The sequence below is a fragment of the Streptomyces sp. NPDC047017 genome (assembly GCF_040644175.1).
In the GTDB taxonomy this organism is placed as follows: Bacteria; Actinomycetota; Actinomycetes; order Streptomycetales; family Streptomycetaceae; genus Streptomyces.
Genome location: NZ_JBEYVW010000002.1, coordinates 1 through 113,657, shown reverse-complemented (window position 1 = coordinate 113,657; position 113,657 = coordinate 1). Strand labels below are relative to the sequence as shown.

Sequence of the window (113,657 nt, the reverse complement as noted above, 5' to 3'; positions counted from 1 at the left end):
CGCGTTTGCTGCGGGTGGCGTCCACGGCGGCGATGTGCCGGGAGATGAGGATGGTCTCGGCGCAGCGGCCGGTGAAGCGGTCGCGCTGGGCGCTGGTGAGGGTGTCGAGGAAATCCTGTACGAGGGGGTGCAGGGCGGGCGGTTCCTCGCCGCGGGCGGCGGTGCCGGTGAGGGTGGCGCCGCGCACCGACAGGGCGGCGGCGATGGTGGGGAGTATGCCGTCGCGGCGGTGGCGCAGGGCGGGGGCGTGCGGCGTCCCGGTGCTGCTCCAGCCGATCCGCGGGTCGCCCGAGGCGCCGGTGTGCGGTGCCGGCTGCGTCGCCTTCATGATCATCTTTTCCCCTCCCGGGCATCCCCCCGAAGGACACAGGGTGCCAAATCGTGTGGCCGCTGCGGAAGCTGGGGCGGTGCGACACGCCCGTACAGGGGCGGTGCGTCACAGCGGGGTGACGGCTGGTCACGGCGGGGTCGCCGGGACCGGGCGGCGGTGCGCGGCCGGTGGGCGGTGGCCCGGTGACCGGTGTCGTCGTACCGCATAGGCTGTCGGCACGCCGTGCGCGCCGTACTCCGCACGGCCGACGCGTGGGAGATCAGTAGTCGACACGGGTCGTGGCGGGTGGCGAGCGAGCCGCCCGGGCACGGGCCGTGCAGAATGCCGCAGGGGGCAACCGCCATGACGACAGGTCGGCTCGGGCTGGGGGTTCCACCCGGCCGCCAGGCCGCAGGACACACCGCGCCGCCGAACGCGGCCTATGCCGGGCAGGTCGTGCAGTTCCCGGACCCGGTCCGGGCCACCCGGCATCCCCGGGGGGTGCGGGTGGACGAGCACGGGTACCCCGATTTCTCGCCGTACGCGCGGGCCGCGGTGGAGATCGCGGAGCCGCCGGAGGGTTTCGGCGTCGACGAGCTGCGGCTGACCGACTACGTGTCGGCGAACGCGGCGCTGGCGGCGACCGGCCACGAACTGTGGGACACCGTGCCGAGCGTGGCGACCCCGCACGGCTGGACGTGGCACCACGTGGCGGGCGGCCGGCGCCTGGAGCTGGTCCCGGTCGAGGTGAAGGCGCTGCTGCGGCACCACGGCGGGATCACGACCGCCGACGTCGACCAGTCCAAGCGCGGCACGCGCCCGCTGCAGGAGACGCGGCCCGCGCACTTCGGGCTGCCCAAGTCCGGCGCGGCGGTCTTCGAGCAGCAGGTGCTGGGGGTCGAGGAGGACCTCGGGTACCGGCTGCCGGGCGCCTACCGTTCCTTCCTGAAGGCGGCGGGCGGCTGCGCGCCGGTGGGCACGGCGCTCGACGCGGAGCTGGGCCTGCTGATCGACCAGCCGTTCTTCACGGTGCGCGAGGAGGCGGCGGTCAACGACCTCGTGTACGTCAACAAGTGCCTGCGCGACCACCTCACCAAGGACTACCTGGGGGTCGGTTTCGTGCAGGGCGGCCTGCTCGCGGTGAAGGTGAAGGGCGAGCGGACCGGTTCGGTGTGGTTCTGCGCGTACGACGATGTGCGGGACGTCGATCCGTCGTGGCCGCAGGCGGAGCGGGTGGAGCGCCTGCTGCTGCCGTGCGGGACGGACTTCGACGCGTTCCTGTCCCGGCTGGCGGGTTCCCCGCCGGAGCTGGAGACGGTGGCGAACCTGATGGTGGACGGCGGCTTCGCGCGTGCCGTCCCGGTCGCCGCCGCGCCGTCCGCCGCGTCCCCGGTGGGAGAGTGAGCTGAGCGATGGTGACGTTCGCGCAGGCGCAGGAGCGCGCCGAAGAGTGGATCAACGGTGAGATGCCGGCGTACCAGCACCGCGAGGTGCGGGTACGGGAGTTCGAACTCGGGTTCGTGGTGTGGGCCGAGGACCGGGCGGACGGCCCGCGTTCGGACGGGGGCGCGCACCGGCTGGTCATCGCCCGGGACAGCGGCGAGGCCACACTGTGGCCCGCCCTGCCGGTGGGCGAGGTGATCCGCCGGTACGAGGAGGAGTACGGCCGCCCGGAGCCCGCCGAGGCCACCGCGCCGGCGCCTGCCGCGCGGGTGGACCTGAACCAGACCTCGTTCCTGCTGAGCCCGCCGGAATGGCTCCAGGAGGCGGCGGACAAGCTGGGCATCCCGGACCGGCGCGGCGGGGGCGCGGCTGCTTCGGGGGACTCGGGCGACGCGGGAACCCAGGGCGGGTCCGGGTCCGGGGACGGAACGAGCACCGGCGCGGGTGCGGGTGCGGGTACCGGCGCGGGTGCGCCCGCGGGTACGGGTACCGGCGCGGGTGCGCCCGCGGTGCCGGTGGGGGCGACTCCGTGGGCCGGTACGGACACCAACGCGGAGGCCGGTGACGACCGCTCCGTACCGCTGCCCGCGACGGTGTTCGCCCCGCCGCTGAGCGTCCCCGGCGGCACCCCGCCGCCCGCGTCCTCCTCGGACGCCAAGACGGCGCTGATGGCGGGCGGCAGCGCCCTTCCGCGGACGACGGTGGCCCCGGCGCTCGCCGACACCGACGGCCCGGGCGGCGCTCCGGGCACGCCCGGCACCGCCCAGGGCGGCACGCCGCTTACGCCTCCGCCGGCCGCGGGCACTCCGGGCGCCCCGCTGCCGCCGCCGGGCCCGGGCGCTTCGGCGCCGCCGGTTCCGGGGGGCCAGGGGGCTCCGCTTCCGCCGCCGGTTCCGGGTGGTCCGGCGGCTCCGCCGCCTCCTCCGCCGCCGGTCGGCGCGCCGTACGGCTATCCGCAGGCGCCCGGCGGTCCCGGGACTCCGCCCCCGCCGCCCGCCCCGGGCGCTCCGGGCACTCCCGGCAGCCAGGCCACCCCGCCTCCGCCGCCCGGCGCGGCCTCCTCCGGCCACCCGCAGGGCCCCGGTGCCCCGGGCGCGCCCGCCGCCGCGCCGCCGGGTGCCCCGCTGCCGCCGAACGCCGGTGACATCGCCGACGCCGCGACGAGCAAGGCGGCACCTCCGCCGCGCCGCGGCCAGGGCGCTTCGCACACGCCCCCGCCGCCGGGCGCCCCCGGCACTCCGGGAGCGCGGCCGGGCGCGGCGCCCGCGACACCGCCGGGCGGCGCGGGCGGCTACGTGCCGACCCGGCTCGTCTCGGCGGTGGGCCCCGACGGCCCCCAGGCCCCTGCCGGGGTCCCTGCCGGTCCGGGCACCCCGGGCACTCCTGGCGGTACGCCCCCGGGCGGCGTCCACCACGCCGCGACCATGCTCGCCGACCCGAACCAGCCGGGCGTGCCCCAGCCGCCCAACACCCCGGGCGCCGCAGGCACTGCGGGTGCCGCCGGTGTCCCGGGTCCGCCGCAGCCGCCGGGCGCCCCCGCCGGACCCGGCGGACCCGGCGCTCCGGGCGCCCCCGGGGCCCCCGGCGCCGGCCAGGGCGCCGTGCACCAGGCCGCGACCATGCTGGCCGCGCCCCCGCCGGGCGGCCCCGCCGCGCCCGTGCCGCCGCCGGCCCCGCCCGGCATGCCCGGCGGCGTGCCCGGCGCTCCCGGTACGCCTCCGGGCCCGCCGCAGCCCATGCCCCCCGGCCCGCCGCCCGGCATGCCCTCCGGCCTGCCTCCGGGCGCGATGCCCCCGCCCGGTCAGCCACCGGTCCCGGGCCAGCAGCCCCCGGCCTACGGCTATCCCCCGCAGGGGCAGCCGACCGTGGGCCCCGGCTACCAGGCCGTGCTGCGCTACCGCGCGCAGGACGGCTCCGAGCAGCAGCTGATCCGCCGCTCGGCGCCGGGCACCCCGCACCCGGAGTGGCAGATCTTCCACGAGCTGCGCGGCATGAACGTGCCGCCGGACCAAGTGCTCGAACTGCACACCGAGCTGGAGTCGTGCCAGTTGCCGGGCGCGTACTGCGCGCGGATGATCCGCGAGCAGTGGCCGCAGGCGCGGATCACGTCCATCGCGCCGTACGGCACCGACCACGCGAGCCGCCAGCAGGGCATGCGGCAACTCCTGGCCCACCAGGGGGAGCTGCACCAGGTGGCCGACGGCCCGGCGCGTCCGGCGCCGGTGCGCGCGCCGCTGCCCCCGGTGCCGCCCGCGCCGCCCGTGCCGCCGGAGGCCGTCGCCCAGGAGCTGGGCGCGGCGTTCGGGCCGGGTGTCTTCCGGTTCGAGCAGGCGGCGGTCTCCCGCCAGGGCGTGCCGCCGCTGGTGGCGCACACGCTGGTGGCGGCGGGCCTGCCGGTGGACATGGGCCCGTTCTTCTGGGCGCAGGCCCAGCCGGGACGCCCGGTGCCGACGCTGGCGGAGCTGGCCGCCGAGCGCGGGGCGCAGCCGGCCCCGGACGCGGGTTCCTACCTCGTGATGGGCAGCGACTTCGGCAAGGCGCTCTGCGTGCAGTACGGCACCGCCAACATCGTGGCCGTGCCGGTGGAGGCGGGCCCCGGCGGTACGTCCGTGCCGCCGCAGTTCGTGAACACCGGCCTGCCGGAGTTCGCGCGCTGCCTGGCCCTGCTGGGCCGGATGTGGCGGCTGCGCTTCGGCCTCAACCAGGAGCAGGCGGGCCGCTGGACCGTCGACTTCCAGGCCCAGCTGGCCGCGCTCGACCCGGCGGCGCTGGGTTCGCCGGAGAGCTGGTGGTCGGTGCTGCTTGAGCAGATGTGGGACGGACTGCTGTGAGCACGTGAGCACGTGAGCACGTGAGCACGTGAGCACGGGTGAGGGGCCGGGCCCGGTCGAGTGACCGGGCCCGGCCCCTCGTCGTTGGCCGCCTACCGGGCCGTACGCCCGGAGTGTCGCGTTATGAACATCTGCGCCCCATACATAAAGATGTGCGCGAAATCATCATGTCGCATCCCTTCGGCGGCGTCCGGGCGGAGAGGGGTTCAGGATGGGCAGCGCCTCGGTGTCATCGGCGGCGTCGGCGTCATCGGCGGCGGCGTCGGTCTCGTTCCACGGCTTCGTGGCCGTACGGGGACGCGGCTACCGCCCCGATCAGGTCGACGCTTACGCCGACGCCCTCTTCCACGACCGGGACGCCGCCTGGGAGCGCGCCGCCCGGCTGACCGTCCTCGCCAAGAACATGGAGGCGGAGCTGACCGCGCTGCGGGAGGCCGTGGCCCGGCTCGGCGAGCAGACGTACGAGTCGCTGGGCGAGGGCGCCCGCGAGCTGTACGAGCACGGGGTACGCGAGGCGCACGCGGTGCGCGAACGGGCGCGGCGCGAGGCGCAGGAGCGGCTGGACTCGGCGCGGGCGTACGCCGACGGCCTGCTGGAGTCCGCGAGGGCGCGCGCCGACGCCGTACGCGCCGACGCGGAGGAACGCACCCGGCAGCGGCTGCTCGCGGCGCGGAGCGAGGCCGACGAGCTGCGGGTCGCGGTGCGGCGCGAGGTGAAGAAGCACCGCGGTGAGGCGCTGGCCGCGCTGCGGGAGGTGCGGCAGCGCACCTGCGGGACGCTCACCGAGCAGTCCCGCGAGCACACCGCCCGGCTGGCCGCGTTCGAGCGCGAGGAGTCGGAGCGCCAAGCCGCGCTGGAGGCCGGTCACACCCGGCGCCTGGCGGCGGCCGAAGCCGCCCTGGCCGCCGCCGAGCAGGCCCTCACCGATGCCCGGGAGGCCACCCACCGGGCGCCGGAGGAGGCCCGGGCGCGCGCGGCGGAGCTGCTGGCCGAGGCCCGCCTGCGGGCGGACCGGATCGCCCTGGAGACCGAACAGGTGCTGCGCGAGCACGGTGAACTCTGGGACGACGTACGGACCCAGATGGACACCGTGCAGCACCGCATCACCTCGCTGACCGGACGGCCCCGGGCGGAATAGGCCCCGGCGGTCGCCCACGCGCGGTCACCCCCGCGGTCGCCCACGCGCGGGCAGCCGCGCGCGGGCGGCCGCGCGGGCGTGCCGGGACGGTGGGCGGGATCCAGTTGCCGGACGGCTCGGCGGGGCGTAGCGCGGACGCCGCCGCTCCGTTTGACCCTCCCGTGGCGGGAGGGTGGAGGCTCGGTGCGCCGGCGGGTGGAGGCGACCCTGAGACGGGGTCCGCCTGCCGGTGGACAGCCCCTAGGGGTTGCTCCGTACTCCGGGTCGGGGAGGGTTCGTCCCGACGGAGGACGAGAGACCCCGGGACCTCTCCTTAATCTGGCTTTACGCCGCTGGGGGGCGGCGCACCGCACCGACGGGGGTGGGGTTTTCCCCCACGGAAGACTGCGCTGGGCACCAGCGCGCCGGGAGCCCGCACCGGCCAGACTCGTCGACGTACCGACGACGATCACATCCTTCGCTGGACCGACCTAGGAGACGTACCGTGACATCGGCTGTGACCATTCCCAGGCACGGGGGTACTGGAAGGCCCACGGCCGTCGCCGCACGGGCGCGGCAGGTGGTGAAGGCGTACGGCACCGGGGAGACCCGGGTCGTCGCCCTCGACCACGTCGACGTGGACATCGCCCGCGGCCAGTTCACCGCGATCATGGGCCCCTCGGGGTCCGGCAAGTCCACCCTGATGCACTGCCTCGCCGGTCTCGACACCGTGACGGGCGGTCAGATCTACCTCGACGAGACCGAGATCACCGGCCTGAAGGACAAGAAGCTCACCCAGCTGCGCCGGGACCGGATCGGCTTCATCTTCCAGGCGTTCAACCTGCTGCCCACGCTGAACGCGCTGGAGAACATCACCCTGCCCATGGACATAGCCGGCCGTAAGCCGGACCGGGCGTGGCTGGAGCGGGTGGTGGAGACCGTGGGCCTGGCCGGACGGCTCAAGCACCGGCCCAACCAGCTCTCCGGCGGCCAGCAGCAGCGCGTCGCCGTGGCCCGGGCGCTGGCCGCCCGCCCCGAGATCATCTTCGGTGACGAGCCGACCGGCAACCTCGACTCGCGGGCCGGCGCCGAGGTGCTGGGCTTCCTGCGCCAGTCCGTGGACGAGCTGGGCCAGACCATCGTCATGGTCACCCACGACCCGGTGGCCGCCTCCTACGCCGACCGGGTGCTGTACCTCGCCGACGGCCGGATCGTCGACGAGATGTACCAGCCGACGGCCGATCAGGTGCTGGACCGGATGAAGGACTTCGACGCCCGGGGACGGACGTCATGACCGTCCTGAAGACCTCCCTGCGCAACTTCCTCGCGCACAAGGGCCGGATGGCGCTCTCCGCGGTCGCGGTGCTGCTGTCGGTGGCCTTCGTCTGCGGCACGCTGGTGTTCACCGACACGATGAACACGACGTTCGACAAGCTGTTCCGGGTGACGGCCTCCGACGTGACCGTCTCGCCCAGGGCGGCCAAGGGCGACGACACCCCGCAGAGCGGCGTGCCCGAGACGCTGCCGGCCGCCACCCTGGACCGGGTCCGGCACGTCGAGGGCGTCAAGTCCGCCGAGGGCGGCGTCTCCTCGATGAACGTCACCGTCGTCGACCGGCACAACAAGAACATGGGCTCCTCCAGCGGCGCCCCGACGATCGCCGGCAACTGGAGCGACGACGAACTGAAGTCGATGGAGATCACCTCCGGCCACGCCCCGCACGGGCCGGCCGAGATGATGGTCGACGCCGGTACCGCCGACAAGCACCACCTCAAGCTCGGTGACGAACTGCGCACGATCGCGCAGACCGGTGACGTGCAGGCCAGGATCGTCGGCATCGCCGCCTTCAAGGTGACCAACCCGGGCGCTGCCATCGTCTACTTCGACACCGCCACCGCCCAGCGCGGCCTGCTCGGCGCCACCGGCCGCTACACGCAGATCGAGGTCACCGCCGCGGGCGGCGTCTCCGACGAGCAGCTCAAGCAGAACGTGGCCCGCACCCTCACCGGCAAGGCCATCACCTCCGGCACCGAGGCCGGCTCGTACAAGATCCAGACGGCCAAGGAGAACGCGGACGAGAACCGCAAGAGCCTCGGGTCGTTCATGGACGTCATCAAGTACGCCATGCTCGGCTTCGCCGGGATCGCCTTCCTGGTCGGCATCTTCCTGATCATCAACACCTTCAGCATGCTGGTCGCCCAGCGCACCCGGGAGATCGGCCTGATGCGGGCGATCGGCTCCTCCCGCAAGCAGGTCAACCGGTCGGTGCTGGTCGAGGCGCTGCTGCTGGGCTTCGTCGGCTCGGTGCTCGGTGTCGGCGCGGGCGTGGGCATCGCGATCGGGCTGATGAAGCTCATGGGCGCGGCGGGCCTGGACCTGTCCACCGACGACCTGACGATCAAGGCGACCACCCCGGTGGCCGGCCTGGTCCTCGGGATCGTCGTCACCGTCCTGGCCGCCTATCTGCCGGCCCGCCGGGCCGGGAAGGTCTCCCCGATGGCCGCGCTGCGCGACGCCGGTACGCCGGCCGACGGCCGGGCCGGCTGGGTGCGCGCGCTGATCGGCCTGGTCCTCACCGGCGCCGGCACCGCCGCCCTGTACGCGGCGGCGACCGCGGACAAGGCGAGCGACGGCTCGGCGGTCCTCGGCCTCGGTGTGGTGCTGACCCTGATCGGCTTCGTGGTGATCGGCCCGCTGCTGGCGGGCGGCGTGGTCCGGGTGATCAGCGCGGTGCTGCTGCGGGCCTTCGGCCCGGTGGGCCGCATGGCCGAGCGCAACGCGCTGCGCAACCCGCGCCGCACCGGCGCCACCGGCGCGGCCCTGATGATCGGCCTCGCGCTGGTCGCGTGCCTGTCGGTGGTCGGCTCCTCGATGGTGGCCTCGGCCACCGACCAGCTGGACAAGTCGGTCGGCGCGGACTTCATCGTGCAGGGCAACCAGCGGATCGTCCCGCAGGCCGAGCAGGCCGTCGAGCGGACGCCGGGCCTGGCCCACGTCACCCGCTACAAGGTGCTTGACGCCACCCTGACCTCGCCGGACGGCAAGAGCGTCAGCGACGGCGTCACGGCCGCGGACCCGTCCTACGCCGACGATGTGCGCCGCACGGTCACCGAGGGCACCCTCAAGGCGGCCTACGCCCCTGACGCGATGTCGGTGGGCGACGAGTACGCCAAGGCGCACGGCGTCCACGTCGGTGACACCCTCACCGTCGCCTTCAAGGGCGCGCGGACGGCGAAGCTCAAGGTCGCCGCCATCACCAGCGACGACACCACCATCGACAAGGGCGCCCGCTACCTGTCCCTGGCCACCATGGAGAAGTACGTCCCCAAGGACCGCGTCCCGCCGAACGTGATCATGTTCGCCAAGGCCAAGGACGGCCAGGCGAAGGAGGCGTACGCGGCGCTGAAGACCTCCCTGGAGCCCTACCCGCAGTACCAGGTGCGCGACCAGACCGACTACAAGAAGGAACTGAAGGACCAGATCGGCCAGCTGCTGAACATGGTCTACGGCCTGCTCGCCCTGGCGATCATCGTCGCGGTCCTGGGGGTGGTGAACACCCTCGCCCTGTCGGTGGTCGAGCGGACCCGGGAGATCGGCCTGATGCGGGCGATCGGCCTGTCCCGCCGGCAGCTGCGGCGCATGATCCGCATGGAGTCCGTGGTCATCGCCCTGTTCGGCGCGCTGCTCGGCCTCGGCCTCGGCATGGGCTGGGGCGCCACCGCTCAGAAGCTGCTGGCCCTGGAGGGCCTGGGCGTCCTGGACATCCCCTGGCCGACGATCATCGGCGTCTTCGCCGGCTCGGCCTTCGTGGGCCTGTTCGCCGCCCTGGTCCCGGCCTTCCGGGCGGGCCGGATGAACGTACTGAACGCGATCGCGACGGACTGAAGGACTGAGGGACTGACGGACCAGCGACGCGAGGGACCCCCGTGGACGGGGGTCGCGGGGAAACCACCCGGGGCGGGAGTCACGACGACTTCCGCCCCGGGCGGTGCGTTTTGGGGCGGGGCGTGCGTGTTCCAGCCCGTCCGGCGTTTGAGGACGAGGCCGTTCAGGCCGAAGCGGGGGTCCGGGGGCGGCAGCCCCCGGGGACGGGACGGGAAGGGGCGGCGGGGGCGAAACCCCGGACCCGCACGCCCACCACCCCACCAGTCCCAGCCCGCCCCACCCTCACCGAACGCACGTCCGAAAACCGTCCGGTTATCCACAGCCCCACCCGCCCCGCCTCCGGCGTCGTACGCTGAAAGAACCCCGGCCCGCCCCCCGAGCCGGGCCCTTCGTGTTGCCCACCTCCGGACGAAAGCCCCCTCCATGAGCCTGCACGGTCTGCTCGACGCCGTCGTCAAGGACCCCGCCCTCGCGGAAGCGATCACCGCGGCCGCGGACGGCAACCGCATGCACGTCGACCTCGTCGGCCCCCCCGCCGCCCGCCCCTTCGCGGTCGCCGCCCTGGCGAGGCAGACCGCCCGCACCGTGCTCGCGGTGACGGCGACCGGCCGCGAGGCCGAGGACCTGGCCGCCGCCCTGCGCTCGCTGCTGCCGGAGGAGGGCGTCGTGGAGTACCCCTCCTGGGAGACGCTCCCGCACGAGCGGCTCAGCCCGCGCAGCGACACCGTGGGCCGCCGCCTGGCCGTGCTGCGCCGCCTGGCGCACCCGAGGCCCGACGACCCGGAGACCGGCCCGGTCTCCGTCGTCGTCGCCCCCATCCGCTCGGTGCTCCAGCCGCAGGTCAAGGGCCTGGGCGACCTGGAGCCCGTGGCGCTGCGCACGGGGCAGACCGCCGACCTGAACGCGATCGTGGAGGCCCTGGCCGCCGCCGCGTACGCGCGCGTGGAGCTGGTGGAGAAGCGCGGCGAGTTCGCCGTCCGCGGCGGCATCCTCGACGTGTTCCCGCCCACCGAGGAACACCCGCTGCGCATCGAGTTCTGGGGCGACGACGTCGAGGAGGTCCGGTACTTCAAGGTCGCCGACCAGCGTTCCCTGGAGGTCGCCGAGCACGGCCTGTGGGCCCCGCCCTGCCGCGAGCTGCTGCTCACCGAGGACGTCCGCACGCGCGCGCGTGCCCTGGCCGAGCGGCACCCGGAGCTGGGCGAGCTGCTGAACAAGATCGCCGAGGGCATCGCGGTGGAGGGCATGGAGTCCCTGGCGCCGGTCCTGGTCGACGACATGGAACTGCTGCTGGACGTGCTGCCCAAGGGCGCGATGGCCGTCGTGTGCGACCCGGAGCGGGTGCGCACCCGCTCCGCCGATCTGGTGGCGACCTCCCAGGAGTTCCTCCAGGCGTCCTGGGCGGCCACGGCCGGCGGCGGGGAGGCGCCCATCGACGTCGGCGCGGCCTCCCTGTGGTCGATCGCGGACGTCCGGGAGCGGGCGCGCGAGCTGGACATGATGTGGTGGACCGTCTCCCCCTTCGCCGCCGACGAGACGGCGTTCGACGGCGACGGGGACACCCTCAAGCTGGGCATGCACGCGCCCGAGACCTACCGCGGCGACACCGCCCGGGCGCTCGCCGACACCAAGGGCTGGCTCGCCGAGGGCTGGCGCGCGGTCTACGTCACCGAGGGCCACGGCCCGGCCGCCCGCACCGTGGAGGTGCTCGGCAGCGAGGGCATCGCCGCCCGGCTCGACACCGACCTCGGGGAGATGTCCGCGTCGGTGGTGCACGTGGCGTGCGGCTGCATCGACCACGGCTTCGTCGACCCGGCACTCAAGCTGGCGGTGCTCACCGAGACCGACCTGTCCGGCCAGCGCACCGCGAGCCGGGACGGCGCCCGGATGCCGGCCCGCCGCCGCAAGACCATCGACCCGCTCACCCTGGAGGCGGGCGACTACATCGTGCACGAGCAGCACGGCGTGGGCCGCTACATCGAGATGGTGCAGCGCACCGTGCAGGGCGCGACCCGCGAGTATCTGGTGGTGGAGTACGCCCCCGCCAAGCGCGGCCAGCCCGGCGACCGGCTCTACATCCCGACCGACCAGCTGGAGCAGATCACCAAGTACGTCGGCGGCGAGGCGCCCACCCTGCACCGGCTCGGCGGCGCCGACTGGACGAAGACGAAGGCGCGGGCGAAGAAGGCGGTCAAGGAGATCGCCGCCGACCTGATCAAGCTCTACTCGGCCCGGATGGCGGCGCCCGGTCACTCCTTCGGCGCGGACACGCCCTGGCAGCGCGAGCTGGAGGACGCCTTCCCGTACGCGGAGACGCCGGACCAGCTGACCACGATCGCCGAGGTCAAGGAGGACATGGAGAAGTCGGTCCCGATGGACCGGCTGATCTGCGGCGACGTCGGGTACGGCAAGACGGAGATCGCGGTCCGGGCCGCCTTCAAGGCCGTCCAGGACGGCAAGCAGGTCGCGGTCCTGGTGCCCACCACGCTGCTGGTGCAGCAGCACTTCGGCACGTTCTCCGAGCGCTACGCGCAGTTCCCGGTCGGTGTGAAGGCGCTCTCCCGCTTCCAGACCGACACCGAGGCGAAGGCGGTCCTGGAAGGGCTGCGCGAGGGCTCGGTGGACATCGTCATCGGCACCCACCGGCTGTTCGCCTCCGAGACCAAGTTCAAGGACCTGGGCCTGGTCATCGTCGACGAGGAGCAGCGCTTCGGCGTCGAGCACAAGGAGCAGCTGAAGAAGCTGCGCGCCAACGTGGACGTGCTGACGATGTCCGCGACCCCGATTCCGCGCACCCTGGAGATGGCGGTGACGGGCATCCGCGAGATGTCCACGATCACCACCCCGCCCGAGGAGCGCCACCCGGTGCTGACCTTCGTCGGGCCGTACGAGGAGAAGCAGATCGGCGCGGCGGTCCGCCGTGAGCTGCTGCGCGAGGGCCAGGTCTTCTACATCCACAACCGGGTGGAGTCCATCGACCGGGCGGCGGCCCGGCTGCGGGAGATCGTCCCGGAGGCGCGGATCGCCACCGCCCACGGCCAGATGTCCGAACAGGCCCTGGAGCAGGTGGTGGTGGACTTCTGGGAGAAGAAGTTCGACGTGCTGGTCTCCACCACGATCGTCGAGTCCGGCATCGACATCTCCAACGCGAACACGCTGATCGTGGAGCGCGGCGACAACTTCGGCCTCTCCCAGCTGCACCAGCTGCGCGGCCGGGTCGGCCGGGGGCGCGAGCGCGGCTACGCGTACTTCCTCTACCCGCCGGAGAAGCCGCTGACGGAGACGGCCCACGAGCGGCTCGCGACCATCGCCCAGCACACCGAGATGGGCGCGGGCATGTACGTGGCGATGAAGGACCTGGAGATCCGCGGCGCCGGCAACCTGCTGGGCGGCGAGCAGTCCGGTCACATCGCGGGCGTCGGCTTCGACCTGTACGTCCGCATGGTCGGCGAGGCGGTCGCGGACTACCGGCGCCAGCTGGAGACCGGGGAGATCGAGGAGGAGGCGCCGCTGGAGGTCAAGATCGAGCTGCCGGTCGACGCGCACGTCCCGCACGAGTACGCGCCGGGCGAGCGGCTGCGCCTCCAGGCGTACCGGGCCATCGCCTCCGCCACCTCCGAGGAGGACGTCAAGGCGGTCCGCGAGGAGCTGACCGACCGTTACGGCAAGCTGCCCGAGCCGGTGGAGAACCTGCTGCTGGTGGCCGGCCTGCGCATGCTCGCCCGCGCCTGCGGGGTCGCCGAGATCGTCCTCCAGGGCACGAACATCCGCTTCGCCCCGGTCGAGCTGCGCGAGTCCCAGGAACTGCGCCTCAAGCGCCTCTACCCGGGCTCGCTGATCAAGCCCACCACCCACCAGATCCTCGTCCCCCGCCCCAAGACGGCGAAGGTCGGCGGCAAGCCGCTGGTCGGCCGCGAACTGCTGGGCTGGGTGGGGGAGTTCCTGGCCACGGTGGTGGGATCGTAGAAGCACAAGGGGGAGGGGGGAGCAGCCGGGGGGAGAGCCCGAACGGACGTACGGCAACGGGGGCGTTCTGACGCGATACGCCCCATCCGCTCCTTGTGCCTCTCCACGCCCCCGAAAGGGCCGCACACGTTCCTGGTTACGGTGGGCAGACGTAAGTCAGACCCGCACCGGCCAGGGGCGGCGGGACCTGAGAGGCAAGGGGTGGGAGTCATGGGCGCTGTGACGGGCCGTGGGACCGAAGGCCGTACGGGACGGCGTGACGGGGCGCGGGCCCTGCTGCGCGGCGGACTGGCGGCCTGCGCCGCGCTCGCCCTCGTCACCGGGTGCAAGGGCGCCGAACCGCAGCCCGCCCCCGCCACGCGCAGCGGGGCGCCGGCGCCCACCTCGGACGGACACGCCGTCAGCCCGCTGCGGAACCCGGACGGCACGAAGCCCGGCCTGGCCCCGCTGACCGGCCAGGCCGACCTGGCCGCCGCCCGCAAGCTCATCGGCACGGTGACGACGAAGGGGCGCGGGCCGAAGACGGGGTACGACCGGGACGAGTTCGGCTACGCGTGGATGGACTCGGTCGACGGCGTCCCCTGGGCGCACAACGGCTGCGACACCCGCAACGACCTGCTCAAGCGTGACGGCCAGAACCTCAGCTACCGCAAGGGCTCCAACTGCGTGGTCACCGCCATGACGCTGCACGACCCCTACACGGGCCGGACGATCCAGTGGACCAAGACGCACGCGACCACCGTCCAGATCGACCATGTGATGCCGCTGTCCTACGACTGGCAGATGGGCGCCGCGCACTGGCCGAAGCAGAAGCGCGAGCAGATCGCCAACGACCCGCTCAACCTGATCCCGGCGGACGGCCCCGCCAACGGCGCCAAGAGCGACTCGGGCCCGGCGACCTGGCTGCCGCCGAGCAAGACCATCAGGTGCGCGTACAGCGTGCGGTTCGCCCAGGTCTCCCTGAAGTACCAGCTGCCGGTGACGACGGCGGACAAGCAGATGATGCTGAAGCAGTGCGGCGGCTGACGGGGCGGTGGCGAACGTCCCCAGTCCTACCCCTCGGGCTCTTCCGGCTTCCGCGCCATGAAGTCAATCTCTGTGGCAGGCAGAACCCGCACACTGCGGGCAGGAAAGTCGATGTGCCGGTAGATCTCGTTGTGATGGGCGATCGACTGGTCCGCAGGGGCGAAGTCCGTTGGCAGGGAGCGGACCGATGTGGTGTGCCCGTCCGCCACCAGCACCAGGTCGTAGCCGTGGCTGAGGACCTGGCGGGCGGTCGTCTCCACGCAGTTCTCGGTGGCAAACCCGGTGACCAGGACCTCGGTCACGCCGAGCCGGATCAGCGTCTCGTCGAGATCGGTGTCCAGGAAGGCGTCCGCACAGGTCTTCGTCACCACCGGCTCTCCGTTCCGCGGCGCCAGTCCGGGCAAGGCATCGCCGCACCCTCGCTGCTGAACCGTGATGACGGGAACGTTCGCGGCACGCGCCCGAGAGTTGAGCCCCGCGATGGTTGTGACGGTCTGGTCGGGGCGGTGCATGATGGGCCTCATCTTGTGCTGCATGTCGATGACGAGGAGCGCGGCACGGTGCGGCGTCGGTGGCATCGGTCTACCGTAGCTGTCCTTCCGCCGCGGCGACGGGCAGTTCCGGGGCATCGTGCGGGCCCGCATCCGTGACGCGCGTCCGGCCTGCCAGGCAGGCGGCACCCGCAATGGGAAGGATCAGGAGCGCGAATGCTCCGGCGAATGCCGGGAGCCGGTTCGTCGACGCCGATGAGAGTGCCGTGAACAGGGCCGATGCCACGGCCAGGACCAGGGTCTGGCCGAGGTTCTGCGAGGTCTGCATCGCACCGCTCGCGTAGCCCTGCCGGTCGGCCGAAGTGTGCGCGAGCGACAGCAGTGTGAGTGACGGCGTCGCGAGCCCCATGCCGAAGGCGGCCATCGCCATCGAGGACACCGCCGCGGCCGGGGGCACCGCCGGTATGGTGCACAGTGCCGCCACCGCCACCGCGGCTGCCATGATTCCGGCTCCGATGGCGACCAGCCGGTGCCGCGCCACCCGGTTCTGCAGGCGGCCTTGCATCCAGGAGGCTCCGGCCCAGGCCAGTGCCGCCCCGGTGAACGCGAACCCTGTGACAACGCCTGGCACATGCCGGGCCGTGCTGAGCATCAGGGGGACGAAGGCTTCCAGCGTGAAGAACGCGCCCGAGGTCAGCGCCCGCAGGAGCACCGTAGCGGGCAATCCGCCCCCGGCTCGCCAGGTGTGCGGGGGCAGCAGTCTCGGGGTGAACGTCATCAGCACCACTACACCGACCGACGCGCACACCGCGTGCCATGCGTTCCAGGTGGAAACGCCGTACTGGGTGAGAGCCGCGGCCACGCTCACTGCCACTGCGGCGGGCAGGGCGGGCCGCCGCCCAGGTGCGTGGGGACCTCCAGGTTCCTGCGTTGCTCCCGGCTGTGCCGCTCGTCCGCGAAGGAGCAGCACAGCGGCCGCGGCAGGGATCAGGGTGAGCCCGGCGACGCCGAAGAACACCGCTCGCCATGACCACGACGCGGCCACGAAGCCGGCGAGCGGGGGGCCGGTCAGTGACGGCACGATCCAGCACGCACTCATGAGGGACAGAGCGCGGGCGCGCAGGCGTTCCGGGTAGGACTGCCCGATGGCCGCGTTGACGGACACCGCTACCAGGCCCGCCGCGATCCCGTCGGTGAAGCGTCCCAGGACCAGTTGCCAGACGGTGGTACTGGTGGCGGAGACGAGGAGCGTCGCGACGGTCAGGATCACCCCGGCTGTCAGCGGTCGCCGGGCCCCGCCGCGATCGGCCCATGTTCCGCCCAGCACACCACCGAGCAGGCTCGCCGCCACGAACGCCCCTGCCACCAGCGGGTAGAGACCGACTCCGTCGAGGTCTCGGGCGGCCACCGGCAGCAACGGCATCACCGCCAGCGCTGCGAACCCGGTCAAGAACATCACTGAGGCGAAACTCGCGGTGACCGCCAGATACGTACGGGAGAGGAGTCCGGGGGCGGGGAGGGGAAGGGGATCCGACGGCTCACAGGGGTCGCTTGTCACCGGCAGCAGGGTACGGCCCGACTCCGAGCCCGGCCATTTCTTTTGGGGAGGTCCTGGTGGATGCGCGGGAGTGCACCGCCGGTGAGGAAGCCGGCGCCCCTCAGCACGTCCAGGACGCCCTCAGCGCACGGAGACGTTCCCCGCCTTGAGGGCCCCCACAAAGGCGGCGAAGGCCCCGGCCGGGAAGGTGAGGACGGCTCCGCCGGGGGCTTTCGAGTCGCGGACGGCGGCGTGGGTGGCCGAGTGGGCGATCTCTACGCAGGCGTTGCCTTCGCCGCCTCCGGAGTAGGACGACTTCTGCCAGGTGTTCATGGGGTACCTCACGGCTCCTGCTTGTGGATGCCCTCGTCTTTGAGTGCGCTGACGAAGGCGTTGAACGCCGAGGTGGGGAAGGTGAGGGTGGCCCGGGTGGCGGCTTTTGAGTCGCGGATGGCGGCGTGGGTGTTCGAGTGGGCGATCTCCACGCAGGCGTTTCCGTCGCCGCTCCCGGAGTGGGAGGACTTCTGCCAGGTGTTCATGGGGTACCTCACGGCTCCTGCTTGTGGATGCCCTCGTCTTTGAGTGCGCTGACGAAGGCGTTGAACGCCGAGGTGGGGAAGGTGAGGGTGGCCCGGGTGGCGGCTTTTGAGTCGCGGATGGCGGCGTGGGTGTTCGAGTGGGCGATCTCTACACAGGCGTTTCCGTCGCCGCCGCCGGAGTAGGACGACTTCCGCCAGTTGTCAGGAACAGTCATCGGGATGCCTCACAGATCCTTCGCCAGCCTGTGGATGAGGTCACGCGATCGCGCGGGGGTGAGCGACACGTCCTTTACTCTACGGAAGAGCATTCGGAAGCGAGCAAGTTGGGCCTCGGCATCGATGAACGCCGTGGCATGGGGGCCGTCGCGCATTACGGTATCCAGTCTGGGAACGGCACCGCCCGCATACACCATGGCGGCAGCCGCGTCGGCGAAGTCGTCCAACTCGAAGGGGATGACGCGCACCGCGACACGGTTCGTTTCCGAGAGTTCCAGGATGCGCGTCAGCTGAGCCCGCGAGGCAGCGCGGCCCCCGACCCGGATGCGCAATGCCGCTTCATGCACGAGTGCCTCGTACGGGATGGCGGAGGCGCCCTCGATGATGGCGCGCCGTTGCATACGGTGCTGCACGCGCAGATCGACTTCCGACTGCGGCGGTTGGGGAATCCGGCGGGCGAAGAGCGCTCGTGCGTAGTCCTCGGTCTGGAGGAGGCCTGGGACGTGCAGGAAGTCGACGTCCCATCGATAGCTGGCATGGTGCTCCAGCTCGGACAGGTCCAGGAACGAATTGGGCAACTGCCCCTGGTACTCCGTCCACCAACCCCGAGTCCGATCCGTCGCCATCGCCGCGAGTGCATCTACCAGCGCCTCGTCCGTGCACGCGTAGTGCGCGGCAAGCCGGCGCAGTCGCTGTTCGCTCACTCCCGACACGCCCGACTCGATCTGACTGATCTGGACGGAGTTCACGCCCAGCATCGCCGCCGCTTCGCGGGAACTCATGCCCGCCGCCTCGCGGAGTCTGCGCAGCTCGACGGCGAGTCGCATCTGTCGCGCGGTGGGTTCGCGCTTGGTTCCCATCGGCGGCTCCCTGGTTCAACGCGCCTGTCGCTGTGACTCGTTCGGGGGTCAGATTACGGGATCGCCTTGCCGTCTCTTAATTCTAAGGTCTACCGTCAGTGACGCGCCGCACACCCTGCGAAACCCGGGGCACCGGAAGCGCACCGCTCCGTCCTGCCATGACGGCTGCGGCAATGCCACCGCCCACGTCGGCGTCGTAAGGAATCGAACCCTTCCCGCAACGACCGGAGTCGACCCATGCCCGAAACCGGAACCGAGACCGGAACCCAAGCCCAAGCCCAAGCCGAGGCCGAGGCCACGACCCCACCCACCCCCTGGGAGTACTCCCTCTACATCCCCAACGACCCCCGCGCCGTCACCATCAGTCGCCGCACCCTCCGGCTGATCCTCACCATGCACGGGCTGATCCGGCTCGTCGACGTCGCCGAGCTGCTCGCGGCCGAGTTGGTCTCCAACGCCGTACGGCACACGAAAGGGCCCGCCGCCCTGCGGGTGCGCTGGGCGGCGGGCGTGCTGCGGATCGGGGCGTGGGACGCGGACCCCGCGCCGCCGGAGCCGCCCGTGGCGCTGGAGCGGGTCGCGGAGCTGGAGGAGGGGCGCGGACTCGCGCTGGTCAGGGCGTGTGCCGACCTGTGGGGGTGGCAGCCGCTCGCCCGGGAAGGAAATCGGGGAAAGATCGTCTGGTGCGAGCTGGCCGCTGCTGCCTGACACCGCCCGGAGGCATCGCCCCCTACCGCCCGTACGGGTATCCGTACGGCTGCTGCCCCGGCACCGGCGCCTGCGGTGCCCCGTACGGCCGGCCACCGGCCGCCCGCGCCGTCCGCCGGTCGAAGACGCCGAACAGCAGCATCAGCGCCGCCACCAGCATGCAGCCGATGATGACCAGGCCGAAGAGGGCGTCGTCGTCGCTCTGGTCCGGCATGACGGTCATCCAGACCACCGTCACGCACTCGTACAGCGCGAACGAGACGAACGCCCCCCAGTCCGAGCCCCGTCCCCGGCGGATCGCCACGTACAGGAAGGGCACCCACATCAGCATGCCCAGTGAGAGCCAGGCCAGGGCCACCCAAGCGATCCGCTGGAACCAGCCGGCCTCCAGGCGCTTTTCCATCTCAACCCCCCACACGGTCCGCCCCGTCGGGCGGAGACGAAGCAGGGGGCAAGATTAAGCCACCAGAGAGCCGGTGATCCGCCGCGCCAGTTTCTTCGCCGTCGCCGCCCCGTCGTCGTGGCCGTCCGTCGACAGCACGGTGATCACGGCGGTGCCCCGGCGGACGGCGATCAGCGTGGTGCCGTTCTCCCACGAGCTGTCGGTGAGCGTGATGGTGTACGCCTCGTCACCGAGCCCCGCCGTGGCCCGGCCCCTGGCCCGTACCCGGGACTGGGTGTCGGAGTCGGTGAAGGACGCGCACGCGGCCGCGACCTTCTCCACGTCCTTCAGTACGGTCGCCGCCGTCGTCCCCCGGTACACGTCGATCTCCTGGGCGATCTCCGCGGACGTGGCCTTGTCGACGTAGTCGCCCTGCGCGAACGACACCCCGCCGATCCCGGTGACCCCGACCCAGGCCGTGCCCTCCAGCGCCCCGCAGTCGGGCTTCGCCGCGCTCCTGGTGGTGGGCTGCGCGTACGTGTCCCCGGTGTCCCGCGTGGCGCCGGGGTCGGAGACGAACCCGGGCGGGAAGAAGGACGCCGGGGCGAGCGCCCGCTTGAGGCGGGTGCCGGTCGGCAGGCCGGCGTCCGGGGCCTTCGACGTGGCCGCCGGGGAGGTGGCCGGGGCGACGTCCGAGGAGGAGGACGTGGCCGAGGAGTCCCCCAGGGGGCCGCAGGCGGTCAGGAACAGGGGGAGCGCGAGCACGGCCAGGGTGGCACGGGCGGCGCGGGGCGGAAGGTGCATGATCACCGGACCTTATGCCGCTCAGCGGGCACACAGATCATGCACAGGTCAGGGAATGCCCAACAGCGCGTCAAGTCCCGCGTGTCCACCCTGACCTCCGGTACCGGCCATGGACGCCGTGGACGATTTTACTGTTTCTTGAGGGAAGCATGTGACGTACGAGGGTTTCCGTTTCCCTACCGCAGACCCGGCATCGAATACCGTGCGATCCGCTTCAGGCGCCGGACATGCGCGCGCCGCAGCAGGGGGCCGAGAAAAAAGGGGTGGGGATGGCCGAGCACCGGCAGTCGAAGAAGCGCAGGTACATCACGTGGGCGGTGGCCGGCGCCGCCGTCGTCACGGGCGGCGGGATAGCGGCCCAGACCTCGATGGCCGCCACCAGCTGGCCCGCGCAGAAGACCTTCACCGGCCGCGCCTTCGACACCTGCACCGCGCCCTCGCTGAACGCCATGAAGGCATGGCGCACCGACGGCTACTACGGCGGCGCGGCCGTCTACATCGGCGGCAAGAACCGCGGCTGCGCCCAGCCCAACCTGACCGCCTCCTGGGTGAAGTCGGTCAACTCCCTCGGCTGGAAGCTCGTCCCGCTCTACGTCGGCGCCCAGCCGCCGTGCCAGAAGAGCGCCAACCCGGAGAAGCTCACCGCCGCCAACGCCACCTCCCTCGGCACCGCCGACGCCAAGGACGCCGTGGCCAAGGCGAACGCGCTCGGCATGAAGGCCGGCAGCGCGGTCTACCTGGACATGGAGCCGTACGACACCACCGACACGTCCTGCAACGACGCCGTACTCGCCTACGTCCGCGCCTTCGGCAAGCAGCTGCGCGCCCAGACGTACCGCGCCGGCTTCTACGGCTTCAGCAGCTCCAGCGCCAAGGCGATCGCCACCGCGAGCAACAAGACCGACCTGCCCGGCAACCTCTGGTACGCCCTGTGGGACCAGAAGGAGACCACCACCGCCGACTGGCCCTGGGGCAAGACGCAGTTCACCGACCACAGCCGCGCCCACCAGTACCTGGTGAACAGCAAGGAGACGCGCCGCGGCTACACCCTCACCGTCGACCGCGACGCCTGGGACGCGCCGGTGGCGATCGTCGGCTGACCCGGCCGCCCGCCACCGGGCCGGGGGGGCAGGGAAGGCGACGGTGCCCGAAGTCGCGGCGAATCGTTGGTCCAATGGCTTGGCCGGAGCACGGCCGCTGCCTACCATCGATCACCGCAAGACCTTGTGCGCCCGCCCGTCGCCCGACCACCACCCCCGGTGGAGGCGCTGCGCGCCGCACCCGTCGTTGCAATCTCCAACGGGAGGTCCCCTTGCACCGCCGCCGTCGCACCGCGCTCGTCCTGTCCGCCGCGATCGCCGCGGCCCCTTTGCTGGCAGCCTGCGGCAGCGAGGCGCATCCCGGCGCCGCCGCCGTGGTCGGCGGCCAGCGGATCACCGTCGCACAGCTCCAGGGCCGGGTGGACGAGGTGCGCCGGGCCCAGCGGGCCGCGGTGACCGAGGAGACCCAGTACCAGCAGGCCGTCTCCCGCACCGGCACGCTCGCCCGGGACACCCTGCACCAGATGGTGCTCGACCGCGTCCTGGACCAAGCCGCCCGGGACGCGGGCGTCAGCGTCTCCCCCCGCGAGACCCAGCAGCTGCGCTCCGGCCTGGAGCAGCAGGCGGGCGGCGCGAAGGCACTGGAGACGGCCTGGCTCCAGCAGTACGGCGTCCCCCCGCGGCGCCTCGACGACAACCTGCGCCTCCAGGTGGAGGCCCAGAAACTGGCCGCGAAGCTGCACACCGACGTCAGCCGGCCCGAGTTCTGGAAGGCCCTGTCCACCGCCTCCGCCGCCCTCCGCATCGACCTCAACCCGCGCTACGGCTCCTGGGACGTGCAGAAGGGCGGCGTCCCGGCCAGGACCCCGTGGCTGCGGGACGTCTCGGCGGCGGCCACCCAGCAGAAGGTGTGACGGCCGCGGCCGCGGCAGCCGGTGCAGTGGTGCGGTGACGGGCGGGGTGACGGCGCCCGAGGCGCTCTGCGTTACGTTCGGAGGGTGAACACCTCCGCCGCCCACGCCACCGACGCCGCCGGCACCCCCGGCCGGATCGTCCTGCTCACCACCAGCCACCGGGTCGCCCCCGGCCTGCTGTCCTGGCCCGCCTGGCAGGCGCTGCGCGCGGCCGACCGGGTGCTGTGCGCGGACGGCGCCCACCCGCAGCTGCCGTACCTGCGGGAGGCGGGCGTGGCGGTGGCCGAGGCGGCGCCGAGTGCCGAGGAACTGGTCGCCGCCTGCGCCGGTGGCCGTACCGCCGTGGTCGTGGCGACCGGCGAGGGCGAGCCCGCCCTGACCGACGGCCTGGCCCGCCTCGCCGGCTCCGGCCGCACCGCCATGCCGGAACTGGAACTGCTCCCCGCCTCCTACGACCTGCCCGGCGCCCGCCTGCTCGACCTCGTGCAGGTCATGGACCGCATCCGCGCCGAGTGCCCCTGGTCCTCCCGGCAGACCCACCGGGGACTGGTGAAGTACGGCATCGAGGAGGCGTACGAGCTGGTCGAGGCGATCGAGGACGGCGACCGGGAGGAACTGCGCGAGGAGCTGGGGGACGTACTGCTCCAGGTCGTCTTCCACGCCCGGATCGCCGAGGAGGACCCCGACGAGCCGTTCTCCGTCGACGACGTGGCCGGCGGCATCGTCGCCAAGCTGATCCACCGCCACCCGCACGTCTTCGGCGAGGAGAGCGCCACGACCCCCGAGGAGGTCAAGGCGCACTGGCTGCGCACCAAGGCCGAGGAGAAGCGGCGCACCTCCGTGACCCAGGGCATCCCGCTCGGCCAGCCCGGCCTGGCCCTCGCCGCGAAGCTCGCCTCCCGGGTGCGCACGGCGGGCCTGGAGGTACCGCTGCCGCGCGGCGAGGGCATCGGCTACGAACTCCTGGCCCTGGCCGCCCGCGCCGAGGCCGAGGGCGTGGACCCGGAGACGGCCCTGCGCGCGGCGGCCCGCGCCTACCGGGACGCGATCAGGGAGACCGAGGGTTCCACGGCTCCCTGAGCCCCACCTCCGTCCCCGCCTCCACCCCCGGCGGCTACTGTCACCCCCATGCACGACCAGCCACCCACCCCGCCCTCCGACCCCGCCCCGCCCCCTCTCTTCACCTGGGAATTCGCCGCCGATCCCTACCCGGCGTACGCCTGGCTGCGCGAGCACGCCCCCGTGCACCGCACCCGGCTGCCCAGCGGGGTGGAGGCCTGGCTGGTCACCCGCTACGCCGACGCCAAGCAGGCCCTGGCCGACCCCCGGCTGTCCAAGAACCCCGCGCACCACGACGAGCCCGCGCACGCCAGGGGCAAGACCGGCATCCCCGGCGAACGCAAGGCCGAGCTGATGACGCATCTGCTCAACATCGACCCGCCGGACCACACCCGGCTGCGCCGGCTGGTCAGCAAGGCGTTCACGCCCCGCCGGGTCGCCGAGTTCGCCCCGCGCGTGCAGCGGCTCGCCGACGACCTCATCGACGGGTTCGCCGGACGCGGCGGCGCCGACCTCATCCACGAGTTCGCCTTCCCGCTGCCCATCTACGCCATCTGCGACCTGCTCGGCGTCCCGCGCGAGGACCAGGACGACTTCCGGGACTGGGCGGGCATGATGATCCGGCACGGGGGAGGCCCCCGCGGCGGGGTCGCCCGGTCGGTGAAGAAGATGCGCGGCTACCTGGCCGAGCTGATCCACCGGAAGCGCGAGGCCCTCACCGACGAGCCCGCCCCGGGCGAGGACCTCATCTCCGGTCTCATCCGCGCCTCCGACCACGGCGAGCATCTCACCGAGAACGAGGCCGCCGCCATGGCCTTCATCCTCCTCTTCGCCGGCTTCGAGACCACCGTCAACCTCATCGGCAACGGCACGTACGCCCTGCTCACCCACCCCGGCCAGCGCCACCGGCTGCAGCGGTCCCTGGCGGCCGGGGAGCGGGGGCTGCTGGAGACCGGCGTGGAGGAGCTGCTGCGCTACGACGGGCCGGTGGAGCTGGCCACCTGGCGGTTCGCCACCCGGCCGCTCGCCCTGGGCGGGCAGCACATCGCCGCGGGCGATCCGGTGCTCGTCGTGCTCGCCGCCGCCGACCGGGACCCGGAGCGGTTCGCCGGCCCGGACGTCCTCGACCTCGCCCGCCGCGACAACCAGCACCTGGGGTACGGGCACGGCATCCACTACTGCCTGGGCGCCCCGCTCGCCCGGCTGGAGGGGCAGACCGCGCTCGCCACCCTGCTCACCCGGCTGCCCGACCTCGAACTCGACGCGGAACCGGCGGACTTGCGCTGGCGCGGCGGGCTCATCATGCGCGGGCTGCGGACCCTGCCGGTCCGTTTCACCCCGGCCCCGTGAGCGGGACCGCGACCGGAAAAGGGCCGAAAAAGGGCCGGAAATAGGCCGGAAATGGGCCGGAGCACCAGCCCTGACGCGGCCGAAGATGACGAACAGTCAACTATGTGATCTTCATGTGATCCCGACGGCATGAACTTGTGACAAGTGATCGCCACCCGCTACGTTCACGCATCAGCGCGGCGACCGGCACCATCCGCCGCGCGGTCACCGTCGTCGCGCGAAAGGTCACCGCATGCTCTCCGGGAACGGTCGTCACCGTCGCCCCCGCCAGGCCCCGGCCCTCCTCGTCGCCGCGGGAGTGACCGGCACCGCCATCGCCATCCCGCTGGTCGCCGCCAGTGGCGCGAGCGCGGCGGACGGCACCACCTGGGACAAGGTGGCCCAGTGCGAGACCGGCGGCTCCTGGAGCACCGACAACGGCAACGGCTACTCCGGCGGCCTGCTGCTGACCCAGGACGACTGGGAGACGTACGGCGGACTCCAGTACGCCTCCAGCCCCGACCGGGCCAGCCGCTCGCAGCAGATAGCCGTGGCCGAGAAGATACTCGCCGACCGCGGCCCGGGCGCCTGGCCCACCTGCGGGCCGCTCTCCGGGCTCACCAAGAAGTCCGGCAAGGCGGACGTCGACACCGGGGTGGGCGGCGACCCGGGCGCGAACTCCGGCGCGTCCGGCGGCTCGTCGGGCACGTCCGGCTCCTCGCGGGCGCCCGGGAAGACTGACGCGTCCGGCACGCCCGCCTCCTCGGGCGGCTCCGGCTCCGGCGGGTCGGATTCGACCGATCCGTCCGGTGATCCCGGCCTGTCCGACTCGCCCCAGGACACGGGCGATTCATCCGGTACGTCCGGAAGTCCGTCCGGCTCTCCCGGCGCGGGCGGCCCCTCGGCCGGTTCCCCCGCCGGCCCCTCCCACGGGACCGGCACACCGGCCGGACCCACCGGCAAGCCCGTCACGCCGCCCGCCGGAACGGGCGACTCCACCACGCCCGGCACGTCCTCCACCCCCGGATCGGCCGACCCCTCCTCTCCGGTGGGCACCGGGTCCGGCGGCGGCCAGGGGCGCGCGGGCGACCCCGCCAACCCGGCTCAGATCGTGGGCACTTCGGCCCTCGTGGACACCGGCGCGCTCAGCGGCGGACGGCATCGCGGCACCAGTGCCGACGAGAGCCCCGCGGACGGCCGTACGGACGCCGCGGGCGGCCGGCACGCCGTCGGCGAACAGACCACGGCGGCCGACTCCTACACCGTCCGCACCGGGGACTCTCTGACGTCCATCGCCGACTCCCTTGACCTCCACGGCGGGTGGCACGCGCTGTACGGCGCCAACAAGGGTGTGGTCGGTGCCGACCCGGACCACATCGTCGCCGGTCAGAGCCTGGATGTCCCCACTGAAAACGCCCCAAAGTAGCGGGAGTTCGCGTCATACTTCGCGCCGAATGTCCTATTCGGTGAAAGTGTGGGATGAGTCTCAGAAGCCCTGATCGTCTTTGAAATCCGGCCGATCACCTGTCTACGGTCATGACCGCTCGTCACCGCGAGCCCCGGCTGCCGCAACGCCGAATCCTGCCAGCGGCCGTACGGGAACAGTCGTCGCGTCAAGCGCCGTAGGCAGGAGCGGGGGACCCAAGGTAAGTGCCGCGCCGGAGACGATCCGGAGCGGCTGGGGGTGAAGCCGTGCCGCACGAAGGCACGGCCGGGCAACTCAACCGGCCCGAACCCGACAGCTCACCTCGCAGGCGTCGGTGAGGGGATCCTTCCATGCTGTTTTCCGGCAAGGGCAAGCACCGTCGTCCGTCCAAGGCCACCCGTGCCATCGCACTCGCCGGTGTCACCGGCGTCGCCGTCGCCGGCCCGCTGATGGCGGCCGGCAACGCCTCCGCCGCCACCGAGTCCCAGTGGGACGCCGTCGCCCAGTGCGAGTCCGGCGGCAACTGGTCCATCAACACCGGCAACGGCTTCTACGGCGGGGTGCAGTTCACCAACTCCACCTGGGCCGCGTACGGCGGCACCGCCTACGCCCCGCGCGCCGACCTGGCGAGCAAGTCGCAGCAGATCTCCGTCGCCGAGAAGGTGCTCGCGGGCCAGGGCAAGGGCGCCTGGCCGGTCTGCGGCAAGAACCTGACCAGCGGCGGCTACAGCGGCGGCAGCAGCAGCTCCTCGTCGTCGTCCTCGTCCTCCTCTTCTTCTTCGTCCTCCTCCTCGTCGTCCTCGTCGAGCAGCAGCTCCAGCAGCTCCAAGAGCAGCACCTCGACCCGCTCGACCGACGAGCAGGCCGCGAACCGCTCCGAGACGCGTCCGGCCCCGAAGAAGACCGTCACCACCCCGACCGGCAAGAAGGTCAAGAAGGGCGACGGCGAGTACAAGGTCGTCACCGGCGACACCCTCAGCTCCATCGCCGCCGCCCACCACGTCCAGGGCGACTGGGAGAAGCTGTTCCAGCTGAACAAGGACGTCGTCGACGACGCCGACCTCATCTACCCGGGCCAGCAGCTGCACCTGAAGTAAGCGAGCGGCGGCCACAGGCCCGCCCCCGTCCCCACGGGCTCCCCGCCCCGGTGCGTCATCCCCCGTACGCGCCGGGGCGGGGCTCTGTCGTCAGCCCCCTTTGTTCCGTGAAGGAACAATGTGTACCGTCACCCTGTCCACGGGACGGTCGGTCGGCCGAGCGGCGCCCCGGGACGGTTAGGCTCTAGTCGCAAGGCACCGCCGCAAGGCGCGCCGCCCCGCACTTCCAGCGTCACATCCAAGAAGGAGATGCTCGTGCCGTCCATCGACGTCGTCGTAGCCCGGGAAATCCTGGACTCCCGAGGCAACCCCACGGTCGAGGTCGAGGTCGGCCTCGACGACGGCAGCACGGGTCGTGCCGCCGTCCCGTCCGGCGCCTCCACCGGCGCCTTCGAGGCCATCGAGCTGCGCGACGGGGACCCCAACCGCTACCAGGGCAAGGGTGTCGAGAAGGCCGTCCTCGCCGTCATCGAGCAGATCGGCCCGGAGCTGGTCGGCTACGACGCCACCGAGCAGCGCCTGATCGACCAGGCCATGTTCGACCTGGACGCCACCGACAACAAGGGCTCGCTCGGCGCCAACGCCATCCTGGGCGTCTCCCTCGCCGTCGCGCACGCCGCCTCCGAGGCCAGCGACCTGCCGCTCTTCCGCTACCTGGGCGGCCCCAACGCGCACCTGCTGCCGGTGCCGATGATGAACATCCTCAACGGCGGCTCGCACGCGGACTCCAACGTGGACATCCAGGAGTTCATGATCGCCCCGATCGGCGCGGAGTCCTTCTCCGAGGCGCTGCGCTGGGGTGCCGAGGTCTACCACACCCTCAAGAAGGTCCTGAAGAACAAGGGCCTGGCCACCGGCCTGGGCGACGAGGGCGGCTTCGCGCCGAACCTCGGCTCCAACCGCGAGGCCCTGGACCTGATCCTGGAAGCGGTCAAGGAAGCCGGCTACACCCCCGGCGAGCAGATCGCCCTCGCCCTCGACGTCGCCGCCTCCGAGTTCTACAAGGACGGCGCCTACCTCTTCGAGGGCAAGGAGCGCTCCGCCACCGAGATGACGGAGTACTACGAGGAGCTGGTCGCGGCCTACCCGCTGGTCTCCATCGAGGACCCGCTGTTCGAGGACGACTGGGCGGGCTGGAAGATCCTCACCGACCGCCTCGGCGAGAAGGTCCAGATCGTCGGCGACGACCTGTTCGTCACCAACCCCGAGCGCCTGGCCCGCGGCATCGAGGAGGGCACCGCCAACGCCCTGCTGGTGAAGGTGAACCAGATCGGTTCGCTCACCGAGACCCTGGACGCCGTCGAGCTGGCCCAGCGCAACGGCTTCAAGTGCATGATGTCCCACCGCTCCGGCGAGACCGAGGACGTCACCATCGCCGACCTGGCCGTCGCCACCAACTGCGGCCAGATCAAGACCGGCGCCCCGGCCCGCTCCGAGCGCGTCGCCAAGTACAACCAGCTGCTGCGCATCGAGGAGATCCTCGACGACGCCGCGGTCTACGCCGGCCGCAGCGCCTTCCCGCGCTACAAGGGCTGACCAGCCGCCAGGGCTGACCCGCAAAGAGTCAAGGCTCAGCCAGTCGTACGTACGTCCCCGGACCCGGTCCCGTACCGTGTCCGGGGACGTACGCACGTGTGAGCGGGCACGAACGAAAGGCGGGGACGATGGCCGTGAGGGACCGGGACCGGTTCTCCACCGCGACCAGGCTCAGGCTGCTCGGCGAGCAGACCGCGGCCCGTGTCTACCGCTCGCAGACCCGGCGGCAGGCCCGCCGCTCCCGGCTCACCGGCCGCGCCGCGCTGCTCGCGCTCGTCGTCTGCTCGCTGGTGGTCGCCCTGGCCTACCCGATGCGGCAGTACGTCTCCCAGCGCGCCGACATCGCCGACCTGAAGCGGCAGAAGCAGCAGGAGCAGCAGCGGGTCGAGCAGCTGCGCGACCTCAAGGCGCGCTGGCAGGACGACGCGTACGCCGCGCAGCAGATCCGGCAGCGGCTGCACTACGTGCTGCCCGGGGAGACCGGGTACACCGTGGCCGACCCGGGCGCGGCCCGGCAGTCCCGCGCCGAGCAGGGGACGGCCCGCCGCCCCTGGTACACCAACGTCTGGTACGGGGTCGACAAGTCCGACGCCGGCCACTGAACGCACGGACAGAAAGACAGGAATGGACACCCCTCCGCCGCCCACCCCGCGCACCGAACCCACCGACGCGGACGTCGCGGCCTTCCGGGAGCAGCTCGGCCGGCCGCCGCGCGGGCTGCGCGCGATCGCGCACCGCTGCCCGTGCGGACAGCCGGACGTCGTGGAGACGGCCCCCCGGCTGCCCGACGGCACCCCCTTCCCGACGCTGTACTACCTGACGTGCCCGCGCGCCAACTCGGCCATCGGCACGCTGGAGGCCGACGGCGTGATGAAGGAGATGACCGACCGGCTGGCCACCGATCCGGAGCTGGCGGCGGCCTACCGGGCCGCGCACGAGGACTACGTCCGGCGCCGCGACGAGATCGAGGAGCTGACCGGCTTCCCGAGCGCGGGCGGCATGCCGGACCGGGTCAAGTGCCTGCACGTCCTGGTCGCCCACTCGCTGGCCGCCGGGCCGGGGGTCAACCCGCTGGGCGACGAGGCGATCGCGATGCTGCCCGAGTGGTGGCGCAAGGGGCCGTGCGTGACGGTGCCCGAGGACCGCGCGGGATGCGCGGAGGAGGTCCGATGACCCGGGTCGCGGCCGTCGACTGCGGTACGAACTCCATCCGCCTGCTGGTCGCGGACGCGAATCCGCGAACCGGTGAACTGGTCGACCTGGACCGGCGCATGACGATCGTGCGGCTCGGCCAGGGCGTCGACCGTACCGGCCGGCTCGCCCCCGAGGCGCTGGAGCGCACCTTCGCGGCCTGCCGTGAGTACGCGCGGATCATCGAGGAGCACGGCGCCGAGCGGGTGCGTTTCGTGGCCACCTCGGCCTCCCGGGACGCCGAGAACCGGGACGAGTTCGTGCGCGGGGTGGTGGACATCCTGGGCGTCGAACCCGAGGTGATCTCCGGCGACCAGGAGGCGGAGTTCTCGTTCACGGGTGCGACCAGGGAACTGGCCGGGCGGACGGATCTCGCCACGCCGTTCCTGGTGGTGGACATCGGCGGCGGCTCCACCGAGTTCGTCGTCGGCGACGACCGGGTGCGCGCGGCCCGCTCGGTGGACGTGGGCTGCGTGCGGATGACCGAGCGTCATCTGGTGACGGACGGGGCGGTGAGCGACCCGCCCGCCGAGCAGGAGATCGCGGCGATAAGGGCCGATGTCGAGGCGGCCCTCGACCTCGCCGAGGAGACGGTCCCGCTGCGCGAGGCGCGCACGCTGGTGGGCCTGGCCGGGTCGGTGACGAGCGTGTCGGCGATCGCGCAGGAGCTGCCGGAGTACGACTCGGCGGCCATCCACCACTCCCGTGTCTCCCGCGAGCGGGTCCGCGAGATCACCGAGCGGCTGCTGCGCTCCACGCACGCCGAGCGCGCGGCGATCCCGTCGCTGCACCCGGGGCGGGTCGACGTGATCGGCGCGGGCTGCCTGGTGCTGCTGGCGATCATGGAGCGGATCGGCGCCGAGGAGATCGTCGTCAGTGAGCACGACATCCTCGACGGCATTGCGTGGTCCTTGGCCTGACCGCCTACAGGGTGCGGTACACGTCGCGCCGGTCGCCCACCTTGACGACGAGGATGACGAGTTCACCATCGTTGATCTGGTAGGCGACCCGGTAGCTTCCGACCCGGAGCCGGTAGAGCCCGGACGGGCCGGTGAGCTTCTTGACGTCGGCGTCGTCGCGGTACGGGTCGTCACCGAGCGCGGTCAGCGCGGTCAGGATGCGCATGGCGTCGGGCCGGCTGATGGCCCGGAGCTGCCGCTGCGCCGCCGTGGTGAACCGGAAGGCGTACTTCACGCCGCCTCGCCGTCCCGCTCGGTGAACAGGTCTGCCAGAAGTTCCGCCATCGTCACTGTGGGGCCACCCTCGGCCAGGACTGCTTCGGCTTCGCGCGCCAGCATGACGTCGGCCGCTTTCTCCAGGGCTTCGAAGTCCGCGATCGGGACCACGGCCGCCACCGGAGCGCCGTTGCGCGTGATGACGGTCGGGACGCCTTCCTCGGCCCGGTTGATGTGGTCGGCGAGGTGTGCGCGGGCATCCCGGGCGGTCACGGTGTGCTCAGTCATGAGATCAGTGTACTCGTTCTTGTGTACACAGGCCTCGCTGCCCGGCCTCCGGGTGCCCTCGGCGCCCTTTCCCTACTCACTAGTAGCTTCGGCTGAGCAGGTCGGATAGCGTATGAGCGGCCCCGGGTCGGGGGTCCCGGGCGGCCGGGTGACGTCTCGTCGGAAAACTTCGTGAAGTTCTTCACAAGGAATTCGGCCGGGCGGGGCCTCCGGGGGCCCTTCCTGGGCCGTTCGGGGGGCTCAACGGGCTTCCAGGGGTGCTCAGGGGAGCGCGGAGGCGGGGGTGGGCCAAGGGGGCGAAGGTCCCTCCCGCGGGACCGGGCGGACGGCCAAGCGGCAGCTCACGCGGCCTTGACAACGGCCGGAACCGGACGCCGGTTCCCTTCCGCCACCATGACCTGCGTCACGTGGGCGGCGGAGTGTAGCACGACCCCTTGCGAACCTTGTGAAGGGGCGCACGAGCCACCCCCCTGGGACGGGTGGATACTCGATGCCATGAGCACCACGGAGCGTCCCAGGATCCTCGTAGTAGGCGGTGGGTACGTAGGCCTGTACGCAGCTCGGCGCATCCTCAAGAAGATGCGCTACGGAGAGGCGACCGTCACGGTCGTCGACCCCCGGTCGTACATGACCTACCAGCCCTTCCTCCCCGAAGCCGCCGCCGGCAACATCTCCCCGCGACACGTCGTCGTCCCGCTGCGACGCGTGCTCCCCAAGGCGGAGGTCCTCACCGGCCGGGTCACCACCATCGACCAGGACCGCAAGGTCGCCACGATCGCCCCGCTGGTGGGCGAGGCGTACGAGCTGCCCTTCGACTACCTGGTCATCGCGATGGGCGCGGTCTCCCGCACCTTCCCGATCCCCGGCCTCGCCGAGCAGGGCATCGGCATGAAGGGCATCGAGGAGTCCATCGGCCTGCGCAACCACGTCCTCGAACAGCTCGACAAGGCCGACTCCACCACCGACGAGGAGATCCGCCGCAAGGCGCTCACCTTCGTCTTCGTCGGCGGCGGTTTCGCCGGCGCGGAGACCATCGGCGAGGTCGAGGACATGGCCCGGGACGCGGCCAAGTACTACACCAACGTCTCCCGCGAGGACATGCGGTTCATCCTCGTCGACGCCGCCGACAAGATCCTCCCCGAGGTCGGCCCCAAGCTCGGCCAGTACGGCAAGGAGCACCTGGAGAGCCGCGGCGTGGAGATCTACCTCTCCACCTCGATGGACTCCTGCGTCGACGGCCACGTGGTGCTGAAGAACGGCCTGGAGGTCGACTCCAGCACCATCGTGTGGACGGCGGGCGTCAAGCCCAACCCGGTGCTGTCCCGCTTCGGCCTGCCCCTCGGCCCGCGCGGCCACGTCGACTGCGCGCCGACCCTCCAGGTGCAGGGCACCGACTACATCTGGGCCGCCGGCGACAACGCCCAGGTGCCCGACCTCGTCGGCCGCAAGGCCGGCAACGAGAACGCCTGGTGCCCGCCGAACGCCCAGCACGCGCTGCGCCAGGCCCGCGTCCTCGGCGACAACGTGGTCTCCGGCATGCGGGGCTTCCCGCAGAAGGAGTACAGCCACGCCAACAAGGGCGCGGTCGCGGGCCTCGGCCTGCACAAGGGCGTCGCGATGATCGTCATGGGCAAGATGAAGATCAAGCTCAAGGGCCGGCTCGCCTGGTACATGCACCGCGGCTACCACGGCATGGCGATGCCGACCTTCAACCGCAAGATCCGCGTCTTCGCCGACTGGACCCTCGGCATGTTCCTCAAGCGCGAGGTCGTCTCCCTGGGCGCCATGGAGAACCCGCGCGAGGAGTTCTACGAGGCCGCCAAGCCGGCCCCTCTCGCCGCCGCCCCGAAGACCGAGGAGAAGGCCAAGGCCTCCTGACCTCCCGACCCTCCGGCCGGCGCGGCGACGCGTCACCGAACAGCCCGAAGGGGCCGCCCGCCATCCGTGGTGCGGGCGGCCCCTTCGGCGTGTCCGGGGCCCCGCGGGAGCGCCCTCCCGCCGGTAGGTGGTCACTGCAACTGCTTTGCCCAGTCGTAACCCGCTTGCGGGACTGCGCGGGGGGCCGCCCGGTGTTCACATGGTGGATGACATTCCGGCGTTCGTCGTCACGGAGGTGTGCGCCATGCCCGACGCCGCGTTGCGGCTCACCAGACTCCTCGAACAGCTCCTCGGATCCCCCCTGCCGGTGCGGATCCGCGCCTGGGACGGTACCGAGGCCGGGCCGCCCGGGGCGCCGACCCTGGTCGTACGCAACCGCCGCGCCCTGCGCCGGCTGCTGTTCAAACCCGGCGAACTGGGCCTGGCCCGCGCCTGGGTGGCCGGGGACCTGACCGTCGAGGGCGATCTGTACACCGCCCTGGGCCTGCTCTCCGGCCTGATCTGGGAGCGCGATCAGGACGACACCCGCGGCCTCGCCCGCAGGCTGCGCGACCCGGAGGTCCGGGCCGCGGTGGCCGGCCTGGTGAAGCTGGGCGGCCCCCCGCTGCCGCCCGCCCCGCCTCCCGAGGAGGTCCGCCGCCCCGGCCACCTGCACACCAGACGCTCCGACAAGCGGGCCATCAGCCACCACTACGACGTCGGCAACGACTTCTACGAACTCGTCCTCGGCCCGTCCATGGTGTACTCCTGCGCCTACTGGCCGGCCCCCGAACCCGCCGCCACCCTCGAACAGGCCCAGCACGACAAGCTCGAACTCGTCGCCCGCAAGCTGGACCTGTCGCCCGGCCGGCGCCTGCTCGACGTCGGCTGCGGCTGGGGCTCGATGGCCATCCACGCCGCCCGCGAGCACGGCGCGAGCGTCGTCGGCGTCACCCTCTCCCAGGAACAGGCCGCGTACGCCAGGAAGCGCGTCGCCGACGAGGGTCTGACCGACCGGGTGGAGATCCGCGTCCAGGACTACCGGGACGTCACCGACGGGCCGTACGACGCCATCTCCTCCATCGGCATGGCCGAACACGTCGGCGCCGCCCGCTACCTGGAGTACGCGAGCGATCTGCACGCCCTGCTCAAGCCCGGCGGACGCCTCCTGAACCACCAGATCGGCCGCCGCCCGCAGCGCGACGAGTCGGCGTACCACGTGGACGAGTTCATCGACGCCTATGTCTTCCCGGACGGCGAACTCGCCCCCCTCGGCACCACCGTGACCCAGCTGGAGCGCGCCGGTTTCGAGGTGCGCGACGTGGAGTCGCTGCGCGAGCACTACGCGCTCACCCTGCGCCGCTGGGTCGCCAACCTGGAGGCCGGGTGGCCGCGCGCGGTGCGGCTCACCAGCCCCGGCCGCGCCCGGGTGTGGCAGCTGTACATGGCGGCCTCCGCGCTGGCCTTCGAACGCAACCGGATCGGCGTCAACCAGGTGCTCGCCGTGAAGACCCCCGAATCCGGTGACTCGGGGATGCCGCTGCGCGCCCGTACGTGGGGGGCGCCGCGGCCGTGACCGCCGTCGGCGGATGCCGGAAGGGGCCCGTTCCAGCCATGGAACGGGCCCCTTCGGCAGCCCTCTTCGGCAGCGGTGACGCTACTCCGACTTGATGGCCGCCAGCATGTTCAGGCGGGCCGCGCGCCGGGCCGGCCACAGCGCCGCCAGGACGCCGACCACTGCCGCGAGGAGCAGGAAGACCACGATCCGGCCCCAGGGCAGGACCAGCGCGTAGGTCGGCATCTTGGCGCCGATCAGCTCACCGGCCGCCCAGCCGAAGAAGACGCCAAGGCCGATGCCGAGGACCCCGCCGAACAGGGAGATCACCAGCGACTCCAGGCGGACCATCCGCTTGACGGCCTTGCGGTCCAGGCCGATGGCGCGGAGCATGCCGATCTCCTGGGACCGCTCGAACACCGACATCGCCAGGGTGTTGATGACCCCGAGGACCGCGACGATCACCGCCATGGCGAGCAGGCCGTAGAGCATGTTCAGCATCAGCGTGAACATCTGCGCGATGCCATCGGAGATGTCCTTCTTGTCCTGGATGCGGATCGCCGGGTTGGAGCCGAGCACCTCGGCCAGCCTGTCCTTGGTGGCCTCGGAGGGGCCGCCGGCGGTCTTCACCATGACCTGCATGTCCCGCGGGTCGCTCAGGTGCGGGGTCAGCACGGAGTTGTCGATCATGATCCCGCGGATCATCTCGTTGCCCTGGTAGATTCCGGCGACCGTGAACCGCTGCTTGCCGCCGTCCTCGAAGGCGGCGGTGAAGCCGGACCCGGCCGTCCAGTGGTGTTCCTCGGCGGTCCGCTCGTCCACCACGGCCTTCCCGCCGCCCACGGTGAAGGAACCGTTCTTCACGGACAGGTCGGTCAGCTTGCCGATCGCGGCGCCGTCGACGCCGGTCACATACTCGCTCTCGCCGCCGATCCGGGAGGGCGCGTTGCGCAGCGGGCTGACGGCGGTGACGCCCTCGGCGGACCGCAGCTTCTTGTCGACGTCGGGGGAGAGGCCCTTGTCGTTGCCCATGGACACCACGTAGTCGGCGCGGATCGCGGACGAGGCCATCTTGTCGATCGCGTGCTGGAGGCTGCCCGCCGTCACCGTCATGCCGGTGATCAGGGCCAGTCCGATCATCAGCGCGGACGCGGTGGCCGCCGTACGGCGCGGATTGCGCACCGAGTTCTGCCGGGCCAGCTTGCCGGAGACGCCGAACAGGCGCAGGACGGGGGAGGCGGCCCCGATCAGCGGGCGGGAGAGCAGCGGGGTCAGGATGAACACGCCGATGATCAGCAGCACCGCGCCCAGTCCCATGGGGGCCTTGGCGGCGTCGGCGTCCATCGAGGTGGCCGCGAGGACCGCCGCGATACCGGCCCCCGAGAACAGCGCGCCCAGGGTGTTGCGCAGCACCAGCGACTTGGTGGTGGCCTTGGCGTGCAGGCTGCTCATCGCCGCCACCGGCGGGATCTTCGCGGCCCGGCGGCCGGGCAGCCAGGCGGCCAGCACGGTCACCAGGACGCCGACCGCGAGCGCGGCGACGACCGTGCCCGGCGTGATGACCAGCGGCCCGTCGGGCACCTTCGCCCCGAACGCCGACAGCAGCGACCGCAGTCCGGCGCCGATGCCGATACCGGCCAGCAGGCCGGTCACGGCGGCCACCGCGCCCACCACGAACGCCTCGATCAGCACCGACCGGGTGACCTGCCGGCGGGAGGCGCCGACCGCGCGCAGCAGCGCGAGTTCCTTGGTGCGCTGGGCGACCAGCATGGTGAAGGTGTTGGCGATGATGAACGTGCCGACGAACAGCGCGATCGCGGCGAAGGCCAGCAGGACTTGCTGCAGGCCGCTCATCGACGAGGAGATCACCCGCGCCTGGTCGTCGGCCATCTTCTGGCCGGTGGTGGTCTCGGTCTTCCCCTTGGGCAGCGCCGCGTCCAGCTGCGCCTTCAGCGCGGCCTGGCCGGTGCCCGGCTTCGCCTTCACGTCGATCTCGTCGTACGCGCCCGGCTTGCCGAACAGCTTCTGCGCGCTGGCCGTGTCGAACAGGGCGAGGCTGCCGCCGGCGGCGACATTGCCGTCGTCGGTGGTGAAGATGCCGCTGACGGTGGGGGTGAGGACCGGGCCGTCGACGGACAGGCGCACGGTGTCGCCGACCTTGTACCCGGCGCGCCGGGCGGTGTCGGAGTCGATGAGCACCTGGCCCGGGCCGTGCGGGGCGGCGCCCGCGGTGAGCGGGTACCGGGGGTCCGCGGTGCCCCAGTAATTGCCGCCCTCGGAGCGGAAGTCGCCGCCGACGAGCTTGCCGTCCTTGCCGGCGATGGCGGTGTAGCCGCCGACGACACCGATGGCGGAGGCCGCCCCCGGGACCCGGGCCGACCGGTCGAGGAGCGCCTGGGTCAGCTCGGGCGTCGTGCCGACCCGGTCGCCCTCGCCCTCCTGGTACGCGGCCCGCACGGCGACGTCGACATGGTCGAAGCCCTTGGCGGAGCTGTGCTGGTAGGCGTCGGAGATGGTGTTGGTGAAGACCAGGGTCCCCGACACGAAGGCGACGCCGAGCAGCACGGCGAGCACGGTCATGAGGAGCCGGGCCTTGTGCGCGAAGACATTGCGCAAGGCGGTGCGGAACATGGGTTGTCTCAGTCCAGGGGTACGAGGTGCGGCGGGCGGCGGGCAGGGGCCGGCGCGGCAGCCGGTGGGGGCGGGGGCGGCGGGGGCGGCGGGGGCGGGAGCCGCCGGGTCAGCTGGTGCGGGAGCCGCCGGGTCAGCTGGTGCGGCCCTTGGCGTCGAACTGCTTCATCCGGTCCAGGACCGTGTCCGCCGTCGGCCCGTACACCTCGTCCACGATCCGGCCGTCCGCGAGGAACACCACCCGGTCCGCGTACGCCGCGGCCACCGGGTCGTGGGTGACCATCACCACGGTCTGGCCGAGCTGCCGTACGGAGTTGCGCAGGAAGCCCAGCACCTCGGCGCCGGAGCGCGAGTCGAGGTTGCCGGTGGGCTCGTCGCCGAAGATGATCTCCGGCTGGGAGGCCAGCGCCCGCGCGACGGCGACGCGCTGCTGCTGGCCGCCGGACAGCTGCGCGGGCCGGTGGCCGAGCCGTCCGGAGAGCCCGACCATGTCGATCACCGAGTCCAGCCACCGCTTGTCCGGCTTGCGGCCCGCGATGTCCATGGGGAGCGTGATGTTCTCCAGCGCGGTCAGCGTCGGCAGCAGGTTGAACGCCTGGAAGATGAAACCGATCTTGTCCCGGCGCAACTTGGTGAGCTGCTTGTCCTTCAGGGAGCCCAGCTCCGTGTCGCCGATGCGCACCGAACCCGAGGAGAAGGTGTCCAGACCCGCCACGCAGTGCATCAGCGTGGACTTGCCGGACCCGGAGGGGCCCATGATCGCGGTGAACTCGGCCCGCGCGAAGTCGACGCTGACCCGGTCGAGGGCGACCACCTGGGTCTCGCCCTGTCCGTAGACCTTCGACAGCTCCGCGGCGCGCGCGGCCACGGCGGTGGCCTGGCCGGCGATGGAAGAGGTGGTCACGGGTGAGTGCTCCTGACGGACGGCGTGTTCGGGGACTGTTCCATCGTCTCCCCCGATCCGGCCCGTGAAGTCAGCCGCTGTTCCGGTTCCGGGGGGCGACTCGGGACGGACCCCGCCCCGCCGTGTCATACCTGGGGAGGACCCCCGCCCCTGAGCCGGCCGTCGGGAGGAGAGCACCGCCCCCGTGGCGCGAGCGCACCCCATAACAGGTGGAGCCCCCTGTTCAGACGGTGAAATTCCGTCATTCCGCATACGCGGTCCTTCGTCGCGCGCGAGGCTGTTGGCAAGTGCCAATGGCCGCTCCCGCGTGCTGATGCCCCCTCAGACATCAATAAAATAAGACAACATCGGTCCGCCTGTCCGCTGCCGGGAGAGTGCCTCCCGATAGGGTCGGAAACTCAGCGCGGAGCCCATGGCCTGCCCGGATGGTGGAATGCAGACACGGCGAGCTTAAACCTCGCTGCCCCTCGCGGGCGTACCGGTTCAAGTCCGGTTCCGGGCACCACCGCAGCCACGGCGTCCCCGGCGCGGGCCCGCCTCGCCCTTCCCCGGCACACCCGAGTGAAGGCTGTCCGGCCCATTGACACCAGGGAAACCCGGGCGGACACTCGGCCGCAAGTGAGTGAAAGAAACTTCACTGTGCGAACAGCTTCCGAGGCGGTGACGCCGTCCGGAGGGAGCGGCGACGCCCGCCCGAAGGGAACGACCGATGCGCACCACCGTCGGCATCATCGGAGCCGGTCCGGCCGGGCTGCTCCTCGCCCGGCTGCTGCACGGCGCGGGGATCGGCTCGGTCGTCCTGGAGAGCCGCGACCGCGCCTACGTCGAGCAGCGGCAGCGGGCCGGGATCCTGGAGCAGGGCACCGCCGACGTGCTGCGCGCGGCCGGCGCCGGGGAGCGGATGGACCGTCAGGGGCTGCGCCACGACGGCATCGAGCTGCGGTTCGCCGGGCGGCGCCACCGCGTCGACTTCCCGGGCCTGACCGGCGGCCGGTCCGTGACGGTGTACGCGCAGACGGAGGTCTGCAAGGACCTCATCGCGCTCCAGGCCGAGGAGGGCGGCCCGCTGCTGTTCGGGGCGGAGGCGCTGGCCGTGGAGGGCGCGACGGGCGACCGCCCGTCGGTGCGGTACCGGCACGAGGGGCGCGAGTCCGTCCTGGAGTGCGACTACGTCGTCGGGTGCGACGGCTTCCGGGGCGTGGCCCGCGAGGCCGTGCCCGCCGCGCTCGCCCGGGTGCACGAGCGGACGTACCCCTTCGGCTGGCTCGGCGTCCTCGCCGACGTGCCCCCCTCGCACGACGAACTCGTCTACGCCCGCCACGACCGCGGCTTCGCCCTGCTGTCCATGCGGTCCCCGGCCGTCTCCCGCCTCTACCTCCAGGTGCCCGCGGACACCGACGCGCGGAGCTGGACGGACGAAGCGGTCTGGGACGAGCTGGCGCGCCGGCTGGAGACCGACGACGACTGGAGCCTCGCCCGCGGGCCGATCACCCGGAAGTCGGTGACCCCGATGCGCTCCTACGTCCACGAGCCCATGCGCCACGGCCGCCTCTTCCTGGCCGGGGACGCGGCCCACATCGTGCCGCCCACCGGCGCCAAGGGCCTGAACCTCGCCGTCGGGGACGTCGTCACCTTCGCGCGGGCGCTCACGCACCGGCGGGAGACCGGCTCCGCCGAACTCCTGGACGCCTACTCGGCGACCTGCCTGCGGCGCGTGTGGCAGGCGGAGCGGTTCAGCTACGACCTGACGACGATGCTGCACCGGGCCCCGGACGCCACCCCCTTCGAGGACCGCCTCCAGCTCGCCCGCCTGGACCGGATCACCACCTCGCGGGCCGCCGAGGCGGACCTCGCCGAGGCGTACACCGGCTTCCCGGTGGGCTGATCCGCTCCGGCCCGGCGCCGGTGGTCTCCGGCCGGTTCCGGACGGGTCGCGGTTCGGTCATGAGGGGGACCGCCGGGCCCCGGGAATCACCCGGCCGCGTAGCGTGTCCGGCAGCAGGTTGAGGGAAAGATCCTTCCCAGGTAGTAGGGTCGGTCCTTTGCCTTTCCATTACTCTTGTGGCCAAGGCCGCGGGGTGCGGCCATGGAGGAGTGAGATGAGGAGCAGAAACCCGGTCTTCTCGCGACGGGGGTTCAGCCGCGACAACGGCTACGCGGGCTTCAACGCCGCGCCGCAGGCCGGGGGCCCCGCAGTCGGCACGCAGGGCAACCCGTACGCGCAGCCGACCGGCAACCCGTACGCCCAGAACCCCTACGCCCAGCAGGACCTGTACGGCGCGCCGCCGCAGGCCCCGGCCGCCGCCGGCCGGATGACCATGGACGACGTGGTCGCGCGCACCGCGATCACGCTCGGCGTGCTGGTCGTCACGGCCGCGCTCGCCTGGGCGCTGCTGCCGGTCGACGACGCCCACCTCGGCCGTTCCTACGGCATCGGGATCGGCGCCGCGCTGATCGCGATGGTGCTGGGCTTCGTCCAGTCCTTCAAGCGCAAGGCGTCACCCGGGCTGATCCTGGCCTACGCGGCGTTCGAGGGCGTGTTCCTCGGCGTGGTCTCCAGCGTCGTCGACAACCGCATCGCCAGCGGCGCGGCCATGCAGGCCGTGATCGGCACGATGGCGGTCTTCGCCGGCGTCCTGGTCGCGTACAAGGCGGGCTGGATCCGGGTCAACCGCCGCTTCTACGGCTTCGTGATGGCGGCCGCGCTCGGCTTCGTGCTGCTGATGGCGGTCAACATGCTGTTCGCCGTGTTCGGCGGCGGCGACGGCCTCGGCTTCCGCAGCGGCGGCCTCGGCATCTTCTTCGGTGTCGTCGGCATCATCCTCGGCGCCTGCTTCCTCGCACTGGACTTCAAGCAGGTCGAGGACGGCGTGGCCTACGGCGCCCCGCGCGAGGAGTCCTGGCTCGCGGCCTTCGGCCTCACCCTGACGCTGGTGTGGATCTACATGGAGTTCCTGCGGATCCTCGCGATCCTCAACCGGGACTAGCCACCACCCGCGATACGCACGACGAAGGCCCCGGCTCCGCGCCGGGGCCTTCGTCGCGTCGTACGCGAAGAGGGGACAAGGGGGGGCTAGCGTCGGCGGGCGGCCCTTCTCAGGTCGTACTCGTGGATGATCGCCTTCGCGTGGCCGTAGGCGAGGTTGTGCTCCTGGCGGAGCCAGCTGAGCTTCTCCTCGAAGCAGAGTGCGGGGCCCTCTTCGACGGTGCGCAGCCAGTCGGCGACTTCACGACCGGTGCAGTGCGGGATGCGGGCGAGCAGATTGCGGTGGGTCTCTTCGGAGAAGACTTGGGACATCGGCGCCTCCGGACGCATTCGAAGCCGGTCCTTCACGTCACCGTGCCTGAGCGTTCGCGTATTGGCAACAGTCCGGGTGCGGCGCGTAGTCTCGCGGCGTGGTTGACACGACATCGCTGACCCGGGCAGTGGATCACTTCGCGGACCGTCTCCGGGCGGCGCCGCAGAGCCGGCTGCAACGGGCGGGCGCCGCCGAGGCACTCGCCCTGGCCAGGGAGTTCGCCCGGCGGGCCCAGCTCCTTGAGGACCCCGCCGCCGAGCCCCGCGAGATGCCCGACGCCGGCATGTTCGCGGCGGCCGACCAGATCACCGTCGCCGGGCACGACCTGGCGCTCGTCCTCACCGGCGAGGCCGAGGTGGAGGAGGCGGTGCGGCTGGTGGAGGAGGCGCAGAAACGCGCGGGCGTGTGAGCCGCCCGCGCGCCGGGGGCCGTACGCGTGACGAGAGCCGTACGCGCGCCGGGGGCCGTCCGGCCCGTACGGCTCACAGCGAGGCGATGACCCGGTCCGCCAGGATGTAGACGTTCTCCTCGCCGCAGGCGAAGGTCAGGGTGTAGGCGCCGGAGACGCCCGAACCGCCGAGCAGCACCGGCGACTGGCCCGCGTGCAGCGCGGCGGCCAGGCGCTCCGCGGTCTCCCGGTGCCCCGGCGTCATGCACAGGGTCGTACCGTCGGCGAAGACATAGACGTCCAGGGTGCCCAGCGGGCCGGGGCGGACGTCGGCCAGCTCCACCCGGGAGACGGCCAGTTCCTCCAGCGTGGCCACGGTGCGCTCGTGGTCGGCCACGGCCGGGGACGGGTGCGGGGTGAAGTCCGGGTGCGAGGGGTGGCGGCGGCGGGCCGCGGCCAGCTCGGGGGAGTCACCGGAGGCGGCGCCCGGGGCGGTGTCCTTGCCGCTCAGGCCGGAACACTCGTCGGCCTCCGCGCCCGCCTCGGTCACCGGCTCCAGGTACTCGAAGTGCTCCAGGTGGGCCAGGTCCGCCTGCCGGGGCAGGAACAGCTCGCTGTCGGGGAGGCCGAGCAGGGACGGCGCGTCGGTGGCGTCCCGCGCCTCCTGGGCGGCCCAGAAGGCCCGCGCCTCGGCCAGCTCGCGCTCCCGCTCCTCGGCGAGCGCCTGCACCACGGCCGTGCGTATCTGCTCGGTGTCCGCGTGCGTGCGGGCGGCGGGCAGCAGGGCGCGCGCGGTGGCGGCGTGGTTCGCGGCGAGCTGGTTCTCCAGGGCCGTGACCTGGCGGCGCAGGACGAGGAGGGTGCGCAGGACGGCGACACCCACGGCGCCGGTGGCGGCCGTGGTGAGCAGCAGGGCGATGGGCATGGCGCTCACTGACGTACTCCCGGGTTCAAGGTGGACCCCCGACTTCCTACATCAGCTTGAAGGGCGGACTATCAAGCTGTCAGTGCGTAACGTCACGAAACGGACAGGAATGTCGCTTGCGGGACGCTTGCGCGGCCTGGTGGAGCGTCGCTGACCTGCACGGTCTCCTCCCCCGGGGAGATAGGTCACACTCTGGGGGAGATTGGATCACAGAACGGCCCGGAATCCAGGGGTTTTCCGGATTCCGGGCCGTTCGTTCACGCTGGGTGCCATGTCGGGCACTGACGGTCCCTCACCTGACCGCCGGGGCGGTCCGGGTGGTCGTCCGGAGGGTCAGCTGAGGCGCTCGATGACCATCGCCATGCCCTGACCGCCGCCGACGCACATCGTCTCCAGGCCGAACTGCTTGTCGTGGAAGCGGAGGGAGTTGATCAGTGTGCCGGTGATGCGCGCGCCGGTCATGCCGAAGGGGTGGCCGACCGCGATGGCGCCGCCGTTGACGTTCAGCTTGTCGAGGTCGATGCCGAGTTCGCGGTAGGAGGGGATCACCTGGGCGGCGAACGCCTCGTTGATCTCGACGAGGTCGATGTCGTCGATGGTGAGGCCGGCCCGGCCCAGGGCCTGCTTGCTCGCCTCCACCGGGCCCAGGCCCATGATCTCCGGGGACAGGCCGGAGACGCCGGTCGACACGATCCGGGCCAGCGGGGTCAGGCCCAGCTCGCGGGCCTTGGTGTCGGACATGATGACGAGCGCGGCGGCGCCGTCGTTGAGCGGGCAGCAGTTGCCGGCGGTGACCAGGCCGTCGGGGCGGAACACCGGCTTGAGGCCGGACACGCCCTCCAGGGTGACGCCCGCGCGCGGGCCGTCGTCCTTGGCGACCACCGTGCCGTCGGGCAGCGACACCGGGGTGATCTCCCGCTCCCAGAAGCCGTTCTTGAGGGCCTCCTCGGCCAGGTTCTGCGAGCGGACGCCGAACTCGTCCATCTCCTGGCGGGTGATGCCCTTGGCGCGGGCCAGGTTCTCCGCGGTCTGGCCCATCGCGATGTACGCGTCCGGGACCAGGCCGTCCTCGCGCGGGTCGTGCCAGGTGGTCCCCTCCTGCTCGGCCACGGCCGCGGTGCGGGCCTCCGCCTCGGCGAACAGCGGGTTGTGCGTGTCCGGCAGGCTGTCGGAGTTGCCCTTGGCGAAGCGGGAGACCATCTCGACGCCGGCCGAGACGAACACGTCGCCCTCACCGGCCTTGATGGCGTGCAGGGCCATCCGGGAGGTCTGCAGCGAGGAGGAGCAGTACCGGGTGATCGTGCAGCCGGGCAGGTGGTCCATGCCCATCTGCACGGCGACGATCCGGCCGAGGTTGTTGCCCTGCTCGCCGCCGGGCAGGCCGCAGCCGAGCATCAGGTCGTCGATGTCCCGCGGGTCCAGCTCGGGGACCTGCGCGAGCGCCGCCTGGATGATGGTGGCGGTGAGGTCGTCGGGGCGCAGGTCCTTGAGGGAGCCCTTGAAGGCGCGGCCGATGGGGGAGCGGGCGGTCGAGACGATGACGGCTTCGGGCATCACGGCTCCACGGGGTGCGGAAGGCGGGCAGGGCTGGTCTGGAAGTTACCCGTACGTACGATCCGGGTCACGGGGGTGGCGGTGTGACCCTGGCCGCAGTTTTCTAAGCGCTTGCTTGGCACGCGGGCGGTCACGGAGGGCGACCGGCGCACCCGGCGCACCCGGCGCCGCCCGGTGCGGCCCGATGCGGCCCGGCACCGCCCGATGCGGCCCGGTGCCGCCCGGTGCCGTCAGGCCGACGGGGTCACCGGCGCCGGCTGGGGTTCCGGTACCCGCCGCCGGCGGCGGCGCTTGAGCAGGGCCCACGGGCCCCGCGGGCCGGTCGGTACCGCGGGCGTGACCTCGGTGCCCGCCTCCGAGGCGGCCTCCGCCGCCGCCCGGGCCACCGGCAGGAACCCCTCGCGCCGCGACGCGTCCGGCCGCTCCTCCTGGGCCGGCCACAGGCCCAGCGCCGCGCACACCGTGGGCAGCACCGCCATCGCCGCCGTGGCGTACCCCTCGGCCGAGGGGTGGTAGTTGTCCGGGCCGAACAGCTCGCGCGGATTGGCCTCGAACTCCGGGCCCAGCAGATCGCCCAGCGACACGGTGCGGCCGCCCTGCTCCACCACGCCGATCGTCTGCGCCGCCGCCAGCTGCCGGGAGGCCCGGCGGGCCAGCCACCGCAGCGGCTGCTGCACCGGCTCGATCGTGCCCAGGTCGGGACAGGTGCCCACCACCACCTCGGCGCCCGCGGTGCGCAGCCGCCGTACCGCCGCGGACAGGTGGCGCACCGAACTGGTCGGCGGCATCCGGTGGGTGACGTCATTGGCGCCGATCATGATCACGCAGATGTCGGGCGGCTCGGCCGGATCGGCCAGCACCAGGCCCACCTGGCGGTCCAGGTCGTCGGAGCGGGCGCCGGGCACCGCGACGTTGCGCAGCCGCACCGGGCGCTCGGCCACCGCGGCCAGCCCGGAGGCCAGCAGCGCGCCCGGGGTCTGCCCGGCCCGGTGCACACCCTGCCCGGCGGCCGTGGAGTCGCCCAGTATGGTCAGCCGCAGCGGCGGCTCACCGGCGGTCGCGTACCCGTGCCCGTACAGCCCGGCCGCCACCGGTACGTGGTTGTCCGTGCCGTTGCCCACCCGGCGCCTGGCCACCTGCACCTCGGCCAGCAGCACCCCCACGGCGGCCGCCCCGGCCAGCCCCAGCCCGCCGCCGCCGTACGCGGCGCCGGCCGCGATCCGCCGGGCCACCCTCGCCCTCGACATGCTCGTCATGCCTCGCCGCCACCTCCCGCAGAGCCGTACACCCACTCCTTGCCCCGTGCGGACCGTCGCCCAATCTCGACGGGGAGTGAACGTCCGCCCTGAATCCGGCGCAGGCCCTAGGCTGGCCGCACCACCACGACCACACCTTTTGCAGCAACCGGAGACAACGGTGCAATTCCACGACTCGATGATCAGCCTCGTCGGCAACACCCCGCTGGTGCGGCTCAACAGCGTCACCAAGGGCCTCAAGGCGACCGTCCTGGCCAAGGTCGAGTACTTCAACCCCGGCGGGTCCGTGAAGGACCGCATCGCCCTGCGCATGATCGAGGCGGCCGAGCGGAGCGGCGAGCTGCGGCCGGGCGGCACGATCGTCGAGCCGACCAGCGGGAACACCGGTGTCGGCCTTGCCATCGTGGCCCAGCAGAAGGGCTACAAGTGCATCTTCGTATGCCCGGACAAGGTCTCCACCGACAAGATCAACGTGCTGCGCGCGTACGGGGCGGAGGTCGTGGTGTGCCCGACCGCCGTGGCGCCGGAGCACCCGGACTCCTACTACAACGTCTCCGACCGCCTCGTCCGTGAGACGCCCGGCGCCTGGAAGCCCGACCAGTACTCCAACCCGAACAACCCCCTCTCGCACTATCACTCCACCGGCCCCGAGCTGTGGGAGCAGACCGAGGGGAGGATCACCCACTTCGTGGCGGGCGTCGGCACCGGCGGCACCATCTCCGGCACCGGCCGCTACCTGAAGGACGCCAGCGACGGCCGGGTCAAGGTCGTCGGCGCCGACCCGGAGGGCTCGGTGTACTCCGGCGGCTCCGGCCGGCCGTACCTCGTCGAGGGCGTGGGCGAGGACTTCTGGCCCACCGCCTACGACCGGGAGGTGGCCGACGAGATCGTCGCCGTCTCCGACAAGGACTCCTTCCAGATGACCCGCCGCCTGGCCAAGGAGGAGGGGCTGCTGGTCGGCGGCTCCTGCGGCATGGCCGTCGTGGCGGCGCTGGAGGTGGCCGAGCGGCTCGGTCCCGACGACGTCGTGGTGGTGCTGCTGCCCGACAGCGGGCGCGGCTACCTCAGCAAAATTTTCAACGACGAGTGGATCGGTCAACATGGGTTCAGTGAAGAGACCGTAACGGACCGGACGGCCGGGGCGGTCCTGACACAGAAGGCGAGCGCAGAGGGCATCCCCAGCTTCGTGCACATGCACCCCACAGAGACCCTGGGGGAGGCGATCACCGTGCTGCGCGAGTACGGCGTCTCGCAGATGCCGGTGGTAGCCCCCGGGGCGGGACACCCCGACGTGATGGCGGGAGAGGTGATTGGGGCAGTGGAGGAGCGCGAGTTGCTTCACGCCCTGGCGACTGATCATGCCCCCTCTGACGCTCCGCTGGAGAAGTACATGTCTGAGCCGCTGCCGGTTGTCGGATCTGGTGAGCCGATTGAGCGGCTGATGACTGCCCTTGAGGGCCGTGACGCTGCGGTGGTCCTGGTGGACGGCAAGCCGTCCGGGATCGTCACCCGTCAGGACCTGCTGGCCTTCCTCGCGAACCCAACGACGTGAGACACAGGAGTGCGCATGGCTGCCGAGAAGACTGAGACCCCCCGCCCGAACTCAACGATTGGGTTGAGCAAGAGCTGAGCAAGCTCCTGCCTGACATTTCCGAGGAGTCATGGGCGGAGGTCTGGACGGTAATCAGCAGTCAGGCGTGACTCTCGACGTGAGGCTTGAGACGCCCCCAGAGACCTTCTGGGGGCGTCTCGGCCCCCGACTGGCAACACAAGGCTCACCGCTGGTGAGCCTGCAACAGGGCCTCTCAGACCGCAGGGAGGCCCCCAGCGGACGCAAGAACGGCCCGCCTACGGATGCAAGGCGGGCCGTTCGGCTGTCAGGTCTCAGACTGCGTGACCCTGAGCAGACGTGATGAACGCGAACCAAGGGGAAGCGGGGAAATGCAGCGTTCCGGCCTCCACGGCCTTGGTGTCTCGGACAGGAACGCCGGTCGTGGCAGCAAGGTTAACGGCGACCTCCACGCAGTTGCCGCCGTTACTGCTGTACGAGGAGGTGAACCAGCGGGGAGAGTCGGTCGTCACGGAATGCCCTTTCGTACCTCATGGATCACGGCCACCGATGCCGCCTGGGGGAGAGCTTCGGCCTGCAACTGATGGTAGGCCGTCAACAGAGGTAGCACGGCTGCTGTATCACGTTCCACGTGCCCCGCAACTGGGATTCCGCGTACGCGATCACGGACATGTTCGGCAGCGTCAGCAAGTTCATTGGGAGGTTGAACGATCGCCGCGCTCCTATCCCGAAGGGAGCCACATGGATAACCCAGTTCGGGAGGGAGACGACTTCAACAAGTCGCTGACGCTGACGGTCCATCACCTCGGCGCCGCCGACTGCATGGCGAAGACAGCTCTCGTCCATCACCACCAGCACCATGGGTGACCGGGGACGCACCAGCGCTGCTTGCCTGTCCGCTAGGAACGCAACACGTTCATCCGCTTGGTCAGTCGTGATGGCGCCGCGCTGTACGTCGCCTTCCGCCACCGCTCGGGCGTACTCCGGTGTCTGTAGCAGTCCGGGGATGATTCCGATCTCAAACAGCCTGATCTCTGCTGCCTGACCCTCGTACTCAACGTACTCCGGGAATCCCTCCAGCAGCGCACTGTGCCGTAGGACGAGCTGCACCGCGCTAAGCTCAGTCCGCCGAGTGATGTGCGTCGGGAGGTGAAGAGATGAACTGCCCCGTCTGTGCCGCGTCCACCGTTCAAGACCGGGTGGACAGTTGAGCTGCACCCAGTGCAGTTGGCAGAGTGGCTGCGTTCCCGACACACTGCCCCTGGTGGCTGTGATCGGCGCCGAGCGGTGAGTGCCGCGAACGGCCCCAACATTACCGAAACAACATGCCCAGTTTGCGGTGCTCGGGTCCCCGGCCTGAACAACCGCTACGCCTGCGGCCTGTGTGGTTGGGTAAATGACTGGAGTCAGGGAACTACTCCGCTTCCAACCGCTGAAGACGACCCGGATGCCCCCGGCTCCCGGGCTCAAAGCAAAGGGAAGAAGAAGTAGCCCCATTACGGCCCCGGTCACCCTTCTATCTCCCTGGAGAGTGACCGGGGCACTTCCATATCCGAATGTGAGCCAAAGACATTCCCGGCCCCACTCGCGCCCAATCCTTGGCGCGCCCCAAGTACTCATTTGAGGTCAACGACATCAACGGCTGAGTACGGGCCCGTTTACCTGAGCGTTGTCCCGTAAATGATCTACGGCGTGTTCGCTGACCTGCTTGTCTCGCCGTTACCCGGCGAGGGTGAGGTTGTGCAGGCGGGCGATGCCGAGCATGGCGTGGTGGACGCCGTCGCCTTTGAGGCGGCTGTCGCGGAGGATCTTCCAGGTCTTCATGCGGGCGAAGGCGTGCTCGACGCGGGCGCGGACGTTGCGGTGGGATGCGTTGTGCTCCTCTTTCCAGCCGGGGAGGTCGGCCTGGCCTTTCTCGCGTCGGTGCGGGATGGCCAGGCCGGTGCCCCGGTAGCCGCCGTCGGCGATGACGGTGGTCCTGCCGACGGCGTCCCTGGCGCCGGACAGCTCCCATGCCTTGCAGTCGTCGCGGTTGCCGGGTACCGGCCGGCCGACGGCGACGACGAGCCGGGTGTCTGCGTCGATGACGACCTGGTGGTTGGTGGAGTACCGGTAGTTCTTCGACTGCTCGGCCACCTGGTGGTCACGGGTGGGGACCAGGGTCCCGTCCACGATCAGCCCGGTGTCCTTACGGAACCGCTTGCGCTGCTGGAGCGCGAGCGAGGGTGCGAGGTGGTCGGTGATGCGGTCGGCCGCGGACTTGGACACCCCGGACAGCGGGGCCAGTTGGCGCAGGGTGAGGTTGGTCCGCCAGTACGCGGCGACCAGCGGCACGTGGTCTTCCAGCGGCAGGCTCCACGGCCGGCCCTTGCGCACCGGGTCCGCACCCTCGCGCCGCAGCGCGGTGACGAGCTTGCCGAACCGCCGCGGACTCAGCCCGGTGAACGGGGCTGTCCAGGAGGGCTCCGACGCCGTGATCACACCAGCCACAGCAAGATCATCTCACCTGTGACCAGCAGTTACGGGACAACGCTTAGCCATGGTCGCCGCTAAGCGGCCGGGGTCTGACTACCGGTTTACAGATTGACTTAGACGAGTGGATGGCGGACTACGGCTTCCTGGAGGACGAGGGCCCCAGCGCCCGCGTCGCGGACGTGCTCAGCGACAAGGCGGGCGGCTCCATCCCCTCCCTGGTCCACATGCACCCGGACGAGACCGTCGGCCAGGCCATCGAGGCGCTGCGCGAGTACGGCGTCTCGCAGATGCCGATCGTCAAGCCGGGCGCCGGCCACCCCGACGTCATGGCGGCCGAGGTCGTCGGCTCCGTCGTCGAGCGCGAACTGCTGGACGCGCTGTTCACCCAGCGCGCCTCCCTGGAGGACCCGCTGGAGAAGCACATGTGCGCCCCGCTGCCGCAGGTCGGCTCCGGCGAGCCGGTCGCCGACCTGATGTCGGTCCTCGGCGCCGCGGACGCCGCGATCGTCCTGGTCGAGGGCAAGCCCACCGGCGTGATCAGCCGCCAGGACCTCTGGCCTTCCTGGCCAAGGGCGGCAAGCGGCAGCCACCGGCGTCCGCCGCGCCGCGGGCGGTGTGCGGGAACACCCGGTGACCTGCGGCTGAGCGGCGGACATGGAAGTGCTACGAGGACGACACGTGCGCGCAGCACCCGCTTAACACGGGCGGGGCACAGTGAGGGATGTCGGAAGGGACGGCGGTGCCGCCGCCGGGTGTCGAGCCCGGGGGAGGTTCCCGGTCCCGGCCGGCGACCCGAACGGCGTCAAGGACCTCCGGAGCGGCTCCCGGATCTCCCCGGACGCCCTGGGCGCGCAAGCCCGGCCCTGACCCGGCCCGCGTCCCTCGCGGGGACCGCCGTCGTCCCGCCCCCCAGCGATGGGGGTGCGGCGGTCCCCGCGCTCACACCTCACACCTCAGTCCTCAGTCCTCCCAGGCGTCGTCCCCGGCGGGCTCGCGGCGCCGGCCGCCGAAGAGCCCCGGGGTGGTGCGCGCGGCCTGGACGACGTTGACGCCGACGATGCCCGCCCAGGCGACGAGCAGACCGGGCAGGTGGCTGACGCCGGCGCCGATCGCGGACAGCGGGACGGCCAGCACCAGCGAGACGATGCCGAACCCGAAGCGCTCACCGAAGGAATCGGTCGTCCGCGGCGCGCGGGAGCCGCGGGCCACCGTCATCTGCTGCTCGGCCACCTGCCGGCGGACCCGGCGCTCGACGGCGCTGTCGATGCGCTGGTCGACCTTCTCCAGGAACGACTCGACCAGCGCGGAGTCGTACTCCTCGCCCAGTTCCCTGCGGGCCTGCAGGGTGGCGTTGAGTTCCTTCTTCAGGTCGGTGTCCCGCGCGTCCATTCCCGTCATGCGCCCCAGGCTAGAGAGCCCGCCCGGCCACCGCACTGGTGCTAGCCCCCCTGCTCGCGCGGTGGCCGGCCGCCACCGCCGGCGTCGCCCGGACTGCGGCTGCGACGGGCGGGCCGGCGGCGGTGGCCGTCACCACGGCCCCGGGTGGGGGCCGCGACACGTCCGCCGGGGTCGGGCGGACCGTGTCCGTTCACGATTAGCACGCACCCGGTCGCCGTTCGTGCCGCTTCGGGCGGGTTTGGTGACACTTGGCCGTTCCCTTGCCCGGACTGTATGACCTCATGCAGAGTTCTTGGTATCTGAATAGCAACTGGTCGGGGAGGTACCCTCCCGGGGCGTCGACGACTTCTGGAGGGGGAGCACGTCATGAACGTGACCGACAGCCCTGCCGCACGACTGCAGGCGCTCTTCGAGGGGCACCGGCTCACGCCGACCCAGCGGCGCATCGCGCACAGCATGGTCCGGCGCGCCGCCGACGTGCCGTTCCTGTCCAGCGTCGAGCTGGCCGAACTCGCCGGCGTCAGCCAGCCGTCGGTGACCCGCTTCGCCGTCGCCCTCGGCTTCGACGGCTACCCGGCGCTGCGCCGGCACCTGCGCGAGGTCGCGCCCGCCGAACCGGCGGACCGCCCGGCCTCGTACAACGAGTACCAGCAGGCCGTCGAGGAGGAGATCGAGAACCTCCGGCACCTGGCCGAGGCGCTGGCCGACCCGGCACCGGTGCGGCAGGCCGGCCGCCTGCTCGCCGCCTCGCGTCCGCTGCCCGTCCTGGGCCTGCGGGCCGCGGCCTCCCAGGCGTACGGCTTCGCGTACTTCGCGGCCAAGGTGCACCCGGACGTACGGCTGCTCGACGAGGGCGGCACCATGATCCAGGACCGCATCGACGGCGCCGTGCGCGCGGGCGCCACCACGCTGCTCTGCTTCGCGCTGCCGCGCCACCCGCGCGAGGTCGTGGAGAGCCTCGCCCACGCCAAGAGCGCGGGACTGGACGTCGTCACGGTCGCCGACTCGGCCTTCGCGCCGGTCGCCAAGTACTCCGATCTGCTACTGCCCGCGGCCGTGGGCACCGGGCTGGCCTTCGACACCGCGTGCGCGCCGATGCTGCTGGGCCGGGTGCTCCTGGAGGCCATGTGCGACCACCTGCCGCAGGCGCAGGCGCGCCTGGAGGAGTTCGACGTGAAGGCGGCGGCCCGCGGGCTGTTCGTGGACTGACGAAGGTGTCCGGGTGCCGCGCCGCTCTCCGCCGCTCTCAGACTCGTCTCACGAACGCTCGCTAGCCTCCCGCCCGGAACCGGCCGCGCCGGGGCGAAGAGGAGGCGGCACGTGGCACGCGGAACGCGCGCGGAGCGTCAGGGGCGGGGACTGGCCCGGGTGGCCGTCGTCGTACGGGCCGGGGCGGCGCCGATGGGGTGGCTCGGGGTGGCCGCGGCCGGGACCGGGGTGCTGGTGCCGGGGCTGACCGGGCGGCGGATCGGCGTCCTCGCGGGCATCGCGCTGTTCCTGGTGACCGCCGCCGTCGTGGCGTGCGTCCGGCGCCGCCGCTACACCGCCCTGGCCGAGGGCGCCGCCCGGGCCGGCCGGCACGACGTGCTCCAGGACCGGGCGGTCACCGCCCGCCTCTGGCGCCGGGGACACCGCTGGTGGCTGCTGCTGGCGTTCGCGGCGGCGCTGGGCAGCGCCTTCGCCCTGCCTGCGGCCGGCGGCATGCTGCTGGCGGGCGCCGGGACCGGGCTGCGGCTGAAGGCCGCCTGGCTCGGGCGGCGCGAACGGGCCGGGGACGCGCTGCTGTGGGTGCGCGTGGACTGGCTCGACCCGCGCGGCGGGCGTCCGGCGGGGCGGGCCGTCAAGGCGTACCGCGGCACGGGCGTCGCGGCCGGCGACGCGGCCCCGGGCGGGGCACGCCGCCGCACCGCGACGCCCGTCTAGAACCTCCCGTCCGGAGCCTCTCGTCCGCAGCCTCTCGGCGCCGGCGGCTTGCAGCTCTCAGACCTCCAGGTCCTCCTCGATCCGCTTGAGCTGGTGGCGGGCCATCGCCAGGTTGGCCCGCTTGGCGTCCAGCGCCAGATAGAGGAAGAGACCGTTGCCGCCGCGCCCGCTGATCAGGCGGATCAGGTGGTACTGGTCGGTCAGGGAGATGAGGATGTCCTCGATCTGCCCCTTGAGGCCGAGGTGCTCCATGGTGCGCATCTTGGCCCGTACGACGTCGGTGTTCCCGGCGGCGGCGACGTTCAGGTCGAAGGTCTTGCTGCCGCCCAGCGTGCCCAGCGCCATGCCGCTGGTGTAGTCGACGAGCGCGACTCCGGTGGCGCCCTCGATGGAGGAGAGCGCTTCCTTCAGGCAGGTCTCGGTGTTGGCCATGGCCGGTTCTCCTTGTTCGGTTGGTCCGGTTGGTCCGGTTGGTTCGGTTCAGCTTTCGGAGGCTGCGGGCGCGCCGGTGCCCGGCGTGTTGCCCGGGGTGGGGCCGACGGGTGTGCTGGTGGCGGGTGTGGCGGGTGTGGCGGGTGTGGCGGGTGTGGCGGTGGTGCGGGGTGCGCGGGGCGCCCTGGTCCGTAGGGGGGCGGGGCCGGGGACGGGGCCGGGCGCCGGCTTCGCCGGTTTCGGTGGTTTCTGCGGTCGTGCCGGGGTACGGACCGGGCCCCGGGCCGCCGCCTCCGCGTCGACCAGCTCCCCGATGCGGGCCCCGGCCCGGCGGCCCTCCAGATGGAGGCGGCCGACGTTGACGCGGTCCTCGGCGAGCAGGGTCAGCACGGCGCCGCGGCCCGCCGCGTAGGTGGCGACGTAGCCGTGCACCCCCCGCACGAGCAGTTCGCGCAGCTCGCCCCGGCCCGTCACGTCCGCCATGCGTACGGCGACGCCGAGCGAGGTCGCGGTGAGGGCGGCCAGGCCCTCCGGTTCCAGTCCCGGGGTGTCGTGGGCCAGGACGAGGCCGTCGACGCTCGCGGCGAGGGCGCCGGTGAGCTGTGGCACGCGGGCTCTCAACCGGCACAGCTCCTCCATGATCTCGGGCTCGGCTGCCATCCGGTGTCTCCTCTCAAAGGGCCTCCAGCGCATCCCTGAGCCTCTTCAGCAGCGTGATGTGGGGGTCGGCGGCGTACTGCGCGGGCAACTCGGTGAGGCCGGGCACGGAATCGACGGGTGGGCCGCCGTACGCGGCGGTGCTGTGTACGGCGGTGCTGTGTGCGGCGGTGCTGTACGCGTCGGCGCCGTACGCCTCCGCTCCGTACGCCTCCGCTCCGCACGCCTCCGCGCCCTCGGCCGGCTGTCGTGGTGCGACCAGGCCCGCCGACGCCAGCCGCCGTACGTCCACCAGCGTGTGGAACGCCTGCCGGCCCAGCTCCCGGGCCAGGTCGGTGGCCGTGCGGGTGCCGTCGACGCGGTCCAGCAGGGTCTGCTGGCGGGCGGTGAGGCCGGGCGCGCCGGTGGTGTGCGTGCGGACCAGCGCGGTGCCGTCCGGCCGCGGATCGGGCCAGATGCGGTGCAGCAGCTCACGGCGGCGCAGCGCCTCCCGTTCCAGCGCGGCGACCGGCACCGGCGGCAGGGGATCGGGGCGGCGGGCGGCGCCGTAGCGGAAGCGGCCCGGGGTGCTGCTCGGGGCGAGGGCGAAATAGGCGGCGTCGTGCAGCGCGCCCAGGTGGCACAGTTGCAGCGCGCCCTCGGCCAGATGGCCGTCGGCCAGCAGGAGGCGCGCGGCGCCCTGGTGGTCGCCGGCCCGGGAGACGGCGTCCTGCCAGACCTCGGCCCGTAGCGTGCCGTGCGCGGTGAGCAGCACCTCCAGGCCCGGGGCCAGCGGGCTCTCGGCGTGCACCACCCGGCCCTCGTCCAGGTGGAGGGTGCCGCACTCGCGGACCAGGACGCCGGTGGCCCGCTCGGCGGCGAGCCGGGTCAGCATCGGGGAGACGCCGCCCCAGGCCCGCTCGGCGGCGGCCGTCCGGTCCCGCACCGGCAGCCGGGGCGGTTCGGTCGTGTCGACCGCCGTCATCCCAGCACCAGCCGCTCGGCCATCTCGCCCAGGCGGATACGGGCCAGCGCGAGGTTGCCCTCCGCGCGGGTCAGCCACAGGTGCAGGAACACGCTGCTGTCGAAGCCGGTGTCCACGAACCGCAGCAGGTGGTAGCTGTCCCGGCTGCTGACGATGAGGTCCTCCACCGGAGACCGGCCGCCGCCACCGGGTGGGCCGTCCGGGCCGTCGCCGGGCTGCCCGGCGGAGTGGTCGGCGGAGTCGTCGGCGGCGGCGAACGCCCCGTGCTCCGCGGCCAGCCGGGCCAGCTCGGCGGCCTCGGCCGCGTTGGTCTCGTGGTCGCCGCCCGGGGCCTCCCCGACGGTGCCCAGGGCCAGTCCGCTCGTCCAGTCGACCAGCGCGGCCCCCCGCGCGCCGGGCAGCCGCATGGCCTCCAGTAGGCACTCGTCGATTCCGGGCACCGTCGTTCCCCTCCCCGCCTCGTCGGTCTCGGCTGAGTGATGACGACGCTACGCAGGGTGTGCGCCAGGGGGTGAGGCTTATGGCATTTTCCAGTGGAACATGCGACCGAGGCGCTAACGTGGGTCGGCTGACCCCGGTTCTGATCCGGATGTGCCGGATGCGCCGGGCGTGTTGGAGGTGCCGGCCGCGCCGGATGCGCCGGGCGCGCTCAGCGTGGTGAGCGCCGAGGCGTGCGCCCCTCCCGCCTCAACCACGATCTCCGCGACCGTCTGCGGCTCGCGCACGGTCGCGAACACGATCCCTCCCGTGCCGTCCGCCGCATAGCCGTACACGCCGGGCCTGGGCAGCGAGTTGTAGGCGTAGTGGTGGGCGAAGTAGTACGCGCCGGTGTCCAGCGCCGCCACGAGGTCGCCCGCCGCCAGCGGGGGCAGCGCGCGGCCCTCGGCGAGCAGGTCGCCCGCGAAGCAGGCCGGTCCCGCGATGTCCTGCACCACCCCGGGCTCCGTCCTGGGCCGCCCCTTCGCGTCGTACGCGGCCAGCCGCAGCGGCCAGGAGGCCGGCGCGTACACCGTCCGGGTGGCGACCTGCACGCCCGCGTGCGTCACGGCGACCGGCCGCCCCCCGGCGCTCTTGGTGTACTCCACCCGCGCCACCACCGTGCCGTGCTTGGCCAGCAGCGACCGCCCGAACTCGGTCACCAGCCCGTACCGCCCGTCGAAAAGGCCCGGTACCACCTCGCCGAGCAGCCGCGCGTACTGCGCGTACGTCGGCTCTTCCGCCTCCGAGGCGAAGTTCACCGGCAGGCCGCCGCCGATGTCGAGGGTGTCGACCTGCCGCCGCCCGGCCCGCGCGTTGATCTCCTCGGCGAGCGCGTACGTCTGCGCGACACCGCGCGCCATCAGGGAGAGCGGGACGCCCTGCGAGCCGGTGTGCGCGTGCAGCCGGGTCAGCCACGGCCGGTCCAGGAAGGCCCGGACGACCCACTCGCGCACCCCCTCGTCCCGCAGCGCCACCCCGAACTTCGAGGTGGCCGTCGCCGTCGACAGCGCCCCGATGGAGCCCCCGCCGACCTGCGGGTTGACCCGGATGCCGAGCGGGGAGCGGGGCGCGCCGGACCGTCGTACCAGGGCGTCGATGCGGTCCAGTTCCTGCGGGTTGTCCGCGTTGACGGCGATGCCCAGCTCCAGCGCCTCGCGCAGTTCGGCGGGGGTCTTGGCGGGCGAGTCCAGGACCGTACGGGCGGGCGGCACCCCGGCCGCGCGGGCCAGCGCCAGTTCGCCCGGGCTGGCCACCTCGGCGCCGATGCCCTCCTCGTGCAGCAGCCGCAGCACCGGCACCAGCGGGGTCGCCTTCACCGCGAAGGCGTGCAGCACGGGCGTGCCCGGCGCGGTGACCGCCTCGAACGCCGCCCGCAGCCGCGCCGCCGACCGCCGGATCCCGGCCACGTCGAGCAGGCCCACGAGGGGCGTGCCGGGGCCCAGCAGCCCCTGGTCCACCGCGGCCCGCACCGCCTCGTCCCGCCGGGCGGCCCGCTCCCCGGCCACCCCTTCCGCTTCTGCTTCCACCTCGACTTCCACTTCCACTTCCGCTTCCGCGCGAGCCGCCCGCTCCCGGCCACCGAAGTCCGCGCCCATGCCTGTGCCTGTGCCTGTGCCTGTGCCTGTGCCTGTGCCTGTGCCTGTGCCTGTGCCTGTGCCTGTGCCTGTGCCCATGTCCATGCCTGTGTTCATGCCCATGCCCTCGTGTCCAGCCAAACACCCGGCGCGGAGGCATGCCGCCACGCCGATGTATTGACTAGCTCTATTCACAGGTCCAGGATGTGAATAGAAGACGTAACAATCCCTCGGGAGCAACCGCCAGGAGGCAGCCCATGTCAGGACCCCGCCCCGTCCGATCACCACGCGGAACGGAACTGAGCGCCCTGGGATGGCAGCAGGAGGCCGCCCTGCGCATGCTGCAGAACAACCTGGACCCCGAGGTCGCCGAGCACCCCGACAAGCTCGTCGTCTACGGCGGCACCGGCAAGGCCGCCCGCGACTGGCGCTCCTTCGACGCCATGGTCCGCACCCTGCGCACCCTCAAGCAGGACGAGACCATGCTCGTCCAGTCCGGCCGCCCGGTCGGCGTCATGCAGACCCACGAGTGGGCCCCGCGTGTCCTGCTCGCCAACTCCAACCTCGTCGGCGACTGGGCCAACTGGGAGGAGTTCCGCCGCCTGGAGGCCCTCGGCCTGACCATGTACGGGCAGATGACCGCCGGGTCCTGGATCTACATCGGCACCCAGGGCATCCTCCAGGGCACCTACGAGACCTTCGCCGCCGTCGCCGCGAAGAAGTTCGGCGGCACCCTCGCCGGGACGATCACCCTCACCGCCGGCCTCGGCGGCATGGGCGGCGCCCAGCCGCTGGCCGTGACCATGAACGACGGCGTCGCCATCTGCATCGACTGCGACCCGCGCGCCATCGACCGCCGCATCGAGCACCGCTACCTCGACGTGCGGGCCGACTCCCTCGACCACGCCCTCCAACTCGCCACCGAGGCCCGCGACCAGCGCAGGCCGCTGTCCATCGGCGTCCTCGGCAACGCCGCCGAACTGGTCCCGCAGCTCCTCGCCATGAGCGCGCCCATCGACATCGTCACCGACCAGACCAGCGCCCACGACCCGCTGGCCTACCTGCCGCTCGGCGTCGCCTTCGAGGACATGGCGGACGCCGCCGCCAAGGACCCGGCCGGCTTCACCACCCGGGCCCGCGAGTCCATGGCCCGGCACGTCGAGGCGATGGTCGGCTTCCAGGACGCCGGCGCCGAGGTCTTCGACTACGGCAACTCCATCCGTGGCGAGGCGCAACTGGCCGGTTACGACCGGGCGTTCGCCTTCCCCGGCTTCGTCCCCGCCTACATCCGGCCGCTGTTCTGCGAGGGCAAGGGCCCCTTCCGCTGGGCCGCCCTGTCCGGCGAGGCGTCCGACATCGCCAAGACCGACAAGGCGATCCTGGACCTCTTCCCGGAGAACGAGTCCCTGGCCCGCTGGATCAAGCTGGCCGGCGAGCGCGTCCACTTCCAGGGCCTGCCCGCCCGCATCTGCTGGCTCGGCTACGGCGAGCGCGACAAGGCCGGCGAGCGCTTCAACGACATGGTCGCCGGCGGTGAGCTGGCCGCGCCCGTCGTCATCGGCCGCGACCACCTCGACTGCGGCTCCGTCGCCTCCCCGTACCGCGAGACCGAGGCCATGCTCGACGGCTCCGACGCGATCGCCGACTGGCCGCTGCTGAACGCCATGGTGAACGTCGCCTCGGGCGCCTCCTGGGTGTCGATCCACCACGGCGGCGGCGTCGGCATGGGACGGTCCATCCACGCCGGGCAGGTCACCGTCGCCGACGGCACCGCGCTGGCCGGCGAGAAGATCCGCCGGGTCCTCACCAACGACCCCGGCATGGGTGTCATCCGGCACGTGGACGCCGGGTACGACATCGCGGAGTCCGTGGCCGGCGAGCGGGGCGTGCGGGTCCCGATGCGCGAGGGTGACGGGGCGTGAGCTTCCACAGCATGTGGGCGGAGCTGCTGCCGGTCGGCCGCAGCTCCGCCTCCGGCGGCTACCGGCGATTCGCCTGGACCGGGGCCGACGCCGAGTGCCGGGCCTGGTTCCGGCAGCAGGCCGAGGACCGGGGCCTCGCCTACGAGACCGACCGCAACGGCAACCAGTGGGCCTGGCTCGGCGACCCGGCCGCCGGGGACGCCGTCGTGGCCGGCTCGCACCTCGACTCCGTGCCCGACGGCGGCGCCTTCGACGGGCCCCTCGGAGTGGTGTCGGCCTTCGCCGCCCTCGATGAACTGCGCCGCAGGGGAGCACGGTTCGCCAAGCCGCTCGCCCTGGTCAACTTCGGGGACGAGGAGGGAGCCCGGTTCGGGCTCGCCTGCGTCGGATCGCGGCTGACCGCCGGACAGCTCACCGTCGAGCAGGCGCACCGCCTCACCGACGCCGACGGGATCACCCTGCCGAAGGCCATGGAGGCCGCCGGCTACGACCCGGACGCCATCGGCCCCGACCCGGAGCGGCTCGCGCGCATCGGCGCCTTCGTCGAACTCCATGTCGAACAGGGCCGCGCCCTCGACCTCACCGGGGACGCCGTCGGCGTGGCCAGCGCGATCTGGCCGCACGGACGGTGGCGGTTCGACTTCCGCGGCGAGGCCAACCACGCCGGCACCACCCGGCTCACCGACCGCCGCGACCCGATGCTGTCGTACGCCGGGACGGTGCTCGCCGCCCGCCGCGAGGCCGAACTCGCCGGCGCCGTCGCCACCTTCGGGAAGATCGCCGTGGAACCCAACGGGGTCAACGCCATCCCGTCCCTGGTGCGCGGCTGGCTCGACTCCCGCGCCGCCGACCAGCAGACCCTGGACACGGTGGTCACCGCGGTGGAGAAGGCGGCCCGCGAGCACGCCGCGGCGCACGGCGCCGACCTCGACGTGGTCCGCGAGTCCTTCACCCCCGTCGTCGAGTTCGACCACGCCCTGCGCGACGAACTCGCCCGCCTCCTGGGACAGGACGGCGACCTGAAGGTGCCCGTCCTCGGCACCGGCGCCGGACACGACGCCGGGATCCTCTCCGGCAGCCTCCCGACCGCCATGCTGTTCGTGCGCAACCCCACCGGTGTCTCGCACTCCCCGGCCGAGTCCGCCACCGAGGACGACTGCGTGGCCGGAGTGCTCGCCCTCGCCGACGTACTGGAAGGACTGGCCTGCACGTGACGCCCACTCAGCAGCCGCGGACCTACTGGCTGGAGCACGCCTGGCTCGGCACGCACGTCGAGCCGGGCGTGGTGCTCGACGTGCGCGAGGGCCGCATCGCGGCCGTCCGCACCGGCGTGCCCGCCCCGCCGCAGGGCGCCGAACCGCTGCGCGGCCTCACCCTGCCCGGACTGGCGAACGCCCACTCGCACGCCTTCCACCGCGCGCTGCGCGGCACCGTCCAGGTCGGCTCCGGCACGTTCTGGACCTGGCGCGAGGTCATGTACGCCACCGCCGACCGGCTCACCCCGGAGAGCTACCACGCGCTGGCCCGCGCGGTGTACGCCGAGATGGCCCTGGCCGGCATCACGGCCGTCGGCGAGTTCCACTACGTCCACCACGCCCCCGGCGGCACCCGGTACGCCGACCCGAACGCGATGGGCGAGGCCCTGATCGAGGCCGCCGCCGAAGCAGGCATCCGCGTCACCCTGCTGGACACCTGCTATCTCTCGGCCGGCTTCGGGCAGCCGCCGGACGCCCACCAGCTCCGCTTCTCCGACGGCACGGCGCAGGACTGGGCCGAACGCTGTTCAGTTCTCAAGGAACGGGATCACGCGCGGATCGGCGCCGCCGTGCACTCCGTACGGGCCGTGCCCGCCGGGGAACTGGCGACCGTGGCGCGGTGGGCCGAGGAGCGGCGGGCCCCGCTGCACGTGCACCTGTCCGAGCAGACCGCGGAGAACGACGCCTGCCACCGGGCCCACGGGTGCACCCCCACCCGCCTGCTGGCCGACCACGGCGTCCTCGGCCCGCGCACGACCGGCGTGCACAGCACCCACCTCACCGACGAGGACATCGCCCTGCTCGGCGGCTCGGGCACCGGCACCTGCATGTGCCCCACCACCGAACGGGACCTGGCCGACGGCATCGGACCGGCCGTCGCCCTCCAGCGCGCCGGCTCCCCCCTCTCCCTGGGCTCGGACAGCCACGCCGTCATCGACCTGCTCGAAGAGGCCCGCGCCATGGAGCTGGACGAGCGGCTGCGCACCCGCGCCCGCGGCCACTGGACGGCCGCCGCCCTGCTGCGCGCGGCCACCGCCGACGGTCACGCCGCCCTCGGCTGGGACGACGCGGGCAGCCTCGCCCCCGGCGCGCTCGCCGACTTCACGACGATCGCCCTGGACTCGGTCAGGACAGCGGGTCCGGTGCCCCGGCTGGGCGCCGAGACGGCCGTATTCGCGGCGGGCGCGGCCGACGTACGGCATACGGTCGTGGCCGGCCGGCACGTCGTACGGGACGGCGCGCACACGCTCGTACCGGACGTGCCGCGGGCTCTGGCCGCCGCCGTCGAAGCCCTGCGCTGACCCCCACCGCCCCCCCACGAGGACACCATGAGCAGCATGAGCACCGGCACGAGCACCGTCATCACCAACATCGCCACACTGGTCACCAACGACCCCTCCCTCGGCGACAACTCCCCTCTCGGTCTGATCCGGGACGCGGCCGTCGTCATCGACGGCGACCGCGTCGCGTGGACCGGTGAATCAAGCAAAGCACCCGCCACTGACAATCGGGTCGACGCCGGCGGCCGCGCGGTCCTCCCGGGCTTCGTCGACTCCCACTCCCACCTGGTGTTCGCGGGCGACCGCACCGAGGAGTTCAACGCCCGCATGTCCGGCCGGCCCTACAGCGCGGGCGGCATCCGCACCACGGTCGCCGCCACCCGCGCCGCCGGCGACGCCGAACTGGAGGCCAACCTCACCCGCCACCTCGCCGAGGCGCTGCGCCAGGGCACCACCACGTTCGAGACGAAGTCCGGGTACGGCCTGACCGTCGAGGACGAGGCCCGCGCCCTGCGCATCGCCGCCCGGCACACCGACGAGGTCACCTACCTCGGCGCGCACATCGTCCCCCCGGACCACGCCGGGGACCCGGCGGCGTACGTGGCCCTGGTCACCGGCGAGATGCTGGACGCCTGCGCCCCGCACGCCCGCTGGATCGACGTCTTCTGCGAGCAGGGCGCCTTCGACGGCGACCAGGCCCGCGCGATCCTCACCGCGGGCAAGGCCAGGGGCCTGCACCCGCGCATCCACGCCAACCAGCTCTCCTACGGCCCCGGTGTGCGGCTCGCCGTCGAACTCGACGCGGCCAGCGCCGACCACTGCACCCACCTCACCGACGCGGACGTGGACGCGCTGGCGAGCGGGGACACGGTCGCCACGCTGCTGCCCGGCGCCGAGTTCTCCACCCGCGCCGCCTGGCCGGACGCCCGCCGCCTGCTGGACGCGGGTGTCACCGTCGCCCTGTCCACCGACTGCAACCCGGGCTCGTCCTACACGTCCTCGGTGCCGTTCTGCGTCGCCCTCGCCGTGCGGGACATGGGCATGACCCCCGACGAGGCGGTCTGGTCGGCGACCGCGGGCGGCGCCGCGGCCCTGCGCCGCACCGACATCGGCCGCCTCACCCCCGGCGCCCGCGCCGACCTGACCCTGCTGGACGCCCCCAGCCACGTACACCTGGCCTACCGCCCGGGCGTACCGCTGGTGACGCGGGTGTGGCGCGGCGGCGTGCGCGAGGTCTGACGGGGCCGCCCCGCCCCCCGAGGGCCGGCCCCTGCCCCGACGGCCTCCCTCCGCGCGCCCTGGCGGAGGGACGGAGCCCGGGAGTGTGATCAAGTGAGGTGATCGGACGGCCGGCCAGGGGCCCGGCCGGCGACCCTGGGGAGGAACGGCATGGTCAGCAGACGCGGGCTGTTGGGGACGGCGGCACTGGTGGGCGCCGGCGCGCTGGCGGGGGTGGCGCAGGGCGCCGGGCCCGCGGCGGCGGACGCGCCGCTGGACACGCCCTTCACCCCGGTCTCGGTGCCGCACCTGGCGCAGGCCGAGCAGATGGTGCAGTACCAGCGCCTGCTGGCGGCCGGCCAGCTGCCCACCGACCTGCGCGGCCACTGGCCGCTGGCCGGGTCCGCCGCCGACCGCTCCGGCGGCGGACACCCCGTCACCCTCGCCTCCGGCGCGGCCTGGACGACGCTGCGGGCCGGTGGCGAGCTGAGCCTGCGGGCGGCGGGCGCCTGTGCCACCACGGCCTCCGTGCTGGACACCACGGCCCCCTTCACCGTCTCGGCGTGGGTGCGGCTCTCCGACGACCCGGCCGACCCCGCCGACCCGGCCACCATGTACACCGCGGTGAGCCAGGACGGCGACCGGGCGAGCCGCTTCCTGCTCCAGTACGACGACTCGGTGCGCACCTGGGCGTTCAAGGTGCGCAGCGCGGACCAGGCCGCCAAGGTCTCCGCCGTCGCGTCCGCGCCCGCCCGTACGGGCGTGTGGACGCATCTGACGGGCGTGTGGGACGGATCGAGGATCCAGCTGTACGTGGACGGGGTGCCGGCGGGCGCCGCGGACACCACCCTGTCCTGGGCCGCCCCGCAGGGCTTCAACATCGGCCGCGCCAAGTGGAACGGCGCCGCGGCCAACCAGTTCAAGGGCGCGATCAGCGACGTCCGCGCCTACGGCCGCGCGCTGACCGCCCAGGAGGCGGCCGTCGTCAGCGGGCGCACCGCCCGGGAGAACAACGCCTATCTGGTCGGTTCCGCGGCCTCGCTGGTGTGGGGCTCGCCCGGCGACCCGGCGGGCTGGGTCTCGCGCGCCCGCTGCTCGTCCTTCCTCACCCAGGTGCTGAAGCACACCTACGCGTGGGCGGCGGGCGACTACTTCACCCGGTACTTCCAGGACTCCGTCCCGGAGGCCGCGGACTACCGCAAGGCGTTCGCGGCCGGCACGGCGGGCCCGCGCTTCCGGCCCGTGTCCCAGGTCGCCGAACTGCTGCCCGGCGACCTGATCGCCGTCGACTACAACGGCTCGGACCCGCAGAACACCGGGCACATCGTCATGGTCCGCGAGGTCAAGGGCGTCTTCACCGGTTCGGGGAACGTCACCGGCGAGACCCAGTACGCGGTGGAGGTCGTCGACTGCACCTCCGACCCGCACGGTGTGTACGGGCTCACGAACTACCCCGGCTATCCGGACACCCGCATGGTCAGCGGTGTGCCGGGCGAGGACTTCGAGGGCGTGGGCATCGGCCACATGATGTTCTACGCCGCGAACGACACGGGTGCGTTCTCCCGGTACCGGTGGAGCGTGAACACCGGCTCGGCGAAGACGTACGCGGTGCAGGACCGCCCGATCGCGGCGGCCCGGATCGCCTGACCCCGGCCCCGGCCCCCGTCCCGGCGCTCGCCGGCGGCGGTGGCCGGTGTCCCGCCGCCCGTACGGACCGGGCGGCGGCGCAGCCGGTCACTCCTCGACCGTCAGCCCCTTGCGCAGCCGCACCAGGGTGCGGGTCAGCAGCCGGGAGACGTGCATCTGGGAGATGCCCAGCTCCTCGCCGATCTCCGACTGGGTCATGTTGGCGACGAACCGCAGGGAGAGGATCTTCCGGTCCCGGGAGGGGAGTTCGGCGATCAGCGGCTTCAGCGACTCGACGTACTCGATGCCCTCGATCCCGTGGTCCTCGTAACCGATGCGGTCCGCGAGGGCGCCCTCGGAGTCGTCGTCCTCGGGCTGGGCGTCCAGCGAGGAGGCGGTGTACGCGTTCGACGCCGCCATCCCCTCCACCACCTCTTCGGCGGACAGGCCGAGGTGCTGGGCCAGCTCCGTCACGGTCGGGGCGCGGTCCAGGCGCTGGGCCAGTTCGTCCCCGGCCTTGGCCAGGTCCAGACGCAGCTCCTGGAGCCGGCGCGGCACCCGCACGGACCACGAGGTGTCCCGGAAGAAACGCTTGATCTCGCCGATGATGGTTGGCATAGCGAAGGTCGGGAACTCGACCCCGCGAGAGAGTTCGAAGCGGTCGATCGCCTTGATCAGCCCGATGGTGCCGACCTGGATGATGTCCTCCAGCGGCTCACTGCGGGAGCGGAAGCGGGAGGCGGCGAACTTGACCAGGGCGAGGTTGAGTTCGACGAGCGTGTTGCGGACGTAGGCGTGCTCGTGGGTGCCCTCGGCGAGGGACTGCAGCCGCTCGAAGAGCGTCTTGGACAGCGCCCGGGCGTCGTCCGGGGCCACTTGGTCGTACGGGGGGATGTCCGGGAGGCCGGGGATGTCCGGCAGGCCGGCCGGTGCGGCGGCCGTTCTCGGGGCCGGCACGGCGGCCGTGCGACCCCGCTCGTCCCGCCCGGGACGTACGCCGTCGTGGAGGTCGATGGGATCCAGGCGGTCCGGTGGGGGTGTCGACGTCGCCGTCTGGGTATGCGAGGCGTCGAGCCGGGGTGACATGATGTCCTCCATCGTTCTCGGCATAAGGCTGCCGGAGCCAATGCGTGCACTGCGGTGTGCGGCGCCTCCAAAGCCGGCCGTGTCGGGTGCGTGTCTCTACTAGCCCTACCCGCTTTCCCAAGGCGATCGCAAGTGCGTTATGACGGCATATGTCCGTTTGTGTGCGGTTGTTCAGGTGTCGGAGTGGTCGGGGAGGGCGTAGTGTTCGAGGGCGTCATTTCAGCAGCCGAGACACCGGGAGAGAGAGACGGCATGGACCGCGGGACGGTCGGCAGCGCACAGTCGGGCCGGCTTCTGGTGGAGGTGCGGCAAGAGGGCTCCAGCGCCGTCGTGACACCGGCGGGCGAGTTGGACCACCACACGGCCGACCTGCTGCGCGAGCCGCTTGAGGAGTGCCTCGACAAGGGGCGATCGCGCTTGGTGGTGGATTGTTCGCGCCTGGAGTTCTGTGACTCCACGGGTCTGAACGTACTGCTGGGGGCGCGCCTGAAGGCGGAGGCCGCCGGGGGAGGTGTGCATCTCGCCGGAATGCTGCCGGTCGTGGCGCGTGTGTTCGAGATCACAGGAGCGGACGCGGTCTTCAGCGTGCACGACACGCTTGAGGACGCGCTGGCCGACGAGAGCGGCTGAGCCGCCCGTCGTGCGTGCCGTCGGTGTGATGTCGGACGGCCGCCGCGCGCTGTGCGGAGCCCGTTCGCCGGTGCTCGCACCGGGCGGCGCGTCCCGCAGGCGCAAAACGGTGGTGTTCCGCCGGATCGGTCGGGCAGGAGACATGCTGAACGGATCGGCGGGCAGTGCACCGGCCCTGTACGAGTGTGTGGTGACTTTTGAATCGTGAACTGGTGAATCGGTGAGGTGAAGCGCTGATGAGCACCACCCGGCCTTACTCGCCGGGCGACCGCGGCCCGGAGCCCAGCGGCGGCGCTTCCGGGGCGTCCGAGGGGGACGCGCCGACGGGTGACGCGTCCGCAGGGGGTGCGACGGCCGTGCCGGCGGTTTCGTCGGGCGGTCGTCAGGTCCGCAGTCTGAGTTTCGACGGCGAGAGCGGTGTCGTGCCGCTGGCCCGCGACTTCGCCCGGCAGGCGCTGTACGCGTGGGGCTGGCTGCCGGCCGCGACCGCCGACCAGCGGGCTGCCGCCGAGGACGTCCTCCTCGTCGTCTCCGAGCTGGTCACCAACGCCTGCCTGCATGCCGAGGGACCGGACCTGCTGGAGATCACCTGCGACAACAAGGTGATCCACATCGAGGTCTCCGACCGCGGCGCAGGCCAGCCGGCCCCCCGCACCCCGCACCGCGCCGGGCGCCCCGGCGGCCACGGCATGTTCATCGTCCAGCGCCTGTGCCTGGACTGGGGCGTCATCCGCGTCCCGGGCACCGCCGGCAAGAAGGTATGGGCGGACCTGGGAGCCCCGGCGTGACCACGCCCCTCCCCGGGCGCCCACCGGCCTGAGCCCGCACCCCTGGGCTGAGCGCGCACCCCTGGGCCGATGAGCTGAGCTGCGACACCTCCTACGCGAGCGCCCCCCCCCACAAACCCGATAGAGCCTCCCGAACCCAGAGGGTCCCCGAACCCCGAAGAGCCGCCGTACCCATCCAGGGTGCGGCGGCTCTTTCGGAGAGCGGAGACCGGAGACCGGAGGCCGGAGGCGACGGGCGGCGTCAGCGCACGTCGCCCATGAGGGCCTTCACCTTCTTGCGGTACATCCAGACCGCGACGCCGGCGACGACGGCGAGCGCCGCCTCCAGGGTGACGATGCCCGTCTTGTTGAGGTCGACGCCGGCGGTGGAGAGCAGGCCGGTGGTGGCGTCACCGGCGGTGACGGCCAGGAACCAGACGCCCATCATCTGGGAGGCGTACTTCGCGGGCGCCATCTTCGTGGTGACCGACAGGCCGACCGGCGAGAGGGTCAGCTCACCCACGGTCTGCACGAAGTAGATCGCCACCAGCCACAGCGCGGCCGCCTTGTGACCGCCGTCGGCGATCGACAGCGGGGCGAGGAAGAGGAAGAAGGACGCGCCGACCAGCACCAGGCCCATCGTGAACTTCACCGCGGTGCTCGGCTCCTTGCCGCGCCGGGCCAGCGCCAGCCACGCCCAGGCGAAGACCGGGGCCAGCGCCATGATCATGACCGGGTTGACCGACTGGTACCAGGAGACCGGGAACTCCCAGCCGAAGACGCTGTTCTTCGCCGACTTCTCGGCGAACAGCGACACGGTCGAGCCACCCTGGTCGTAGATCATCCAGAAGACGGCCGCGGCCACGAAGAACCAGATGTACGCGGTCATCTTCGACTGGTCGGTGCGGTCCAGCTCCTTGTCCCGCTTGATACGGGCGATGACCAGCACCGGGATCAGCAGGCCGGCGACGGTGATCGGGACCAGCAGCCAGTTCAGGGTGTAGACACCGCAGAAGCCGACGATCGCGTAGAAGACCACCGCGACGGCCGCCCACAGGGCCGACTTGCGCAGCACGGCCGCCTTCTCCGGGCCGGTCAGCGGCGTCGGCACGACGTCGGAGCGCGCGTCCAGGTGGCGCGAGCCGAGCAGGAACTGGGCCAGGCCCAGGCCCATGCCGAGCGCGGCCAGCGCGAACCCGATGTGCCAGTTCACGTTCTCGCCGATCGTGCCGATGATCAGCGGCGCGGCGAAGGCACCCAGGTTGATGCCGATGTAGAAGATCGTGAAGCCGCCGTCCCGGCGCGGGTCGTCGGTGCCCTTGTAGAGGTGACCGACCATCGTCGAGATGTTGGCCTTCAGCAGGCCGGAGCCGATGGCGACCAGGCCGAGGCCGCCGAAGAAGCTGCCGGCCCACGGCAGCGCCAGCGTGAGGTGACCCACCATGATGATCGCGCCGGCCACGGCGACCGTCTTGCGGGGACCGAGGACCCGGTCGGCGAACCAGCCGCCGGGCAGGGCGAGCAGGTACACGAGGGACAGGTAGACCGAGTAGATCGCGGTCGCGCCGGCCGCACTCATGTGCAGGCCGCCCGGGGCCACCAGGTACAGCGGGAGCAGGGCCCTCATGCCGTAGTAGGAGAAGCGCTCCCACATCTCGGTCATGAAGAGGGTGGCCAGGCCGCGGGGGTGGCCGAGGAAGGTCTTCTCGGAACCGGGGGTGCCCGGGCGGACCGAGTCCTTCGTCAGGCTGGACGCCATGGTCGTTCCTTGCTGGTCGGGACGCGTCGCGGCGAGGCCGGTACGCGCCCGGTGGGGGGTTGGCCGGCACCGGCGGGACCTCTCGTCCACCCCACGCCCAGGGGAGCGCGCCCCGGATCACGGAGCGTCGGACGGCGGCCACCGGGATCCACGCCTCGCGACGCGACGATGCGTCCGGTGAGGCCCGGCCCTAGGTCGTTCCTATCGAGGCCGGGTGGGAACCGGCCCGCACGACAAAAGGGACCCTCAGCGTCGAAAGAGCGCCGAAGGTCCACTGCGTGCTTACAGGCGTTCAACTCACCATACGGCAGGACACCGCCGGATATGGAAGGACTTGAGACGCGGATCACAGGGGACGGGGGAACCACGCACACGCTTTCGAAGGTGTACTCAAGGATCTCATCGCGCCGTCGATGGTGCCCACCGTAGGACGGCAAGGTAAGAACGCCGGACGACGGTCACACCGCGACTCCGCTCCGAGGGGTTGTACGGGCGGACTACCATCACTCCATGACCCGTGTACTGCTCGCCGAGGACGACGCGTCCATCTCGGAGCCGCTGGCCCGCGCACTGCGCCGGGAAGGTTACGAGGTCGAGGTGCGTGAGGACGGACCCACCGCGCTCGACGCCGGAATGCAGGGCGGTGTCGACCTGGTCGTGCTGGACCTCGGTCTGCCCGGGATGGACGGCCTGGAGGTCGCCCGCCGGCTGCGTGCCGAAGGCCACACCGTGCCCATCCTGATCCTGACCGCGCGCGCCGACGAGGTGGACACGGTCGTCGGCCTCGACGCGGGCGCCGACGACTACGTCACCAAGCCCTTCCGGCTCGCCGAACTGCTGGCCCGGGTACGGGCCCTGCTGCGGCGCGGTGCCGCCGAGCCCCAGCAGCCGCCCGCCACGCACGGCGTGCGCATCGACGTCGAGTCCCACCGCGCCTGGATGGGCGACGAGGAACTCCAGCTCACCGCCAAGGAGTTCGACCTGCTGCGGGTGCTGGTGCGGGACGCGGGCCGGGTCGTCACCCGCGACCAGCTGATGCGCGAGGTCTGGGACACCACGTGGTGGTCGTCCACCAAGACCCTGGACATGCACATCTCCTGGCTGCGCAAGAAGCTCGGCGACGACGCCGCCAACCCCCGCTACATCGCGACCGTGCGCGGCGTCGGTTTCCGTTTCGAGAAGAGCTGATCGGACAAGGGCTGAGCGGAAGTCCGTGCGCCGAGGTGAGTAAGAGGTCATGCGCCGCCGACTGATCCAGTCCACGCTCGCCGTGGTGCTCGTCGTGATCGCCGTCTTCGGCGTCTCGCTGGTGATCGTGGAGACCCGCACGATCAGCAACAGCGCTCAGGAGCGGGTCGACTCCGAGGCGCTGCGGCTGGCCAGCATCGTGGACAGCCGGCTGCTCGGCGCGGAGACCGTCAACGCGGACATCCTGCGCGAACAGGTCGCCGCCGGGCAGTACGCCGTGATCGGCATCCCCGGCCACCCCACCATCGAGGTGGGCACCAAGCCGTCCGGTGACGTGATCCATTCCACGGCCGAGGGGGAGCAGGGCGAGAGCGTGCGGATGGAGGAGCCCCGTTCCTCCGTGACCCGCGAGGTCGGCCGGACGCTGCTGATCATCGGGCTGGTGGCGCTGCTCGCCGTGGTCGCCGCGGTGCTGCTCGCCATCCGCCAGGCCAACCGCCTCGCGTCCCCGCTGACCGACCTCGCCGAGACCGCCGAGCGGCTCGGCTCGGGCGACCCGCGACCGCGCCACAAGCGCTACGGCGTCCCGGAGCTGGACCGGGTCGCGGACGTGCTGGACGGCTCCGCCGAGCGCATCGCCCGGATGCTCACCGCCGAACGCCGCCTGGCCGCCGACGCCTCCCACCAGCTGCGCACCCCGCTGACCGCGCTGTCCATGCGTCTGGAGGAGATCACCCTCACCGACGACCCGGACACCGTGAAGGAGGAGGCGAACGTCGCGCTCACCCAGGTCGAGCGGCTGACGGACGTGGTGGAGCGGCTGCTGACCAACTCGCGCGACCCGCGCACCGGCTCCGCCGTCACCTTCGACCTGGACGAGGTCATCCAGCAGCAGATCGCCGAGTGGCGGCCCGCCTACCGGGGCGTCGGCCGGGCGATCGTCAGCTCCGGCAAGCGGCACCTGCGGGCCGTGGGCACCCCGGGCGCGGTCGCCCAGGTGCTGGCGGCGCTGATCGAGAACTCGCTCATGCACGGCGGCGGCACAGTGGCGCTGCGCACCCGGGTGACCGGCAACCAGGCGGTCGTGGAGGTCACCGACGAGGGGCCCGGCGTCCCCGCCGACCTCGGCGCCCGGATCTTCGAGCGCACGATCAGCGGCCGCAACTCCACGGGCATCGGCCTCGCCGTCGCCCGGGACCTCGCGGAGGCCGACGGCGGCCGGCTGGAGCTGCTCCAGTCCCAGCCCCCGGTCTTCGGCCTGTTCCTGTCCCGCACGCCCCCGCTCAAGCGGTCCCCGGAGGAGGAGCCGACCGTGCGTTAGCCGGCGCCCGGACCGGGCCGTACGCCGGTGGGACCCGGCTCAGGCCGTACGCCGGACCGGCTCAGCGGAACGCCCTGGTCCGCGCCGTCCCGGACTCCGTCTCCAGCAGCGGTTCCCCGTCCGGCACGACGCCCTCGTGGTGGGGCAGCGCGCGGAACACCCAGGTGCGGTACGACCAGAAGCGGAACAGGGTCGCGATGCCGATGCCGAGGAACTTGAAGATGTTGCTCTGCAGCGGGCTGTCCCAGCCGAAGCCGTACGTCGCCAGGTACAGCACCCCGTTCTCGATCACCATGCCGACCGCGCTGAACAGGAGGAACAGGGTCAGCTCCTTGGTGCGGCCGCCCCTGTCGCGGTCCCGGTAGGTGAAGTACCGGAAGCCGATGTAGTTGAAGATGATCGAGACGACGGTGGCGATGACGCTCGCCCGCACCACCTGGAGATCCGTCAGGTGCCGTACGAGGTTGAAGACGAGCAGGTTGACCAGCAGCCCCGCGCCGCCCACCGCGCCGAACTTGGCGATCTCGCGCCAGACCCGGCTCACCCGTCGTACCAGCGCGCCGCGGGGCGCCGGGGGTGCCGGGGGCGCCGCTCGGTCTCCCGAGGAACCATGTCCCATGGTCGTGCAGGCCCCCGTCCGGGTCGGTGTCGTTCAACCCCGCCATGCTATCCAGCGCCCGGGGGCCGCGCCCGCCCACCGGGCACGGCCCGCGGAACAGGTCGGAAAGAATCCCGGAAGAGGCAGGAAAGGGACGAGGAAGGACCCGGGCGGCGTGGCCGATACCCTAGGGGCGTGACGTTCCCCGTAGTCGGCATGGTCGGCGGTGGCCAGCTCGCTCGTATGACACACGAGGCGGGCATCCCGTTGGGCATCAGGTTCAGGCTTCTCAGTGACACCCCCCAGGATTCCGCGGCACAGGTCGTGAGCGATGTCGTCATCGGCGACTACCGCGATCTGGACACGCTGCGCTCCTTCGCGCGGGGCTGCGACGTGATCACTTTCGATCACGAACATGTCCCCACCGAGCATCTGCGGGCCCTGGAGGCGGACGGCATCCCCGTCCGCCCCGGCCCCGACGCGCTCGTGCACGCGCAGGACAAGGGCGTGATGCGCGCCCGGCTCGACGCGCTCGGCGTGCCGTGCCCGCGGCACCGGATCGTGACCGATCCGGCCGACGTGGCCGCGTTCGCGGCGGCGGGCGACGGCTTCCCGGTCGTGCTCAAGACCGTCCGCGGCGGGTACGACGGCAAGGGCGTGTGGGTGGTGGACTCGGTGGCGGAGGCCGCCGAGCCGTTCAAGGCCGGCGTCCCCGTCCTGGCCGAGGAGAAGGTCGACTTCGTCCGGGAACTGGCCGCCAACGTGGTGCGCTCCCCGCACGGCCAGGCCGTCGCCTACCCGGTGGTCGAGTCCCGGCAGGTGGGCGGCGTCTGCGACACCGTGATCGCGCCCGCCCCCGAGCTGGCCGAGGACCTCGCGCTGCGCGCCGAGGAGATGGCGCTGACCATAGCCAAGGAGCTGGGCGTCGTCGGCCACCTCGCCGTCGAGCTGTTCCAGACCCGCGACGGCCGCATCCTCGTCAACGAGCTGGCGATGCGCCCGCACAATTCCGGCCACTGGTCGATGGACGGCGCGATCACCTCGCAGTTCGCCAACCACGTCCGCGCCGTCCTGGACCTGCCGCTGGGCGACCCGCGCCCGCGCGCGAAGTGGACGGTCATGGCCAACGTCCTCGGCGGCGACTACCCGGACATGTACTCCGCGTACCTGCACTGCATGGCCCGCGACCCCCAGCTGAAGATCCACATGTACGGCAAGGACGTGAAGCCCGGCCGCAAGGTGGGCCACGTCAACACCTACGGCGACGACCTGGACGACGTGCTGGAGCGCGCCCGTCACGCAGCCGGCTACCTGAGAGGCACGATCACCGAATGAGCCCGACTGTCGGCATCGTCATGGGGTCGGACTCCGACTGGCCCGTCATGGAGGCGGCCGCGAAGGCGCTCGACGAGTTCGAGATCGCCTACGAGGTGGACGTCGTCTCGGCGCACCGCATGCCCCGCGAGATGATCAGCTACGGCGAGCACGCCGCCGAGCGCGGGCTCAAGGCGATCATCGCGGGCGCGGGCGGCGCCGCCCACCTGCCCGGCATGCTCGCCTCCGTCACCCCGCTGCCGGTGATCGGCGTGCCCGTCCCGCTGAAGTACCTGGACGGCATGGACTCGCTGCTGTCGATCGTGCAGATGCCGGCCGGTGTGCCGGTGGCCACGGTCTCGGTGGGCGGTGCCCGCAACGCCGGGCTGCTCGCGGCCCGCATCCTCGCCGCGCACGACGAGGAGCTGCTGGCCCGGATGCGCGAGTTCCAGCAGGAGCTGAACGACCAGGCCACCGAGAAGGGCAAGCGGCTGCGCGCCAAGGCCGAGGGCGCGGCCGGCTTCGGCTTCGGCACGGGGAAGTGACCCGGTGAGCGCACTGGACCAGGCCCGGGAGCTGCTGCGCGCGTTCCCGGTCGTCGACGGCCACAACGACCTGCCCTGGGCGCTGCGCGAACAGGTCCGCTACGACCTCGGCGCCCGGGACATCGCCGCCGCCCAGCAGGCTCATCTGCACACCGACATCCCCCGGCTGCGCGCGGGCGGCGTCGGCGCGCAGTACTGGTCGGTGTACGTCCGCTCGGACCTGCCCGACCCGGTCCCGGCGACGCTGGAGCAGATCGACTGCGTACGGCAGCTGCTCGCCCGCTACCCGGCGGACCTGGCCCCGGCCCTGACCGCCGCCGACATGGAGGCGGCCCGCGCTGAGGGCCGGATCGCCTCCCTGATGGGCGCCGAGGGCGGCCACTCCATCGCGAACTCGCTGGGCACCCTGCGCGGCCTGTACGCGCTCGGCGTGCGCTACCTGACGCTCACCCACAACGACAACACGGCGTGGGCGGACTCGGCGACGGACGAGCCGGCCGTGGGCGGCCTGTCGGCGTTCGGCCGCGAGGTGGTCCGCGAGATGAACCGCCTCGGCATGCTGGTCGACCTGTCCCATGTGGCCGCGACGACCATGCGGGACGCGCTGGACACGTCCACGGCCCCGGTGATCTTCTCGCACTCCTCCGCCCGGGCCGTCTGCGACCACCCGCGCAACATCCCCGACGACGTGCTGGAGCGGCTGCCCGCCAACGGCGGCGTGGCGATGGTGACGTTCGTGCCCAAGTTCGTCCTCCAGGCCGCCGTCGACTGGACGGCCGCCGCCGACGAGAACATGCGCGCGCACGGCCTGTACCACCTCGACACCACCGAGGAGGGCATGAAGGTGCACCGGGCCTTCGAGCAGTCGCACCCGCGCCCGGTCGCCACCGCGGCCACCGTCGCCGACCACCTCGACCACATGCGCGAGGTGGCCGGCGTCGACCACCTCGGCATCGGCGGCGACTACGACGGCACGGCCTTCACCCCCGAGGGCCTGGACGACGTCTCCGGCTACCCCCACCTGATCGCCGAGCTGCTGGAGCGCGGCTGGTCGAAGACCGACCTGGCCAAGCTGACCTGGCAGAACGCGGTACGCGTGCTGGGCGCCGCCGAGGACGTCGCCCGTGACCTCACGGCCACGACAGGGCCGTCCAACGCGACGATCGGGGAACTGGACGGCTGACGGAGGCCGTCGCTACGCGTGCTCGATCCGGCAGAGGCAGAACGGATGCCCTGCCGGATCGGCGTAGACCCGGAAGTCCTTCTTTCCGCTGTCCTCCAGGTCCAGCGGACGCGCCCCCAGCGCCAGCACCTTCTCGTGGGCGGCGTCCATCTCCTCCCAGGTGGCACCGGCGTCGAAGTCGACGTGGAACTGCTGCGCGTTGCGGTCCGCGCGCGGCCACTCCGGCGGGGTGAGACCGGGCGCCCGCTGGAAGCAGAGCCGGGGGCCGTCCGGGACGGGCAGGACGACCCAGTCGGCGTCCTGCGCCTTCGGTGTGCCGCCGCTGATCCGGGCGTAGAACTCGGCGAGTGCGTGCGGGTCGGGGCAGTCGATCACGACGGAACGGAATCGTGCCACGGGGGGCATGGGACCTCCTGGTCTCTTCCGGTTCTTTCCCGGTTCTTTCCCGGACGGGCGGGGCCGGCAGGCGCGGAGGCAGTACGGGTGCCCGGCCGGACCGGCGTGAACCCGGAAGGCGCGCGTGCGGTCGCCCCCCCCCCTGATCTCCCGGGCCGTGAGCGCACACCCGGTGGTACAGAATGAGGGATGGCGCCGGTTCGGCCGACTGAGCCTCGGCCGAACCGGCGCCACCCCGCTACGGGCGCGACCGCCGTGCGGTCACGCCGTCGGGCGTCCCATCGCCCGGTACGTCCACCCGGCCCGCCGCCACAGCTCGGGGTCGAGCGCGTTGCGCCCGTCCAGCACCAGCCGGGCCGCCGCGACCTCGCCCAGCTCGGCCGGGTCCAGCTCGCGGAACTCCCGCCACTCGGTCAGGTGCAGCACCGCGTCCGCGCCCCGGACCGCCTCCAGCGCCGAGCCGGCGTACCCGAGCGTCGGGAAGACGCGCCGGGCGTTGTCCATGCCCTTGGGGTCGTAGACCGTCACCTGGCCGCCCTGGAGGTGGATCTGCCCGGCCACGTTCAGCGCGGGCGAGTCGCGCACGTCGTCCGAGTCGGGCTTGAAGGTGGCGCCCAGCACCGCGATCCGCTTGCCGAGGAACGGGCCGCCGCCCAGCGCCTGCCGCGCCAGCTCCACCATCTGCCCGCGCTGGCGCATGTTGATCGAGTCGATCTCGCGCAGGAAGGTCAGCGCCTGGTCGGCGCCCAGCTCACCGGCGCGGGCCATGAAGGCGCGGATGTCCTTGGGCAGGCAGCCGCCGCCGAAGCCGATCCCGGCGCGCAGGAACTTCTTCCCGATCCGGTCGTCGTACCCGATCGCCTCCGCCAGCCGGGCCACGTCGCCGCCCGCCGCCTCGCACACCTCCGCCATCGCGTTGATGAAGGAGATCTTCGTGGCGAGGAAGGAGTTCGCGGAGGTCTTCACCAGCTCGGCGGTGGGGAAGTCGGTGACCACGAAGGGCGAGCCCTCGGCGACCGGGACGGCGTACACCTCGCGCAGCAGCTTCTCCGCGCGCTCGCTGCGCACCCCGACCACGATCCGGTCCGGGTGCAGCGTGTCGTCCACGGCGAAGCCCTCGCGCAGGAACTCCGGGTTCCAGGCCAGCTCGGCGTCCTCGCCCGCGGGGGCCAGCCCGGCCAGGGTGCGGGCCAGCCGGTCGGCCGAGCCGACGGGCACCGTCGACTTGCCGACGACCAGCGCGGGCCCGGTCAGGTGCGGGGCGAGCGAGGCGATCGCGGAATCGACGTAGGACATGTCGCAGGCGTACTCGCCGTGCTTCTGCGGGGTGTTCACGCAGACGAAGTGGACATCGCCGAAGGCGCCGATCTCGGCCCAGTCCCGGGTGAAGCGCAGCCGGCCGGTGGAGCCCTCGATGGCGGCGACATGCCGGCGCAGCAGCTCGTCGAGGCCCGGCTCGTACATCGGGGCCTCGCCCCGCTCCAGCTTCTCGATCTTCTCCGGGACGACATCGAGCGCGAGCACCTCGAACCCCATCTCGGCCATGGCCGCGGCGTGCGTGGCGCCGAGGTAGCCGGTGCCGATCACGGTGATCTTGAGGCTCATGGATGCTCCAGGAGGGATGATGGCAATGCGCTGCCCGAGCATATCCGGGGCCTGCGCGGGGTCCTCGCCGGGCAAGGACCCCGCTGTCGCCAAGCTCACGTATCCCTCTGCGCGGGCGGGCCCCTAAAATTCGTGTTACTTAACGGTAATTAGCGTCATCAGTGGTCGTCTTTGGAGCGTGAGAGACCTTGGCCGGATCGGCTGACTTCGACCTGTACCGCCCGTCCGAGGAGCACGACATGCTCCGCGACGCCATCCGCTCGCTGGCCGAGGCGAAGATCGCCCCGTACGCCGGCGCGGTGGACGAGGAGGCCCGCTTCCCGCAGGAGGCCCTCGACGCCCTGGTCGCCAACGACCTGCACGCGGTCCACGTGCCCGAGACCTACGGCGGCGCGGGCGCGGACGCCCTCGCCACGGTCATCGTGATCGAGGAGGTGGCCCGCGTCTGCGCGTCCTCCTCCCTGATCCCCGCGGTGAACAAGCTCGGCTCGCTGCCGGTGATCCTCTCCGGCTCCGAGGAGCTGAAGAAGAAGTACCTGGGCCCGCTCGCCAAGGGCGACGCGATGTTCTCGTACTGCCTCTCCGAGCCCGACGCGGGCTCGGACGCGGCCGGCATGAAGACCAGGGCGGTCCGCGACGGCGACACCTACGTCCTCAACGGCGTCAAGCGCTGGATCACCAACGCGGGCGTGTCCGACTTCTACACCGTGATGGCGGTCACCGACCCCGCCAAGCGCTCCAAGGGCATCTCGGCCTTCGTCGTCGAGAAGTCCGACGAGGGTGTCTCCTTCGGCGCCCCGGAGAAGAAGCTCGGCATCAAGGGCTCGCCGACCCGCGAGGTCTACCTCGACAACGTGCGCGTCCCCGCCGACCGCATGATCGGCGCCGAGGGCACCGGCTTCGCCACCGCGATGAAGACCCTCGACCACACCCGCATCACCATCGCCGCCCAGGCCCTCGGCATCGCCCAGGGCGCCCTCGACTACGCCAAGGGCTACGTCAAGGAGCGCAAGCAGTTCGGCAAGCCGATCGCCGACTTCCAGGGCATCCAGTTCATGCTCGCCGACATGGCCATGAAGGTCTCGGCCGCCCGCGCCCTGACCTACCAGGCCGCCGCCGCCTCCGAGCGCGGCGACGCCGACCTCACCTACCAGGGCGCCGCCGCCAAGTGCTTCGCCTCGGACATCGCCATGGAGGTCACCACCGACGCCGTCCAGCTCCTCGGCGGCTACGGCTACACCCGCGACTACCCGGTGGAACGCATGATGCGCGACGCCAAGATCACCCAGATCTATGAGGGCACGAATCAGGTCCAGCGGATCGTGATGGCGAGGAACCTTCCCTAGCAGGGTTTTTGCAGGTCAGAGCCTATTTCGACGGTCTGGAGGGGCACCCTCGGTTTTGAAGCGCTCGGAACGGCTGGCCGCCAACGCGCTCCGTGCCTTGTTCTGAACTGCTCAAACAAACCAACGAGCGCCCCTGCCGTGCACGGCAGGGGCGCTCGTTGGTCGGTCAGCGTCCTGGACGGTCAGTTGTCATTGGGCGGGATGACGAATCCTCGCGTTGGTCCTGGGCCGGGTTCCCCAGGGAACTTGGCAGCCACAGCCGCCAGCGCCTCAGCGGTCACGTCCCGGCGCGTGGCAAGGTCGGCCGTGTCGTACACACGCCAAGGCCCTGCCGTGTTCTCCGGGTCCTCCGGTGCGACCACACCGCGGATTCCCAACTGCCTCAGCACGGCATCGACGTGCCGGGCCTGCTCAGCGTCCACGCTTCCGCCTTCCGTCTGCTCGCTGCCAGCCCAGCTACCGCCACCGCCCGAGCAGTGCGAAGCGCACTTGCCCGGATTGATCGGGCCGCAACCGCCGGGCTTGGGCGTATGGGAGCAGTTCGCCGCTACCGCCACCAGGGCTTTGGTCGGGCCCGTCCACAGTTCGCTGTCCACGGTATGCCCGGCCTGCTCGATGACGGCGACCGTACGCGTGAGCGCGTGTTCGTCGTGCCGCTCCGCGTCGGGACGCTCGGGCCAGTGGTGCACGAACCGCCCCAAGCGCGCGCACAGCTTCTCGTACAGGTTCGTATGCAGGATCAGCGCGTGCCATCCCTCGTCCACCACGTTGGAAGGCGTGATCTCGACGGTCGGGAACTGTGCGGCGGCGTCCATGAACTTGAGCGCTTCCACCATGATCCGCCCGGCCGTAACCTCATCCATGCCGGGGTTGTTGTCGATGACGGTTGCGACGACACCCCCGAACGCGGCAGGAGTGAGTAATGCGCGTACATCGTGCATGTGCGTTCCTCCCTGTTTGGCACTTCACAGCCCACCCCGGTAGCTCGACTCGCCAAAGTTTCCGTTGCTGGGGTGGGACAGGCCGGTGGTTCGTCACGGGGGCGACGGACGCACCGGAGCCTTCTCAACCCGTTGCACGGAATCCGGCGAGACCAGCCATTCAGCACCTCCGGACTCGGGCCACAGAAACGCTGTCGGGCGCTTCCGGCGGTCCTGCGGCAGGTCGGCGGGGTCCTCGAAGTCCGCGATCACATCACGCAGAACTCCGACCCTGCCCCACGCATCCGTGACCAGGGCCCCGATGTCTCGGGCCGTGACCATCAGTGGCCCTCCGGATGCCGCCGCAGAAAGACGTTGCAGTCCGACACCGTCGTCATGTCACCAACGACCCGCGCACGGTCCCGCGCGTTCGCCAGCTCTGCACATCCAGCGCAGCCCGGCACGGCTGTGGGTTCCATGCCCACAGTCAGCGGAAGCTCTACGGGACCACTCGGATAAGTTCTCAGCTCACTCATACCGACACTCCTTCGAGCGCGCACGCCGTGAACTTCCAAGCCCCTTCTTCCGATTTCGTCATGCTCGCCATTCCGACTACCTCCCCGCGATCCGTGAGATTCGATGTTCCCCCGGATCTGGGTGGCTTCCTCACTTTATTGGCGTTGTCGGGTAGACGATCACGCGCGACAGTCTGCGGCCCACTGCCCGAGCAAGGCTCTGGCTTCCTCGCCGAACAGTGCGTGACGCTCATACATGCGGAACACTTCGAGGTGTTCCGCGATATCCCTGGCGTCCTGGAAAACGATGCGTCCAGTGAATGTCTCGACAGTTACTAGCCGTTGGTCATAGACGGTGAAGGTGTTCATAGGCCCACGGCCCACAACTGTGCCCGTAGGGATGACCCCGATACGCACGTTGGGCAGGTGAGAGATTGAGGCGAGCCGATCCATCTGGACGGCCATCGCCGCAGGCGGGACCACGGCCCACCTGACGGCTTGTTCTGTCAGCAGGAAGGTGAAGTGCTTCGTGCTGTCGTAGAGGACCGCTTGCCGTTCCAGCTTCCTCGCGACCGTCCTGGTTGTGTCCACTGGGGAGTTGCTGAGGCTGGCCCTGATGTATTCGGGCGTCGCCAGGAGTCCTGTCACCATGGCAGGCAGGAAGTAGCGGAGCGCCGAGGCTTCGCCTTCGAGGCCGGCCAACTCGGCTTGTCGCTTCTCCAGACCTCTTCGCCAAGATGCCCGCTTGCCCTGCCACTCCGTATTGGCGAGCCGCGCCAGGGCGGTAACTTCGGCCAGAAGTTCCGGGGGCGCGTCGAGGGCTCTAAGAATCAACTCAACATCGACAAGGCCGGGGGTGACTCGTCCGGTCTCAATGTTGCTCAGCTTGGTCTGAGAAATATTGCATCGCTGAGCGAGCCAGACCTGGGTACGCCTGGCTCGCTTTCGCATACTGCGGAGTGTTTCTGATAGGTCAGCCTTCGACTGGCCTAGCTGGTCAGGGTCAAGCGTCAAGGACCTTCACGTACTCCTCGAAAGGTACTGCGTACTCCAGGGCGACCCGCTTCCACTCCCGGTAGGGCCCCGGACCACCTTCGTACGCTTCGCGATTGATCTGAGTTCCGTCCGGACGGAAGTTCAGGTGCGCGATGCGGGAACCGTCGAACATCCACCAGTCTTGGCCTGAGAGAGGCAACCCGAAGTTGTCTCGCGTCACATCCAAGATACGAATGTCTTCCCCCGCGGCAATGTTGCCGGGGATGCCCCACGCGAATTGATACCGCTGGTAGTCGGTGAGCGGCTGACGCACGATCCGGACACGGCCAATACGCTTGCCGGATTCGACGTATCCGCGTACTCGTTCGTGCCAGCGGGCATTGTGACCGGTGGGCTTGTCCTCGCCGCGCAGGAAACGGGCTACGTTCTCCTGCTCCTTGGGCATGGTGTACGTGGGCTGCGCCTCGAACCGCCACGCTTCGTGCTCGAAGGCGTCGAAGAACCGGCGCCAGTCGTCACCATCCAAGAGCACGGACAGCCTCCCTCAGAATGTGCTCGGGGATCTCCACCAGCCCCTCGCCCGAGGGCGGAGTGAACACGTCGGACACGTCGCCCTGGATGACGATCGAACCACTCTTGGTCCGGTAGACGTTGGGGCAATCGTCGTCGTCACAGTTGGGTCCGCCGACGTTGCCGGTAAGGCGGGTCAGTTCCTCACGCGCCATGGTTCCCCTCCTCGGGCGCAGGGGCGTTCCCTGCCTCCATGAGGACGGTAGGCCGGACCCGCGCACCAGGTCTATGGCACTTCGCCAATATTCGCGTTGTCGGGTAGATGATCACGGGGAAATGCTGGGGAGGCACCCAGTGAAGGGGGTGTTCATGCAGGTCAGGTCGGTACATGCTGTAAAGCACCCAGATTTATGAGGGCACGAACCAGGTTCAGCGGATCGTGATGGCCCGCAACCTGCCGTAGCGGCACGCAGCGGCGCTGCTGCGGAGCGTCACCCGGACGGCCGCAGCGCGTCCCGCCGGTTCCGGGGTTGCGCCGGATGGCGGGCGGCGGCGTCCGGGCGTACGACGGAGGGGAACGGGGTCCGCCCCGGTCCCCTCGTCGTCCCCCCAGGAGGAGCCGTGACCCACACCCAGCCCGGAGCCATGACCGCCATGAGCAAGCAGATGCAGGACTGCGTCGAGGCGTGCATGTCGTGCCACACCGTCTGCGAGGAAGCCATGAGCTCCTGCCTGCAGATGGGCGGCCAGGCGCAGATGCAGATCATGCGCGCGCTCATGGACTGCTCCGAGACCACGCGCATGTGCGCGGACATGATGATGCGCCGCTCTCCCATGGCGGGCGACATGTGCGCGATGTGCGCCAAGGCGTGCGAGATGTGCGCCGAGGCGTGTATGACCATGCCCGACGACCAGATGATGATGCGCTGCGCCGAGGCGTGTCGCCGCTGCGCCGAGATGTGCCGCTCGATGGCGGGCGCCCCCATGTGAGCCGAGCGCTCCGGCGCGACAGGGCGGCAGGGACCCTCGGTGCCCCTGCCGCCCCGTCCGGTGGCCTCAGTTGCCCGAGACCGTGACCTTCTGGTCGTTCTTCAACTCGTCCACCAGGGTCTTGACCTTCGCCTTGTCCCAGACGAGGTTGCCGCCCGTGGTGCCCGAGACCGGCATGTTCATCGAGGTGCCGTCACCGCCGCTGACACCCTTCATCGCCCAGAACATGGAGGCCAGGTCCCACAGGCTCATGTCCTTGTCGACGATCAGGGAGTCCAGGCCCGCGCTCATCGTCGGATAGAACGCGAACGGGTTCAGGACCGTCGACGGGGTGGCCACCTCGTGGGCCAGCGCGGACAGGAACTTCTGCTGGTTCTTCGTGCGCTGCAGGTCGGAGGCGGCGAACGCGTGCCGGGTGCGGACGAAGGCCAGCGCCTGCTCGCCGTTCAGCTTCTGCTTGCCCGCCTTGAAGTCGGCGCCGGACCACTTGTCCTTGAAGGGCTGGTCGATGGTCATCTCGACCCCGCCCACCGCGTCCACGATGTTCGCGAAGCCGGCGAAGCCGATCTCCACGTAGTGGTCGATGTGCAGGCCGGTGTTGTACTCGACGGTGCGCACGAGCAGCGTCGGCCCGTCCTCGGCATAGGCCGCGTTGAGCTTGGTGTGCCGGCCCGTGGCCGGGTACTCCTTGCCCGACTCGGCTCCCTTGTACGCCGGTATCTCCACGTTCGAGTCGCGCGGCAGGGAGACCAGCGTGTCGCCGTTGTCCCCGACGTGCAGGATCATCATGGAGTCGGTGCGCTTGCCCTCGGCGGAGCCGGTGTGCAGCTTCTTCTTGTCCGCGTCGGAGAGCCCGTCGCGGCTGTCGGAGCCGACGATCAGGTAGTTCGTGCCCTCGCCCGCCGCCGGCCGGTCGATGACCTTGGACAGGTCGACATCGCGGTGCAGCTTGGAGTCGGCCCAGAAGTAGGTGCTCACCGAGGTGACCACCACCACCGTGACCAGGGTGATCGCGGTCCACTTGATGCGGCGCCGCCAGTTCGGCGCCGGGCGGGGACCGCGGCCGGGGCCGCCACCGGGGCCGGCCGGCCCTCCGCCGCCGGCCGGCCGGCCGTAGACCTGGCCGGTGTTGTACCCGCTGTCGTAGCCGTCGTCGCCGTACCCCTCGCCGCCGTCGGTGTACGACGGCTGCTGCGGGACGCCGTACGGCGGCGCCGCGGGCCCGGGGGCGCCGGGCCGGCCGTAGCCGCGCTGCCCGGGCGGTACCGCCGGGCCGCCGCGCCGCACCTGGCGCATCACACGGGGGCCTTCCGGCTGCGCGCCGGCGCTGCCGCGTCCGTACCGGGGTCCGCCGTTGTCGTCGGACCGCCCCTCGGGCCAATCATTCATGCGCCCAGTGTGCCGGGCCGCACGGTGTGCCCCACAAGAGCCGTCGGAAAATAAGGTCAGGGCTGTTGCCAAGCTGACACAAATCGGCCCGATTGTCGCTGCGGCATAAAGTGGACGCCATGACAGACCAGGCCCCCGCCGTACCGTCCGCGACCGAGGAGATACCCGGAAAGCCGACCTCGGCCTCCCGGACCACCCTCAGCCACATCATGACCCACAACGACACCAACCTCCTGGGCACGGTGCACGGCGGGGTGATCATGAAGCTGGTCGACGATGCCGCGGGCGCGGTGGCCGGACGGCACAGCGGCGGGCCGGCCGTCACCGCCTCGATGGACGAGATGGCCTTCCTCGAACCCGTCAGGGTCGGTGACCTCGTCCATGTGAAGGCGCAGGTCAACTGGACCGGCCGGACCTCCATGGAGGTCGGCGTGCGGGTGCTGGCCGAGCGCTGGAACGAGTCGGCGCCGCCCACCCAGGTCGGCTCCGCCTATCTCGTCTTCGCCGCCGTGGACGCCGACGGCAAGCCCCGCACGGTGCCGCCGGTGCTGCCGGAGACCGAGCGGGACAAGCGCCGCTACCAGGAGGCCCAGATCCGCCGCACCCACCGCCTCGCCCGCCGCCGCGCCATCATGGAACTGCGCGAGCGGAGCGCCACGGCGGAATTCGAGGACTGAGCGGAGGAATTCGGGGACTGACTGCGAGGGCTGAGCCGGGCGGGAGGCCGTGCCCGCGGCGGACGGCCCGCGCCCGCCGTCCTCAGACGCGGGACTCCTCGCCCCTCACGCGCGGGACTCCTCGCCCCTCACGCGCAGAATTCCTCGCCCCTCACTCGCAGGCCACCTCGTCGCCCCGCACCACCTGCGCGGGCCCCTGCCGCTGCTCCGGTGCCCGTACCCGGACCGCACGCACCGCGCGGTAGTCGCCGCCCACGATCACCCGCAGCGTCTGGCCCATCCCCGGTACGGGCCGCAGCTCGCTGCCCGGCAGCGCGGCCGCCAGTGATCTCGCCGAGCGGTCCCAGCGGGGGTCGTAGAGCACCACGGTCCGCCGCACCCCGCGCTCCTTGGCGTCCACCGGCGTCTTGGTGGTGACGAACCCCGCCGCCGCCAGCGCCGTGTCCGCCCGGCGGCCGAGCCCGGGCGTGCCGGTGCCGTTCTCCACCTGGACCCGGACCCGGGCCGGGGGGATCTCCACGGTCGGGGTGGGGTCCGGCGCGGTGGCCGGCCGGCGCGCGGCCAGCGGGCGGTCGTCGCGCAGCGTGCGGAAGAGCCGGTCCGCCTGGACCTGATCCCACTTCACGGTCGAGCCGAGCCCCTTCACGGGGAACGCCGCCTGCGCGACCGGCACGGTGGCGAACTCGGAGGAGGAGGGGGAGAAGGTCCGCATCGCCCGGCCGAGGTCGAGCAGCTCGTCGGTGTGGAAGCCCTGGTCGGCCCGGACCGAGCCCAGCACGGCCCGGGTCACGTCCCGGAACTTCATCGGGTTCAGCAGCACCCGGGAGGAGGTGGCCCGCTCGATCAGGGCGGCCAGGAAGCGCTGCTGCCGCTTCATCCGGCCGAAGTCGCTGGCCCCGTCCACATGCCGGGAGCGGACGTACTGGAGGGCCTCGCCGCCGCCCAGGGTGTGCGTGCCGGCCGCCAGGTCAAGGCCGGTGAAGGGGTCCTTCAGCGGTGCGGCGGTGCAGATCTGGACGCCGCCGAGGACGTCGACCGTGCGCATGAAGGTGGTGAAGTCCACCTCCAGGTAGTGGTCGATCTTCAGCCGGGTCATGCTCTCGACCGTGCGCACGGTGAGGTTCGGGCCGCCCTCGGCGTACGCCGCGTTCAGCTTGACCGGGTGCGCCGGGCGCTGCCTGCCGGTGTTCGGGTCGGTGCGCGCGGGCAGCTCGACGTAGGAGTCGCGGGGCAGGCTGACGACGCTGGCCCGCTCCCGGTCCTGGGACAGGTGCACGATCATCATGGTGTCGGTGCAGTGGCAGGGCTGGCCGCCGAGCCGGTAGCGCTGCCGCTCCTGCTCGCTGATCCTGTCCCGGCCGTCGGTGCCGACCAGCAGCACGTTCATGCCGTGGCCGGAGGGCGGCCGGTTCTTCATGTCCTTGAAGGGATCGACCCGGGCGATGTCGGCGTCCAGGCTGGAGACCACCGCGTGCCCGATCCCGGCGGAGGCGAGCACCACCACCGACAGCGTGGTCGCCGTCCGCATCGCCCAGCGCGGTCTGCGGCGGGGTGCGGGCGCGTACGGCACGCGGGGCGTCCGCGACGGAGCGGCGGCCTGCCGCGGGCCGCGCTGTGGGGGTGCGGGCGGCCGGGGCGACGTGGTGGACATGGGGGGACACCTCCGCATATGGCGTGGGTGGACACCGTGAGCACCGTAGGCCCATACGATCTGCTGCCCGGCGCAGCGGCCCCCGCCGCGCGCACCGGTGTCCCCCGTTCGCGGTAACGTGAGCACCGATGAACACCAAGTCCGACGTGCGGTTCCCCGCCGTTTCTGTGATCATGCCCGTCCTGGACGAGGAACGGCATCTGCGCGGAGCCGTCGAAGCGATCCTCGCGCAGGAGTACGACGGCGAGATGGAGGTCGTGATCGCCCTGGGTCCGTCCACGGACCGCACGGACGAGATCGCCGCCGAACTCGTCCGCGACGACCCCCGGGTGCACACGGTGCCCAACCCCACCGGCCGCACCCCCGCCGCGCTGAACGCCGCGATCAAGGCGTCCCGCCATCCGGTCGTGGTCCGCGTCGACGGCCACGGGATGCTCTCCGCGGACTACATCGCCACCGCGGTCCGGCTCCTGGAGGAGACCGGCGCGCAGAACGTGGGCGGTGTCATGCACGCCGAGGGCGAGAACGACTGGGAGCACGCGGTGGCCGCCGCGATGACCTCGAAGATCGGGGTCGGCAACGCCGCCTTCCACACCGGCGGCCGGGCCGGTCCGGCCGAGACGGTGTACCTGGGGGTGTTCCGCCGTGCGGCCCTGGAGCAACAGGGCGGCTACAACGAGGAGTTCATCCGCGCCCAGGACTGGGAGCTGAACTTCCGCATCCGCGAGGCGGGCGGCCTGATCTGGTTCTCGCCCGAGCTGCGGGTCTCCTACCGGCCCCGCCCGACCATGAAGGCGCTGGCCAAGCAGTACAAGGACTACGGCCGCTGGCGGCACGTGGTGGCCCGCTTCCACGAGGGCTCCATCAACCTGCGTTACCTGGCCCCGCCGACCGCCGTGTGCGCCATCGCGGCCGGGGTCGTGGTGGGCGCGGCCCTGACACCCTGGGGGTTCCTGGTCCCGGCCGGGTACCTCGCGGCGATCGCGGCGGGCTCGGTGCCGGCCGGCAAGGGCCTGCCGGCCGGTGCCCGGCTGCGGATCCCCCTCGCCCTGGCCACCATGCACATGTCCTGGGGCTGGGGCTTCCTCACCAGCCCGAAGTCGCTGGCCCGGCGGGTCATCGCCTCGCGCCGCCCGGCGGTCGTCCCCGCCGCACCCTGACCGTACGGCGAAGGGCCCCTCCCGTTCCCGGGAGGGGCCCTTCGCGCGGAGCGGGGACTACCACTCGTAGATCTTCGAGTACACGTTCATGCACTGCTTGTCGTCCGCGCCGTTGAGCGCGTCGGAGTTCTTCGGGATGTCCCCCGCCTTCGGGTCCGCCTGCTGGGGGAAGGAGGTGCCGGTGCGCCAGTCCGCGCCCACGACGAGCGTGACCCCGGAGACGTCGGTCGACTTCTTCACCGCGCTCAGCGGGATGCCCAGCGCCCGCGCGACGCGCTCGGCGTCGCCCTTCAGCTCGGCGCTCGGGTAGCGGACGACCGTCTGGTCCACGGACGGTGTCACCGACCCGTCCGCCACGGCCCGGGTGAAGCCCTTGCCCTCCAGCTCGCCGCTGATGTCGCTGGCCCGGTGCGGGACCGCGGCCCGGGAGGAACCGCGGGTGCCGTTCTGCACGGCGACGCCGATCTGGCCGTCCGTGTGCGCGGGCGGTGTGGAGGGCTGGTCCTTGGCGGTGTCCGCCTTGGCCTTGTCGTCGGAGTCCTTGCCGCCGTTGCCGTCGAAGGCCACGTCGTCGCGGAGCATCTTCCAGACCTTCTCGGCACCGGCTCCGTCCGGGACGACGTGGTCCCTGTTGCCCGGGTCCTCGACGTTGGGCATCGTCGTCATGGTGATCCGGTCGGTGGGGACCGTCTTCAGCTCCATGGACAGGTCGTACAGCTTCTTGACCGTGCCGATCTCCTCGGAGACCTGGAGCGACTTGGTCGCCGCCTCGGCCAGGCCCATGAGCCGCCCGCTGTCGGTGAAGATGCTCTGGCCCTTCAGCGTGCGGATCATCGAGTTCAGGTACATGTGCTGGGCGCGGGCCCGCATCAGGTCGCTGCCCCAGGCGTGCCGGGTGCGCAGCCACTGCAGGGCCTGCTCGCCCTTGATGTTGGTGGTGCCGGCCTTCAGCTTGAGGCCGGAGCCGCCGTGCGCCGCGGGCGTCGAGTGGTCCCACACGTTCTGGTTGACGCAGACGTCGACGCCGCCGATGGCGTCCGCCATCTGCACCACGCCCGCGAAGTCGATCGTCATCCAGTGGTCGATGTACACACCGGTGAGGTTCTGCCAGGTGGCGAGGGTGCAGCCGGCGCCGCCGCGGGCCAGGGACTCGTTGATGATGGTGTTGGTCGGCGGGTACTGCTTGCCGGTCTTCGGGTCCTTGCACGCGGGTATGTCGACGCGAGTGTCGCGCGGGATGCTCACCACGGCGGCGCTCTTGCGGTCCGCGGCCAGGTGGATGAGCATCTGCACATCGCCCAGCGGCGGGCTGCCGCGGTTCTCCCGGCTGCCGCCCAGCGCGATGTTCGCGTCCGAGTTACGGCTGTCGGAGCCGATCAGCAGGATGTTGACCGGTGTCTGCCCGGCCGCGTTCGGCTGCGACTTCTGCGCCTTGGAGTCGCCGCTGTCGCGCTCGCCCTTGCGTATGTTTCCGTTGAGGTGCTCGTAGTAGAGGAATCCGGCGCCGGCCGTCCCGAGTATGACCACCGCCAGGACCGTCGCCGACCAGCGCAGTACGCGCCGTTTGGGACGTTTGCCCGCGGTGTCGTGCCCGCCTTGTCCGCTTCCGTCTCCGTCGCGGCGGCCTCCGCCGCCGCCCGCGCTCCTGCCCTGCGCCGGCAGAGGCATGGTGTCCTCGGCCGCAGGCCCCTCCCCGCGCAGACCGCTCTGCGTCAACTCCCCGCCCTCCCCGCCCTGGTGCCGTCCAACCGGCCTGTTCTTCGCCTTGTTAGACGCGTGTCGGGCCGGTCAGGTCACATGGTCCGCTCAACTGGCGCACTGAACCTTGTCCGCCGTGGACTTCGCGACGTCCGGCGCCTTCGCCGGAGCCGTGAGGGACACGCCCGCGCCCTTGAAGTCCTTGCCCAGGGTCAGCGTCATCGCCGGCAGCCCCTGGGAGTTCGTCACGCTCCTGCCCGGCTTCAGCGCGGAGCCGGGCAGCCCCATGAGCGCGGCGAGTTCCCGGGCCTGGGCGGCCTGGTCGGGCGCGTACTCCAGCGTCGTCGTGTCCAGCTTGGCGGGCGCGTTGCTGCCGTTCTCCGACTTGGTCACGCCCTGGTTGTTCTGCAGCCAGGTCAGGGTCTGCTGGGCGGCGCCGTCGGCGGCCCCGCCGTTGAGGACGCGCACCCGCACGTCGGAGGCCGTGGACCGGGTGCCCTGCAGGCGGGCGGCCTCGGCGTCCTGCGAGGCCTGCTGCTTCTGCTTCACCTCGGTGAAGGAGACATCGCCGGTGATGGCGCTGAAGACCTGCGGTGCCGTGCCCTGATTGACGATGACCGTCTTGTGCACCTTGCCGTCCGCCGGGTTGTCGAGCACCGGCACGGTGAGGAAGGTGATGTTCTTCGTCGGCACCTTCTTCAGCTCCAGGGCCATGTCCTTGAGCGTGTTCACCTTGTCGATGCCCTTGTCGACGGTGAGCGCCTTGGTGGCGGCGTCGGCGAGGTCGTACAGCTTGGCCGGGTTGGTGAGGGTGTTGCCGGAGGCCATCTTGCGCATCAGCGAGCTGAGGAACTGCTGCTGCACCTTGATCCGGTCCAGGTCGCCCTGGTTGCCGAAGCTGTGCCGGGTGCGGACGAACGCGAGGGCCTGCTCCCCCTCGATCTTGTGCGAGCCGGCGGACAGCTTCAGGTGCGAGTCCGGGTCGTCGACGGCGTGCTTGAGGCACACGTCGACGCCGTCCACCGCCGTGGTCAGCGTCTTGACCGCGTTGAAGTCGGCCATCATGAAGTGGTCCGGGGTGATGCCGGTGACCGCCTTGACGGTGCGCATCGTGCAGCCCGGGTCGCGGCCGTCCTGGCCGAGGCTCGTGTTGAAACGGACGTTGTGGGAGCCGGGGACGACCTTCGTGCTGCCGTCGGGCTGCTTGGTGGGGCAGTCCGGGACGTCGACGATCAGGTCGCGCGGGATGCTCAACGCGGTCGCGTTCGTACGGTCCTTGGAGACGTGCAGCAGGATGTTGGTGTCCGCGTGGCCCACGCTGCCCTTGTCGCCGTAGCCCTCGTTGCCCGCGCCGGTGCGCTTGTCGGTGCCGATGACCAGGATGTTGAAGGCGTCGTCCTTGCTGAAGCCGTTCTTGGCGGCGTCGCCCACATCGGTGCTGCTGATGTTGCCTTCGAGGTGCTTGAGGATCAGGTAGCCCGCGGTGCCGGCGCCGACCAGGACGAACGCCATGGTGCCGCCGGTCCACACCAGGACCTTCTTGGTCCGCGACTTCTTCTTCTCCGGACGGCGGCCGCGCCGCCCGGGGGCGGGCTGCTCCTCCGGCGGCGCGCCGCGGCGGCGGCGCGGTGCGGGCACCGGGCGGGCGGGGGCCGTCTTGTGCGCCTCGGCCTGCTCACGGCCGGGCGCGGTGGTACGCCGCCCGGACCCGTCGCCGTCCGCGCGGCGCGGGGAGGACCGGCGCTGCCCCGGGACCGCCGACTGCGGAGCGGAAGGGCCCAGTCGCAGTTCGTATTCGCCGGTGTTCGGGTTGAGCACCCACTGGTCTGCGGGATCGATGTTGTCCGCCCGCCCACGGCCTTGCGCGTCCACGGTTGTCCGAACCCTCCGTCGGGGCCACGCGGCGCCTTCCCCCAGAGGCGCTCAGGTCTGGTTCACACAGCGCACGATCCCGAAGAGACCTCGGGAGACCTCGGGAGACTTCGGGGCCCGGTGCACCGGATCGCTCACACTATCCGGCTGATTGAGCATTGAGCGACGCCGGTGACAAATTGCACGTCCCTACAAGCGGGCAATCCGCCCATTTCCCTGGACAAAAGTTCGCCCTTTGGGTGCGGCTTTACTCGCACACCTGCTCAGAAGCGGTCATCACCGGTGAACACCGTTGTGGGCGTGGCCGGGTGTGCGGCGCCGTGCACTGCGGGGGCGTACAGCTGTACGCCCCGCGGAACGCACCGACCGTAGTCGTCCGGCTGCGCAGCAGAATCGGGCCGGTACGGAATCCGCCCCGGATTCCGTTTCCCGGCACCGGAATTGCCGCCGCCCGCGTGGGGATCTCGTGAAACTCCATGAAGCCTGAAGCCTTCCATGGGCCCGCCCGCTCACCCGCGGGCGCGTGCCCATGGCCGTCCCCGGCCGCTCACCGGGCCGTGGCCGTGACCCGCTCGCTCTCGATGCGCTCGGCCAGCGCGTCCCCGGCCAGGCGGTCCAGGTTCCGGCACAGCACGACGGAACCGCCGGCGGCGAGCGGCGCGTACAGGCCGGCGCTCAGGCCCTGCCAGGTGTCGTACGCCAGCCCCGACAGCAGCCGGGAGCCGGGGCCGGTCAGATCCAGTCCCGGGGCGTCCGCGCGGGCCCGCTCGACGACCTCCGCCGCCGTGTACTCCGCGCCGGCCACGACCAGCGCGGGCTCCTCCGGGTCCACCGGCGCGAACGGCGCGAACCGGTCGCCCTGCCCCGGCACCTCGACGGCGTAGTCGGCGAACCCGGCGGGCGGCTGCGGGAAGCGCCCGCCCAGCGGCCGCAGCGCCAGCGCCACCCGCTCGCCCCGGCAGGCGCGCGCCGCGTCGAGCGTGTCCGGTCCGCTGACGACCACGTCGGCGCCGGCCGGGTCGCCGCCGACGTCCGCGACCGCGCCGACCGACGCGCACGCCAGCAGCCACACGGCCGTCTGCCAGTGCGCCGGCAGCAGCAGGACGACCCGGTCGCCGGGCCCGGCGGCCAGGTCGCCCTGGAGGAGGTTGGCGGTCTTGGCCACCCAATTGGCGAAGGTGGCCACGGACAATTCGACGCGTTCGCCCGTGGCGTCGTCGTAGAAGGTCACCAGCGGGCGGCCGGGGTCCGCGGCGAGCGCGGAACGCAGCAGGTCGGCAGGGGTGCGTTCGGTGGCGGTCACCCGCGCAAGGGTACGCGGCGGCGGGCCGGCGCACCGGGCGGCGGCCGCCGGGGGAGGGCCGGGCGGCCACCGGTTCGGGGGAACGTCACCCGACGCACCGTCAGTTCCAAGATGGACATATATGTATGACTATGTCCAAGATCGTGGGCATGCGTCGATACGGATTCCTTGCGTCCTCGATCGGTGTCACCTGCGCGACCGCTCTCGCCCTCGCGCCGGGGCTGCCCGCCGCCGCGGCCCCCGCGCGGCCCGCCGCCGCGGGGCGGCCCCCGGGCGCCGCGCCGGAGGCCGTCCCCGGCAGCACCCAGTCCCTGCCGCTGGTGCCGCTCGCCGGGAGCACGTCCCGCGCCCGGACCTTCGGCGGCGCCCCGCAACAGGGCCTGCGCCGTGCGCACGTGCGGCACTTCTCCCTGCTCGGGGTCGTCTGGGACGACCCCGCCGCCGCACTGCGCGGCAGCGTCCAGGTCCGTACCCGCTCCGCCGCCGACGGCAACTGGTCGCCCTGGCAGGACGTCGAGACCCACAACGCCGACCACGGCGCCGACCCCGGCACCGCCGAGCGCGCCGGCGGCCACGTCCGCGGGGCCACCGCACCGCTGTGGGTGGGCGACAGCGACGGCGTCGACGTGCGCGTACGGGCCGGGGCCGGGTCCGGTGACGAAGCCGGTGCCGGTGCCGGGTCCGGTGCCGGTACCGAGGCCGGTGCCGGGGGCCGGGGGAGCGGCGGCACCGCCCGTGGCGCGCTGCCCGCGGGCCTGCGCCTGGAACTCGTCGACCCGGGAGACCCGCCGCAGACCAAGGGCGCCGCGGTCACCGAGGGCACTGAAGAAACCAAGGACACCGAGGACACCGAGGACACCGAAGGCACCGGCGACCCCGGAGCCGACCAGTCGCGCACCGGTGAGCTGAGCGAGGCGGCCTCCACCGCCTCCGCCGCCAACGCGGCCCTCGCCCCGCTGGACGCCACCGAGATCCCCGCGCTCAGCGGCGCCGACACCGAACGCGAGCTGATCGAGCTGCGCGGCGACGAACTGACGGCGGCTCAGCGCGTCAAGCCGCACATCGGGGCGCGCCCGCGCATCGTGACCCGCCGCGGCTGGGGCGCCGACGAGTCGCTGCGCCACGGGAAGTTCGTCTACACCAAGAAGGACAAGGTGGCGTTCGTCCACCACACCGCCACCGGCAACGGCTACCGCTGCGCGCAGACGCCCGCGGTGATCCGCGGCATCTACCGCTACCACGTCAACAGCATGGGCTGGCGCGACATCGGCTACAACTTCCTCGTCGACAAGTGCGGCACCATCTACGAGGGCCGCGCCGGGGGCGTCGCCAAGCCGGTGCTGGGCGCCCACACCATGGGGTTCAACAGCGACAGCGTCGGCATCGCCGTCATCGGCACCTACAGCAAGTCCAAGCCCTCCTCGGCCGCCGTGAAGGCGGTCGCCCGGCTGACCGCGTGGAAGCTCGGCCTCTATGGGATGAATCCGCGCGGAAAGACATATCTGAAGTCCGCCGGTGGCAACCTCTACCAAAAAGGAAAGAACGTACGCCTGAACGTGATCTCCGGCCACCGGGACGGCTTCGCCACCGACTGCCCCGGGCGCAAGCTCTACGGCAAGCTCGGCACGATCCGCTCGACCGCCGCGCGCTACCAGGGCCGCTGACGCCGTGCCGCCCGCCCGAACACGCCGCGCGGCCATCGAGGGCGGCCGGGAACGCACTGCATAAACTGGCCGGCCGAAGGACAGATCGGCCGGTCCCGGCAGGAAGCAGACAGGAAGCAGAGACGACAGGTGACAGAAGCGATCCTCCTGGTCGGCGGCAAGGGCACCCGGCTGCGCCCCCTCACGGTGCACACCCCCAAGCCCATGGTGCGGGCGGCGGGGGTGCCGTTCCTCACCCACCAGCTCGCGCGGGCGAAGGCGGCCGGCGTCGAGCACATCGTGCTCGCCACCTCCTACCTGGCCGAGGTCTTCGAGCCGTACTTCGGCGACGGCTCCGCCCTCGGACTCCACCTGGAGTACGTGACCGAGGAGGAGCCGCTCGGCACGGGCGGCGCGCTGCGCAACGTCGCCGCCCGGCTGCGCTCCGGCCCGGACGACCCGGTCCTCGTCTTCAACGGGGACATCCTGACCGGCCTCGACATCGGCGCCCTGGTGCGCACCCACGAGGAGACCGGCGCGGACGTCTCCCTGCACCTGACGAAGGTGACGGACCCGCGGGCGTACGGCCTGGTGCCCACCGACGCCACCGGCCGCGTCCTGGCCTTCCTGGAGAAGCCGCAGACGCCCGAGGAGATCGTCACCGACCAGATCAACGCGGGGGCGTACGTCTTCCGGCGGTCCGTCATCGACGCGATCCCGCAGGGCCGCCCGGTGTCCGTGGAGCGGGAGACGTTCCCCGGCCTGCTGTCGGCCGGTGCCCATCTGCAAGGCATGGTCGACTCCACCTACTGGCTGGACCTGGGCACCCCGGCCGCCTTCGTGCGCGGCTCGGCCGATCTGGTCCTGGGCCGCGCCCCCTCCCCGGCGGTGCCCGGCCGCTGCGGCGACCGCCTGGTCCTGCCCACGGCCGTCGTCGCGCCCGACGCCAAGCTGACCGACGGCACGGTGGTGGGCGAGGGCGCGTCCGTCGCCGAGGGGGCGCGTGTGTCCGGCAGTACGATCCTGCCGGGCGCCGTCATCGAACCGGGCGCCGTCATCACCGACTCCCTCATCGGCACCCGCGCCCGCATCGGCACCCGCTCCGTCCTCACCGGCACGGTCATCGGCGACGGCGCGGTGATCGGCGCCGACAACGAACTCCGGGACGGCGTACGGGTGTGGTGCGACGCCCGCATCCCGGCGGGGGCGGTGCGGTTCTCCTCGGACCAGTAGCGGACGACGGGGACATCCGGTCCGGCCGGGCGGCGAAGGTGTGTCCTACCGGCTTGGTCGGGTGGCGGGCGCGGTCGGGTGACGGCCTGGTCGGGTGGCGGGCGCGGTCGGGTGACGCCCTGGTCGGGTGGCGGGCGCGGTCGGCGTGACGGCTTGGCCGGGTGGCGGCCGCCGTCGGCCCGGCCGGCCTGGTCCGGTGGCGGACACGGTCGGTACGACCGCCCTGATCCCGGCGTTGGCCGTGACCGCCGTGACCGCCGTGACCGCCGTGACCGGCCTGATGCGGTGGCGAGCGTGAGCGGCACGTTCGGCCCGGCCCGGCGACGGGCGCGATCGGCGCGTTCGCCCTGACCCGACGACGGCCGCGACCGGCCGTGCAGGCCCCCGTCCCCCGTCCCCCGTCCCGCGGCGAGCGCGTCCCGCGGCCCGACCCACCGTGCGCCGGCCGGTCCCGCCACGGCACGCGCCCGGCTCAGAACCGCCCGATGTCCCCCCGGGCCATACGCGGCGCCCGCCGGGGCGGTGTCCGCCCGCTCAGCAGGATCAGCCGGGCCGCCCGGTGCCGCTGACCGGCGTACGGTTCGAGGAGCCGCAGCATCGCCGCGTCGTCGGCGTGGCGGTCACCGGCCAGCGCGAACCCCACGATCCCCGGCAGGTGCAGGTCCCCGACCGTCACCTCGTCCGGCGCGCCGTGACTGCGCTGCACGGTCTCCGCCGACGTCCACGGCCCGATCCCGGACACCAGCTCCAGCCGTGCCCGCGCGGCCGCCGGCTCCATCCGCGCCGCCTCCTCCAGCCGCGCGGCCACCCGCACCGCCCGCAGCACCGTGGACGCCCGCTTGTCGTCGACGCCGGCCCGGTGCCACTCCCACGACGGGATCAGCGCCCAGGCGCGCGGCGCCGGCATGACGTGCATCGGCGCGGGCACGGGCCCGGGCGCCGGCTCCCCGTACGTACGCACCAGCCGCCGCCAGGCCGCGTACGCCTCGACCGTGGTGACCTTCTGTTCCAGGATCGAGGGGATCAGCGACTCCAGCACCAGCCCGGTCCGGGTCAGCCGCAGCCCCGGCCGCCGGTGCCCGGTCAGCGCGAGCAGCCGGTGCCGCGGCGCGAACACGGACGGGTCGTCGGCGGCTCCGAGCAGCTCGGGCAGCCGGTCGAGCAGCCACTCGGCTCCGGGCCCCCATGCCTGGCCGCGCACCTCGCCGCCGCGCGCGAGGACCCGCAGGGTCCCCGGCCCCCGGGGAGTGCGGCTGGCCCGCCACACCGACCCGTCGGGCATCGCCCGGAACGTCGGATCGCCGGGCCCTCGCCGCAGCGGCCCGAGCACCAGGCCCAGGTCGTACGGCCCGTCGGGCACCCAGACGCGTACCCGCTCGGGCCCGGCGGCCTGACGCGGCAAGCCCGCGGGCACGGCGCCGTCGCCGCCGCGCACGGTCGTGCGCGGCGGCCGCGGAGCGAAGCGTCCTGCCACGAGTCGGGTCCCGGAAGTGCCAGTCGGAGGGGTGCCGGAGATGCCCTACGAGACTAAGCGGTCACCGCGCGACGACGAACGTCTCGGCGTCCCGCCCGTCGCGCGGCCTCGGCTGCCCGGCCGGGTGCCCGACGGCCACCGCGCCCATCGGGTCCCAGTCCGGCGGCAGGTCCAGCACCTCGCGCACCACGTCCCGGCAGAACATCGTCGAGGACACCCACGCCGACCCGAGTCGCTCCCCGGCCAGCGCGACCAGGAAGTTCTGCACGCCGGCCCCGGCGGCGACCACGAACATCTCCCGTTCGGCGCCGTCGCGCCGCGCGTCGCCGTAGTGGTGCGAGCCGTCCATCACCAGGCAGGGCACCGCCAGGTACGGGGCGTCGCGCAGCACGTCGCCGCGGCGGACCCGCCGCGCGATGGACTCCTCGCTCTTGCCGTCGCGGCGCAGGTCCGCGATCCAGGCGTCGCGCATCGCGTCGAGCAGCCGCGTCCGCGACTCCCGCGACTCCAGCAGCACGAACCGCCACGGGGTGGTGTGGTGCGGGGCCGGCGCGGTCACCGCCGCGGCCACCGCACGCCGCACCGCGCCGGGATCGACGGGCTCGTCGGTGAAGGACCGCACGGTACGCCGCTGGGCCACCGCCTCCCGTACGGCCTCGGAGGTGCCGAGCCGGAACATGTCGTCGCGGGCGTCGCGCACCAGCGCCCGCGCGCCCGGGGCGTCGTCCGGCGCCAGCACGTGCGGCAGCCCGCGCACCACGGCGACCGGCAGCCCGGCGGCCTTGCCCTTGACCAGGTCACCGGCGGCGGCGAGTTCGTCGGCGGTGGCGACGACGGTCGCGCCGAGCGGGTTGCCGTGCGCGTCCGTGCCGCCCCGCAGGTCGTCCAGGACGCGCAGGCCGGCCGCGCCGATGGCGACGTCCGTGAGCCCGGCCCGCCAGGGGCGGCCGAAGGTGTCGGTGACGACCACGGCGACGTCGACGCCGAGGGCGTCGCGCAGGCCGTCGCGGATCGCGCGCGCGGAGGCGTCCGGGTCCTCGGGCAGCAGCAGGACGGTCCCGGCGGGCGTGTTGGAGGCGTCCACCCCGGCGGCGGCCATGACCAGGCCCTGCCGGTTCTCCACGATGCGCAGCGGGCCGCGCCGGGCCACCACCCGTACCGTCTCGGCGTCGATCGCGGCCTCCCGGTCGGCGGCCTCGACCACCCGGCCCTCCGCCTTGGAGACGATCTTCGAGGTGACCAGCAGGACGTCCCCGTCGGCCAGCGCCGGTTCGGCGGCGGCGATCAGCTTGGCCAGGTCGTCGCCGGCGGCGACCTCGGGCAGGCCGGGCACGGCCCAGACCCGGAACGCGGGCGCCGGCCGGCCCGTCGGCGGCGCGGCGCTCACGCTCCCCGCACCTCCTCGGCCAGGGCCAGCGCCTCCCGGGCCATCCGCGCGGTCGCGTCGAGGTCGGTCATCATCAGCGGGACGGCCCGGCAGCGGATGCCGGCCGATTCCACCCGCTGCACGGCCGCCGCGTCCACGGTGTCGACGAGCCAGCCGTCGAGCAGCCCCGAGCCGTAGTGCTCGGCGACCGCGGCGGCGGTGGACTCCACGCCGACCGCCGCCAGCACCTTGTCGGCCATGCCGCGCACCGGCGCGTCCCCGACGATGGGGGACAGGCCGACCACCGGCACCCCGGCGTCCGCGATCGCCTCCCGCACCCCGGGCACCGCGAGGATGGTGCCGACGGAGACGACCGGGTTGGACGGCGGGAAGAGGATCACGTCCGCCTCCGCGATCGCCTCCAGCACGCCCGGCGCCGGCTTGGCCTGCTCGGCGCCGACCGGCACGACCGCCTCGGCGGGCACCGAGGCCCGCAGCCGCACCCAGTACTCCTGGAAGTGCACCGCCTTGCGCTCGCCGTCCACCTCCACGGCGACGTGCGTCTCCACCCGGTCGTCGGTCATCGGGATCAGCCGCACCCCCGGCTTCCACCGGTCGCACAGCGCCTCGGTCACCGCGCTGAGCGGATAGCCCGCGCTCAGCATCTGGGTGCGCACGATGTGCGTGGCGAAGTCGCGGTCGCCGAGCCCGAACCACTCCGGTCCGACGCCGTACGCCGCGAGTTCCTCCTTGAGGTGGAAGGTCTCCTCGGCCCGCCCCCAGCCCTGCTCCTCGTTGATGCCGCCGCCCAGCGTGTACATCACCGTGTCCAGGTCCGGGCAGACCTTCAGCCCGAAGAGGTGGATGTCGTCGCCGGTGTTGCCGATGACCGTGACGTCCGCGTCCGGCACGGCCCTCTGGAGACCGCGCAGGAACCGGGCACCACCGATGCCGCCTGCCAGAACCACAATCCGCATGGGCCAAGTCTGGCAGGCGGGTACGACAACGCGGCACGCGGCCGCCCCGGCCCGCCTCACACGTTGACGGCGCCCGCCGTCCCGAGGGCGGCGCCGGCGCACCGGGCGGCGCTGTACACGGTGTGCGCGGAGTGCATGGGCATCTCCGTCAGGCCGGGGAAGTAGACGTGCAGGCTGACCGCCGGGCGCAGGGCGTCGTTGACGACCTCGTGCACGTATCCCGGGGCGAACACGCGCTGCGCGCCGGCCTCCAGTGCGCGCCCGCCCTGCCGGGTGCGCTCGGTCAGCGTGCCCTCCAGGACGGTCAGCACCCCGGAGGAGCGGCCGTGGTCGTGCACACCGCTGCCCTGTCCGGGCACCCAGGACAGCAGCCAGATCTCGTAGCCGGGGCCGGTGCGCAGCCGGTGGTACCAGCGGGTCGTGGCGTCGTACCGCACCAGATGCGCCCACTGCGCGCGGTCGGCCGCGACCGCGCGGGCCAGGCCGGCGAACTCGGCCACGGTGGCCGGGTGCGCGCGGGGGGCCTGCAGGAGGTGGGGGACTTCGAGCAGGTCGCCGGCGATCTGGAGGTCGCTGTCGCTGTTCATGGGGTGCGGTGGTTCCTCGGAGGAGAAGGTCTGCGGGAACGGGCACCGGGCCGCGAGGGGGACCCGGCGGCGGCTGGAGTGCGCGGGAGCGCGTGACTCAACAGCCGCGGCAGCGACAGCTACAGCGAGCGCGGGCAGCACCGTGGGACCCGGCGGTGCGGGTCGAGGTGAGTGCCGAGTTCGCGAGCATGCCCACAAGGACACCGGTTCACACCACGACTGTCAACTCATCGCCCGGTATGTGGGACATGTTTCACCTCATCCGGTTCATCTCGCAGATGAAAGGTTTGCTCAGCGGGAGGCCGGGACACAAGGCGCACAAGCCTGGCGCGCAAGCCCCGTTGCGATCCCGTGATCCGACTGTGATCTGGTTCGCTTCGGCGCGCGTGCCGGAACGGGATGGAAGACGTGGGCGTCCTTCCCGGTGCGGGCTCCGCCGGGACCCCGCGCGGGACGGAAGGTCTTGGGGACCTCCTCCAGGTGTCAAGGTTTATGCCGATTTGAACACTTTCCGCATCGCCTTGGTTCCGCAGAGTGAATCAGGGCCCCAATAGCAGATCCCGGCTTGACTCGCCCGGAGCAGCACACTTGTAATTTCACTCGTGTCGTTCGGCCGGTATCGGTAACGGCTACATCACGGGGACGCGAAAGACAGACGAGGGGCGCACATGACCGAGCTGGTGCAGCAACTGCTGGTCGACGACGCGGACGAGGAACTCGGCTGGCAGGAGCGCGCGCTGTGCGCCCAGACCGACCCCGAGTCCTTCTTCCCCGAGAAGGGCGGCTCCACCCGCGAGGCCAAGAAGGTCTGCCTCGCCTGCGAGGTCCGCTCCGAATGCCTTGAGTACGCCCTCGCCAACGACGAACGCTTCGGCATCTGGGGCGGCCTGTCCGAGCGCGAGCGCCGCCGCCTGAAGAAGGCCGCGGTCTGACCCTTTCCTGACCCCTTTTCCCCGGGGCCTTCCCCGGGATTCACCCCGGGCGAACGTCACGAACGGCCCGTCGCAGGTGGGTTGTCCACAGGCGGCGGGCCGCCGTCATGGTCAGCCAGTAGTGTGGTCGCTCGTCCGAGACGCCCCGCTGCCCCCAGGGAGCGCAGGCGTCCACCGCAGTCCACCGAACCGGGGCCGTGTATCTCGATGTCCGTGCACAGCCGTAGGGCAGCCCACTACGACGCCGCAGCGCAGTCGGACCCCACGCGCGCGGCACAGTTCGCTCCGACGCCGTCCGACCCCGCCCGCCCGCCGGAGTACCCGCGGCACGTCGTGACCGCCGTCCTCGTCTCCCACGACGGCGCCCGCTGGCTGCCCGACGCGCTCACCGGCCTGCTCGGCCAGGAGCGCCCCGCGCAGTACGCGGTGGCCGCCGACACCGGCAGCGCCGACACCTCCGCCCAGGTCCTGGCCGACGCCCTCGGCGCCGACCGCGTGCTGCACCTCGCCCGGCGCACCGGCTTCGGCCAGGCCGTCGAGGAGGCCGTGCGCGCCGCCCCGGTCCTCACCCCCGACGAACTGCCGTACCTCAAGCGCCCCAGCGGCTGGGACCCCCACTCCCGCACCTGGCGCGACGACACCTACGACCTGCCCGAACTGCCCCACGGCGAACCCGTGCAGTGGCTGTGGCTGCTGCACGACGACTGCGCCCCCGAACCCGACGCCCTCGCCCAGCTGTTGCGGGTCGTCGACAACGAGCACGAGCTGGGCCGCGACGACGTGGCGGTGGTCGGCCCCAAACTCCGCGGCTGGTACGACCGCAGACAACTGCTCGAAGTGGGCGTCAGCATCGCCGACTCGGGCCGCCGCTGGACCGGACTCGACCGCCGCGAACAGGACCAGGGCCAGCACGACCACGTCCGGTCCGTGCTGTCGGTGTCCACCGCCGGCATGCTGATCCGCCGTGACGTCTTCGAGCAGCTCGGCGGCTTCGACCGCCGGCTGCCCCTGATGCGCGACGACGTCGACCTGTGCTGGCGCGCCCACGCCGCCGGCCACCGCGTCCTGATCGCCCCCGACGCCGTCGTACGGCACGCCGAGGCCGCCTCCCGCGAACGCCGTACCGTCGACTGCGTGGGACGCACGGCAGCCTCCCCGCACAAGGTCGACAAGGCCGGCGCCGTCTACACCCTCCTCGTCAACAGCCGTACCGCGGTGCTGCCCTGGGTGCTGCTGCGCATCGTCGTCGGCACCCTGCTGCGCACCGTCGCCTACCTCGTCGGCAAGGTCCCCGGTCAGGCCCTCGACGAGATCCGCGGCCTGGCCGGCACCCTGCTGCGCCCCGAGCGGATCGTCGCCGGCCGGCGCGGCCGCGGGGCGTCCCGGCTCGACAAGGGCGAACTGCGCGCGCTGTTCCCGCCCCCGGGCGCCACCGTCCGCGCCACCGTCGAACAGGTCGCAGGCAACCTCGTCGGCGGCTCCGACCCCGAGGTCTCCTCGGCCGGCCGGCACGGCGGCGCGGTCGAGTCAGGACCCGGCGGCGACGACGCCGACTTCCTGGAGATCGAGCAGTTCGCCCGGCTCAAGCGCATCGCCCGCAAACCCGGCCCGGTGCTCTTCCTGGTGCTGCTGCTCGTCTCCCTGATCGCCTGCCGCGGCCTGCTCGGCGGCGGCGCGCTCAGCGGCGGCGCCCTGCTGCCCGCCCCGGCCGGCTCCTCCGACCTGTGGTCGCGCTTCCTCGACGCCTGGCACCCGGTCGGCGCCGGCGGCACCCCCTCCGCGCCGCCCTACCTGGCGATGATCGCGCTGCTGGCCTCCCTGCTGCTCGGCTCGACCGGTCTCGCCGTCACCGTCCTGCTGATCGGCTCGGTGCCGCTGGCCGGCGTCACCGCGTACTTCGCCTCCCGCCCGCTCGTCCCCTCCCGCCTGCTGCGCGCCTGGGCCGCCGTCGCCTACGCCGTCCTGCCCGCGACCACCGGCGCCCTGGCCGGCGGCCGGATCGGCACCTCGGTGCTCGCCGTGCTGCTGCCGCTCATCGCCCGCGCGGGCATCGCCGCCGCCGGCCTCACCGGCGGCTCCAGGACCCGCGGCAGCTGGCGCGCCACCTGGGCGTACGCCCTGCTGCTGACCATCACCACCGCCTTCACGCCCGTCGTGTGGCCCATCGCGCTGGTCCTCGGCCTCGGCGTGCTGGCCGTGCGCCGCCGCGACCCGGTCGCCCACGGACTGCGGTTCCTGGCCCAGCTGGGCACCCCGCTGCTGCTGCTCGCGCCCTGGTCGCTGACGCTGCTGCCGACCGGCTTCCTCAAGGAGGCCGGACTGGAGTACGGCTCCTCGGCCGCCTCCGCCCTGGACCTGCTGGGCGCCACCCCGGGCGGCCCCGGCACCGTGCACGGCCTGATGCTCATCGGCATCGTCCTGGCCGCGCTGGCCGCCCTGCTGCGCGCCGAGCGCCGGGCCGCCGTCTGGACGGCCTGGACCGTCGCCCTGGTGGCGCTCGTCTTCGCGGTGCTGTCCAACGCCTCCGCCTGGGCCGGCCCCGCCACCCTCGTCTACGGCATCGCGCTCCTCGCCGCCGCCCTGCTCGGCGCCGACGGGGCACGCGCGCGCGTGGCCGAGCAGAGCTTCGGCTGGCGCCAGCCGGTCGCCGCGCTGATCGCGTTCGCCTCGGCCGCGGGACCCCTGCTCGTCGTCGCCGGCTGGATGATCCGCGGCGCCGACGGCCCGCTGGAGCGGCGCGACGCGGTGCAGGTGCCCGCGTTCGTCGCGGAGGAGAGCAGCACCCGCGACCAGGCCCGCACCCTCGTCCTCGACAGCGACTCCGCCGCCCACGTCGGCTACATGCTCGTCCGCGGCTCCGGAGTCCGCCTGGGCGACGCCGAACTGGCCGCGGCGGCCGGGCACAACGGCAAGCTCGACAAGGTCGTCGCCAACCTGGTCGCCGGCTCCGGCGCCGACCAGTCCGGCCAGCTCGGCGGCTTCGCCGTGCGCTACGTCCTCGTCCACAAGGGCGCGCCCCGCGAGATCAGCCGCGTCCTGGACGCCACCCCCGGCCTGTCCCGGCTCAGCCAGCAGGACGGCAGCGCCCTGTGGCGGGTGAACCAGGAGGTCTCGCGCGCCGCCGTCGTCCCGGCCTCGGGCTCCGGCCCGGCGCAGCCCGTCGCCGCCGGGCCGGTGCGCGTCCACACCGACATCCCGGCCGGCTCCGGGGACCGCGTGCTGCGCCTGGCCGACTCCGCCGACCCCGGCTGGACGGCCTCCCTGGACGGCAGGCCGCTCACCCGCACCACCGTCGACGGCTGGGCCCAGGGCTTCAAGCTCCCCGCCTCCGGCGGACGGCTCGACGTGACGTACGACGACCCGGTCGGCCACACCGCCTGGCTGTGGGTCCAGGGCGCGCTCGCCCTCGTCCTGGTCGTGCTCGCCCTGCCCGGCCGCCGCCGTGACGTCGACGACGACCTGCCCGAGGAGCGGCCCGTGCCCGTCCAGGCGGCCACCGGGGAGGGCCGCCGGGCCCGCAGGCTGCGCGCCCAGGCGGAGAGCGAGGCGGCCGGCCAGGAGACACTGCGGTCCGCCCCGGACGACCTGCCGCCCGCCCCGCAGGAGGCCCCCGCCGCCGTCCCGCACCAGCAGTCCTACGGCGGGTGGGACACCACCGCCGACCCCGCCGCCGGCACCGACGCCTACGCCGGAGCGGAGGCGACGCCGCAGTACGACGCCTACGGCGAGCAGTACCAGGGCGCCGCCCAGCCCCAGCAGTACCCGGCGGGCGCGTACGACCAGACGTACCAGGGCGGCCAGGGCGACCCCTACCAGGGCGGCGGCCAGTACGACCCGTACGCGTACGGCGGCCAGCACCCCACGGCCGCCTACGGCCAGACGTACCACCAGGGCCACCAGGGCCAGCACGGCCAGCACGGTCAGCAGGGGTACGAGGAGCAGCCGTACGACCCGGCCCAGCACCACCCGCACGGCAACGGCAACGGCAGCGAGCGCCCCGACGGGAGCCAGCAGTGAACCGCACGACCCTGTCCCTGATCGCCGGAGTGGCCGCGCTCGCCGCCGTCACCGGATTCGCCGCGCTGGACACCCCCGACGCGGCGGGCGCGGGTACCGCCGGGGCGGCCGCCCGGCTGCCCGTCGAGCGCACCACCCTGGTCTGCCCGTCGCCGAGCAGCTCGGACATAGCCGACACCGCGTACACGTCCTTCACCCCCGTGACCCGGGGCACCGGCAGCGGCGGCACGGCCCGGCTCACGTCGGCCGACGCGCAGACGGACTCCGGCACCGCGGACGCCACGAATGACGACCAGGGCAAGGGCGGCAAGGACAAGGGCAAGGGCAAGGACGCCGGCAAGAAGGCGGCCGAGCCCGCGCTCCAGCCCAAGGACCCGGGTACGCCGGTCACCGGGGACACCTCGGGCGCGGACGCGCCGGCGCTGATCGGCACCGCCGAGGGCAGGTTCGCGCCCGGCTGGACCGTGCAGCAGACCACCGAGGTCGCGGCGGGCGCCGGACGCGGCCTGCTGGGCGTGGCGTGCACCCCGCCGGACACCGAGTTCTGGTTCCCCGGCGCGAGCACCGCGGCGAGCCGCTCGGACTACGTCCACCTGACCAACCCGGACGACTCGGCCGCGGTCGTCGACATCGAGCTGTACGGCAAGGACGGCGCCGTGAAGTCGACGGCCGGGGACGGCATCACGGTCGCGCCGCACTCCAGCGAGCCGGTCCTGCTGTCCACGCTCGGCGACGCACCGCAGGACGACCTCACCGTGCATGTGAGCGTGCGCAGCGGCCGGGTCGGCGCGGCGGTGCAGGCGCTGGACCAGAAGACCGGCGGGGACTGGCTGGCCGCCGCCACGGACCCGGCCGGCAGCCTGGTGCTGCCGGGCATCCCCAAGGACGCCACCTCGGTCCGGCTGATCGCGTTCACGCCCGCCGACGCGGACACCGACCTCAAGCTGCGGCTGGCCTCGCCGACCGGGCTGATCACGCCCGCGGGCCATGAGACCGTGCACCTGAAGGGCGGTATGACCACCGCCGTCGACCTGGGCCCGCTCACCCGTGGCGAGGCGGGCTCGCTGGTGCTGACCCCGGCCTCCGGCTCCGTGCCGGTGGTCGCCGCGCTGCGGGTGACCGAGGGCAAGGGCGACAAGCAGGAGACCGCGTTCATCCCGGCCTCCGCGCCGATCGGCACCCGCGCGACGTCGGCCGACAACAGCGCGAAGGGCTCGACGCTCTCCCTGACGGCGCCGACGGCCGCCGCGCAGGTCAAGGTCACCGCGTCCGCGGGCAGCGGGGGCGGTACGGCGGTGTCGAAGACGTACACCATCAAGGCGGGCACCACCCAGGACATCGCCCCGCCGCAGCCGGCCGGCCTCAAGGGCACGTACGCCCTGACGGTGGAGCGGCTGTCCGGCGGCCCGGTGTACGGGGCGCGCACCCTCACGGCGACCGAGGAGGGCGTCCCCGGCATCACGGTCCAGACGCTGCCCGACGACCGCGGAACGGTCTCGGTCCCGCGCACGGACCAGGACGTGTCGGTCCTCCAGAAGCCATGACGCCACCGGCACCACACCGACGAACCTGACGGCCCCCGGCCGCCCCACCGGCCGGGCGGCCCCACCGGCCGGGCAGTCTCACCGGCCGGTCCGCCTCATCAACGGGTTCGCCCTACCGGCCGGGCCGTCTCACCAACGGGTTCGCCCCACCGGCCGGGCCGTCTCACCAACGGGTTCGCCCCACCGGCCGGGCCGTCTCACCAACGGGTTCGCCCTACCGGCCGGGCAGTCTCACCGGCCGGTCCGCCTCACCAACGGGTTCGCCCCACCGGCCGGGCCGTCTCACCAACGGGTCCGCCCTACCGGCCGGGCAGTCTCACCGGCCGGTCCGCCTCACCAAGGGGTCCGCCCCACCGGCCGGTCCGGCCCACCAGGATCGGCCCGGAGGAGACGCCCCCGCTCATTCCTCCCCGTACCGCGGATCCACCGTCTCCGGCGTCAGCCCCAGCAGGTCGGCGACCTGCTCGACCACGATCTCGTGGACCAGAGCGGCCCGTTCGTCACGGCCCTTGCTGCGGATCTCCACCGGCCGCCGGTAGACGACCACCCGCGCCCGCCGCCCCTCCCGCGCGGGGAAGGTGTCCCCGAGCGGCACCGGCTCATCACTCCAGGACTGCTCGGGGCCGGGCGGCCGCGGCACCTCCAGGACGAGGAAGTCGATCTCGGTGAGCTGCGGCCACCGCCGCTCCAGCCGGTCCACGGAGTCCTGCACGAGGTCCGCGAACGCCTCGGCGCGGCTCGCGGCGAGCGGCACCTGCGGCGGCGCGATCGGGCCGCGCATGCCCCGGCCGTGGCGATCACGCCGGCGGGGCCCGGGGCCGGTGGCACGGGGCGGTACACGGTTGTCCATCACTGACGAAGCGTAGTCCTCACCGCCCCGCCCCGCCCGGTCACGCGCGCGGTCCCGGACACCGCGCGCCACCCGTCGGGACCAGTGGCCCGGCGCGGATTCCGGCCAAGCTCGGACTCGATTCCGTATCTCTCCAAGACCGCCGCTCTCAAGGCAATTGACGGTTTTTGTACCCACTCGTGACTGGAACAAGGGGTGTTCGGGATCCGGTGATCGTCCGTCGCCGCAGGTCAGTAAGGTAGACCCGAAGGGATGTGTGGGGTGTTTCACAGCACGACACGGGGGAGTGACCTGGTGGAGAGTCGTCGCGGCCCGCTCAAGAGTGCGGTACCGTCCAACGTCGTGAGCCCTGTACGTCGCTGTTCGCGCACCGCTTGCGGCCGTCCCGCCGTAGCGACGCTGACGTACGTCTACGCCGACTCGACCGCGGTCCTCGGCCCGCTCGCCACCTACGCCGAACCCCACTGCTACGACCTGTGCGCCGAGCACTCCGAGCGCCTCACCGCCCCGCGCGGCTGGGAAGTCGTCCGGCTGCTCGACGGTTCGGCCCCCGCCCGCCCCAGCGGCGACGACCTCGAAGCGCTCGCCAACGCCGTGCGCGAGGCGGCCCGTCCGCAGGAGCGCGCCGCCGGGGCCGGTGGCGGCGGCGGGCGCGGGGCGGACCCGATGGAGGTCGCGCGCCGCGGCCATCTGCGGGTGCTCCGCTCCCCGGACAACTGACAAAACCGTTCACCACCACGCCAGTCGAGCGCCGGCGGCGTACCACAGCACCCCTCCGGCACGGTTCGTGCGCCGGCTCCACCGCCCGGGACGGGTAGTTTGTGGGGACGGATTGGGACTTCGGAAGGGCTGGCCGTGACTGCTGCCGATCTGTCGCAGATCATCAAGGCGTACGACGTGCGCGGGGTGGTCCCGGACCAGTGGGACGAGTCGCTGGCCGAGCTGTTCGGGGCGGCCTTCGTCCAGGTGACCGGCGCCGAAGCCATCGTGATCGGGCACGACATGCGGCCCTCCTCGCCCGCCTTGGCCCGCGCCTTCGCGCGCGGCGCGGCCCGGCGCGGGGTCGACGTCACCGAGATCGGCCTGTGCTCCACGGACCAGCTGTACTACGCCTCGGGCGCGTTGGGCCTGCCGGGCGCGATGTTCACGGCCTCGCACAACCCGGCGCGGTACAACGGCATCAAGATGTGCCGCGCGGGCGCGGCCCCCGTCGGCCAGGACACGGGACTGGCCGAGATCCGCGAACTGGCCGAGCGCTGGCGCGAGTCGGGCCCCCCGGAACCGGTACGGCGCACGGGAACGTCCACCCGGCGCGACACGTTGGAGGAGTACGCGGCCCACCTGCGCTCCCTGGTCGACGTCACCTCCATCCGCCCGCTGAAGGTGGTCGTCGACGCGGGCAACGGCATGGGCGGCCACACCGTCCCCACCGTCCTGACCGGCCTGCCCGTCGACCTCGTCCCGATGTACTTCGAACTGGACGGCACCTTCCCCCACCACGAGGCCAATCCGCTGGACCCGGCCAACCTCGTCGACCTCCAGCAGCGGGTCCGCGCCGAGGGCGCCGACCTCGGCCTCGCCTTCGACGGCGACGCCGACCGCTGCTTCGTGGTCGACGAACGCGGCGAGCCCGTCTCCCCGTCCGCGGTCACCGCGCTGGTCGCCGCCCGCGAACTGGCCCGGCACGGCGGTCAGGGCGTGGTCATCCACAACCTCATCACCTCCTGGTCGGTCCCCGAGGTGGTGAAGGAGCACGGCGGCACACCGGTGCGCACCCGCGTGGGCCACTCCTTCATCAAGGCCGAGATGGCCAGGGCGGGCGCGATCTTCGGCGGCGAACACTCCGCGCACTACTACTTCAAGGACTTCTGGAACGCGGACACGGGCATGCTGGCCGCCCTGCACGTCCTCGCCGCGCTGGGCGGCCAGGACGGCCCGCTGTCGGCGCTCGTCGCCCAGTACGACCGCTACACCGGTTCCGGTGAGATCAACTCCACCGTCGACGACCAGGCCGCCCGCCTCGCCGCGATCAGGACCGCCTACGCCGGCCGCGCCGACGTCACCCTCGACGAACTCGACGGCCTCACGGTCACGTCCGCCGACTGGTGGTTCAACGTCCGCCCCTCCAACACCGAACCGCTGCTCCGCCTGAACGCGGAAGCCCGCGACGAGGCGACGATGGCCAAGGTCCGCGACGAGGCCCTGGCGATCATCCGGGGCTGAACCCCGTACCCGCGCACCGCCCCCGGCCGGCCCGCCCGCGGTCCCGCCCGCGACCCCGTCACCGGCTCCCCGACCGGCGGTACCCTGACCAGGCACGTCCGTACAACCCCATACGCACCCAGCGCCCCGAAGGGAACCCCCATGCCGCTCGAAGCCGGCCTTCTGGAGATCCTCGCCTGCCCGGTCTGCCACGCCCCCCTCACGGAGCAGGACACCGAGCTGATCTGCACCGGCCAGGACTGCGGCCTGGCCTACCCCGTCCGTGACGGCATCCCGGTCCTGCTCGTCGACGAGGCCCGCCGCCCCGCCTGACCGAGGACGCGACGGCCCGGCGCACCGACGCCGCCCGAGGACCCGCTCGTGCGGGGACCCGCGCCGCTGTCCCGCCGTCGCGCCGCCGCCAGGACCCGCCGTCCCGACGCCCTGACGTTCCGACGCCCCGGCGCTCGGCGCCCGATCGGAGGCTGCCGCCCATGCTCGACGAATCGCTGCTCGACGCCCCGGAGACGCTCGCCGACGCCGACCGCCGCGGACTGCTCCGCGGCGCCGCCGAAGCCGGCGCCCGCGTCCGTACCGCCGCCCGGCACGCCACCGAGGCCGGAGTGGGGGAGCTGCGGCCCGACGGCCGCCCCCGCGCCGTCCTGATCGCGGGACCGGGCGCCGCCGCCACCCAGGCCGCCGACCTGCTCGGCACCCTCGCGGGCGGCGGCAGCCCCGTCACCCGGCTCGCCCCCACCGGCGTCGCCTCCGCCGCCGGCGCCCTGCGCTGGGAACTGCCCGGCTGGGCCGGCTCCGTCGACCTGCTGCTCATCGCCACCCCCGACGGCACCGAACCGAGCCTCGCCCTCCTCGCCGAACAGGGCTACCGCCGCGGCTGCACGGTCGTCGCCGTCGCTCCGGCCCGCACCCCCCTCGCCGCATCCGTCGAGGGCGCCCACGGCCTGTTCATCCCGATGGCGACCGCCCCCTACGACCACGACGAGCCCCTCGCCGGAGCCGCCCCCGGCGTGCTGTGGGCGCTGCTGACCCCGCTGCTCGCCCTCCTGGACCGCGTCGGCCTGCTCACCGCGCCGCCCGACGCCCTGGAGGCGGCCGCCGACCGGCTCGACCGCATCGCAGAACGCTGCGGGCCCGCGATCGCGACCTACGGCAACCCGGCCAAGACCCTCGCCGCCGAACTCGCCGACGCCCTGCCGGTGATCTGGACCGAGGGCCTCGCGGCGGGCCCGGCCGGCCGCCGGTTCGCCGCCGGGCTCGCCGAACTGTCCGGCGTCCCCGCCGTCGTCGCCGAACTGCCCGAGGCGCTCGCCGTGCACAGCGCCCTGCTGGCCGGCCCGCTGGCCGCCAGCGCCGACCCGGACGACTTCTTCCGCGACCGCGTCGACGAGGCGCCCGCGCTGCACGCGCGCGTGGTGCTGCTGCGCGACCGCCCGCTCGGCGGTGTCACCGCCGCTCCCGCCGCCCGTGACCTGGCCCTCAGCCACGACACGCCGATCAGTGAGCTGGAGCCCGAGCCCGGTGGCGAGATCGAGACCCTCGCGGAACTGATCGCCGTCACCGACTTCGCCGCCGTCTACCTGGCACTCGCCTCCGGCGCCTGACCCGGCCCCCGGAGAGAACCCGCCGCGAGAGACCCCCGCAGAGAGAAGCGCATGGACCGCCTGGACAACACCATCCGCCCCTACGCCTGGGGTTCCCCCACCGCCATCCCCCATCTGCTCGGCACCGAGCCGAGCGGGCAGCCGCAGGCGGAGATGTGGATGGGCGCCCACCCCGGCGCTCCCTCGCGCACCCCGCGCGGCACCCTCGCCGAGGTCATCGAGGCCGCCCCCGAACGGGAACTGGGCGCCGGGACGGTCGCCAGGTTCGGCCCGCGCCTGCCCTTCCTGCTCAAGATCCTCGCCGCCGGCGCCCCCCTCTCCCTCCAGGTCCACCCCAACCTCCAGCAGGCCCAGGAGGGTTACGCCGACGAGGAGCGCCGCGGCATCCCCGCCGACGCCCCGCACCGCAACTACAAGGACGCCAACCACAAGCCCGAATTGATCTGCGCGCTCACCGAGTTCGACGGCCTGTGCGGATTCCGCGCCCCCGCCGAGGCCGCCGACCTGCTCGCCGTCCTCGCCGTGGACTCCCTCAAGCCCTACGTCGACCTGCTGCACGCCCACCCCGAGGAAACGGCCCTGCGCGAGGTGCTCACCGCGATCCTCACCGCCGACCGCGAGGAGATCGCCCACACCGTCCACGAGGCCGCGGCCGCCTGCGCCCGCCTCGGCGGCGACCACGCCCCCTACGCCGCCCTCGCCCACCACTACCCGGGCGACCCGGGCGTCCTCGCCGCGATACTCCTCAACCACGTCCGGCTCCAGCCCGGCGAGGCCCTCTTCCTCGGCGCCGGCATCCCGCACGCCTACCTCGACGGGCTCGGCGTGGAGATCATGGCCAACTCCGACAACGTCCTGCGCTGCGGACTGACCCCCAAGCACGTCGACGTCCCCGAACTCCTGCGCGTCGTCCGCTTCGAGCCCGGTGACCCCGGCGTGCTGCGCCCCGAGGCCGGCTCGGACGGCGAGGAGGTCTACGAGACCCCCGTCGACGAGTTCCGCCTCTCCCGCTACGTCCTCGCCGAGGGCGCCGCCGCCCGCGACCTCACCCTCGCCGCCCCGCAGATCCTGCTCTGCACGGCCGGTTCCGTGCGGGCCGGCGCCCACGACCTCGCCCCGGGGCGGTCCGTCTTCGTCCCCGCCGGCGAGAAGGCCGAGGTGTCGGGGACGGGCACGCTCTTCCGGGCCACGGTCGTCGTCTGAACGACCGGGCGTACCGCCACCGGGCCGGGCTGCAACAATGACCCACCGGCAAAGCACGGGCAAAGGGCCGGCCGCCGGCACGGATGCGTGCGGCACAGCCACGTACGTACGAAGGCGAAGGGACAACGCGGACACATGAGCGCGTCAGGCGGCACCAGGGCGATCGTGGCGGCACTCGGCTCCAACCTCGCGATCGCGGTATCGAAGTTCGTGGCCTTCGCCTTCAGCGGCTCCTCGTCGATGCTCGCCGAGGGCGTGCACTCCCTCGCCGACTCCGGCAACCAGTTCCTGCTGCTCATCGGCGGCAAGAAGGCCCAGCGCGAGGCCACCGAGCAGCACCCCTTCGGCTACGGCCGCGAACGCTACATCTACGCCTTCCTGGTCTCCATCGTCCTGTTCTCCGTCGGCGGCATGTTCGCCATCTACGAGGGCTACGAGAAGATCAGCCACCCCCACCCCCTGGACAACTGGTACTGGCCGGTGGCCGTCCTCCTCTTCGCGATCTGCGCCGAGGGCTTCTCCTTCCGTACGGCCATCAAGGAGTCCAACGAACTGCGCGGCAGGCTCTCCTGGGCGCAGTTCATCCGCCGCGCCAAGGCGCCCGAACTGCCCGTCGTCCTCCTGGAGGACTTCGGCGCGCTGATCGGCCTCGTCCTCGCCCTCGGCGGCGTCGGCCTCTCCCTGCTCACCGACGACGGCGTCTGGGACGGCGTCGGCACCGTCTGCATCGGCGTCCTGCTCGTCGCGATCGCCCTCGTCCTGGCCGCCGAGACCAAGTCGCTGCTGCTCGGCGAGTCCGCCGGCGCCGACGTGGTCCGGCAGATCAAGGACGCCACGGTCGACGGCGACACCGTCACCGGCGTCATCCACATGCGCACCCTCCACCTCGGCCCCGAGGAACTCCTCGTCGCCGCGAAGATCGCCGTCCGGCACGACGACACGGCCGCCGAGATCGCCACCGCCATCGACGCCGCCGAGGCCCGCATCCGCACCGCCGTCCCCATCGCCCGGGTCATCTACCTCGAACCGGACATCTACAGCGAGGCCGAAGCCGCGAAGGGCGCCGACCCGGAGGCGACCCCCGGCGGACCGGACCGGCATCCCGCCGGCCACTGACCCCGCTACCGAACGGCCCTCGGTGTCCCGAGGCGGACTGGGGCCGCCCGGCTTCCCGGTGTAGCTTGGGACAGAGCCAGACGTCGCTGCTGATGGCGGTCGGGCGGCCCACGACGGGCCGGCCGAGGGAGAGAGGGCCTCCGACGGACTGCGCTGCGCGCACGCGGGCATGCCTCGTGTCCTCCCCGGGCACCCCTGTGTCCGCCGCCGCGCAGGTCAGCCGTACCCACCTCGCCCCAACCCCGAGGAGCAGCTCGCAATGACGACTGTCGACAACCGACAGGACTTCAAGGTCGCCGACCTCTCCCTGGCCGTCTTCGGCCGCAAGGAGATCACCCTCGCCGAGCACGAGATGCCCGGCCTGATGGCGATCCGCAAGGAGTACGCCGAGGCGCAGCCGCTGGCCGGCGCCCGGATCACCGGCTCGCTGCACATGACCGTCCAGACGGCCGTGCTGATCGAGACGCTGGCCGCGCTCGGCGCGCGGGTCCGCTGGGCGTCCTGCAACATCTTCTCCACCCAGGACCACGCGGCCGCCGCGATCGCCGTCGGTCCGGACGGCACCCCGGAGAATCCCCGGGGCATCCCGGTCTTCGCCTGGAAGGGCGAGAGCCTGGAAGAGTACTGGTGGTGCACGGAGCAGGCGCTGACCTGGCCGGACAGCCCCACCGGCGGCCCGAACATGATCCTGGACGACGGCGGCGACGCCACCCTCCTGGTCCACAAGGGCGTCGAGTACGAGAAGGACGGCAAGGTCCCCTCCGTCGACACCGCCGAGTCCGACGAGCACCGCGTCATCCTCCAGCTGCTGACCCGCACCCTGGGCGAGAACCCCCAGAAGTGGACCCAGCTGTCCTCCGAGATCCGTGGTGTGACGGAGGAGACCACGACGGGTGTGCACCGTCTGTACGAGATGCAGCGTGACGGCATCCTGCTGTTCCCCGCGATCAATGTGAATGACGCGGTGACGAAGTCGAAGTTCGACAACAAGTACGGGTGCCGGCATTCGCTGGTGGACGGGATCAACCGGGCGACGGACGTGTTGATCGGCGGGAAGACCGCGGTGGTCTTCGGGTACGGGGATGTGGGCAAGGGCTGTGCGGAGTCGCTGCGCGGTCAGGGTGCCCGGGTGATCGTGACGGAGATCGACCCGATCTG

At 72.4% G+C, this 113,657-nt stretch carries 99 protein-coding genes, 1 tRNA gene, 2 pseudogenes and 1 riboswitch (1 of these 103 running past the window's edge); of the genes and pseudogenes, 56 read left to right on the top strand and 46 right to left on the bottom strand.

The window, feature by feature from the left end:
• Window positions 1-328, bottom strand: the 5' portion of a protein-coding gene (locus ABZ858_RS03825; protein WP_361372253.1) for a YwqJ-related putative deaminase. Its footprint begins 188 nt before the window's first position; 328 of the gene's 516 nt are visible here — the first part of the coding sequence; the start codon lies at window positions 326-328; its stop codon lies off the left edge, out of view.
• A gap of 345 nt (window positions 329-673) precedes the next feature.
• Between ABZ858_RS03825 and ABZ858_RS03820 the strand changes: the two genes are divergently transcribed.
• From ABZ858_RS03820 to ABZ858_RS03790, 7 genes are all read left to right on the top strand, one after another.
• A complete protein-coding gene (locus ABZ858_RS03820; protein WP_361372251.1) occupies window positions 674-1,714 on the top strand; it encodes an SMI1/KNR4 family protein in 1,041 nt (346 codons plus the stop codon).
• 8 nt (window positions 1,715-1,722) lie between these two features.
• Window positions 1,723-4,584 (top strand): SUKH-4 family immunity protein, encoded by a 2,862-nt coding sequence (locus tag ABZ858_RS03815; protein WP_361372248.1) that lies wholly within the window; start codon window positions 1,723-1,725, stop codon window positions 4,582-4,584.
• 211 nt (window positions 4,585-4,795) lie between these two features.
• Entirely contained in the window at window positions 4,796-5,722 is a 927-nt protein-coding gene (locus ABZ858_RS03810; RefSeq protein WP_361372245.1) for a cellulose-binding protein, read from the top strand.
• Between the two features lie 484 nt (window positions 5,723-6,206).
• Window positions 6,207-6,995: an ABC transporter ATP-binding protein gene (locus ABZ858_RS03805; RefSeq protein WP_361372242.1), complete on the top strand. Its 789-nt coding sequence runs from the start codon at window positions 6,207-6,209 to the stop codon at window positions 6,993-6,995.
• Entirely contained in the window at window positions 6,992-9,586 is a 2,595-nt protein-coding gene (locus tag ABZ858_RS03800) for an FtsX-like permease family protein (RefSeq protein ID WP_361372240.1), read from the top strand. The genes ABZ858_RS03805 and ABZ858_RS03800 overlap by 4 nt, the downstream gene beginning before the upstream one ends.
• 423 nt (window positions 9,587-10,009) lie before the next feature.
• Window positions 10,010-13,552 carry a transcription-repair coupling factor gene (gene mfd, locus ABZ858_RS03795; RefSeq protein WP_361372237.1) on the top strand — a complete coding sequence of 1,181 codons (3,543 nt, stop codon included), beginning with the start codon at window positions 10,010-10,012 and terminating at the stop codon, window positions 13,550-13,552.
• A 210-nt stretch (window positions 13,553-13,762) separates the two neighbouring features.
• A complete protein-coding gene (locus ABZ858_RS03790) occupies window positions 13,763-14,578 on the top strand; it encodes an HNH endonuclease family protein (RefSeq protein ID WP_361372234.1) in 816 nt (271 codons plus the stop codon).
• Between the two features lie 26 nt (window positions 14,579-14,604).
• Here the strand turns inward: ABZ858_RS03790 and ABZ858_RS03785 are convergent, their stop codons facing one another.
• From ABZ858_RS03785 to ABZ858_RS03760, 6 genes are all read right to left on the bottom strand, one after another.
• Window positions 14,605-15,156, bottom strand: a complete 552-nt coding sequence (locus ABZ858_RS03785) for an isochorismatase family protein (RefSeq protein ID WP_361372231.1) — start codon at window positions 15,154-15,156, stop codon at window positions 14,605-14,607.
• A 4-nt stretch (window positions 15,157-15,160) separates the two neighbouring features.
• Window positions 15,161-16,525 (bottom strand): MFS transporter, encoded by a 1,365-nt coding sequence (locus ABZ858_RS03780; protein WP_361372928.1) that lies wholly within the window; start codon window positions 16,523-16,525, stop codon window positions 15,161-15,163.
• 222 nt (window positions 16,526-16,747) lie between these two features.
• Complete coding sequence (locus ABZ858_RS03775) at window positions 16,748-16,939, bottom strand: DUF397 domain-containing protein (protein WP_361372228.1); 192 nt, start codon at window positions 16,937-16,939, stop codon at window positions 16,748-16,750.
• Between the two features lie 8 nt (window positions 16,940-16,947).
• The gene (locus tag ABZ858_RS03770; RefSeq protein ID WP_361372224.1) at window positions 16,948-17,145 is read right to left on the bottom strand and encodes a DUF397 domain-containing protein; all 198 of its coding nucleotides are present in this window, start codon (window positions 17,143-17,145) and stop codon (window positions 16,948-16,950) included.
• Between the two features lie 8 nt (window positions 17,146-17,153).
• Complete coding sequence (locus tag ABZ858_RS03765; RefSeq protein WP_361372221.1) at window positions 17,154-17,360, bottom strand: DUF397 domain-containing protein; 207 nt, start codon at window positions 17,358-17,360, stop codon at window positions 17,154-17,156.
• A 9-nt stretch (window positions 17,361-17,369) separates the two neighbouring features.
• The gene (locus ABZ858_RS03760) at window positions 17,370-18,221 is read right to left on the bottom strand and encodes a helix-turn-helix transcriptional regulator (protein ID WP_361372218.1); all 852 of its coding nucleotides are present in this window, start codon (window positions 18,219-18,221) and stop codon (window positions 17,370-17,372) included.
• Between the two features lie 237 nt (window positions 18,222-18,458).
• On the opposite strand from ABZ858_RS03760, the gene ABZ858_RS03755 reads away from it, so the two are divergent.
• Complete coding sequence (locus tag ABZ858_RS03755) at window positions 18,459-18,929, top strand: ATP-binding protein (RefSeq protein WP_361372215.1); 471 nt, start codon at window positions 18,459-18,461, stop codon at window positions 18,927-18,929.
• A gap of 22 nt (window positions 18,930-18,951) precedes the next feature.
• Here ABZ858_RS03755 and ABZ858_RS03750 read toward each other — a convergent pair whose 3' ends face one another.
• Together ABZ858_RS03750 and ABZ858_RS03745 are read right to left on the bottom strand one after the other, a co-directional pair.
• The gene (locus tag ABZ858_RS03750; protein ID WP_361372212.1) at window positions 18,952-19,332 is read right to left on the bottom strand and encodes a hypothetical protein; all 381 of its coding nucleotides are present in this window, start codon (window positions 19,330-19,332) and stop codon (window positions 18,952-18,954) included.
• Window positions 19,333-19,386: 54 nt separating this feature from the next.
• Window positions 19,387-20,115, bottom strand: a complete 729-nt coding sequence (locus ABZ858_RS03745; RefSeq protein ID WP_361372209.1) for a hypothetical protein — start codon at window positions 20,113-20,115, stop codon at window positions 19,387-19,389.
• Between the two features lie 269 nt (window positions 20,116-20,384).
• On the opposite strand from ABZ858_RS03745, the gene ABZ858_RS03740 reads away from it, so the two are divergent.
• The 10 genes from ABZ858_RS03740 (at window position 20,385) to ABZ858_RS03695 (ending at window position 30,627) form a co-directional block, all read left to right on the top strand.
• The gene (locus ABZ858_RS03740; protein ID WP_361372206.1) at window positions 20,385-21,215 is read left to right on the top strand and encodes a glycoside hydrolase domain-containing protein; all 831 of its coding nucleotides are present in this window, start codon (window positions 20,385-20,387) and stop codon (window positions 21,213-21,215) included.
• A 212-nt stretch (window positions 21,216-21,427) separates the two neighbouring features.
• On the top strand, window positions 21,428-22,069 hold the full coding sequence (locus ABZ858_RS03735) for a SurA N-terminal domain-containing protein (RefSeq protein WP_361372202.1): 642 nt from the start codon (window positions 21,428-21,430) through the stop codon (window positions 22,067-22,069).
• 84 nt (window positions 22,070-22,153) lie between these two features.
• Window positions 22,154-23,149 (top strand): nucleoside triphosphate pyrophosphohydrolase, encoded by a 996-nt coding sequence (locus tag ABZ858_RS03730; RefSeq protein ID WP_361372199.1) that lies wholly within the window; start codon window positions 22,154-22,156, stop codon window positions 23,147-23,149.
• Window positions 23,150-23,197: 48 nt separating this feature from the next.
• On the top strand, window positions 23,198-24,478 hold the full coding sequence (locus tag ABZ858_RS03725; RefSeq protein ID WP_361372196.1) for a cytochrome P450: 1,281 nt from the start codon (window positions 23,198-23,200) through the stop codon (window positions 24,476-24,478).
• A 232-nt stretch (window positions 24,479-24,710) separates the two neighbouring features.
• A complete protein-coding gene (locus tag ABZ858_RS03720; protein WP_361372193.1) occupies window positions 24,711-25,883 on the top strand; it encodes a transglycosylase family protein in 1,173 nt (390 codons plus the stop codon).
• 182 nt (window positions 25,884-26,065) lie between these two features.
• A riboswitch (cyclic di-AMP (ydaO/yuaA leader) is annotated at window positions 26,066-26,229 on the top strand.
• A 4-nt stretch (window positions 26,230-26,233) separates the two neighbouring features.
• Window positions 26,234-26,980 (top strand): transglycosylase family protein, encoded by a 747-nt coding sequence (locus ABZ858_RS03715; protein WP_361372189.1) that lies wholly within the window; start codon window positions 26,234-26,236, stop codon window positions 26,978-26,980.
• Between the two features lie 255 nt (window positions 26,981-27,235).
• On the top strand, window positions 27,236-28,516 hold the full coding sequence (gene eno / locus ABZ858_RS03710; protein WP_361372187.1) for a phosphopyruvate hydratase: 1,281 nt from the start codon (window positions 27,236-27,238) through the stop codon (window positions 28,514-28,516).
• Window positions 28,517-28,644: 128 nt separating this feature from the next.
• Window positions 28,645-29,118, top strand: a complete 474-nt coding sequence (locus ABZ858_RS03705) for a septum formation initiator family protein (RefSeq protein WP_361372183.1) — start codon at window positions 28,645-28,647, stop codon at window positions 29,116-29,118.
• 22 nt (window positions 29,119-29,140) lie between these two features.
• On the top strand, window positions 29,141-29,689 hold the full coding sequence (locus tag ABZ858_RS03700; RefSeq protein ID WP_361372180.1) for a DUF501 domain-containing protein: 549 nt from the start codon (window positions 29,141-29,143) through the stop codon (window positions 29,687-29,689).
• Window positions 29,686-30,627, top strand: a complete 942-nt coding sequence (locus ABZ858_RS03695; RefSeq protein ID WP_361372177.1) for a Ppx/GppA phosphatase family protein — start codon at window positions 29,686-29,688, stop codon at window positions 30,625-30,627. The genes ABZ858_RS03700 and ABZ858_RS03695 overlap by 4 nt, the downstream gene beginning before the upstream one ends.
• A gap of 4 nt (window positions 30,628-30,631) precedes the next feature.
• Here the strand turns inward: ABZ858_RS03695 and ABZ858_RS03690 are convergent, their stop codons facing one another.
• Window positions 30,632-30,901: a type II toxin-antitoxin system RelE/ParE family toxin gene (locus ABZ858_RS03690; RefSeq protein ID WP_361372173.1), complete on the bottom strand. Its 270-nt coding sequence runs from the start codon at window positions 30,899-30,901 to the stop codon at window positions 30,632-30,634.
• Complete coding sequence (locus tag ABZ858_RS03685; protein WP_361372170.1) at window positions 30,898-31,170, bottom strand: type II toxin-antitoxin system Phd/YefM family antitoxin; 273 nt, start codon at window positions 31,168-31,170, stop codon at window positions 30,898-30,900. The genes ABZ858_RS03690 and ABZ858_RS03685 overlap by 4 nt, the downstream gene beginning before the upstream one ends.
• Window positions 31,171-31,665: 495 nt before the next feature.
• Between ABZ858_RS03685 and ABZ858_RS03680 the strand changes: the two genes are divergently transcribed.
• Together ABZ858_RS03680 and ABZ858_RS03675 are read left to right on the top strand one after the other, a co-directional pair.
• A complete protein-coding gene (locus tag ABZ858_RS03680) occupies window positions 31,666-33,048 on the top strand; it encodes an NAD(P)/FAD-dependent oxidoreductase (RefSeq protein WP_361372167.1) in 1,383 nt (460 codons plus the stop codon).
• 244 nt (window positions 33,049-33,292) lie between these two features.
• Complete coding sequence (locus tag ABZ858_RS03675) at window positions 33,293-34,603, top strand: cyclopropane-fatty-acyl-phospholipid synthase family protein (protein WP_361372926.1); 1,311 nt, start codon at window positions 33,293-33,295, stop codon at window positions 34,601-34,603.
• A gap of 81 nt (window positions 34,604-34,684) precedes the next feature.
• Here the strand turns inward: ABZ858_RS03675 and ABZ858_RS03670 are convergent, their stop codons facing one another.
• Both ABZ858_RS03670 and ABZ858_RS03665 read right to left on the bottom strand, forming a co-directional pair.
• Window positions 34,685-37,213, bottom strand: coding sequence for an FtsX-like permease family protein (locus ABZ858_RS03670; RefSeq protein ID WP_361372163.1), 2,529 nt, complete (start codon window positions 37,211-37,213; stop codon window positions 34,685-34,687).
• A 133-nt stretch (window positions 37,214-37,346) separates the two neighbouring features.
• Window positions 37,347-38,117, bottom strand: coding sequence for an ABC transporter ATP-binding protein (locus ABZ858_RS03665; protein ID WP_361372160.1), 771 nt, complete (start codon window positions 38,115-38,117; stop codon window positions 37,347-37,349).
• 419 nt (window positions 38,118-38,536) lie between these two features.
• On the opposite strand from ABZ858_RS03665, the gene ABZ858_RS03660 reads away from it, so the two are divergent.
• The 3 genes from ABZ858_RS03660 to ABZ858_RS03650 all read left to right on the top strand — a co-directional run bounded on the left by ABZ858_RS03660 (window position 38,537) and on the right by ABZ858_RS03650 (window position 41,104).
• Window positions 38,537-38,622: transfer RNA gene (locus ABZ858_RS03660), tRNA-Leu, on the top strand.
• Window positions 38,623-38,826: 204 nt separating this feature from the next.
• Window positions 38,827-40,002: a 4-hydroxybenzoate 3-monooxygenase gene (locus ABZ858_RS03655; protein ID WP_361372157.1), complete on the top strand. Its 1,176-nt coding sequence runs from the start codon at window positions 38,827-38,829 to the stop codon at window positions 40,000-40,002.
• Window positions 40,003-40,216: 214 nt separating this feature from the next.
• A complete protein-coding gene (locus ABZ858_RS03650; RefSeq protein WP_361372154.1) occupies window positions 40,217-41,104 on the top strand; it encodes a Bax inhibitor-1/YccA family protein in 888 nt (295 codons plus the stop codon).
• Between the two features lie 86 nt (window positions 41,105-41,190).
• Here the strand turns inward: ABZ858_RS03650 and ABZ858_RS03645 are convergent, their stop codons facing one another.
• A complete protein-coding gene (locus tag ABZ858_RS03645; RefSeq protein ID WP_361372151.1) occupies window positions 41,191-41,415 on the bottom strand; it encodes a DUF4287 domain-containing protein in 225 nt (74 codons plus the stop codon).
• A 98-nt stretch (window positions 41,416-41,513) separates the two neighbouring features.
• Between ABZ858_RS03645 and ABZ858_RS03640 the strand changes: the two genes are divergently transcribed.
• The gene (locus ABZ858_RS03640; RefSeq protein ID WP_361372149.1) at window positions 41,514-41,825 is read left to right on the top strand and encodes a hypothetical protein; all 312 of its coding nucleotides are present in this window, start codon (window positions 41,514-41,516) and stop codon (window positions 41,823-41,825) included.
• Window positions 41,826-41,898: 73 nt separating this feature from the next.
• Here ABZ858_RS03640 and ABZ858_RS03635 read toward each other — a convergent pair whose 3' ends face one another.
• The 3 genes from ABZ858_RS03635 to ABZ858_RS03625 form a co-directional block, all read right to left on the bottom strand.
• Window positions 41,899-42,738 carry a hypothetical protein gene (locus ABZ858_RS03635; RefSeq protein WP_361372146.1) on the bottom strand — a complete coding sequence of 280 codons (840 nt, stop codon included), beginning with the start codon at window positions 42,736-42,738 and terminating at the stop codon, window positions 41,899-41,901.
• 324 nt (window positions 42,739-43,062) lie between these two features.
• The gene (locus tag ABZ858_RS03630; RefSeq protein WP_361372143.1) at window positions 43,063-44,283 is read right to left on the bottom strand and encodes an acetyl-CoA C-acetyltransferase; all 1,221 of its coding nucleotides are present in this window, start codon (window positions 44,281-44,283) and stop codon (window positions 43,063-43,065) included.
• Between the two features lie 230 nt (window positions 44,284-44,513).
• Entirely contained in the window at window positions 44,514-45,539 is a 1,026-nt protein-coding gene (locus ABZ858_RS03625) for an SGNH/GDSL hydrolase family protein (RefSeq protein WP_361372140.1), read from the bottom strand.
• A gap of 160 nt (window positions 45,540-45,699) precedes the next feature.
• Here ABZ858_RS03625 and ABZ858_RS03620 point away from each other — a divergent pair, with 160 nt between their 5' ends.
• Window positions 45,700-47,091: a cystathionine beta-synthase gene (locus tag ABZ858_RS03620; protein WP_361372137.1), complete on the top strand. Its 1,392-nt coding sequence runs from the start codon at window positions 45,700-45,702 to the stop codon at window positions 47,089-47,091.
• Between the two features lie 332 nt (window positions 47,092-47,423).
• On the opposite strand, the gene ABZ858_RS03615 is transcribed toward ABZ858_RS03620, so the two are convergent.
• From ABZ858_RS03615 to ABZ858_RS03605, 3 genes and pseudogenes are all read right to left on the bottom strand, one after another.
• A complete protein-coding gene (locus ABZ858_RS03615) occupies window positions 47,424-47,621 on the bottom strand; it encodes a DUF397 domain-containing protein (protein WP_361372134.1) in 198 nt (65 codons plus the stop codon).
• A pseudogene (locus ABZ858_RS03610) lies at window positions 47,618-48,207 on the bottom strand (DUF5753 domain-containing protein); the annotation flags it as partial. The pseudogene ABZ858_RS03610 and the gene ABZ858_RS03615, both read right to left, overlap by 4 nt.
• Window positions 48,208-48,828: 621 nt before the next feature.
• On the bottom strand, window positions 48,829-49,599 hold the full coding sequence (locus ABZ858_RS03605) for a transposase (RefSeq protein ID WP_361372131.1): 771 nt from the start codon (window positions 49,597-49,599) through the stop codon (window positions 48,829-48,831).
• A gap of 56 nt (window positions 49,600-49,655) precedes the next feature.
• Here ABZ858_RS03605 and ABZ858_RS03600 point away from each other — a divergent pair.
• Window positions 49,656-50,218: pseudogene (locus ABZ858_RS03600) on the top strand (CBS domain-containing protein); the annotation flags it as partial.
• A gap of 326 nt (window positions 50,219-50,544) precedes the next feature.
• Here the strand turns inward: ABZ858_RS03600 and ABZ858_RS03595 are convergent.
• On the bottom strand, window positions 50,545-50,973 hold the full coding sequence (locus ABZ858_RS03595) for a hypothetical protein (RefSeq protein ID WP_361372924.1): 429 nt from the start codon (window positions 50,971-50,973) through the stop codon (window positions 50,545-50,547).
• Window positions 50,974-51,348: 375 nt separating this feature from the next.
• On the opposite strand from ABZ858_RS03595, the gene ABZ858_RS03590 reads away from it, so the two are divergent.
• Both ABZ858_RS03590 and ABZ858_RS03585 read left to right on the top strand, forming a co-directional pair.
• Window positions 51,349-52,191: a MurR/RpiR family transcriptional regulator gene (locus ABZ858_RS03590; protein WP_361372128.1), complete on the top strand. Its 843-nt coding sequence runs from the start codon at window positions 51,349-51,351 to the stop codon at window positions 52,189-52,191.
• Window positions 52,192-52,383: 192 nt separating this feature from the next.
• Window positions 52,384-52,905, top strand: a complete 522-nt coding sequence (locus ABZ858_RS03585; protein ID WP_361372922.1) for a hypothetical protein — start codon at window positions 52,384-52,386, stop codon at window positions 52,903-52,905.
• A 57-nt stretch (window positions 52,906-52,962) separates the two neighbouring features.
• Here ABZ858_RS03585 and ABZ858_RS03580 read toward each other — a convergent pair whose 3' ends face one another.
• The 5 genes from ABZ858_RS03580 to ABZ858_RS03560 all read right to left on the bottom strand — a co-directional run bounded on the left by ABZ858_RS03580 (window position 52,963) and on the right by ABZ858_RS03560 (window position 57,033).
• The gene (locus tag ABZ858_RS03580) at window positions 52,963-53,337 is read right to left on the bottom strand and encodes a hypothetical protein (protein ID WP_361372125.1); all 375 of its coding nucleotides are present in this window, start codon (window positions 53,335-53,337) and stop codon (window positions 52,963-52,965) included.
• Window positions 53,338-53,385: 48 nt separating this feature from the next.
• Window positions 53,386-53,997 carry a roadblock/LC7 domain-containing protein gene (locus ABZ858_RS03575; RefSeq protein ID WP_361372122.1) on the bottom strand — a complete coding sequence of 204 codons (612 nt, stop codon included), beginning with the start codon at window positions 53,995-53,997 and terminating at the stop codon, window positions 53,386-53,388.
• Window positions 53,998-54,010: 13 nt separating this feature from the next.
• Window positions 54,011-54,958, bottom strand: coding sequence for a hypothetical protein (locus tag ABZ858_RS03570; RefSeq protein WP_361372119.1), 948 nt, complete (start codon window positions 54,956-54,958; stop codon window positions 54,011-54,013).
• A complete protein-coding gene (locus tag ABZ858_RS03565; protein WP_361372116.1) occupies window positions 54,955-55,398 on the bottom strand; it encodes a hypothetical protein in 444 nt (147 codons plus the stop codon). The genes ABZ858_RS03570 and ABZ858_RS03565 overlap by 4 nt, the downstream gene beginning before the upstream one ends.
• 114 nt (window positions 55,399-55,512) lie before the next feature.
• Entirely contained in the window at window positions 55,513-57,033 is a 1,521-nt protein-coding gene (locus tag ABZ858_RS03560) for a diaminopimelate decarboxylase (RefSeq protein WP_361372114.1), read from the bottom strand.
• Window positions 57,034-57,269: 236 nt separating this feature from the next.
• Here ABZ858_RS03560 and hutU point away from each other — a divergent pair, with 236 nt between their 5' ends.
• The 5 genes from hutU (at window position 57,270) to ABZ858_RS03535 (ending at window position 64,335) form a co-directional block, all read left to right on the top strand.
• A complete protein-coding gene (gene hutU / locus ABZ858_RS03555; protein ID WP_361372111.1) occupies window positions 57,270-58,934 on the top strand; it encodes a urocanate hydratase in 1,665 nt (554 codons plus the stop codon).
• A complete protein-coding gene (locus ABZ858_RS03550) occupies window positions 58,931-60,148 on the top strand; it encodes an allantoate amidohydrolase (RefSeq protein WP_361372108.1) in 1,218 nt (405 codons plus the stop codon). Before hutU ends, ABZ858_RS03550 begins: the two co-directional genes overlap by 4 nt.
• Entirely contained in the window at window positions 60,145-61,491 is a 1,347-nt protein-coding gene (locus tag ABZ858_RS03545) for a formimidoylglutamate deiminase (RefSeq protein ID WP_361372105.1), read from the top strand. The genes ABZ858_RS03550 and ABZ858_RS03545 overlap by 4 nt, the downstream gene beginning before the upstream one ends.
• A 27-nt stretch (window positions 61,492-61,518) precedes the next feature.
• Window positions 61,519-62,709, top strand: a complete 1,191-nt coding sequence (gene hutI, locus ABZ858_RS03540) for an imidazolonepropionase (protein WP_361372102.1) — start codon at window positions 61,519-61,521, stop codon at window positions 62,707-62,709.
• A gap of 150 nt (window positions 62,710-62,859) precedes the next feature.
• Window positions 62,860-64,335, top strand: coding sequence for a LamG domain-containing protein (locus ABZ858_RS03535; protein ID WP_361372099.1), 1,476 nt, complete (start codon window positions 62,860-62,862; stop codon window positions 64,333-64,335).
• An 87-nt stretch (window positions 64,336-64,422) separates the two neighbouring features.
• Here ABZ858_RS03535 and ABZ858_RS03530 read toward each other — a convergent pair whose 3' ends face one another.
• Window positions 64,423-65,400: an RNA polymerase sigma factor SigF gene (locus ABZ858_RS03530; RefSeq protein ID WP_361372920.1), complete on the bottom strand. Its 978-nt coding sequence runs from the start codon at window positions 65,398-65,400 to the stop codon at window positions 64,423-64,425.
• 252 nt (window positions 65,401-65,652) lie between these two features.
• On the opposite strand from ABZ858_RS03530, the gene ABZ858_RS03525 reads away from it, so the two are divergent.
• On the top strand, window positions 65,653-66,030 hold the full coding sequence (locus ABZ858_RS03525) for an STAS domain-containing protein (protein WP_361372918.1): 378 nt from the start codon (window positions 65,653-65,655) through the stop codon (window positions 66,028-66,030).
• 236 nt (window positions 66,031-66,266) lie between these two features.
• Window positions 66,267-66,818 (top strand): ATP-binding protein, encoded by a 552-nt coding sequence (locus tag ABZ858_RS03520; protein ID WP_361372096.1) that lies wholly within the window; start codon window positions 66,267-66,269, stop codon window positions 66,816-66,818.
• 241 nt (window positions 66,819-67,059) lie between these two features.
• Here ABZ858_RS03520 and ABZ858_RS03515 read toward each other — a convergent pair whose 3' ends face one another.
• The gene (locus tag ABZ858_RS03515) at window positions 67,060-68,556 is read right to left on the bottom strand and encodes an oligopeptide:H+ symporter (protein ID WP_361372093.1); all 1,497 of its coding nucleotides are present in this window, start codon (window positions 68,554-68,556) and stop codon (window positions 67,060-67,062) included.
• 510 nt (window positions 68,557-69,066) lie between these two features.
• Between ABZ858_RS03515 and ABZ858_RS03510 the strand changes: the two genes are divergently transcribed.
• Together ABZ858_RS03510 and ABZ858_RS03505 are read left to right on the top strand one after the other, a co-directional pair.
• Complete coding sequence (locus ABZ858_RS03510; RefSeq protein WP_018566970.1) at window positions 69,067-69,744, top strand: response regulator transcription factor; 678 nt, start codon at window positions 69,067-69,069, stop codon at window positions 69,742-69,744.
• Between the two features lie 49 nt (window positions 69,745-69,793).
• A complete protein-coding gene (locus ABZ858_RS03505) occupies window positions 69,794-71,065 on the top strand; it encodes an ATP-binding protein (RefSeq protein WP_361372090.1) in 1,272 nt (423 codons plus the stop codon).
• Between the two features lie 61 nt (window positions 71,066-71,126).
• Here the strand turns inward: ABZ858_RS03505 and ABZ858_RS03500 are convergent, their stop codons facing one another.
• Window positions 71,127-71,684 (bottom strand): GtrA family protein, encoded by a 558-nt coding sequence (locus ABZ858_RS03500; RefSeq protein WP_361372087.1) that lies wholly within the window; start codon window positions 71,682-71,684, stop codon window positions 71,127-71,129.
• A 174-nt stretch (window positions 71,685-71,858) separates the two neighbouring features.
• On the opposite strand from ABZ858_RS03500, the gene ABZ858_RS03495 reads away from it, so the two are divergent.
• The 3 genes from ABZ858_RS03495 to ABZ858_RS03485 are packed head-to-tail and all read left to right on the top strand — an operon-like array spanning window position 71,859 to window position 74,705.
• Window positions 71,859-72,998 carry a 5-(carboxyamino)imidazole ribonucleotide synthase gene (locus tag ABZ858_RS03495; RefSeq protein ID WP_361372084.1) on the top strand — a complete coding sequence of 380 codons (1,140 nt, stop codon included), beginning with the start codon at window positions 71,859-71,861 and terminating at the stop codon, window positions 72,996-72,998.
• Window positions 72,995-73,522, top strand: a complete 528-nt coding sequence (gene purE / locus ABZ858_RS03490; RefSeq protein ID WP_361372081.1) for a 5-(carboxyamino)imidazole ribonucleotide mutase — start codon at window positions 72,995-72,997, stop codon at window positions 73,520-73,522. The genes ABZ858_RS03495 and purE overlap by 4 nt, the downstream gene beginning before the upstream one ends.
• A 4-nt stretch (window positions 73,523-73,526) precedes the next feature.
• Complete coding sequence (locus ABZ858_RS03485) at window positions 73,527-74,705, top strand: dipeptidase (protein WP_361372078.1); 1,179 nt, start codon at window positions 73,527-73,529, stop codon at window positions 74,703-74,705.
• Between the two features lie 12 nt (window positions 74,706-74,717).
• Here the strand turns inward: ABZ858_RS03485 and ABZ858_RS03480 are convergent, their stop codons facing one another.
• Window positions 74,718-75,110: a VOC family protein gene (locus ABZ858_RS03480; RefSeq protein WP_361372075.1), complete on the bottom strand. Its 393-nt coding sequence runs from the start codon at window positions 75,108-75,110 to the stop codon at window positions 74,718-74,720.
• Between the two features lie 252 nt (window positions 75,111-75,362).
• On the bottom strand, window positions 75,363-76,706 hold the full coding sequence (locus ABZ858_RS03475; RefSeq protein ID WP_361372072.1) for a UDP-glucose/GDP-mannose dehydrogenase family protein: 1,344 nt from the start codon (window positions 76,704-76,706) through the stop codon (window positions 75,363-75,365).
• Window positions 76,707-76,894: 188 nt separating this feature from the next.
• Between ABZ858_RS03475 and ABZ858_RS03470 the strand changes: the two genes are divergently transcribed.
• A complete protein-coding gene (locus ABZ858_RS03470) occupies window positions 76,895-78,052 on the top strand; it encodes an acyl-CoA dehydrogenase family protein (protein WP_361372069.1) in 1,158 nt (385 codons plus the stop codon).
• A 182-nt stretch (window positions 78,053-78,234) separates the two neighbouring features.
• On the opposite strand, the gene ABZ858_RS03465 is transcribed toward ABZ858_RS03470, so the two are convergent.
• The 5 genes from ABZ858_RS03465 to ABZ858_RS03445 form a co-directional block, all read right to left on the bottom strand.
• Complete coding sequence (locus ABZ858_RS03465) at window positions 78,235-78,993, bottom strand: hypothetical protein (RefSeq protein WP_361372066.1); 759 nt, start codon at window positions 78,991-78,993, stop codon at window positions 78,235-78,237.
• 320 nt (window positions 78,994-79,313) lie between these two features.
• Complete coding sequence (locus tag ABZ858_RS03460; RefSeq protein ID WP_361372063.1) at window positions 79,314-79,508, bottom strand: hypothetical protein; 195 nt, start codon at window positions 79,506-79,508, stop codon at window positions 79,314-79,316.
• Window positions 79,509-79,667: 159 nt separating this feature from the next.
• The gene (locus ABZ858_RS03455; protein ID WP_361372060.1) at window positions 79,668-80,501 is read right to left on the bottom strand and encodes a helix-turn-helix transcriptional regulator; all 834 of its coding nucleotides are present in this window, start codon (window positions 80,499-80,501) and stop codon (window positions 79,668-79,670) included.
• Window positions 80,491-81,015: a DUF6879 family protein gene (locus ABZ858_RS03450; RefSeq protein WP_361372057.1), complete on the bottom strand. Its 525-nt coding sequence runs from the start codon at window positions 81,013-81,015 to the stop codon at window positions 80,491-80,493. The genes ABZ858_RS03455 and ABZ858_RS03450 overlap by 11 nt, the downstream gene beginning before the upstream one ends.
• Window positions 80,999-81,208 carry a hypothetical protein gene (locus tag ABZ858_RS03445; protein ID WP_361372054.1) on the bottom strand — a complete coding sequence of 70 codons (210 nt, stop codon included), beginning with the start codon at window positions 81,206-81,208 and terminating at the stop codon, window positions 80,999-81,001. The genes ABZ858_RS03450 and ABZ858_RS03445 overlap by 17 nt, the downstream gene beginning before the upstream one ends.
• A gap of 430 nt (window positions 81,209-81,638) precedes the next feature.
• On the opposite strand from ABZ858_RS03445, the gene ABZ858_RS03440 reads away from it, so the two are divergent.
• Window positions 81,639-81,983, top strand: a complete 345-nt coding sequence (locus ABZ858_RS03440) for a four-helix bundle copper-binding protein (RefSeq protein WP_361372916.1) — start codon at window positions 81,639-81,641, stop codon at window positions 81,981-81,983.
• Window positions 81,984-82,049: 66 nt separating this feature from the next.
• Here the strand turns inward: ABZ858_RS03440 and ABZ858_RS03435 are convergent, their stop codons facing one another.
• Window positions 82,050-83,372: an LCP family protein gene (locus ABZ858_RS03435; RefSeq protein WP_361372051.1), complete on the bottom strand. Its 1,323-nt coding sequence runs from the start codon at window positions 83,370-83,372 to the stop codon at window positions 82,050-82,052.
• A gap of 119 nt (window positions 83,373-83,491) precedes the next feature.
• On the opposite strand from ABZ858_RS03435, the gene ABZ858_RS03430 reads away from it, so the two are divergent.
• A complete protein-coding gene (locus ABZ858_RS03430) occupies window positions 83,492-84,049 on the top strand; it encodes an acyl-CoA thioesterase (protein ID WP_361372048.1) in 558 nt (185 codons plus the stop codon).
• Between the two features lie 151 nt (window positions 84,050-84,200).
• Here the strand turns inward: ABZ858_RS03430 and ABZ858_RS03425 are convergent, their stop codons facing one another.
• Window positions 84,201-85,700, bottom strand: coding sequence for an LCP family protein (locus ABZ858_RS03425; protein WP_361372045.1), 1,500 nt, complete (start codon window positions 85,698-85,700; stop codon window positions 84,201-84,203).
• 128 nt (window positions 85,701-85,828) lie between these two features.
• Here ABZ858_RS03425 and ABZ858_RS03420 point away from each other — a divergent pair, with 128 nt between their 5' ends.
• A complete protein-coding gene (locus tag ABZ858_RS03420) occupies window positions 85,829-86,860 on the top strand; it encodes a glycosyltransferase family 2 protein (RefSeq protein WP_361372042.1) in 1,032 nt (343 codons plus the stop codon).
• A 57-nt stretch (window positions 86,861-86,917) separates the two neighbouring features.
• Here the strand turns inward: ABZ858_RS03420 and ABZ858_RS03415 are convergent, their stop codons facing one another.
• The 3 genes from ABZ858_RS03415 to ABZ858_RS03405 form a co-directional block, all read right to left on the bottom strand.
• Window positions 86,918-88,528, bottom strand: a complete 1,611-nt coding sequence (locus ABZ858_RS03415; RefSeq protein WP_361372039.1) for an LCP family protein — start codon at window positions 88,526-88,528, stop codon at window positions 86,918-86,920.
• Window positions 88,529-88,666: 138 nt separating this feature from the next.
• Window positions 88,667-90,430 (bottom strand): LCP family protein, encoded by a 1,764-nt coding sequence (locus ABZ858_RS03410; RefSeq protein WP_361372036.1) that lies wholly within the window; start codon window positions 90,428-90,430, stop codon window positions 88,667-88,669.
• 547 nt (window positions 90,431-90,977) lie between these two features.
• Window positions 90,978-91,733 carry a TIGR03089 family protein gene (locus ABZ858_RS03405; RefSeq protein ID WP_361372033.1) on the bottom strand — a complete coding sequence of 252 codons (756 nt, stop codon included), beginning with the start codon at window positions 91,731-91,733 and terminating at the stop codon, window positions 90,978-90,980.
• A 131-nt stretch (window positions 91,734-91,864) separates the two neighbouring features.
• On the opposite strand from ABZ858_RS03405, the gene ABZ858_RS03400 reads away from it, so the two are divergent.
• A complete protein-coding gene (locus ABZ858_RS03400; protein WP_361372914.1) occupies window positions 91,865-93,397 on the top strand; it encodes a peptidoglycan recognition protein in 1,533 nt (510 codons plus the stop codon).
• 129 nt (window positions 93,398-93,526) lie between these two features.
• On the top strand, window positions 93,527-94,609 hold the full coding sequence (locus ABZ858_RS03395) for an NDP-sugar synthase (protein ID WP_361372030.1): 1,083 nt from the start codon (window positions 93,527-93,529) through the stop codon (window positions 94,607-94,609).
• A gap of 472 nt (window positions 94,610-95,081) precedes the next feature.
• Here ABZ858_RS03395 and ABZ858_RS03390 read toward each other — a convergent pair whose 3' ends face one another.
• The 4 genes from ABZ858_RS03390 to ABZ858_RS03375 all read right to left on the bottom strand — a co-directional run bounded on the left by ABZ858_RS03390 (window position 95,082) and on the right by ABZ858_RS03375 (window position 99,013).
• On the bottom strand, window positions 95,082-96,083 hold the full coding sequence (locus ABZ858_RS03390) for a DNA-3-methyladenine glycosylase 2 family protein (RefSeq protein WP_361372027.1): 1,002 nt from the start codon (window positions 96,081-96,083) through the stop codon (window positions 95,082-95,084).
• Between the two features lie 61 nt (window positions 96,084-96,144).
• Entirely contained in the window at window positions 96,145-97,470 is a 1,326-nt protein-coding gene (locus tag ABZ858_RS03385) for a coenzyme F420-0:L-glutamate ligase (RefSeq protein WP_361372024.1), read from the bottom strand.
• Complete coding sequence (gene cofD, locus ABZ858_RS03380; protein ID WP_361372022.1) at window positions 97,467-98,426, bottom strand: 2-phospho-L-lactate transferase; 960 nt, start codon at window positions 98,424-98,426, stop codon at window positions 97,467-97,469. Before cofD ends, ABZ858_RS03385 begins: the two co-directional genes overlap by 4 nt.
• Before the next feature lie 56 nt (window positions 98,427-98,482).
• The gene (locus ABZ858_RS03375) at window positions 98,483-99,013 is read right to left on the bottom strand and encodes a cysteine dioxygenase family protein (RefSeq protein WP_361372019.1); all 531 of its coding nucleotides are present in this window, start codon (window positions 99,011-99,013) and stop codon (window positions 98,483-98,485) included.
• A gap of 668 nt (window positions 99,014-99,681) precedes the next feature.
• Between ABZ858_RS03375 and ABZ858_RS03370 the strand changes: the two genes are divergently transcribed.
• The 3 genes from ABZ858_RS03370 (at window position 99,682) to ABZ858_RS03360 (ending at window position 105,506) form a co-directional block, all read left to right on the top strand.
• On the top strand, window positions 99,682-99,945 hold the full coding sequence (locus tag ABZ858_RS03370) for a WhiB family transcriptional regulator (RefSeq protein WP_003975777.1): 264 nt from the start codon (window positions 99,682-99,684) through the stop codon (window positions 99,943-99,945).
• A gap of 207 nt (window positions 99,946-100,152) precedes the next feature.
• On the top strand, window positions 100,153-103,962 hold the full coding sequence (locus ABZ858_RS03365) for a glycosyltransferase family 2 protein (RefSeq protein ID WP_361372016.1): 3,810 nt from the start codon (window positions 100,153-100,155) through the stop codon (window positions 103,960-103,962).
• Window positions 103,959-105,506, top strand: a complete 1,548-nt coding sequence (locus tag ABZ858_RS03360) for a DUF5719 family protein (protein ID WP_361372013.1) — start codon at window positions 103,959-103,961, stop codon at window positions 105,504-105,506. Before ABZ858_RS03365 ends, ABZ858_RS03360 begins: the two co-directional genes overlap by 4 nt.
• Before the next feature lie 400 nt (window positions 105,507-105,906).
• On the opposite strand, the gene ABZ858_RS03355 is transcribed toward ABZ858_RS03360, so the two are convergent.
• Window positions 105,907-106,356 (bottom strand): metallopeptidase family protein, encoded by a 450-nt coding sequence (locus ABZ858_RS03355; RefSeq protein WP_361372912.1) that lies wholly within the window; start codon window positions 106,354-106,356, stop codon window positions 105,907-105,909.
• A gap of 294 nt (window positions 106,357-106,650) precedes the next feature.
• Between ABZ858_RS03355 and ABZ858_RS03350 the strand changes: the two genes are divergently transcribed.
• The 7 genes from ABZ858_RS03350 to ABZ858_RS03320 form a co-directional block, all read left to right on the top strand.
• A complete protein-coding gene (locus ABZ858_RS03350; protein ID WP_361372010.1) occupies window positions 106,651-107,076 on the top strand; it encodes a DUF3499 domain-containing protein in 426 nt (141 codons plus the stop codon).
• A gap of 135 nt (window positions 107,077-107,211) precedes the next feature.
• On the top strand, window positions 107,212-108,579 hold the full coding sequence (locus tag ABZ858_RS03345) for a phosphomannomutase/phosphoglucomutase (protein ID WP_361372007.1): 1,368 nt from the start codon (window positions 107,212-107,214) through the stop codon (window positions 108,577-108,579).
• A 141-nt stretch (window positions 108,580-108,720) separates the two neighbouring features.
• Window positions 108,721-108,891: a Trm112 family protein gene (locus tag ABZ858_RS03340; RefSeq protein WP_361372004.1), complete on the top strand. Its 171-nt coding sequence runs from the start codon at window positions 108,721-108,723 to the stop codon at window positions 108,889-108,891.
• A gap of 161 nt (window positions 108,892-109,052) precedes the next feature.
• A complete protein-coding gene (locus tag ABZ858_RS03335) occupies window positions 109,053-110,180 on the top strand; it encodes an SIS domain-containing protein (RefSeq protein WP_361372002.1) in 1,128 nt (375 codons plus the stop codon).
• 51 nt (window positions 110,181-110,231) lie between these two features.
• Window positions 110,232-111,383 (top strand): mannose-6-phosphate isomerase, class I, encoded by a 1,152-nt coding sequence (gene manA / locus ABZ858_RS03330; protein WP_361371999.1) that lies wholly within the window; start codon window positions 110,232-110,234, stop codon window positions 111,381-111,383.
• A gap of 135 nt (window positions 111,384-111,518) precedes the next feature.
• Entirely contained in the window at window positions 111,519-112,499 is a 981-nt protein-coding gene (locus ABZ858_RS03325) for a cation diffusion facilitator family transporter (RefSeq protein WP_361371996.1), read from the top strand.
• A gap of 259 nt (window positions 112,500-112,758) precedes the next feature.
• On the top strand, window positions 112,759-113,657 hold an 899-nt coding region (locus tag ABZ858_RS03320; protein ID WP_361371993.1), incomplete at its 3' end, for an adenosylhomocysteinase.

Bases quoted from the DNA above. Each gene is read 5' to 3' on its own strand.
- ABZ858_RS03820 (WP_361372251.1), top strand. From the start codon at position 674: ATGACGACAGGTCGGCTCGGGCTGGGGGTTCCACCCGGCCGCCAGGCC.
- ABZ858_RS03815 (WP_361372248.1), top strand. From the start codon at position 1,723: ATGGTGACGTTCGCGCAGGCGCAGGAGCGCGCCGAAGAGTGGATCAAC.
- ABZ858_RS03810 (WP_361372245.1), top strand. From the start codon at position 4,796: ATGGGCAGCGCCTCGGTGTCATCGGCGGCGTCGGCGTCATCGGCGGCG.
- ABZ858_RS03800 (WP_361372240.1), top strand. From the start codon at position 6,992: ATGACCGTCCTGAAGACCTCCCTGCGCAACTTCCTCGCGCACAAGGGC.
- mfd (WP_361372237.1), top strand. From the start codon at position 10,010: ATGAGCCTGCACGGTCTGCTCGACGCCGTCGTCAAGGACCCCGCCCTC.
- ABZ858_RS03790 (WP_361372234.1), top strand. From the start codon at position 13,763: ATGGGCGCTGTGACGGGCCGTGGGACCGAAGGCCGTACGGGACGGCGT.
- ABZ858_RS03785 (WP_361372231.1), bottom strand. From the start codon at position 15,156: ATGCCACCGACGCCGCACCGTGCCGCGCTCCTCGTCATCGACATGCAG.
- ABZ858_RS03780 (WP_361372928.1), bottom strand. From the start codon at position 16,525: ATGTTCTTGACCGGGTTCGCAGCGCTGGCGGTGATGCCGTTGCTGCCG.
- ABZ858_RS03775 (WP_361372228.1), bottom strand. From the start codon at position 16,939: ATGAACACCTGGCAGAAGTCGTCCTACTCCGGAGGCGGCGAAGGCAAC.
- ABZ858_RS03770 (WP_361372224.1), bottom strand. From the start codon at position 17,145: ATGAACACCTGGCAGAAGTCCTCCCACTCCGGGAGCGGCGACGGAAAC.
- ABZ858_RS03765 (WP_361372221.1), bottom strand. From the start codon at position 17,360: ATGACTGTTCCTGACAACTGGCGGAAGTCGTCCTACTCCGGCGGCGGC.
- ABZ858_RS03760 (WP_361372218.1), bottom strand. From the start codon at position 18,221: ATGGGAACCAAGCGCGAACCCACCGCGCGACAGATGCGACTCGCCGTC.
- ABZ858_RS03755 (WP_361372215.1), top strand. From the start codon at position 18,459: ATGCCCGAAACCGGAACCGAGACCGGAACCCAAGCCCAAGCCCAAGCC.
- ABZ858_RS03750 (WP_361372212.1), bottom strand. From the start codon at position 19,332: ATGGAAAAGCGCCTGGAGGCCGGCTGGTTCCAGCGGATCGCTTGGGTG.
- ABZ858_RS03745 (WP_361372209.1), bottom strand. From the start codon at position 20,115: ATGCACCTTCCGCCCCGCGCCGCCCGTGCCACCCTGGCCGTGCTCGCG.
- ABZ858_RS03740 (WP_361372206.1), top strand. From the start codon at position 20,385: ATGGCCGAGCACCGGCAGTCGAAGAAGCGCAGGTACATCACGTGGGCG.
- ABZ858_RS03725 (WP_361372196.1), top strand. From the start codon at position 23,198: ATGCACGACCAGCCACCCACCCCGCCCTCCGACCCCGCCCCGCCCCCT.
- ABZ858_RS03720 (WP_361372193.1), top strand. From the start codon at position 24,711: ATGCTCTCCGGGAACGGTCGTCACCGTCGCCCCCGCCAGGCCCCGGCC.
- ABZ858_RS03715 (WP_361372189.1), top strand. From the start codon at position 26,234: ATGCTGTTTTCCGGCAAGGGCAAGCACCGTCGTCCGTCCAAGGCCACC.
- ABZ858_RS03705 (WP_361372183.1), top strand. From the start codon at position 28,645: ATGGCCGTGAGGGACCGGGACCGGTTCTCCACCGCGACCAGGCTCAGG.
- ABZ858_RS03700 (WP_361372180.1), top strand. From the start codon at position 29,141: ATGGACACCCCTCCGCCGCCCACCCCGCGCACCGAACCCACCGACGCG.
- ABZ858_RS03695 (WP_361372177.1), top strand. From the start codon at position 29,686: ATGACCCGGGTCGCGGCCGTCGACTGCGGTACGAACTCCATCCGCCTG.
- ABZ858_RS03685 (WP_361372170.1), bottom strand. From the start codon at position 31,170: ATGACTGAGCACACCGTGACCGCCCGGGATGCCCGCGCACACCTCGCC.
- ABZ858_RS03680 (WP_361372167.1), top strand. From the start codon at position 31,666: ATGAGCACCACGGAGCGTCCCAGGATCCTCGTAGTAGGCGGTGGGTAC.
- ABZ858_RS03675 (WP_361372926.1), top strand. From the start codon at position 33,293: ATGCCCGACGCCGCGTTGCGGCTCACCAGACTCCTCGAACAGCTCCTC.
- ABZ858_RS03670 (WP_361372163.1), bottom strand. From the start codon at position 37,213: ATGTTCCGCACCGCCTTGCGCAATGTCTTCGCGCACAAGGCCCGGCTC.
- ABZ858_RS03655 (WP_361372157.1), top strand. From the start codon at position 38,827: ATGCGCACCACCGTCGGCATCATCGGAGCCGGTCCGGCCGGGCTGCTC.
- ABZ858_RS03650 (WP_361372154.1), top strand. From the start codon at position 40,217: ATGAGGAGCAGAAACCCGGTCTTCTCGCGACGGGGGTTCAGCCGCGAC.
- ABZ858_RS03645 (WP_361372151.1), bottom strand. From the start codon at position 41,415: ATGTCCCAAGTCTTCTCCGAAGAGACCCACCGCAATCTGCTCGCCCGC.
- ABZ858_RS03630 (WP_361372143.1), bottom strand. From the start codon at position 44,283: ATGCCCGAAGCCGTCATCGTCTCGACCGCCCGCTCCCCCATCGGCCGC.
- ABZ858_RS03625 (WP_361372140.1), bottom strand. From the start codon at position 45,539: ATGACGAGCATGTCGAGGGCGAGGGTGGCCCGGCGGATCGCGGCCGGC.
- ABZ858_RS03595 (WP_361372924.1), bottom strand. From the start codon at position 50,973: ATGGACGCGCGGGACACCGACCTGAAGAAGGAACTCAACGCCACCCTG.
- ABZ858_RS03590 (WP_361372128.1), top strand. From the start codon at position 51,349: ATGAACGTGACCGACAGCCCTGCCGCACGACTGCAGGCGCTCTTCGAG.
- ABZ858_RS03585 (WP_361372922.1), top strand. From the start codon at position 52,384: ATGGGGTGGCTCGGGGTGGCCGCGGCCGGGACCGGGGTGCTGGTGCCG.
- ABZ858_RS03580 (WP_361372125.1), bottom strand. From the start codon at position 53,337: ATGGCCAACACCGAGACCTGCCTGAAGGAAGCGCTCTCCTCCATCGAG.
- ABZ858_RS03575 (WP_361372122.1), bottom strand. From the start codon at position 53,997: ATGGCAGCCGAGCCCGAGATCATGGAGGAGCTGTGCCGGTTGAGAGCC.
- ABZ858_RS03570 (WP_361372119.1), bottom strand. From the start codon at position 54,958: ATGACGGCGGTCGACACGACCGAACCGCCCCGGCTGCCGGTGCGGGAC.
- ABZ858_RS03560 (WP_361372114.1), bottom strand. From the start codon at position 57,033: ATGGGCGCGGACTTCGGTGGCCGGGAGCGGGCGGCTCGCGCGGAAGCG.
- hutU (WP_361372111.1), top strand. From the start codon at position 57,270: ATGTCAGGACCCCGCCCCGTCCGATCACCACGCGGAACGGAACTGAGC.
- hutI (WP_361372102.1), top strand. From the start codon at position 61,519: ATGAGCAGCATGAGCACCGGCACGAGCACCGTCATCACCAACATCGCC.
- ABZ858_RS03535 (WP_361372099.1), top strand. From the start codon at position 62,860: ATGGTCAGCAGACGCGGGCTGTTGGGGACGGCGGCACTGGTGGGCGCC.
- ABZ858_RS03530 (WP_361372920.1), bottom strand. From the start codon at position 65,400: ATGTCACCCCGGCTCGACGCCTCGCATACCCAGACGGCGACGTCGACA.
- ABZ858_RS03525 (WP_361372918.1), top strand. From the start codon at position 65,653: ATGGACCGCGGGACGGTCGGCAGCGCACAGTCGGGCCGGCTTCTGGTG.
- ABZ858_RS03520 (WP_361372096.1), top strand. From the start codon at position 66,267: ATGAGCACCACCCGGCCTTACTCGCCGGGCGACCGCGGCCCGGAGCCC.
- ABZ858_RS03515 (WP_361372093.1), bottom strand. From the start codon at position 68,556: ATGGCGTCCAGCCTGACGAAGGACTCGGTCCGCCCGGGCACCCCCGGT.
- ABZ858_RS03510 (WP_018566970.1), top strand. From the start codon at position 69,067: ATGACCCGTGTACTGCTCGCCGAGGACGACGCGTCCATCTCGGAGCCG.
- ABZ858_RS03505 (WP_361372090.1), top strand. From the start codon at position 69,794: ATGCGCCGCCGACTGATCCAGTCCACGCTCGCCGTGGTGCTCGTCGTG.
- ABZ858_RS03500 (WP_361372087.1), bottom strand. From the start codon at position 71,684: ATGGGACATGGTTCCTCGGGAGACCGAGCGGCGCCCCCGGCACCCCCG.
- purE (WP_361372081.1), top strand. From the start codon at position 72,995: ATGAGCCCGACTGTCGGCATCGTCATGGGGTCGGACTCCGACTGGCCC.
- ABZ858_RS03480 (WP_361372075.1), bottom strand. From the start codon at position 75,110: ATGCCCCCCGTGGCACGATTCCGTTCCGTCGTGATCGACTGCCCCGAC.
- ABZ858_RS03475 (WP_361372072.1), bottom strand. From the start codon at position 76,706: ATGAGCCTCAAGATCACCGTGATCGGCACCGGCTACCTCGGCGCCACG.
- ABZ858_RS03465 (WP_361372066.1), bottom strand. From the start codon at position 78,993: ATGCACGATGTACGCGCATTACTCACTCCTGCCGCGTTCGGGGGTGTC.
- ABZ858_RS03460 (WP_361372063.1), bottom strand. From the start codon at position 79,508: ATGAGTGAGCTGAGAACTTATCCGAGTGGTCCCGTAGAGCTTCCGCTG.
- ABZ858_RS03445 (WP_361372054.1), bottom strand. From the start codon at position 81,208: ATGGCGCGTGAGGAACTGACCCGCCTTACCGGCAACGTCGGCGGACCC.
- ABZ858_RS03440 (WP_361372916.1), top strand. From the start codon at position 81,639: ATGACCGCCATGAGCAAGCAGATGCAGGACTGCGTCGAGGCGTGCATG.
- ABZ858_RS03435 (WP_361372051.1), bottom strand. From the start codon at position 83,372: ATGAATGATTGGCCCGAGGGGCGGTCCGACGACAACGGCGGACCCCGG.
- ABZ858_RS03430 (WP_361372048.1), top strand. From the start codon at position 83,492: ATGACAGACCAGGCCCCCGCCGTACCGTCCGCGACCGAGGAGATACCC.
- ABZ858_RS03425 (WP_361372045.1), bottom strand. From the start codon at position 85,700: ATGTCCACCACGTCGCCCCGGCCGCCCGCACCCCCACAGCGCGGCCCG.
- ABZ858_RS03420 (WP_361372042.1), top strand. From the start codon at position 85,829: ATGAACACCAAGTCCGACGTGCGGTTCCCCGCCGTTTCTGTGATCATG.
- ABZ858_RS03415 (WP_361372039.1), bottom strand. From the start codon at position 88,528: ATGCCTCTGCCGGCGCAGGGCAGGAGCGCGGGCGGCGGCGGAGGCCGC.
- ABZ858_RS03400 (WP_361372914.1), top strand. From the start codon at position 91,865: ATGTCCAAGATCGTGGGCATGCGTCGATACGGATTCCTTGCGTCCTCG.
- cofD (WP_361372022.1), bottom strand. From the start codon at position 98,426: ATGCGGATTGTGGTTCTGGCAGGCGGCATCGGTGGTGCCCGGTTCCTG.
- ABZ858_RS03375 (WP_361372019.1), bottom strand. From the start codon at position 99,013: ATGAACAGCGACAGCGACCTCCAGATCGCCGGCGACCTGCTCGAAGTC.
- ABZ858_RS03370 (WP_003975777.1), top strand. From the start codon at position 99,682: ATGACCGAGCTGGTGCAGCAACTGCTGGTCGACGACGCGGACGAGGAA.
- ABZ858_RS03365 (WP_361372016.1), top strand. From the start codon at position 100,153: ATGTCCGTGCACAGCCGTAGGGCAGCCCACTACGACGCCGCAGCGCAG.
- ABZ858_RS03355 (WP_361372912.1), bottom strand. From the start codon at position 106,356: ATGGACAACCGTGTACCGCCCCGTGCCACCGGCCCCGGGCCCCGCCGG.
- ABZ858_RS03340 (WP_361372004.1), top strand. From the start codon at position 108,721: ATGCCGCTCGAAGCCGGCCTTCTGGAGATCCTCGCCTGCCCGGTCTGC.
- ABZ858_RS03335 (WP_361372002.1), top strand. From the start codon at position 109,053: ATGCTCGACGAATCGCTGCTCGACGCCCCGGAGACGCTCGCCGACGCC.
- manA (WP_361371999.1), top strand. From the start codon at position 110,232: ATGGACCGCCTGGACAACACCATCCGCCCCTACGCCTGGGGTTCCCCC.
- ABZ858_RS03325 (WP_361371996.1), top strand. From the start codon at position 111,519: ATGAGCGCGTCAGGCGGCACCAGGGCGATCGTGGCGGCACTCGGCTCC.